A 105,545-nucleotide genomic window follows, 5' to 3' on the forward strand; every position below is an offset into this window, starting at 1 on the left:
GAGTGCGAAACCTTTATAGAGTAGTTGGCATAATATCTATTTAGTAATTTTATAGAACAATATAATTTATAGCATACTGCAAGAAATTGCAGTATGCGTTTTTATTGTACATAAGCTTTAACAACATTTTGGAAGCTTCAAGTCTGCCATCTTCTAAAGTGGCAGTTGCTCAGCCGATATAAGTTGCTTTGGTGGCAGCCTAAATCTGCTTCCAAAGTTGTTAACAAAATGAACTTGTTCATTATTTAATGAAATTCTTAAAGTCACAATGATGAGTTTATTTAGGTTAATGCTTAATGGGAAGAATCTTAATTCATGGAGTATATAAGAATATATAGTGTTTATGGAGTTTCAGCTTATTTATAAATTTTCTCCATAGGATAGTGGTTAAGTTATAGCTTATTTGGTAAAATACTAAGGTATGACAATGAAGCAATGTATTTTAAAAGGAGAAATTATGAATAAGGAAATGAATAATCTAGTTAATATAGAAAAAAATAAAGATTACATAGTAACAATAGAAAATTATGGACACGAAGGTGAAGGCGTAGCAAAGATTCAAGGCTTCACTGTATTTATTGCTGGGGTACTGAAAGGTGAAGTTGTTAAAGTAAAAATAATTAAAGTAAACAAAAACTATGGGGTTGGAAAACTTTTGGAAGTAATTGAGGCTTCAGAAAAAAGAGTTGAGCCAGTATGCGGTACCTATAAAAGATGTGGAGGATGTAATCTTCAACATTATTCCTATGAGGAGCAGTTAAACTTTAAAACAGAAAGAGTTAAGAATGTAATAAGTAGAATTGGTAAACTAGAAGATGTAATTATCCATAACACCTTAGGTATGGGGACCCCCTATAATTATAGAAATAAGGTGCAACTTCCAGTAGGAGCTACAGGAGAAGAAATTTTAGTTGGGTTCTATGCTCCAAGATCTCATGACATTATTAATATGGATAAATGCTACATTCAAGATGAAGTTGGAGATCAGGTTATTGCACTTACAAAACAATGGATGAAAAAGTTTAAAATATCCCCATATGATGAAAAATCTCATAGTGGAATAGTAAGACATATAATGGTGAGAAAAGGCTTTAAAACTGGAGAAATAATGGTGGTATTAGTAACTCGCAGTGAAGAACTTCCTCATAAGCAGGAATTTATAGATTTAATAAAAGAAAATATTACTAGAGTAGTTTCTATAATTCAAAACATAAATAAGGAAAAAACTAATGTAATTTTAGGACTTAAATCTCTAACTTTATGGGGACAGGACCACATAAGTGATTACATAGGAGAGTTTAAGTTTAATATATCACCACTTTCCTTCTTTCAAGTTAACCCAGTTCAAACAGAGGTATTGTATGGCAAAGCACTAGAATATGCAGGATTAACTGGAGAGGAAATGGTATTCGATGCTTACTGTGGAACTGGAACCATATCATTATTCTTATCTAAAAAAGCTAAGAAGGTATATGGGGTGGAAATAATTCCAGAGGCTATAGAAAATGCTAAGGAAAATGCAAGAGCTAATGGAGTTACAAATGCTGAATTCATAGTGGGAAAATCTGAAGAGGAAATTCCAAGATTAATTGCCCAAGGAATAAAAGCAGATGTGGTAGTGGTAGACCCTCCAAGAAAAGGCTGTGAAGAATCCTTATTAAAGGCTTTAGCAGAAATAAAGCCAAGAAGAATAGTTTATGTATCCTGTGATCCAGCAACTTTAGCTAGAGATTTAGGAGTGCTAGATGGTCTAGGATATAAGACACTACAGATTCAGCCTGTGGATATGTTTCCACAGACGGCACATGTGGAGTGTGTGGCATTAATAGAGAAAAAATAGACTGATATTAATGTTTCCATGGTTTTAAGTGAATATTCAAGTGTATTTCCCTCAGACTAAGCGGTTTGAGGGAATTTTGATTTTGGGCAATCTTTTATACAGACCTAAGGATATTTATGTTAAGATTTGAGTTTTGCAGGTTTGCTTAAATGAAAGTTGCTAAAGCATTAATTGTAATGGTAATTATCTAATTCATTAAAAATAATGGAGAATTTGGTGAGTTCAAGTGGGGGGGACTAATCCAAAAGAATCACATCTATATTGGCCAAGCATATAATATAATAAACAATAATAATCAAATAATAACAATCAAATAATAATTCACATTCAATAAAAGTGAGGTGACAAGGTATGTTTGCACCAGTTTTAATTTGCTTTAGGGAAGGTATAGAAATATTCTTAGTTATAATTCCCCTTGTGGTTTATTTTAATAAAAATAAACTATATAATATGACGAAAAGTGTGTTTATAGGAGGGACCTTGGGTGCATTCTTTGCAGCTGTAATTGCCAGTATAATATTCTCACAGGTTGCTTTATTAAATGGTCCTGCAGGAGAGTTATTTGACGGTTTGCTTGGAATTGTACTAGCTGCATTGGTATTGTACAGTGTGGTGCTTTTAAGAAAAAGTAAGACTTTTAACACCAATCCTGACGAAAAATTTATATCTTTAAGTCGCAAAGGAGTATCTATCATCGCAGGAATTACGCTTTTTAGAGAGATGCTTGAAGCTACGTTATTCATTTTAACAAGCTCTAGCACTTCACCTATCATAGTAGCAGGTATGTCTATATTAGGTTTGATCACTGCAGCGTTATTTGTATATTTAGTATCGAAAGGAATATCTAATTTTAATATAGGAGTTGTATTTTATATTCTCAATTTATTTCTAGTTGGACTTGGCGCATACTATTTTGGTGATGGACTAGAGGTTTTGTTTAGTAGTTATATCCCTGGAATTTTCACAATCGGTATACTTGTATATGCTATACCTAGCTATATAATTATAGTGAAAAAAGATTTAAAAAAGCTTATGAATCGTATCAAGTAGAAATGTATCAGTTGTGTAAAATGAATATAAATCTATCATATTACTGGACAAGCAGTTTTCCACACTGCTTGTCTTTTCTTATCCTAGTCCATTACTTTTTTTCAATTATATAATAACACTATTAATAAATTGATGGTGTTGACAAAAATTATAAACAAATATAATATATGTTTATATTAAACACAAACAAAAAGGAGAAATGAATATGGAGTTTGATAACCTTTCAGTAGAAGAACTCAAGAAGGGGTTTAGATTTGATATAGGTGATAATTCCTATATTTGCAATACTTGTGGAGAGGTATTTGAAGTAGGGGAAATTTTTTCTTTTAAAGGTAGATTTTTTGAAGCAACTCGCGCCGTTAAAATACATGTTGATATGGAACATGGAGATAATCTAAGGAATTTGATTTATACAGAGTCAAAATACAATACTCTTACAAGTAATCAGAAAGAATTATTAACTTTAATGTGTTCGGGAGTATCAGATAAAGAAATTGCAAAACAGATGGGAAACTCTCCTTCAACAGTAAGACATCAAAGGTTTATGTTTCGGGAAAAGGCAAAACAGGCAAAGTTATATTTAGCAATCTATGAAAAAGTAATGGAAAAAGGGTCATGGACTGATGAGGCAATCGTACCTGTTCATAGTAATGCAACTATGGTTGATCATCGTTATGTTATTACTGAAAAAGAAAAACAAGAAATATTGAAAACTTCATTTGAAAGTTTATCCCCTCTAAGGTTGAAAATATTTCCTAAAAAAGAAAAGAAAAAAGTTGTTGTTTTGACAAAAATATCTAAGCAATTGGAGACTGGAAAACGCTATACTGAAAAACAGTTAAATGAAATATTAAATGAGATTTATGATGATTATGTAGTGATTAGACGGTACTTGGTTGATTATGGATATGTAGAAAGAACTAAGGATTGTAAAGAATATTGGTTGAAATAAAAAATATATTAAATGTTGAAGGAAAAGAGGTATCATTTATGGATAGGAAAAAAGAACTTAAGGAAATGTACAAAAATATGAAGACAGATATGGGATTATTTATTATTAAATCTAACTTCAATGATATGTACTATATAGAAGGAACACAAGACTTGAAAGGTACCATAAACAGTACAAAATTTAAATTAGACTTCGGTAATCATCCTAATAAGGAACTCCAACAACAGTGGAAGGACCAGGGTGAATCAGGCTTTACAATTGAGATATTGGATAAGCTTGAATATGATAAAGATGAATCAAAAGTTGATTATACTGAGGAACTAAATATATTAACGATGATATGGGAAGAAAAGCTATCTAAAAAAGGCATGGAATTTTACGGAAAATAAGATAAACATGAGTTGTTTTCATTGAGGTTAGTTCAGTATCGTTATTTTGATTAAAGTATAATATTATTGCTGTTGAAAAAACAATTACATAATAAAGCAAATTTGAAGTGGGGTTATAATGGTGAATCATTTATTTAACTTTGAGATTAAGGATTGGGAAACCTGGGGAAAAGTGTACTGTTCGAAAAAGGAGTTTACACCTCTGATAAAAAAGATATTTTATAATGAGGGTTTGAATTTCAAGCCACTTGAGAATTGTAAGCCAGGTGCCAATGGTGTTTTTAGAGTAGGAAAATATATTGCAAAGGTATTTGTTCCATTAGAATCTGGTTATAACAGTTTAACTGACTATAAAGCTGAAGTTTTTGCCCTGGAAAGAGCAAATGAAATTGGTGTTTCTGTGCCAAATTTAGTTGCAAAAGGTCATATACAGGATAAATATCTTTTCCGATATCTTATTATGGATTTTGTAGAAGGGGATACCTTAGGTGATATCAAAAGCACCCTGAGTAGTGCAGAAAAAATTCATATTGGTAAGAATCTTCGTAGTATTGTACAGAGGTGGGCAACAAGGTGTGATAATTTCAATGGAATTAATGTTATGGAGCGAACCATGAACAGTAGGTGGTGGCAGGATGCACCTGAAGAAATAAAGGAAAAGCAGAAAAAATACCTGGAGAACTTGAAAGTTGAGCCATTGGTATATGTACATGGGGATTTGACTGAAGATAATCTGATTATTGGTAGTAATGGAAAAATTACAGTTATTGATTTTGCAGATTCCTTATGTGCTCCAGCAATCTATGAGGATATGACAGTGATTTGTGATGCTTTTAGTTTTGACAAGGATTTTTTAGAAGGATATTATGGGAATAGTAGTTCCGAAGAAATATTAGAAACTTGTATAAATTCTATACTATGTCATGAATATGGTTATCATGTTGTTAAAAATGTTTTTGGTCCAGTGAATAGCTTTAATGAACTAAAGGATAAAATAAGAGGAAAATTAGCAATTTAAAATCAATACATTTACTCTGTTACTACGCCTGTGAGGTCACCACATAATATGAAAGTTAGCAGGAATTTTATTAGAATGGAAAAATGATATGAGGTTATGTTTATTTTATTAATATAGAGAAAGTTACTTTAATGTTAAGAAAGCAGGGAATGAGATAATGACAGGAACGAAGAGGGAAAATATAAAGCCAGGTACAAGAGTGAGAGTTGTACAAAAACAAGACCAGCCCACAGGGAGATTAACGGAAGGTGTTGTTCTTAAAATTCTCACAAATTCACAGACTCACCCACATGGAATTAAGGTTATGCTTGAAGGTGGTATTGTAGGGAGAGTTAAGGATATTATAGATTAAAAAATCGCAGCCATATAAGTTATAATTTATTTAAAAGGGACACTTCTAATTTGTTGTTTTTACAATATTGAGAAGTGTCCTTTTGTGTTGTAAATATGATAATGGAATCATTTACTATGGATTCATTTTAGAGAGTGTCCAAATCTACAAATCTGTGATTTACCTATTCTCACCATGGAGCAGATGTAAAAAGGTTAAGTGCTCAAAAATTGGTAGTGAATATATTGAAACTCTCCACTATAGCACCAGAGTTTTAGTTGTATGCTATAATGAAAAATGCAATTTGGTTAACCAAAGAATAAGAAGCATATGATTTGGCTAGGGGTTATTATATTCCTTTACTCACGTGAAAGTGATACATAGAAATAATTAGTTAGGTATGAGATTTTATAAGTAAATAATAGAACATTAAAAATGGAAGGATGAATGCTATGAATAGAGAAAAACAAAACTGGAAAAAAATATTTGCGTTAATTTATACAGGACAGGCATTTTCGATTATTGGTTCAGCTGCGGTACAGTTTGCAATTATTTGGTGGCTAACTGAAAAAACTGGTTCTGCAATAGCTTTAACCAGTGCATCAATTGTCGGCTTCCTGCCACAAGCACTCATAGGTCCATTTGCCGGGGTATGGGTAGATAGATACAACAGAAAGATAGTAATGATTCTGGCAGATTTCCTGGTTGCTTTATCCAGTGTAGTACTTGGGGTAGCCTTCCTTCTAAAGGAACCGTCAGTTTCATTCATATATGGAATATTATTTATAAGAGCTCTGGGAAGTACCTTCCACGCACCCGCTTTTCAAGCTACCATTCCAATGCTTGTGCCGCCTGAAGATTTAGTAAAGGCGGGAGGTTTTGGGCAGATGATTAATTCCGTAACAGCCATGGCTGGACCAGTAATTGGAGCAGCATTAATGTCAGTAGCTAATATTCAAAGTATCATGCTGGTGGATATTCTTGGAGCAGCATTGGCAATAATAACACTTTTATTTGTTAAAATACCTGATATTAAAGAGATTAAGAGGAATTTGCATTTCATTGAAGATATGAAACAGGGGATAAAGGCAATAGGGAATAATAGACCACTAAGGGCACTTACCTTGCCGATAGTTTTAACCACAATAGCATATGTACCACTCAGTTCTCTCTTTCCACTTTTAATACGTGTTCACTTTAATGGAACGGCATGGCACAATGGAGTAACTCAGTTCTTTTTTGCAGCAGGTTTATTGGTGTCCTCACTGGTGATTGGTGTTTGGGGAGGACTTAAAAAACAATTTCTTATGATTTCACTTTCACTTATGTTCCTTGGAATTGTTGCTAGTCTTGGTGGTGGCCTACCCTCAAACTTTTTCATTGGTTTCCTAGGAGTTTCATTTCTTATAGGCTTTATAGGAACCTTCTTTTCAATTCCCTATATGGCCTATATGCAAAAATCTGTTGAGCAGGAAAAGCTTGGAAAGGTAATGTCCCTAATGATGAGCATAATGAGCTTAGCAACTCCGGTTGGACTTGCTATCTCTGGTCCAATCTCAGAACTCATTGGTGTTAATATATGGTTTGAAATATCAGGAGTTGTAATATTTTTTTCAGGGTTTATATGTTATTTTATGACTAGAAAATATGAGTAAATTCCATAGTAGAAGGAGGAAGAAATATGGAGGAACAATTTATTATACTAAAGGGATGTAGGGAGAATAACTTAAAAAGTGTCTCCTTAAGGATACCTAAGAAAAAGATAACTATTTTTACAGGGGTTTCTGGTTCAGGAAAATCATCTATTGTTTTTGAGACCATTGGCAGGGAAGCTCAGCGCCAATTAAATGAAAATTTTAGTGCCTTCGTTAGAACTTTTTTACCGAAATGTGGAGAGGTGAAGGCTGATCGCATAGAAAATCTTTCTACTCCAGTAATTATTGACCAAAAGAGAATTGGTTCCAACTCAAGGTCAACTCTGGGAACAATCACAGATATTAATTCCTTTATCAGAGTATTGTTCTCAAGAATAGGAGAGCCATATATTGGACTTGCAAACAAATTTTCCTTTAATGATATAGGTGGTATGTGTCCTGAGTGTGAAGGTCTTGGGAAGAAGTTAACTGTGGATTTGGATAGGATACTTGATAGGAGCAAATCCTTAAATGAAGGGGCTATTTTGCTATCAGGTTTTGGGGTTGGCTCCTGGCATTGGAAAATCTTCACTGATTCTGAGTTCTTTGATAATGATAAAAAGATATGTGACTATACAAAGGAAGAGTTAGATAAATTTCTATATGGTGCGCCTGAAAAGATAAAGTTGGTAGAAGGTGGAAATATGAATATAACTTATGAAGGGCTCATTGTAAAGTTTAATAGGTTGTATTTAAAGAAGGATGGAGAGATGTCTGAGGCTTCCATGAAAAAATTAAGTAGCTTGTTAGTTGAAGGAAAGTGCCCACTTTGTGGTGGTAAAAGGCTCAATCAGGAAGCGCTAAAACCTTTAATTAAAGGGTATAATATATCGGATTTTTTATCCATGCAAATCGATGAACTTATAAAAGTAATTGATGATATTGATATTAAGAAAGCTCAGCCAGTAATTGAAAGTATAAACGAAAAACTTAATAATATCATAGATATAGGCCTTGGATATTTAACTTTAGATAGGGAGACCTCCACACTTTCAGGTGGCGAGTCCCAGCGTATAAAAATGGTTAAGCATTTAAATAGCAGTCTGTCAGATTTGATGTATATCTTTGATGAACCTAGCATTGGGCTCCATCCTAGGGATGTCCACAGGTTAAATGAACTTTTACTTAAACTCAGGGATAAGGGAAACACAGTACTTGTAGTTGAGCATGACCCCGATGTTATTAAGATTGCAGATTATATTGTCGATGTTGGACCTTTAGCAGGTACAAAAGGAGGTAGCATAGTTTATGAGGGCAACTATGATAAACTATTGACCTCAGGCACACTTACAGGAAATGCTTTACGTAAGAATCTTCAAATAAAGAAAGAACCAAGAAAGCATAAAGGATATTTAGAAGTTAATAATTGTTGTTTGAATAATTTAAAAAATGTGTCAGCTAAAATTCCAAAGGGTGTTTTAACTGTTATTACTGGGGTTGCAGGTTCGGGCAAAAGTACACTAATGAAACATGAATTTTTAAGGCAAAACAGAGAAGCAGTTCTAATTGATCAGAGTGCTGTTTCAGCAAATTCTAGATCAAATATAGCTACTTTCAGTGGCATAATGGATAACATAAGAAAAGCTTTTGCCAAGGAGAATGGGGTCAGTGCATCTTTTTTTAGCTCTAACTCGGAAGGGGCTTGTGAAAACTGCAATGGCCTTGGAGTTATTGAAACAGAACTTGCCTTTATGGAAAGTTCTAAAAATACATGCGAAGTTTGTGAAGGAAATAGATTTAAAAAGGAAGTATTAGAATACACTTTTAAAGAGAAAAACGTTGTTGAGGTTCTTCAAATGTCGGTTTCAGAAGCTTCAGTATTTTTCAATGAAAAGCAAATAAAAACAAAGCTTAAATCCATAGAAGAAATGGGAATCGGATACTTAACTCTCGGACAGCCCTTGGATACCCTATCAGGTGGGGAATGTCAAAGACTAAAACTTGCTAATGAAATGCATAAAGATAGCTTAGTGTATGTTATGGATGAACCGTCTACGGGACTTCATATGTCTGATATAGAAAACTTTATTGGGATTGTTGAAAAGATTGTGGATAACGGAAACACAGTTATTATAATAGAACATAACATTGAAATTATCAGAAGTGCAGATTGGATTATTGACCTTGGACCAGAGGGTGGATCCAAGGGGGGAGAGATAATCTTTGAAGGGACTCCAAAGCAATTAGCTAACTGTAAAAAATCATTAACAGCAAAGTATATTTAATTTATAAGATTTGAATTAATGTACATGACTATTGGAATATTTATCTTCAAACTTTATAATTTAGGTAAGTAATATCTGTTAACAAAACTTTTTCTGGAGTATTTTGCATAAATTTACGATTTAATAAGCTGAACATGACAGTATGATCTTTTGTAGTTTTCATCCTTCTTATATGAGGATTAGCTTTTCTGATAGGGCTAAAATACTATACTTTTTCAATGGTAAAAGTAATTTAAAAAAATAAAGTATGCCTCATAATGGGCATACTTTATCTATATAATAACTCATAGTAAAGAAAAAGTCTATTATTTTATTTGGTTTTACCTTATAATTTCTATTGTCGCGACAATAGAAGATTTAGTGAGGAGAATAATTATGAATAAGAAGAAGATAGCAAATATTCCATTTGGTCCATACATTACGGTTTTAGCAGGATCAACTGTTAATGGAAAACCTAACTACACAACTATTGGAGCATACGGAGTTGTAAGTCAAAAACCTGTACTATATATTTCATTGAAAAACTCTCATTGTACAACTACTGGAGTATTAGAAAACGGATTTTTCACTGTAAATATTCCATCATCTGAGACTGTTGAAAAAACTGATTATTGCGGCACAGTTTCTGGTAATAAGGTAGATAAATCAGAGATTTTTGAATCCTTTTATGATGAAGTAGGAAATGCACCAATGATAAAAGAGTGTCCTGTAAATTATCTGTGTAAGGTAATACAAACAATACCAGTATTTGATTTCACAATGTTTCTAGGTGAAATTGTTGCTGCATATGGAGATGAAGAGTGTCTAGAAAATGGAAGACCTAATGCACTGAAAGTTAAACCAACAGTATTAATGGACTCAGGATATTTTGATTTGAATAATAGGGTAGGGTCCATATTCAAGGCATGTAAGGGTAGTAGATAAAAGATTATTTGATAAGAATACAGTACTTACTTATTGAAGAATTTTTATACCCGAATAAATATATTTTTTAAAGTAAGTATAATAAAGATACGTTTTTTGTTCTAAGCTTCTGTTATAGTATAAGTAATAATTAATGGAGGTAACGCAATGAATATAGTAAAAAGTAATATACCAAAATACATTGTAGAAAGTAATGGAATATTTGTTATAACTGGGATAATGGCCTCGGGAAAATCTACAATAGCTCAACTACTTGCAGAGAGCCTTGAAAAGGCAGTCCATGTACATGGAGATATATATAGAAAAATGATCATTACTGGACGGGAAGAAATGTCACCAAATCCTTCTGATGAAGCTTTAAAACAGCTTAATCTACGCTATAAGCTAGCAGCTTCTACTGCAGATGCATACTTTGAGGCAGGATTTAATGTGATTCTACAAGATAATATTATTGGGAAAATGCTTGAAGATTTTATAGAAATGGTTCGAAACAGACCATTATATGTTATAGCTCTATGCCCACGTCCTGAAGTGGTAGCTGAAAGAGAAAGTGCAAGGAATAAGAAAGGATATGGTGGATGGGGAGTTACAGAATTTGATAATCTTTTTCGCAGTGAGACACCTAAAATTGGGTTATGGTTAGATTCATCTGAATTAACACCAGAAGAAACTGTTAATGAAATTTTAAAAAGGGCTCATACAGAAGCTCGTATTGTTTAACACTGAAAGAGTTAAAGGATTTTTTATTTCATTACAATTAGACAAATTTAATAAACTAAAATGAAGTGATGAAGATGCTAACTTTCTTAACAGGTAAATAAATAGGAAAGTTAGTAATTTAGGGTCTATATAATTGAAAATATAAGCTTATAAGAAAAGCATAAAAAGCTAAAAAGAAGGGGAATTTATGATGGGACCAGATAAGAAAAAGCTATATCCAAACGAAAACATTAAAACGGTTTGCTACATAAGCAATTTACCTAAAAGAACAAATGTGGAAATAGGAGAATATACTTATTACAGTGATAATAAAAAGTCTCCAGAGAAATTTTATGATAATATAGAGCATCATTATGAATTTCTAGGAGATAAGCTAATAATAGGTAAATTCTGCGCAATAGCAGAGGGTGTTAAGTTTATTATGAACGGAGCAAATCATAGAATGGATGGTTTATCAACTTATCCATTTAATATTTTTGGTGGGGGTTGGGAAAAGGTTACTCCTACAATAGAACAGTTACCCTTTAAGGGTGATACGGTAATTGGAAATGATGTCTGGATTGGTGAAAATGTAACCATTATGCCTGGTGTTAAAATTGGTGATGGTGCCATTATTGCTACTAACTCAACAGTAGTAAAAAGTGTTGAACCATATGCAATATATGGTGGCAATCCAGCTAAACTTATTAAGAAACGTTTTAGTGAAGAAAAAATAGAATTATTGCTAAAGCTTAAATGGTGGAATTGGGACGAAGAGAAGATATTCAATAATCTTGAAAAGCTTACATCGGAAACTGGTTTAGAAGATTTAAGGGAGTAATATTTTATTATATTTATATTCATATTCTAAGGCCTCCTTGAATTCAAGGAGGTTTTTTTCATGAAATGAACTACATGCACATTTTAACATTATATATGAAAAACTACATTGAGTGTGTTGCTAAGATAAGAAAGAAATGAGCTGATGTCAAAGTTTTTGCTTTTTTAGAGAAAAATATATATTTGGAGGCTCTCACAGAAATCAAACAAACATATTAACAATTTAAAAAGTGTGCTTTTCTTTTATATGGGAATAAAGAATATTAAAACTCTCCACTATACTACCAGAGTTTTTGGAGTATGCTATAATGATAAATACAATTTGGTGATACAAGGAGGGAGGTATCAAATGAGAAACTATAGTACTTCTGAAGTTGCTAAATTAATGAGGGTACATCCTAATACTATTATGTTATATGAAAAATGGGGCTATATTATTTCTGTGGAAAGAAAGAAAAATGGATATAGGATTTATACCGAAGCACATCTGGATCAGATTAAACTTATAAGAATGGCCTTAAGAGGCGAATTAATTAAATGCTACATGAAGTTTGAAGTTCAAAATATTATAAGAAGTGCAGCTCAAGGAGAGTTATTAAAGGCATTAGAGCTAAGTCGTGAGTATTTAGCACATATAAAAAAGGAAAAGAATAGTGAACTTAAGGTTATGAAAGTAATTGGAGAAATATTAAATAGTGACTTGACGGAGGAAAGGAATGCTTCATTAAAAAGAAATGAAGTAGCAAAGCTACTTGGGGTGTCAATAAATGTAATTATAAACTGGGAGAGAAATGGATTTATTGAAGTGCCAAGAAGCAAAAATAGATATCGAACTTATGGACAGGGTGAAATAAAATTACTTAGAATTATTAAAGCTTTGAGGAAGGAAAACTACTGCACTCAGTGCATATCCACGATGGTAAAAAAGCTCAAGACTAAAAGTGCGGAAAAGGATATGTTTTTATCTGAAGAAAAAGAAGGGGAGAGTCACTGGTTGTTGTCTTCACTTCCTGAGGCTGAAAGCAATACAAAGGAATTGATTAGTTATATAGGTGAATTAATAATTAAGCGAAAAGGTTAAAGTCAAGGGATGAAAAGGAAACAAGCCTTTTCCAGCGTGTTTTGGCGGCACAGGTTTTAGTGTTGGTAGTTATGCCAATGTGAGTCTAAAAGGTGATGACGTAGGGCCTATATATAAAAATCTTCTTGTGTATAAAGCATTGTCTTATTTTATCTTTCATCAAACCTCATAAGCAACATGGTCCATAGTGGAGAGATTCTACTTATGAGGTATGGAGAGATTCTTTATAGTGGTTTCTGCATACTAGTAAAATATTTACTTATATTTTTAACTATATAAGTAATCCTATAACAATTAAAGTCTGTGCTGCAATATAAGTTTCCATTACAGCTGCGCCATTACTTTTTCTTTCCATTGAAAACATATCAAAAGCTAATATGGAATCAGAAATTAAAAAACATAATGATCCTAGGAAGGTTAAAATAAAGGAGAAGAATGAAGTAGACCAAATACGGGAAAAGCTCATAAAGCTCATGGTGCAGAGAATACACATATAAACTACTGTTGGTAATTTCATAGATTCCATTGTAGATATAAGTTTTTTAAACACTAAAAAAGATATACTAGCATAGGGAAGTAAAAATAATAGAAACCATAGGGGGATAGACTTTACCATATATGAATCTGAAATAAATACATAAATATAAAATATATGACCGATTAGAAAGGATATAATGCCAGCTAGAACATAGTGCTTCTTATGATTCTTTAATAAAAATACATCCCCAAGAAATCCAAAGCTTAAGGCTAGTACAATGTAGTAATTTATATGAGATGCATTTAATAAATATATGATAGCAAGAAGTGGCATTAGAAATGGTTTAGTAAAAGCAATTCCTTTTCTTTTATTGTTTTTTTCAAAAAAAATATTTAGAATACATAAGGTTGAAAATAGTATAAGTAAGGTTATTTTCATGATCATAATTTTATTACACTCCTATCTAAGCAGTAAAATTAATTTATAAAACCACTGTTATTAAATTTTATGATAGGATATTATGAAATATTAATTTATTGTTTCATATATATTAGCATAATGTATTATTAACTGAAATATAAAAAAGAAGATTTTAGTTTCTAAAGGTAGTGGAAGTTGTAGTAGCTAATCCATAAAGGGGTGCTTTCAAAAGGGAAAAGTGTGTAGATTTACATGAAAATTACATAAAGCTACAAGCAGTTATGTAGAAAATAGAATGAATGGGGGAAAATAAAGTTTATGAAATCTCTAATTATATATTGTTCTAGCTACAAAGGTAATACTGAAAAAATAGCAGAGGTATTTGCAGAAATAACTAAGGCTGAGTTAATAAATCTAAAAAATTATAAAGATATTAAAGTTGAAAATTATGACTTAATTGGATTCGGATCAGGGGTGTATAAAGAAAGTCTGTCACCACAGTTATTAAGTTATGTAGATAAATTAAACTTAAAAGATAAAAAGGTTTTTGTATTTTCAACAAGTGGAGTTGGATTAACCTTTTACAATAAAAAACTAATTAATCTTTTAGCCTCAAAAGGAGCAATATGTAAGGGGAGCTTTGCTTGTAAAGGAAGTTTTGTTAGCAAAGATTTTAGCAATAATAAAATCTTTGAGATTATGAGTAAGTTTGCAAATGGGCATCCAAATTATAAGGATTTTCAAAGAGCAAAAAACTTCATAAAAACTGTAATACTATAGGTAATATTGTAGTTCACTGCGAAAAGGAATAATATAAATTTTAAATCAAGTATTTTTATATGCCCTCTTTATGGTCGACAGTTAAAAGAAAACTGTTTTCATGAAGGGGGCGTGTTTTTGTTATAAGAAAAGAAAAAAATTACTTTTCATAAGAAGATAATTACAGTTACGGGGGATCCTATAGGAAAAGGAACTTTGAAAATTATCTTTAGCTAATATATGCAACATCATAGGCATTGTAATAAATAAGCTATGGAGTATTAAAATCATAAAAAAGAAGAAATGCAAAATAAACATTTTATAAAATTATATTGTATACAATTTAAATTGTGTTATAATTAATTGTAGTCAAGAAAAGAAAGAGTTATCACAGCATGTAAATTATAAAGTTATAAATAAAAGGGAGGATTTATAATGTCAATCTATGATATTCAATTAAAAACAATTGATGAAGAAATTATCAGCTTAAGAAAATATGAAGGAAAAGTATTGCTAATTGTTAATGTTGCCAGTAAGTGAGGCTTTACACCGCAATATAATGAGCTGGAAGCTCTGTACAAAAAATTTGGCAATGAAAAGTTTGAAATTTTAGGATTTCCTTGTAATCAATTTGGAAGTCAAGAACCAGGAGGAAATCAGGAAATAAAAAGTTTCTGTAAATCAAGCTTTGGGGTTGAGTTTCCAATGTTTGAAAAAGTGGATGTGAAAGGCCCTAATGCACATCCTTTATTCAAGCATCTATGTGAGGAAAAAAGAGGATTACTTGGTGAGGCAATAAAATGGAATTTCACTAAATTTCTTGTTGATGGGTCAGGTAAAGTTGTAGATAGATTTGCACCAGCTACAGCACCTTTAAAGCTTGAGAAAAAAATTGAAGAGCTTATTAAGAGTATTTAGACTTAAAAAAGAAAGTCTAGTCCAAGGATTATTATAATCATGGACTAGACTTATTTTTAATTTTTAAATTTAGTGCTTGCTAAAGTTTTGTAATAAAATAATTTGTTTTATTCATCCTCTAAATGAATAAAGAGAACCAAGGTAGTTTTATATAAGATGGATGTAAACTTTTATTCCCTCTAAATTAAATTGTAACGTTTTAGTAAATCAGGAATCACTGTTTTAGACGCTATTTGCATAACTCTGCCATCAAGTAAGCTAGGTGGAATTGGAAGGTGTAGGTCAGTAAGTTTTTTACCATCTAACATTTTTGAAGTAGAGTCTAATAGTACTCTAATATCGTAACAAGAACCAAATACTTCTGGTACTCCACGGTCTACATCAAGTAGGGTATAGACAGCTTCCATTGCTGTCCTAACAGAATACTCTGTTGTAAATACAGTATCACGAACTGTATCAGCAAATTGACCTATAAAGGCAAAGTTTACACTTCCCTCAGGAACAACCTTAGGTCTGTCACCTTTAGCTCTTGGCATGAAGAATGCAGTTATATATGGCATCATACATGGAATGCAATGAGCTGATTTTGTTGCTAGTTCATGGATTTCAGCTTCAGGTACGCCTAAATGATATAACCATTCTTCTGTAATTTCTATTCCTGTACATTCTCTCATTGGTTTCTTAATATAGTTACCAGGAATATCTACAAATAATCCATATACCCAAACTACAAGTTGATCCTTAGGTTGGCTTTTAAAGTGTGGTTGACGATTTAGAGTATAACTCATTAACCAATTTGAATCTTTAATAGTTATTATACCACCAGTAACAACTTTTCCACTGAAAGGATCTCTTTTACAGATTTTTTCTATATATGGTGGAATTTTTTCATCTAAGGTAGTAACTGTTGCTGATTCCCAAGTGGTTGCTTGTTTATTTCCACAGAATTTATCTGGATTACCAAAGGAAGGGTCTTGACTAGCAATGTTTTTCCAAAGCTCCCAGCAGCCGCCAACAGAATCATTAAATATTGGAGCATTATTGTCATCACCTAATGTTGAATTTTCTGTGCAACTACCATTTGTAATAAATACTAAATCATCTTCTAAAAGATCAATGAACTCCTCTTTGTCACCATGCTCACAGATTATTTTAGTTGCAACCTTTTTGCCGTTATTTATATCAAAAATAACATTGGTTACTTTAGTATCGTATTGGAAATGAACACCATGTTCTTCAAGGTATTTTATCATTGGAAGAATTAAGGATTCATATTGATTATATTTAGTAAATTTCAATGCTGAAAAGTCAGGAAGTCCTCCAATATGATGAATAAATCTTTGTATATAAAGCTTCATTTCTAATGCACTATGCCAATCCTCAAAGGCAAACATTGTTCTCCAGTATAACCAGAAGTTGGAAGCGAAAAACTCTTCTGTAAATACATCAGTAATCTTTTTATCATATAAGTCCTCGTCACGACTCATGAACAAGCTTATTATCTCCATAGAAGCTTTCGGAGTTAAAGTGAATTTGCCATCAGTATGAGCATCTTCACCTCTATTTACAGTAGCTCTCATAAGTGAGTAGTTTGGATCTTTCTTGTTTAACCAGTAAAACTCATCAAGAACAGAAGCGTCTTCAGTTTCAAGAGAAGGTATAGAACGGAATAAATCCCACAAGCATTCGAAATGGTTCTCCATTTCACGGCCTCCTCTAATTATAAACCCTTTTGAAGGGTCATTGATACCATCACAGGCACCCCCAGCAATATTAAGCTCTTCTAGGATGTGAATATGTTCACCTTTCATTTGACCATCACGGACTAAAAAACAAGCGGCAGCTAATGATGCAAGTCCTGAACCAACAAGATATGCTGATTTTTTATCTACATTAGCTGGTTTTTGTGGACGAGCAAATGCCTCATAATTTCCATTACTATAATACATTATAAATACCCCCTAAGTTTTATATTTACTTCATGTATATATAATAGAAATTTTTAGAGGCAGGAGCAATAGACAATACCAGGGCCTTGTTTAGAGTTTTGGCATAAAGTCGATATTGTAAAAACTTTATACACAAGGTACTGTTTGTCTAAATATTAGTATGAGCTTTGAAGTTTTCAAGAGATTTCATAATATCCCCATGAGTTACAATGCTTACTCGTTCAATGATAGTAGAAGGATCTTCCTTCATCCCCCTACCAATCCATTCAAGCATGAGCCCTACAAAAGCATACTTATAAAAATCGGCAATAAATGCTTTATCTTCCTCTCTTACATTCATCCCGACTGCTTTTTCTTCAATAACTCCAATTAAAAGATTATAAGTTTCATTATAAAGATAATTTTCAAGATGCTCCCTACTAAGGGAATGGTAAGTGTTTTTTACAAAGGATTTATTTTCAAGTACATATTTAAAAATATTCATGAACCCTTGTTGCCAGGTATCATAAGTTTTCTTATCACCAAGGGCTTTTGAAGCTTCCACGGTGTAAATCCATTCAACAAGATCATATATATCCTTAAAATGATAATAGAAGGTTTGTCTATTAACTTCACAGTCCTCAACAATATCAATGACAGTAATTTTATCCATAGATTTCTGGGATAACAATTTTTTTAGCGAGGCAGCCAGCGCCTTTTTAGTTGTTTGAGCCATAATCATTCCTCCATTCCAGGGTATATAAGTTAAAAACCATTATATTATACGTAAAAATTATTTCTATTTTTAATAGTTAGTAGAAGTTGTCTCTCATAAAGAAATGTATAAGCTTAGATATAGTACCCAATATTTATATATTTATCATAGAAATAATCCTTGAGTAATCAACAATAGATTATATAGTTTGGGCTTGTTTACCTATATTATATAGTCTTTACAAATTTCTAGCCACATAATTGAAGACTGGCCCTTTTAATATCATTTATTTTCAATAGTAATATCTATATAGAATAATAAATCACTAGACACATTTTTTACAGATAAACCTAAGGTTTTGTAAGCATAATCTCTTTATATTTGATAATATATTAAAAAAAATTACCATGATTAAGTAACAGGATATAGATTAACTTAATGGTATTTTAAGGGTGTTAAAAATGTTATATATAAGCCTTATATTCTACTATAGGTATATTTAATTGATAAAATTTATCTATCCTAAATCATTATTAGACTGCCTTGAGTTCAGGGGATACAATAGGAGTAATTATGTTTAAGTTTATATATTTAGAATAGTTATGAAATCTTTTTAAGTATATGCTAGGAAGTAAATTTAGTGGGGAGAGTTTTGATGAGTATAAATATAAATATTATTTCAGGGTTTTTAGGCTGTGGAAAGACCACATTTTTAAATAAGGTAATTCCAAATATGCAAGGGAAAAATGCTTTAATTGAAAATGAGTTTGGCAATATTGGCATTGATGGAGATTTAATAAATCACAGCCTTCCAATAAAAGAGATTTATTCTGGATGTATTTGTTGTACAGTATCAGAAAATTTTAAAAAAGCTTTTGAAGAGTTAGCTTTAGAGTATAATCCAGATAACATATTTATCGAGCCTTCTGGTGTAGGCAGTTTATCAGAAATATTAAAGGCTTGCAATAAAGTTTCTTCAAACTCAGCTTTAGATATAAAGGTTAACAATGTAATTACTATAGTAGACGTGAGTGCCTTTAAGGATTACTGCGAGATTTTTGGAAGCTTTTACTTAGACCAAATAGAAAATGCACACATAATTTTTCTTAGTCATTTTGACAATCTAGCGGATAGTGAAATTGAAGAGATAATTGGAAAAATAAGTTTAGTAAATCCTAAAGCTACTATTTTTAAAGAACCATGGATTTCTCTATCAGGAGAAGAAATTATTGAAACAATAAATAGTATAGAATCCTATGAAAATCAACTAAAGGATAAACCTGCCTTTTTGGCGGCTAATAAGAGGTTTGAAACTTTTTCTATAGATAAGCTAAGAACTTTTTCAAAAGAAGAAATAGATAAAATATTAATCTCTTTAAATCAAGAAGAATATGGTTTTATTGTTAGAGCCAAAGGAATTATTCAGCTTTATACAAAAGAACTTATTTATTTTGACTATACTCCGCACCATTATCATTGGGAGTATTTAGACATTGTGAAAACAACAAAAGTAACTGTGATTGGAACTAACCTACAGAAAAATAAAATATTGAGAAAGTTTGTTAATAAGTTGGGGGGAGTACCATGGGCAAAATAATTGACTACAAATGTACATATAGTAATGAACAGGGAATTAGTAAAGAAGTTATTGAAAAAACTGGTTTAAAATTTCCAGATGCTTATAAAGACAGGGATAGTATGGTGACACTTGCAAAGGAGTGTAAGGATTATTATAAGTCTAACCTTTGTGAATTACCCTTTTGTCATACTGTAGAAGGTGAGGCGCTTGGTGGGAAAGTTAATCTTGGAGACGAGAACATAGGACCAAGAGCAAAGGAGTATATTTGTACAACCACAGAAGAACTGTTGGCTTTGCCAAAAATTGATTTTTCAAGAGGAAGAATTTCAGAAACTTTAAAGGCCTGTATGGCATTAAGAGAACAAGGAGAAAATGTAGTCTTAAATGTTTCGGGACCTTTTACAATTATGAATGTACTAATTGAACCAACAGTTGTATTTAAAACCTTCAGAAAAAATCCGGAGCTAATTAGACAAGTCTTTGATAAGTTTCAGCATGAAATAATTGGATTTATAGAAGAAGCGCAAAAATCAGGTGTAAACATCATCAGCTATGCTGATTCCTCAGGAGGATTAAATATCCTTGGACCTAAATTTGCAGAGCAAGTAGTAGAAATGTTTACTTATCCATTATTAAAAAGAATGGATAAAATTTTAGATAAAGAAATGGTAGTAGTGCTTTGTCCTAAAACCACTTTTGCTTTGCTAGGAACTGAAAAAGCTGTGTGGAAGGATGTTTCTATAGGAGCACCTACAAATTATGAGAAAGGCTGCATAAAGGCTATCGGATTAGCAAAATTTATTGGTCAAACATGCATGAAGAATAAAGATTTTCAGTTAAAAGAGGGAATTATTAAAGCTATCCAATTGCTTTAAATAAAATAATAGACTTATAAAAGAAAAGGAGATGGTTGTATGCATAAGGATGATAAAATGACCCCAATTGAAAGGTTAACTGCTTTTATGACAGGAAAACCTATGGACAGAATAATGGCAATGCCTGTAGCTTGTTCTATGTCTGGACTAGCGTTAGGTATGACCCACAAAGAAAAAAGAAGCAGTGCTTTAAATGAGGCCAAAGCACAAATGGCTTGTTATGAAAGGTTTGGAAATGATTTATTAGTAGTTGAGTATGGATTACATGGTGTTGGTATGGCACTAGGAAGTAAGATGAATGATCCAGAGAATGATGTGCCAGCTATTATAAAATATGTTTTAGAAGACTTGAATGATATAGATAAGCTTGATATATCAAAGTTAGAACTGAAAAATGATAAAGCCTTTCAATTACATATTGAGGCTGCAGAAATATTAATTGATAAATTAGGAAAAGAAGTTCCAACAGGAGTTTTGATATCGGGACCTTTTACTGCAGCAGCAAGTATTTATAAAACTGAAAATCTTTTAAGAGCAACTAGAAAAAATCCAGAAAAGGTGCATGAGTTAGTTAAGTTCTGTACAGAAGCATTAAAGATGATATATAGAGAATTTATAAAACGTGGAGCCCTTATATTACTTTGTGATCCAATTGCATCTGGAACAATTTTAAATAGAAAACAATATTTGGAGTTTGTGCTACCTTACACTATAGATTTAATGAAGGATATTCATGAGGCAAAAGGAATGGTTTGTTACCATATTTGTGGAGATACCACATCAATTGTAGGGGACATGGTAAAATCGGGCTGCGATATGTTAAGTATAGATAATAGAGTTGATTTAGCTTATACAAAACAAGTAGTTGGTGATAAGGTTCCTATTCTTGGAAATGTAGACCCAGTGGAAGTTCTAATTTTAGGAAGCACTGAAGATGTAGATTTAGCAGTGAAAACTTGTATACAAAAGGCTTATGACAGTCCTTGTGGCTATATTTTAGCATCAGGCTGTGACCTTTCAGGAAGTGTTCCTTTAGAGAATATTGATCAATTTATGGACTCAGCTAGAAAATATGGAAAGTGGCCAGTAGATCCCAAAAATTTCATGTAAAAGTGTAAAATATGAGTTTTAAAATTATTTATTTAAATGGAGGGTAAGTAATGACAACATCAAAAGAACAGTTACTAAAAAGATTATCAGATGGTGTAGTAGAAATGGAAGAAGAGGAGGTAATAGAAGCTTGTGAGGAATACCTAGAGGCAAAATATCCAGCCTTTGATGGTATTATGGAAGGCCTTGTAGATGGAATGAACCGTGCAAGCCAATTATATGAAGATGAGGAGTATTTCGTAACGGATGTATTACTATGCTCAGATGCAATGTATGAAGGGCTATCTATATTAAGACCACATCTTCCCAAGGAAGAAGAAGGAAGTAGTAAGCCAAAGGCTGTAATTGGAGTTGTAGAAGGAGATACCCATGACATTGGGAAGAACCTAGTAAAAATCATGCTAGAGACTGCTGGTTTTGACATGATTGATTTAGGAAGGGATGTTTCACTTCAAAGTTTTGTAGATAAAGCTAAAGAAGTTAATGCTTCTCTTGTGTGTATGTCAACCTTAATGACAACAACTATGGCAGGTATGGGTAAGGTTATTGAATTATTAAAGGAAGCAGGAATTAGAGAAGAAGTTAAAGTCATTATAGGTGGGGGACCAATTTCACAAAAATTTGCAGATACTATAGGTGCAGATGGGTATTCGTCCAATGCAGTGGAGGCAGTAAAGTTAGCAAAAAAATTACTGAATATAGCTTAAAGGGGTGTAGCTTCAACCTATAATGCTAAACTATGATGAAGGAAAAGCAAAGCTTAATATAACTTAGAAAGAAGGATGTATTATGATATCGCCAAGAGAACGATTAAATAAGGTTTTCAACAGAGAACAGGTTGATAGGCTACCTTGTATTTGTCCTGGAGGCATGATGAATATGGTTACAACTGAAGTAATCGAGGAACTTGGAATAGATTTTTCAAAGGCTCACAGTAATCCGCAAATCATGGCTGATTTAGCTACTGCAGTATACGAAAAGGGTTGTTTTGAAAATTATGGAGTTCCCTTTTGCATGACCATTGAGGCAGAGGAGTTTGGAGCATCAGTGAATATGGGAACAAACATATATGAACCTCATGTAGTGGAGTATGCAATAGCTTCAGTAAAGGAATATAACAAACTTCCACAAATTAATTTTGAAGAAGGAAGAGCTAAAGTAGTTATTGATGCAATTAAATTATTAAAGTCAAAGAACAGCAATGTTCCTATTATAGGAAACTTAACGGGCCCAATAAGTACTGCTAGCTCAGTTATGGAGCCGGTAGTATTTTATAAAGAGCTTAGAAAAAGCAATGCAGAAGCTCATAAATATCTTGATTTTGTTACAGAACAATTAATTTCCTTTGCAAAAAAGCAAATAGAAGCAGGAGCGGATATAATTGCCATTTCTGATCCAAGTGGAACTGGTGAAATATTAGGGCCAAAGTTTTTTGAAGAATTTGCAGTGAAATACCTTAATAAGCTTGTTGAGAGTATACAAGAGGAAAAGGTGAAAACTATTGTGCACATATGTGGACAAATGAAGAGCGTGTATAAAGAAGTGGATAAAATTAAAAGTGATGTGTTAAGCTTCGACTCTATTGTTAGCATAAGTGAAGCAAGAAAAAATCTAGGAGATAGATTACTTATGGGTAATGTAAGTACCTATGCAATCGAATTTGGAGAGTCAAATAAGGTTTCTGAGTTAACCCAAAAATGTGTTAGAGATGGAGTAAATATAATATCACCTGCCTGTGGTCTTGGAATGAAATCTCCCTTAACAAATGTTAAAGCAATGCTTCAGAGTTTAAAAAAGGAGATGCTATAAGCAATGGCTAAGATTTTTATTAAAGAGCTAGGTAAAAGCTTTGAATACACGCCAAAGAAAAACTTGCTACAGCTTTTATTAGAAAATGAAATTTTTGTGGATAATCCTTGTAATGGAAAAGGTTCCTGTGGAAAATGTAAGGTTAGACTAGTGGAAGGAAACCTTTCAGAACTTTCATCAACAGAAAGAAAGTTATTAAAAAAAGATGAAATAGAAGCAGGTATAAGGCTGTCTTGTCTAGTAGTACCAGAAGGAGATATTACAATAGAACTTCTGCAAAAAGAAAGAAAGCATAAAATACTTACCACTGGTTACATGCCTAAATTTCAGATTAAACCAGCAATTTACAAAAAAAGTTTTCATATAGAAAATCCTACTTTGGAAAACCAAAGTCCTTTTGAAGATTGTTTATGTCAGGTTCTTGGGACTAAAAAGGTTAACTGGCAGTTACTTAGAGACTATGAAAGCAGCTATGGAACTGTAACGGGAGTATTTAATCATAGTGAGTTAATTGCGCTTGAATCAGGGAATACTACTGAACTTCTCTATGGTGTTGCCATTGACATTGGGACCACAACAGTGGTAGCAGCTTTAATAGATATGAACAATGGTGAGGAGCTAGCCACTGCTTCAACAATTAATCCTCAAAAGAAGTTTGGGTTAGATGTATTAACTAGAATAACCTATGAATTGGAACATCCAGAGGGCTCTAAAGAAGCTTTACAGAAAACTATAGTAGAGGCTATCAATGAATTGATAGAAGAAGTATGTAGTGAAGCAAAAGTAAGAAAAGAAAATATTTATGAAATTTCAGTGGCTGCAAACTGTACTATGATGCATTTTCTATTAGGTATTGATGCAACATCAATTGGAAAATCTCCCTATGCTCCAGTATTTATAAAGGCAAAGAATATACTGGCAAAGGATCTTGGTATTAAAGCTGCAAAGGGGGCATGTGTATATTGCCTTCCTTCTGTATCTTCTTATATTGGAGCAGACATAGTAGCAGGTGCCTATGTTTGTGAATTGCATAAAGCTAAGGAAAACATACTATTTATAGATATAGGAACTAATGGAGAGATAGTTTTATCTAAGGGGGGAAGTTTGCTGTCCTGTTCTTGTGCAGCTGGACCAGCCTTAGAAGGGATGAATATAAGCTCGGGAATGAGAGCAGCAGAGGGAGCCATTGAAGATGTAATAATCACAGAAAATGGCATAGAATTTAAGGTGATAGGAGAAGAAGAACCTGTAGGAATATGTGGAAGTGGTATATTGGCCGCAGTTAAGGAACTACTTAAAACAGGAATTGTAAAAAAAGATGGAGCCTTTATAAAAAAGGAAAGCCTAGAAGAAACCGATTATCGATATCCCATGATACAATTAAATGGGAAAAAAAGAGAATTTGTTTTAAGAAGTACTCCAGAACAACTGTTAATAACCCAAGGGGATATTAGGCAAGTACAATTAGCCAAGGGAGCTCTTTTATCAGGTTTTTATGCCTTACTAAAACAAGCGGATATTGAAATGAAGGAACTACATAAGGTGATGATAGCTGGACAGTTTGGAGCTCATCTGCCAGCAGATAGTCTTGTAGGTACGGGCATTTTACCAGAAGAGGTAAAGGATAAACTAGTATATGTGGGGAATTCCTCCAAGACTGGAGCATATATGGCACTTATGTCCATTGATGTTAAGAAAGAGATAGAGGACTTAGCAGGTAAAATGAATTATATGGAGCTTGGAGCCTCAGAGGGTTATGAAAAATTATTTTCACAGTGTCTTATATTTGGAGATAAATAAAAAAATCATTGCCTATCATTATAATTGAAGCTAATTAAGTTTATAAAGATAGGATGAATTAAAGTGTTTTTATCTATTAAGTACAAGAAAAGGTTTGGAGAAATCCAAACCTTTTTCGTACACATTGAAAATAACTCTCATAAAGTGGAAGTTCACACTATAATATTAATTGAATCTTTGACTATAGGGTAAGTTTTAATTCAGTATAATATATTAACATACTATAGATTTACTTACTTTATTAATTAAGTTAGAGTTCTAATTTTAGTGTGAAAAGTATTTACCTATTTTTATAATAAAATACTGCAAGTTGTGTTCTATCTCTTAAACTTAATTTCTCTAAAATTATAGAAATATTATTTCTAACAGTGCCTTCACTTAAATATAATCTAGTAGCTATTTCTTTGTTACTTAGTCCCTCAGCTACAAGAGTAATTATATCTAATTCCTTTTCAGTAATTCCAGAGGCTGATAAATCAGTTTTATTGTTACTGGCAATTAGGGATGGAATTTTTGAAACAATATCATCACCAAAGACGCTTTGTCCCATAAATACAGCTCTAAGAGAAGGTACAATGGATTCGAAGTTCTGCTTTATAATATAGCCCTTAGCACCAATCCTCAATGCCTTAACTATATACTCATCATCTGAAAAAGTGGTAAGAAATAATATCTTTCCCTGTTTATCCTTGGTTAAAATAAATTCTGCTGCCTCAAGCCCCGTCATGGTTTCCATTCTTATATCAATTAATAAAATATCAGGCTTCAAATTATTATAAAGTTCTATAGCTTCTTTCCCATTGTGACCAGTGCCTACAACGGAAATATCTTTTTCAACTTCTAATATGGTTTTAAGAGCTACACATACTAATTTATCATCGTCTACAACAACTACTCTCATATTTTTATTTAATCCTTTCTAAATAATTATTTTTTTGGTATTGAGATGAAGATTCTAAAACCTTTATCTGTACTCACATTAACGTTGCCGCCTACTGCATTAACCCTGTCTGTAATATTCTTTAGCCCTATACCATTTTCACTATTACAACTGCAGTTAGAGCCATTATCTTGTATAACTAATTGGTAAAGTGCAGGATGCTCACGAATTATTAATGATACAGTAGTAGCGTTTGAATGTTTTATAATGTTTGATAAAGCTTCTTTGGTAACAGCAATAAAGCAATACTTAATATTATTTTCAAGATTTGCATTCATATCGTATTGGAACTTAATAGGGCAAAATTTAAAATTATCAACTAGTTTTTGTATCTCAGTACCTAAGGTAATTGATTCCTCATGCAAATTATGGACACTGTTGCGTATGCTATCCATAGCTTCTGACAGTGTGTTTTTTACAAGTGTTAAGCTTTCCTTTGTTTCTTCATTTTTATTGATGGCAAGAAGTGCCCCCACTTGTAAAATAGATCTTGAAAGTAAGTGCCCCACGTTATCATGGATATCTCTTGCTATTCTATTTCGTTCTGTTACCGTGGCAAGGTTTATTTCATAATCTTGTTTTTCCATAAGTTCTTTGTTTTGTTTTTCAAGCGTTATTCTCATTTCTTTAGTATCATCTTGAAGGTTATGAAAATGTTTTTCAAATTTTTCAAGGGAAACGCTACGATGTTTTAAAGTATAGGTAGCAATAATAACTGGCGCTAGTAACCACTTTGAAGTAAATAGGATTTCAGTGGAGTTTATAAAAAGTGGAAGAAAAGAGAATACCCATATCAGTTTTAGCTTAAAAAATATTACATCATAACATATCAGAGGAATAAAGAACAAGAAAGCTGGCTTAAAAAAACAAGCAACCAAATAGGCAGTAAACACTGACAAGGTTATACTGTCATTTTCTAAATAGCTTAAGAGAGCACTTAAGGCTATAGCAATTAAAATTGGAGCTATCATATATAGGTTATTAGCATTTGGCATATATAGAGTAAAACAAATAATAAAGATAACAAGTTTATCAATTAACCTCTTCATTTTATTTACCAACCTTTTTCAGTAATAGTTATTCCATAGTCTTTAACAGTTAATTTTCAAAATACAGGAAGTTATTCATTTATATATAAATTTTAACACCACATGGCTAGGTCCTCAAGTTGATTATTACATTTGTCATGGGTAACTAGGAGTTTAATCACTAACAAATTACAAATAAATGTATTATGATTAATATATAGACAAGGAAATAATTGCTTTTAGCAAATCTTTTCAAAGAATTTTATTGTATTAATAATTGGAGGTATTTATATGGTAATAAAGGTTAAAAACCTAGTAAAAAGATATAATGAGTTAATAGCACTAGATCATTTAAATTTAGAAGTAAATGAAGGGGAGATTTTTGGACTCTTAGGACCAAATGGTTCTGGTAAAACCACTGCAATAAATTGTATTTTATCTTTGCTTAAATATGATAAAGGCACTATAGAAATTTATAATAAACCTATGTCACCTGATGCATACGATATTAAGAGTGACATCGGTATTATTATGCAAAATGTAGCAGTTTTTGAAGAGTTAACGGTTTTTGAAAACATTGATTATTTTTGTGGAATGTATGTTAAAGATAAAAAGAAGCGCCGCCAGTTGGTGGAAGAAGCTATAGATTTTGTTGGGTTAAAAGAATTTAGAAAGTTTTATCCTAAAAAGTTAAGTGGAGGGTTACTTCGTAGATTAAACATTGCTTGTGGGATTGCTCATAAGCCAAAGCTAATTATATTAGATGAACCAACAGTTGCTGTTGACCCACAAAGTAGAAATAATATATTAGAAGGAATACAACGCCTTAATAAGGAAGGGGCAACAATTGTGTATACTTCTCACTATATGGAAGAGGTTGAGGAAATCTGCACTCGTATTGCAATTATGGATAAAGGAAAGATAATTGCTACGGGAACTAATGATGAACTTAAGGGTATGATAAACTCTGGGGAAAAGTTAACTATAGAAGTATTCAAAATGGATAATACCATATTAGAGGGAGTAAAAAATCTTCCTAATATAGTTTCTGCTGAATATAATGAAAACTTACTTGTTGCTAAGTCAAGCAGGGGTAAAAATAATTTAGTTGCTTTGCTAGACTATCTAAAATCAAAAAACATTGTAGTTGGAAAGATTTATTCAGAACCACCAACCTTAAATGATGTATTCTTAGAGATAACTGGTAAAGAGCTCAGAGATTAAAGGAGTGATATAATGATTTTTCATAATTATATATATAGACTTAAATGTATTTTAAGGGACAAGCAAAACATGTTTTGGACTTTATTATTCCCAATACTTTTAGCTACATTGTTTAATATGGCTTTTTCAAATCTTTCAAGTGCTGAAAATTTTTCGGAAATTAAAATTGGCATAATTGAAAATGAGGAATATAAAAGAAATGGGGATTTTATTAAAACTATTGAGTCACTTTCAACGGCAAATACGACCACAGAGAATAGTAAGCTCTTTCATGTGAGTTACACAGCAAAGGAAGAGGCAGATAGACTTCTAGAGGACAATAAAATTGAAGGGTATATATTGTTTGATAATGGGATAAACCTTGTTGTGAAAAATTCAGGTATAAAACAAACTATAATAAAGTCCTTCATAGAAGATTTTAAACAAACTTCCTCTACAGTGGTAACAATTATCAATAAAAATCCTTCTGCTATGGAGAAAGGGCTTTTAAATAGTGTTTCAAATAGAAATGACTATCTTAAGGAAGTTGTAGCAGGCAAAGCTGAACCAAATAATGTTGTAATCTATTTTTATAGTTTAATTGCCATGACTTGCTTATATGGAAGCTTTTGTGGACTTAAAGAAGTTACTGCCCTACAGGCTAATTTATCCCCACAAGGGGCAAGGGTTAACATGGCACCAACCCATAAACTAAAGGTATTTGTAGCTTCAATGCTTGCAGCAACAACAGTGCAGTTAGGAATAATGCTTATTTTGATAGGCTATTTAAATTTAATTTTAAAAGTAAAATTTGGTAGTCAATTAGGATATATTGCGTTAACTTGTTTAATTGGAACAATTACAGGGGTTACCTTTGGTACTTGTATTGCTTCAATAATTAAAAAAGGTGAAGGGATTAAAATTGCAATTCTAATCGGTGGCACTATGACCATGTCTTTTTTATCAGGTATGATGAATGACAAAATGAAATATATAATTAGCACTAAGGCGCCAATTATATCTTATCTTAATCCAGTAAATCTAATAACAGACTCATTTTATTCCTTATATTATTATAGTACCTATAAGCAATTTTTTATAAATATAGCTTTACTTTGTGGCTTCTCCGTAATTTTCAGTACAATTACCTACCTGGTATTAAGGAGGCAGAAATATGCAAGTTTATAAGGCTTTTTTCAAAATAATTCTTAAAAATTTATCTCAAATAATGATTTATGTTGTAGTATTTATATCCTTAGCAATAGCTCTAGCTAATACAAGTAATCAAACTGTAAATACTGATTTTACTGAAACAAAAGTTAATATAGCATTTATAAATTATGATGGAGACTCAAAACTAGTAGAGGGGCTAAAAAGCTATCTTGGAAAAAATGGTAAACTCATAGATATCCCAGATGATAACCAGAAGCTTCAAGATGCATTATTTTTCAGGCAAGTAGAATATATAGTAAAAGTACCAGAAGGGTTTACTGAAGAATTGCTAAGTGGTAAAACACCACAAATTGAAAAGACATCTCTACCTGGTTCAACAAGTGGAATATACGTTGATAGTATAATCAATAAATATTTAAATACGGCAAAAATTTATAGTTCCAATATGGAAAATTTATCAGAGGAACAGTTAATAAGTTATGTTGACAATGATTTGTTACAAAGGATTGAAGTGAAGGTAAATAATTCAGAAGAAGAAATTAGTAAAAATGAAAAGCGTGCCTTTTATTTTAATTATATGGCTTATGCATTATTTGCAGTATTAATTTTAGGTGTATGTTCAGTTATGCTTGTGTTTAACAATACAGACTTAAAAAAGAGAAATAATTGCTCACCTATAAAGCTTAGAAATATGAATTATCAAATGATACTAGCAAACTTTAGTTTTGCAATCCTTGCATGGGTAGCTATGATTTCAACAAGCTTTATTATGTATGGTAGTTATATGTTTACCGCAAAAGGCGCACTGTTTTTATTGAACTCCTTTGTGTTTACCCTTGCAGCTTTGAGTGTTAGCTATTTTATCGGTAATATTGTAAAAAGCAAGGGTGCCATGTCAGCAGCGGCAAATGTTTTTTCTTTAGGATCATGTTTTATCAGCGGAGTATTTGTTCCTCAGGAATTGTTAGGTAAAACAGTATTAAAAATAGCATCTTTTACACCAAACTATTGGTATGTTAAATCCAATAATATCATAGCTAACACCGTGAATTTTAATATGGAAAACCTTACTCCAGTATTTTTAAATATGCTTATAGTAGTTGGATTTGCTGTGGCTATACTTTCAGTAACTCTCGTAATAATAAAGCAACAAAGAGTTAGTAGTTAAACTGTAGAATATTATTCATTTAAAATCAACACCTACCTAGGTAATATTTAAAGCATCTATCTGTAAGCAAAAATAGACCTCCTTTGGTTCTTATGTAGTTTGCTAAGCGCACCAGAATCAAAGGAGGTCATTAAATTTTTATAAGTCTAGGTTATAAAACAGTCTTAAAGCTATTACATGTTTGATGGTGGGTCTATAGAATCTGCTTTAGCTCCAAAGCCAAAAATTTCTTTCTTTTGATAAATAAATAAAGCCATTAATAATGGTAGTATTAAACTAATAATAAGAGAAGCTTTGAATCCCGTCATAATTATAGCATAAATAATGTTAACAACTACACATGTAAAGTAAGTGTATACCCCTAAGGATTTTCTGAGTAGTATTAAGATAATTCCTATAACTAATATCAGTGACAATATCAAGCTTATAACTAAGCTACTTGTAGAAAGTACAGGTGCAGTTTGTCCTACTGATTGTAATTGTTGTTCAATTGTATCTTTCATCAATAGTAGTGGAATAAATCCAATAATACCCAATCCAGTAAAAACTAATTGGATGATTGATATTGTTAAGATACCCCCACCGAGTTTTGGTTTTTGGTTATTTTCCATAATAAACATCTCCTTATAAGTGTTTGTTAATTTTTTCCCATAATAATATTATAAGGTTTATATTATATTGATACAACTCCAGCAAATTTGTTCAAATTTCAGTTTACTTTTTATATTTAAAGCAATTCAATATAGCTTAAAAGAAAAAGTGAAGTTTGACAGTTAAATGTTTTCAAAATGTCGAAAAAGAAAGAATACTACATAAACCCACTAAAATAGGAATTTTACGTGTTAGAATTTGCGATAAATATTTATTGGCAATTAAAAATCCACATCTGTATAATGAAAATAAGGAACAAAGCATATACAGGTAAGCTAAAGTGAAAAGTAAGTAAGAGGATTTGAAGTTACATAATTATGAAAATAAGTGTAGTAAATTTCACAAAGGTAGTCTGCAATGTTTCTAGATACCCTATAACTCATGGCAATATAATATTAGGTAGTAAATCCGTATAAATAATATTAGAAGTAACAGGGTGTCTCATTTAAGTGGGGCACCCTGTTTAAAAAGTTATTTTTTATTACCTCGAAATATTAGAACACTTATCATAGACCATGAAGGAATAAAGAGAGGAGTTAAAATAAAAAAGTTTATTTATTAATTATGTATAACACCTTTAAAAGGTGTTAACTAATTTAATTTATTGAGGAGGATACTTTATGAAAAAGAAGTATATTATAATTTCTGTTATTTCCATGATTATAATCTTATCGACCTTAGGTTTTTATTTTTTGAAGAAAAGTACAAATAATACAGCTAAGGCTAAGAAGGTAGAGCTATTGACTATTGCACCAAAAGAAAAGATATTTATAAATGGAGTAATTTCTCCAGAGAAAAGTGAAGATATCTTTTTAGACCCTACTAAAGGAACTGTAGATAAAACTTCAGTGAAAAATGGACAAGTTGTTAAAAAGGATGAGGTATTATTTACTTATAAAAGCGAGGTAGTAAGTGAACAAATTAAACAAGTGAATAGACAACTTTCTTCAAGTAATGCTCAAAAAAAGCAGCTAGTTGCAAAACAGGGAGAAGCAAAAAAGCAGCTACTTGCTCAACAAGAACAAGCAAAGAAAAATCAAAGTTTATTAGCTGGTGGTAATGATAACTTGGCTTTAAATTCAGCTTTAGCTCCAAGTATGGATAGTCAACTAAGTGCCTATAAGGATCAAATAGATTCAGTTCAACTTCAAATTGAATCTTTTGAAAGTGAACTAAAAGGGCTAAAAGAAAAAGAATTTACTACAATTAAAGCACCTATGGATGGAAGGGTAATCTTACATGATACAAAGAGTAATCCAACATCACCATATATAACAATTGAAACCGCAACTTTTTATGTGAAGGGAAGCATTAATGAAAAGCAACAACCAAAGATAAAAGAAAATCAATCTGCAGAAATACTTATACTATCTACTAGTAAAGCTGTAAGTGGAAAAATAACTTCCATAGGAAATAGACCTACAGCACCTCAGGTTACTGCACAAGCCATAACTGGTGGTGGAGGAGACTCCAATATATCTTATTACTCTGTAAATATAGCTTTTGATTCACAAGAGGGGTTAACAAATGGATTTCACGTGCAAGCTAGTATTAAATTAGATGATGAAGCAATAAAGATACCTAAAACAGCTATTTTAAAGGAAAATGATAAGAGTTATGTTTTTAAAGCTGTGGATAATAAGCTAACTAAGCAAGAAATCACATATACTGAAAGCGATTCAAAGGAAGTAGTTATAAATTCAGGCTTGCAGGAAAATGATGTAGTAGTAACTAACCCAAGGGAAGATATGAAAGAAGGTAATCCTGTTGAGTAAAGTTATAGAGCTAAAAAGTATTAATAAATATTATAAACTAAGAGAGGGTAGACTACATGCCCTTAAAAATATTGATTTAACCATAGAACAAGGAGACTTTTTAATGATTATGGGGAAGTCTGGGAGTGGAAAAACTACTCTTTTAAATCTTCTTGGCTTTCTTGATAGCTTTGAGGAGGGTAATTATATATTTAATGGAGAAGATGTTACTCACTTAAATGAAAATCAGAGGTCTGAGCTAAGAAATAACTATATGGGCTTTATTTTCCAACAGTTTCACTTAATAGAATCTCTAACTATTGGTCAAAATGTGGAGCTTCCTTTAGTTTATAAGGGAAATGTGTCTCATAAGGAAAGAACAAGACTTACTGAGAAGTATTTAGATATTGTAGGATTATTGAACAAGAAACAACAAAGGCCTACAGAACTTTCAGGGGGACAGCAGCAACGTATTGCCATTGCTAGGGCCTTAATAAATGACCCTTATGTTATTTTTGCAGATGAGCCTACAGGAGCTTTGGATAGTGAAACAGGAGAAGATATTATGAACATACTAAAAAAGCTCAATGAGGAAAAGAAAACTATTATAATGGTTACCCATGATGAGGACTTAACGAAATATGCTAATAAAGTAATTCGTATAAAGGATGGGGTAATGGCAAAGGTGGAGTTAAAATGTCAATAATAGATTTATTAAAAACTTCTGTCTATAGCATGAAATCACACAAACTAAGAGTTTTCCTAACTATGATAGGTATAATTATTGGGATAAGCTCTGTAGTAACAATACTATCCATAGGTAATGGACTAAAGGCAGAGGTTAATAAATCAGTGGAGGATACTAGTTCAAATAAAGTAAATGTACTATTTCAACCGGAAAATATGGGAGCAGATATGACCCTGATGGAACCCTTCGAGGAGTCGGACATTTATTCTCTTCAAAAGATTGATGGGGTTCAAAAGGTAGAAAAAAGCAAAAGTGCCTTTGCAGGTTTTAGCTTTTCTACAGCACAAGGTACTTATTTTGACAAAACTGTAATGCTTGTGCTAAGTGAGTATAAGGATCAAAAGCTAAATATTGAACATGGACGTACTATTAAACCAGAAGAGAAATCTAGAAAGTTAATAGTTTTAGACAAGAGAAATGCAAAAGAGGTTTTTGGGAATCCTGAAAATGCAATTGGTAGAGGAATAACTCTTAATGGTATAACCCATGAAGTGGTAGGAGTATTGGGGGAAGAGAGTGCGTTTTCACTAACGGGGGGAACTAGTTATGTATCTAAGGAATCCATGGAAGATATGAGCGCTGATACTACAATTTCAAGCATAGATGTTTATATTAAGCCTGATGCAGATAGGGAAAAAGTCCTTACAGAGGTAAAAAAGGAACTTGCTTTAAGTCATCCTACTCTAAAAGGAAAATATGAAACTCAAGATCCTCAGGCAATAACAAAGGCTTTTGAAAAGATTATTGGAGGATTAACTACCTTCGTAGCTTTAGTAACAGGTATTTCTTTATTTGTTGGGGGAATTGGGGTTATGAACATCATGTATGTATCTGTTTCTGAGAGAAAGAGGGAAATTGGTATAAGAAGAGCCATTGGAGGAAAACCAATAAGCATACTACTTCAATTCTTATTTGAAGCTATTATGGTTACAGGAACAGGGGGACTAATTGGTATCTTATGCGGGTATTTATTTGGAAAGCTAGCAGGGGTTTTTATGCCTTTCAAACCAGTACTCACTGTAGGAAGCTTTGCAGGAGCAACACTTACTTCTGTTATAGTAGGGATTGTATTCGGTATAATACCAGCCTATAATGCTTCAAAACTAGACCCAATCAAGGCGATTTATAAGTAAAACTAAAATTTTTACTAGGCCTATAATCCCTAAGAGGACTGTAGTAAAACAAATATTAATTAACTTAATACTAATCAAGCCATGCATAATAGAAGAATTTGCCTTCTATTTATGCATGGCTTTCGTACTATTTAGGGCTTTATGTGCTATGCAACACCCTTTTTTATATCAAATTTTAAAGTTATAAAAACTTAACAAAAATTATAGGTTTATTTTCTCAGTTTTATGGATTTCACAAGCCTTGTCCTTAGGAAGCTTAGTTGAAACTATAAAAGCAATAGCAATAAAAATTATAATTAATCCTACAACTCCAACCCACCCATAATTTGTCCAGAAAGTACCTGCGGAGGTTCCCCCTACACTGGAGCCTATATAATAAAAGAAAAGATAAAGAGAAGAAGCTTGTGCTTTATCATGATTTGCAAGATGACCTACCCAACTGCTAGCAATAGAGTGACCACCAAAGAAACCAAAGGTTAGTAGAGCTATACCAAAAATTTTCAGGGCTAAATTCTTGGTTAAAGTTATTCCTATTCCACCAAGCATTATTAAAAGAGCTATTCTTAATATTTTTTGTTTTCCATAATTGTCTGCAAGGTGTCCCATCCAAGTTGAACTAAAGGTTCCACATAAATAAATTACAAAAATAAAGCTTACTAAAGTAGGACTTAGGGAGTAGGGTGGAGCAATTAACTGAAAGCCTATGTAATTATATAAAGATACTAAGCTGCCTAGTAATAAGAAGCCAGTGATAAAAAGGCAGAGCAAGTTAGAATTCTTTAAATGATTCACCATGGATTTAGTCAATTTCTTCAGGTTTAAAGTTCTTGGAGTAAAGTGTTTTGAAGGTGGAAGTTGAACATAGAACAATACACTAGAAATTAGACTTAATGCACCTATACTAAAAAGGGCGATACGCCAATTGAATAAATCAGTAAAAATTCCTATGGTTATACGTCCAAACATACCTCCTAGAGAATTACCACTAATGAACATTCCCATGGCAATGCCAAGACTTTTCTCTTCAATTTCTTCTCCTAAATAAGCCATGGCAATTGCAGATAATCCAGATAAAACAAAGCCTTGGAGTATACGCAAGACAATAAGGTAGTGAAAACTTGGAACAAAAGCCGTAAGCATGGCAAGGATAGAAGCTGAAAACATGGAAAAGGTCATCACTGATTTTCTTCCCAAGGCTTCAGATAAAGAACCTACTATAAGTAGACTTATTGCCAATGAAATTGTGGTAGCAGAGAGTGACAGGCTAGCTGTTGTGGGGGAAATATTAAATTCTTTAGAAAGGTATGGAAGTAGGGGTTGGGTACTATATAAAACTGCAAAGGTACAGAAACCACCAGCAAATAATGCCGCATTTGCCTTTCTAAATTCCTTTGAGCCTTTTTTTATATAACTCATAATTTTTTCACCTCTAGTTTTAAGTATAGGGATAAAAAGTGAAAACCTACCTTGTGTAAAAAGGTTATCTTTACAGCTCTAAGGCTTTTAAGATGAATAAAACTAATTTTCACCTTTATAAACTTACAATAAATTCATTTCATAGCTTTTATAATTTATAGAGAATCAAAACCACGACTTATCTAACAAAAGGTTCTTACTGTGGTTTAACAAGTTTTTGGTAAAATCCATCTTTATACTAAACCTATATATTCTTGAAGTCAAATGGCATATAGATGTAACTATCAGTATATTTAGTGATAGTTTACCATGTAGTTTAATCTAGTGATTTTCACACAAAAAGCTAAATGATTACTATTTATTATGTCTATTAGAAGTGCGGTAAGTATTTGAATTTATTATACATGACTAATTTTATACTATGTAAAATTATAGTGCTATATAATGGACATGATGATTTCAATATGGAGGTTGCTATGAATAAGCAGAAAATATTTTTTAATATAAAAAATAGTTTAGTAGAAATGGAAGAGGAGAAGGTAGTTGAGCTTTGTGAAGAAACCTTAACGCAAGACATACCAGCCTATGAAACTATAACAAAGGCACTAATACCTGGAATGGATGAGGTAAGCAAGCTTTTTGAAGAAGAAGAATATTTTCTTCCGGAGGTTTTGATTTGTGCAGATGCTATGAATGCAGGTTTAGAGGTAGTAAAGCCTTACTTAGATAAAAATAGTATAGAAAAGCCCATTAAAGTTGTCCTTGGTGTTGTTGAAGGGGATACCCACGATATTGGAAAGACCTTAGTAAAGATAATGATGGAATCAGGTGGGATAGAGGTATACGACCTAGGAAGAGATGTACCGCTTAATCAGTTTATTGAGAAAGCTGAAGAAGTTAGTGCAGATTTTATTGGCATGTCAACTTTAATGACCACTACCATGGGAGGTATGGAAACTGTAATTAATAAGTTGAAGGAGAAAAATATTAGAGATAAATACAAAGTGTTAATTGGTGGAGGTCCCATATCTCAAAACTATGCTAATAGAATTGGTGCAGATTTATACACAAAGGATGCCAATGAAGCTGTTAGAAAAATAAAAGAAATCATGAGTAATTAAAAACATGAATAAAGAGAATCTAAATTATTAAGTTGTAAAGGAGAGAGTCCTATTGTTTAAAGAAGAAATGACTCCAAGGGAAAGAATGGATGCTTTCTCAAAAGGTGAGGAAATTGATCGTGTAATTTGTGTGCCGGATATGGGAGTAACTATGGCACCTTTTATTGGAGCAAAAACTAGTGATTACTATTATTCAGCAGAGTTAATGGCAAACTTAGAAATTGCACTTTTTAATAAATTAGGCCATGATAGTGTGGGGATTTCCACAAGTCTTAGAGGCGTTGCAGAGGCTATGGGTTCTAAAATTGCCTATCCTGATTATAATATTTCATATCTCCTAGAACCTGCTGCTAAATCAGTTAATGAAATTGAAGGCTTAAAGGTAGCTAATCCTTTAACGGATGGAAGATTACCAATTTTACTACAAGCTTTAAGATTGACAAAAGATGCTTTGATAAAGCAAGTTGATGTAGGAGCTGCAATGTCTGGTCCTTTTAGTGTGGCTGCATCTGTGGTAGGAACTGAGAATTTGTTAAAGTGGATGATAAAGTATCCTAAAAAGGTACACACCTTAATGGAAATAGTAACAGAATCAAATAATAGATATATAGAAGAAGTAGCAAAACTAGGGTTATCCATTGGCTTTGCAGATCCAGTTTCATCAACAAGCCTAATTAGCCCAAGACTTTTTAGAGAGTTTTCACTGCCTTATCTTAAGAAGAATGCAGTGAAAATCAAAGAAACCACTGGAAGTGCTCCAGGTATACATATCTGTGGGCGAAGCAAAGAAATTTGGCAGGATGTAGTTGATATAGGTATATCAAACTTTAGTATAGATAATGTAGAAGACTTAGAAGAAGCTAAGAAAATAATGGGGCATAGAGTTATCATCACAGGTAACGTACCCCCAGTAGATGTGGTGCATTTAGGAACTAAAGAGGAGATATTTAACTCAGTAAAAGATTCTATAAGAAAAGGCCACAATTCCCCAAAGGGGTTTATCTTAAGTACAGGTTGTCAAATTCCAATGAATACACCGATTGAGAAAGTTGAAATGTTTATGGAAGCTGCTAAAACCTATGGCACATATCCATTGAATTTATAATAATTTGATATAGGAATATTTAACACTGATAATGGAAGAAAGAATAAAAGACAAGGTTAAGTAAGGTTCTTACTCTTACTTAATCTTGTCTTTTTCTTTGTAATTAATTTTATTTAATATAAAATTAACTGATTTTGGATAGCCTAAGTAAGTAGATTAATTTAGTAATGATTAAGGAGAATTTGTACAATATAATGAAACAGAATAAATTTATGTGGCTAAAAAAGATTAATTCACCAATGATATTCCAAGGGCATATTAAAAGAAAAAATTACTTTGAAGGTTGGTACTATAGACAGGTTTCAAAAGATAGAAAAAATGTAGCATGTTTTATACCCGGAATTAGCCTAACAGCTGAGGATCCTCACAGTTTTGTTCAATATATTTATGTGTATGAAAGTACCACGGGCGAAAAGAAAGTAAAAACAGGCTATGTAAAATATCCAATAGAATCTTTTAGATATAGTAACAATCCTTTTAAAGTAGAAATAGAAAACAATACTTTTACAGAAGCAAAGGTGGAAATTAATTTAGTTCATAAGGATGCAATTATAAGGGGAACTATTAATTTAGGAACCTATATGACTATTAAGAAATCAATTTTAATGCCTAATATAATGGGATATTTTGCTTACATACCTAATATGGAGTGCAATCATGGAGTTATTAGCATGAACCATAGAGTAAGTGGAAAGCTTAGAATTAATAGTGAGGAAATAGATTTTAATAATGGAAGAGGTTACTTAGAAAAAGATTGGGGAACTTCTTTTCCTAAAGAGTATATATGGATCCAGTGTAACAATTTCTGCAATGAGAGCACAAGCTTATTTTGCTCCATAGCACACATTCCATTTTTAAAGAGAAGTTTTACAGGATTTATATGTAATTTAGTAGTTGAAGACTCAGAATATAGATTTGCTACTTACAATAACAGTACTGCAATAATTAAAAAGGTAAGTAGTAATAAGGTGACAATATCATTAGAAAATCATAAGGCTAAACTAGAAATTCAGGCAATGGTTAAAGACTCAGGTGAACTTATTGCTCCTAAGCTAGGAAAAATGGGAGAAAAAATCAAAGAAGAGTCAGCTGGACAGGTAAAAATGAAACTATATGATAAGATGAATAATAGCAGCTTGGAGGAACAAGGGTACATGGCAGGTATTGAAATTGTAGGTTATGATAGTTGAGGCAATAATATACAAAGATGCTAAGTGCTGACTTTTGGTTAAAACCATAAAAACTATTTGATTTCTAGTAATTTTTATGGTTTTACTTTTATTGAAGATGATGAAATGAGTCAAAATTTGCTGAAATACAGAAAATAAACAAAAAATATATTACAATACAATTTAAACATGTTAAGTTTTCTTATTTTTTTTACGAGAATTAAATTTAATTAATAATATTACAGAACAATAAAAAGCCATGGCTTTAGAAAACATGTGAGAATAAGTGAAAGAAAGTGTTGTATAGAGGGTGTTCAAATGAATGTAAGAAATAAAGTAACATTAATATTAATTACCACTACAGTTTTTATTGTTTTATTTAGTAGATTTTCACTGAAGGAATTTTTTTCAAATTATCTTGAAAAGCAAGAGGAAATTCAAGTTAACTCAATAAGATGGAATATAGAGGCTTTTCTAAAAGAAAAAATGGACAAGTATAGCGGTGTCCTAAATGATTGGGCACATTGGGATGATACTTATGAATATATGAAAAATAAATACCCCACTTTTACAGAAGAAAATTTAAATGACGATACTTTTATAAATCTTGAAGTCAACTTTGTTATTATTGCTGAAAAGGATGATTTAATAAAGACCAAGAAGTATTATAATTTTAATAAAAAAGCTTTTGAGGATTTTCCAATTAGTATTGATAAAGAAATTGACAAGATTATGATAATGTCTAAAACTAAGGAAGATACTTCAGCCATTATGAAACTTGGGGATAAATTTTATTTTATTACTAGTTCAGAAATCACTGATTCTATGAAGATTAAGGAATCGGTGGGGAGGATGATTTTTGGAAGGCTTATTGATGAGGAAATGGTGAAAACCTTAGAGAAAATAACAGATAGTAAAATTTCCTTTTCCACAATGAACATAGATGATGAGTATTTAGTAAAAGGAAAAATTAAAGAGGATGTTGATAGTCAGTCGTTAGCTTTAATTGAATCCCAAAAATATAGAGATTTCATGGACATGGAATTTATGTTACAAAGTGACTTTCATGGAAATTCTCCCATTATAATAAAATTAAATATGGACAGAACTTTATTTTCAGGTGGTATGAAACAAATACATAAATTTATATTAAGTTACATAGAAATTATGTTACTAATTTCAGGAATAGTTTTTAGTCTTCTTGGAAGATATATATCTATGCCGTTTACAAAGCTAATTGATGAGGTTAAAGTTATAGAGCTTGGTAAAGGTGAAGTTAAAAAGCTAAAAGTTTCTGGCAAGGATGAATTTGCTTTTTTGAGAAGTTCAATAAATAACATGTTAAGCAGAATAGAAGCTGAACAATATAAAGTAAGAGAAAATAGAGAGAAGCTATATGCTACCTTGACTTCTGTAGGGGATGGGGTTATAGCTGTTGATAAAGACAGGAATGTAACCTTTATAAATCCAGTAGCAGAGGAACTTACAGGATGGTGCAATGAGGATGCAATGGGACATAATCTAGAAACCATTTTTAAGGTTATTTATGGAATCACAAGAGAAAAAGTAAAAATCCCTTCACAAGAAGGTACTGAAGAAGAATGTGCTACTGACTTAGACAATAATAAAATTTTAATTTCCAAGAACGGTTATGAAAGAGTTGTTGAAAATACCTTATCACCTATTAAGGATAAGTCAGGAAGCACTATAGGAATGGTGTTAGTTTTTAGAGATTGTAGCGAAAAAAATGAAAAGAGAAAGGAAGTAGAATTTTTAAGTTACCATGATCAATTAACAGGCTTGTATAATAGAAGATATTTCGAGAAGGATTTAAAACGACTAAATACCAAGGAAACCTTGCCTTTATCTATTATTTTTGCTGATGTGAATGGGTTAAAAACCATAAATGATGCTTTTGGGCATAAATATGGTGATATGCTTCTTCAACAGGTTGCAGAAGTACTTAAAAAAGAATTTAGGCAAGGGGATACTATATGTAGAACCGGGGGAGATGAATTTATTATCTTGCTTCCCAAAGCAGAAAAAGCATTGGCACAAAAATTAATAAATCAGGCTAAAGAGAAGCTAGAGGAAAAGGCCGTAATGAACATCATTATCACAGTCTCTTTTGGTTGCGATACGAAGATGTATGAAAATGAAGATATGTGGAAAGTTGTAAAAAATGCAGAGGATTTCATGTATCAGAAAAAGATTTTCTACAGTTCCAGCAGACGTAGTGAGGTTATAAAATCCATTCTTAATACACTTCACTTAAAAACCCCAAGGGAGGACGCTCACTCTAAAAGAGTTAGTGTAATATGTGAGGCTATGGGAAAAGCTTATAATTTGACAAATGATGAAATAAAAGAACTAAGGCTGGCGGGGGAGCTTCATGATATAGGTAAAATTGCAGTGGATGAGGTTATTTTAGACAAGCCTGACAAGTTATCTCAAGAGGAATGGGAGCAAATAAGAAGACATCCTGAAACAGGGTATAGACTTCTTGCTACCTCTAGTAGGTATTATGATATTGCTGAGTATGTTCTTGCTCACCATGAAAGATGGGATGGTACAGGTTATCCAAGGGGATTAAGAGGGGAAGAAATTCCCTGGAAGGCAAGAATAATTAGTATTGCAGATTCCTTTGATGCAATGACCTGTGAAAGACCCTATAGAAAGTCTTTCACCGAAGAAGAAGCTGTTATAGAAATTAAAAACAGTGCTGGAAAGCAATTTGATCCAGAAATTGCAAGAGTCTTTGTGGAAAAAGTTTTAGGTAATACTTGGTAACTCTTTTTTATATCATATTAGCATAGGATTTAATAAATTTTTTTATAAAAGGTTCTTTTTTAGAGAGAAATTAATATAAATATACAAATAGAAAGTTTTCAAAGTTGTAACAAATTTAAAAGAAAATTCAAAATTCTATTGAAAAAGGTGAAAATACTATATATAATTAATTTAAGATGTAAATTGGCTGAGAAAAGAGAGCCGTATTAAAGCAGGAGAAGCATATCTCTGCTTTAATGCGGCTTTTTATTCTAATTTAGTATACTTTTTTTATATAAAATTATTTTAGAAAAGTATACTAAATCCAGCAGAAAACACATATTATTTTTATTATAATTTACTACAAAGCGTAGAAAGCTTTTACATGTAAAAAATAAAATCACTACATAATCACTTCTATTTATGACTATTCATAAATGGAATATATATATTATAAGGGGGACTTATTATGGCAAAGTATATTATGGCCTTGGATCAAGGTACAACTAGCTCAAGAGCAATTTTATTCAATGAAAAGGGTGACATTGTTAGTGTGGCACAAAAGGAATTTAAACAGATTTATCCTAAGGGAGGCTGGGTAGAGCATGATCCAATGGAAATATGGTCAAGCCAGTTTAGTGTTGCGGCAGAAGCTATGGCTAGAATAAATGCAGAGGGAACAGACATAGCAGCTGTGGGAATTACAAACCAAAGGGAAACTACTGTAGTTTGGGACAAGAGGACTGGAATACCAGTTTATAATGCTATAGTTTGGCAGTGCAGAAGAACTTCTGGGACTTGCGATGAATTAAAGGCAAAGGGTTTTGACACTGTTGTTAAGGATAAAACAGGTCTTGTATTAGATGCTTATTTTTCAGGAACAAAAATTAAATGGATACTTGACAATGTACCAGGAGCTAGAGAAGAAGCTGAAAAAGGTAATCTTATATTTGGAAACATAGATACTTGGCTTATTTGGCAGTTAACTAAAGGTAAGGTTCATGTAACCGATTGCACCAATGCATCAAGAACAATGCTTTATAATATATACGACTTACAATGGGATGAAGAAATTTTAAAAGAATTAAATATACCTAAGTCAATGCTTCCAGAAGTTAAACCATCAAGTTATGTATATGGACATACAGACCCAGCTTTATTTGGAACTGAAGTTCCAATAGCAGGAGCAGCAGGAGATCAGCAGGCAGCTTTATTTGGTCAAACTTGTTTCCAACCAGGAACTGCTAAGAATACTTACGGTACAGGCTGTTTTATGCTTATGAATACTGGTGAAAAAGCAGTTAAATCTAAAAATGGGTTATTAACAACTATAGCTTGGGGTGTTGATGGCAAGGTTGAATATGCTCTTGAAGGAAGTATTTTCGCGGCTGGTGCTTCAATACAGTGGTTAAGAGATGAGCTAAGGATGATAAAAGATGCTGCTGATTCAGAAGCATATGCTACAGCAGTAGAAGATACTAATGGAGTTTATATGGTTCCAGCCTTCGTAGGACTTGGGGCTCCATACTGGGATCAATATGCAAGAGGAACAATTGTAGGACTTACAAGAGGAGCTAAGAAGGAGCACTTTATAAGAGCTACTCTTGAATCTTTAGCTTATCAAACCTATGACGTATTAAAAGCTATGCAAGAGGATTCAGGAATAACTTTAAAGGCGTTAAAAGTTGATGGTGGAGCTTGTGCAAACAACTTCTTAATGCAGTTCCAATCAGATATACTTGGAGTTCAAGTTGATAGACCACAGGTAATTGAAACTACAGCTTTAGGAGCAGCTTACCTTGCAGGACTTGCAGTTGGATACTGGTCAAGTAAAGAAGAGGTTGCAGAAAACTGGGCTATATCAAGAACCTTTAAACCAGAAATGACTAATGAAAAGAGCGAAACTTTGTTAGAAGGATGGCATGAAGCTGTTGGAAGATCTTTAGGTTGGGTAAAAGAAAGATAATAATTTGAGGGGATGGGGTTTATATGTCACATTTTTTAGCTGAAATTATAGGTACAATGATACTGATTATACTTGGGGATGGAGTTGTAGCAAACGTAGTTCTTAAGAAAACTAAAGGTGAAAACTCAGGGTGGATAGTTATTACAGCAGGTTGGGCTTTTGCAGTAATGATTCCTGCATTCATATTTGGGGGGATAAGTGGTGCTCACTTTAATCCTGCATTAACACTTGGTCTTGCAGCCATTGGAAAGTTTGCTTGGGCAGAAGTTCCAATTTATATAGCTGGTCAATTTATAGGTGCATTTTTAGGAGCAGTTGTAGTATGGCTTCATTATTTACCACATTGGGCAGCTACTGAAGATAAAGGTGCAAAATTAGCAGTATTTTCAACTGGACCTGCAATAAGAAATACCTTTGCAAACTGTATGGCAGAATTCATAGGAACCTTTATTCTTGTATTTGGAATTTTAGGTTTAGGTGAAGTTAGTTTAGCACCTGGAATAGGAACTTTAGCAGTAGGTTTCTTGATTTGGGTAATTGGACTTTCTCTTGGAGGAACTACAGGTTATGCTATTAACCCTGCAAGAGATTTAGGACCACGTATTGCTCATGCTGTTTTACCAATAGCAGGTAAAGGTGACTCTGACTGGGGATATGCTTGGATTCCAGTTGTGGCTCCAATACTAGGTGCTATAGTTGCAGCCTTGACTTTTGCAGCAATATTCTAGAAAGAATATATAGGAGAAGCTATACAGGAGTTAACATTGCATCACTTAAGGCATTAGGCAAAGAATAGAACAAATTATCAACCTATAGCCTATAGGTTGATAATTTGTTTATGAGTTTATATATGAACTGAAACAATTCATATTATAGTGAGTAAGAGCTTTAATTTGTTTAAATCGTACCCTCTATTGGGTTGAATAAGAGGTTTAAAAGGAAAAAATAAAACTTTTAGAATAAATCCATTAATAAATTTAAATCTTTAAACTCATAGATTTTCCAAGGGATTTATGATATAATTAAAATATAATTTAATAAAAACATTAACAGGCAGAGATATGAGAGCCATGATGTTAAGAAAGCTTATTCAGTAAGCTTCTTTCTTCATGGCTCTTTTTTTATAAATATTTTTGCTTTAACAAAAATGAGGATGTAAGAATAAGTAAATATATAAAGAAAATTTAAAGTAATGGATGGAGGGGCAATATGTTTGATGTAACAATTATTGGTGCTGGAGTTATTGGATGTGCAATTGCTAGGGAGTTATCAAGATACAAATTAAACACATGCGTGGTAGAGAAGAGTGCTGATGTAGCATCAAGTACTTCAAAGGCTAACAGTGGTATAGTTCATGCAGGGCACGATGCAAAACCAGGAACTTTAAAGAGCAAGCTAAATATAAAAGGAAATCCTATGTTCGATGAACTATCTAAGGAATTGGATTTTCCTTTTATAAGAAATGGTTCTATGGTTTTATGCTTTGATGAAAAGGATATAAGGGAGCTTGTTGAAATAAAAGAAAGAGGACACAAGAATGGAGTAGAGGATATTAGATTATTAACGGGAGAAGAGGTAAGAAATTTGGAGCCTAATGTGTCACAAGGGGTAGAGGCAGCATTGTATATACCAAGTGGAGGAATTGTATGTCCTTATGAAATGACTGTGGCCTTAGCAGAAAATGCTTACCATAATGGAGTGGAATTTAGATTTGAAACAGAGGTTAAAAAGGTTATAAAAAATAAGGACTCCTTCCTAATTAAAACTAATTTTGAAGATATAGAAACAAAAGTGGTAATAAATGCAGCAGGTTTGTTTGCAGATGATATAAATAATATGGTTAGCTCTAGGAAGATAACTATTGTTCCTAGAAAGGGAGAATACTGCTTATTAGATAAGGCTGTAGGAGAATTAGTTAAGAGCACCTTGTTCCAGCTTCCTACTAAAATGGGGAAGGGGGTATTAGTAACCCCAACAGCAGATGGAAATCTTTTAATAGGGCCTAATGCTATTGATTTAGAGGATAAAAATGATGTAACAACAACTCAGCAAGGTATGGAGGATATTATTTTGAGGGCAGGATTAACCTTAGATAGAGTTCCTACAAATCAGATAATCACAGCTTTTGCAGGACTTAGAGCTCATAGCATTGAGGATGATTTCATAATTGGTGAAGCAAAAGATGTTAAAAACTTTATAAATGTGGCAGGAATAGAATCACCTGGCTTAACTAGTGCACCAGCAATAGGAAAAATGGTAGAGGAAATGGTGGTTAATATATTAAACCCAGAGATAAACAAAAACTTTAATCCTGTAAGAAAAGGAATTCCTAAGTTTAGGGAAATGAGCAATGAAGAAAGAAATAAACTAATAGCAGAGAATCCTTCTTATGGAAAGATCATTTGTAGATGTGAAACTGTTACAGAAGGTGAAATAATTGATGCTATAAGAAGACCTCTTGGGGCAAGAACCTTGGATGGAATAAAGAGAAGAACAAGAGCCGGTATGGGAAGATGCCAATCAGGATTTTGCAGCACAAAAATCGTAGAAATCTTAGCTAAGGAGCTAAAGGTAGATCCAACAAGTATAACTAAGTTTGGAGGAAGTTCAAGAATATTAATAGGAAAAAACAAAGAGGTTTAGTTTCTATGTTATAGAGGAGGTTTATTTTATGCAATATTATGATCTAGTAGTAATTGGAGGGGGACCTGCAGGCCTTGCAGCAGCTATAAAGGCACGGGAAGAAGGAGTTCAGAATTTAATTATATTAGAAAGAGATAGTGTACTTGGAGGTATATTAAATCAATGTATTCACAATGGTTTTGGTCTTCACACCTTTAAGGAAGAGCTTACAGGTCCAGAGTATGCAGAAAGATTTGTTGAAAGAGTAGAAGAGCTAGAAATTACTTATAAATTAAATACTATGGTATTAGACTTAACAAAGGATAAAGTCATTACCATAGTAAATGAAGAGGATGGAGTAACTGAAATTCAAGCAAAGGCTGTAATCTTAGCGATGGGGTGCAGAGAAAGACCTAGAGGGGCAATTAACATCCCTGGAAGCAGATGCTCAGGAATATACACAGCTGGAGCTGCACAAAAGTTTGTTAACATTGAAGGGTATATGCCTGGAAAAGAAGTAGTTATATTAGGTTCAGGAGATATTGGACTTATAATGGCAAGAAGAATGACTCTGGAGGGAGCTAAGGTAAAAGCTGTAATAGAACTAATGCCTTATTCAGGAGGACTTAAAAGAAATATAGTGCAATGCCTCGATGATTTTGGAATTCCACTTAAGCTAGCTCACACCATAACAGATATAAAGGGTAAGGATAGAATAGAAGGGGTTACTGTAGCTAAGGTAGATGAAAGTAGAAAGCCTATACCAGGTACAGAAGAATATATTTCCTGTGATACCCTTCTTCTTTCAGTAGGTTTGTTACCTGAAAATGAACTTTCTAGGCAATCACAGGTGACACTTTCTTCAATAACAGGAGGACCAGAAGTGAATGAAAGTCTTCAAACTAATATTGAAGGAATATTTGCTTGTGGTAATGTGCTTCATGTTCATGATTTAGTTGATTTTGTTACTTTAGAAAGTTATAGTGCTGGAAAAAATGCAGCGGAGTATATAAAGGGTAAAAGATTTAATAAAAAAGGAATAGAAGTGGTAGCCACAGAAGGGGTAAGGTATACAGTTCCTAAGTATATCAATGCTGAAAATATAGAAGAGTTAATTGAGCTTAGATTTAGAGTAGGAAATGTCTATAAGAACAGCTATGTATCTGTATATTTTGATGAAGTAAGAGAAATTCAGCTAAAGAAAAGAATACTTGCTCCTGGAGAGATGGAAACAGTTAAAATTACTAAGGATATGCTAGCTAAGTATCCGCAGTGTAATAGGATTATTGTAAAAATCGAGGAGGCATAGTATCATGAGTATTATAAGGGAATTAATATGTATAGGATGTCCAATGGGATGTGCAATGCAAATAGAGTTAGAAGATGAAAAAGTGGTAAAGGTTACAGGTAATCTTTGTAAAAGAGGGGAAACCTATGGTGAGAAGGAATGTACTAACCCTACTAGAATAATCACCTCTTCTGTAGAAGTAGAAGATGGAGAGTTTAAAACAGTGCCAGTGAAAACTGAAAGAGATATACCAAAGGAAAAGATATATCAGTGCATTCAGCTTTTAAAAGGAATAAAGGTTAAAGCCCCAGTTAATATTGGAGATATAATTATTGAAAATATAGGAGATACTGGGGTAAATATTATTGCAACGAGAAAAGTAGAGGCAGTGTAGAGTTTTTATAGAAAGGGGATTTGGGGGTTGAGTAAAATAAGTGATTTAACTGAAATGCTAGTAGAAAATCCTGTTATTGCAGCTATCAGGAATAATGAAAACTTAGAGGATGTTTTAACTAGCAAAGCTCAAATAGTTTTTGTGCTTTATGGAAATATATTAAGCATAACTGACATTTGTGCAAAGCTAAAAAAAGCAGGTAAAACCATATTTGTACACGCAGATTTGATTGATGGACTTAGAGGGGATAAGGTAGGGATTGAATTTATAAATAAGTATTTAGCTCCAGACGGAATAATTACCACCAAGGTTAACTGCATTAAATATGCAAAACACTTGGGGCTTTACACCATACTAAGAATATTTATTATAGATTCTCTTTCAATAAAAACAGGAGTGAAAAATATACAGGAAACACAACCTAGTGCTATTGAAATTATGCCAGGGATAGCTGGTAAGGCTATTAGGAATTTGAAAAATGCAACAAATGTACCGATTATTGCAGGAGGGCTCATTGATAAGAAGAAAGATGTAATAGATGCACTTTCAGCAGGTGCTGTTGCAATTTCCACAACTGCAGAAGATTTATGGAAAATGTAAAAGAGTAGGTGCTTTGGGGTTCACCTACTCTAAAGGACTAAGGAGATAGTTTTGTTAAAGTACAACTTATTATGAATGGGTTTGTAATTACTATTATACAATAATTATTATTAATTACAAGTAGCAATTAATAAAGTTGCTGAAGTTAACAGTTTATTCATATATAAAAGTGAATTTGGTTAAACAGCTAGTACATGAAAAATTATACTTTCTATAGGGGACCAAAGAATAGACTTTAATTTATTTATGAGTTTATTTTGGTTCCTTTTAATTTTTTAAGCAATAAAATAAAAAGAAGAATATATTTCAATAAAAACCCTACCATTTCTACTTAACAGTGGAGATTAAGAAATTTTAATTAATTTTATTTAAAATCCTTAGGACCTAATTTAAAAAATCCTCAGTACAACCTTTCATTGAGGCTACTTCATAATTTCTAGGAAACAAATTATAAAACATTGAATAAGTTAATGTAAGGAAACTTTGGATTTAGAGATTAGGTATATAGATGGAGAAATACCTTAATACCTAGTTTTAAAGCTGAAGAATGAACCAATGCTATTGTTTTCTATTAATAAAATGGAGGAGAAATCGTGGATGGATTAAATTGTAAGTCTTTATACCATAATGGGGATGAAAGATTTCTTTTATTTCTTTATAAGAGAGAAAAAGCGCCGATTTATGATTTGTATTTTGTGAATAAAAGTGGTGAAAATCTAACAAAAGTAGAGGTCACAAGAAAACATTCAACTTATAACAATTTCCTAGAAGCTAATTTTGTTGACACAATTGGAACTAAAGTAATCAGAAACATAGGAATAGAAGAGCAAATACAAGTAGGGGATATTAAGGAGCAGGATAATAAGGTAGATGACTTTGAATTTATATTTAACATATATTTAGAGGATGAAATAGTAAGCTTTAGCAAGATTATAAATAGAAAGAAACTTTTACTAGGATTTATTGAAGTAGGAATTGAAAGTGCGAAAAATGGGTTTAATATTATGCAGGAAACCAAAGAAGTAAAAGATAGTAGTTTTTCTATGGATGTTATTGTAGATTATTTTGAGATAATGCTAAAAAGTAAATCCTCGTCAATGGCAGAAGAGGAGTGGTTAGAGCTAATGAAAGCTTTTAATTTGCTAAAGCCCTACATCTATGAATATGAAGATACAATTGAAACAGTAATAGACACTAGCCTAATAGATTGGCAGAATTACTTTAGTGGAGAGTAGGAAGAACTATATTATAGAACAGAAAAGGGTGAAAAATAAAAAGTTAAGTGATCTTAAATATTACCTTTAAGTTTTTATAAAATCTATAACATTAGTCTTCTTATGATTTGGTAAGAAGACTTTTATTATGATATACTAAGAATTGACAAATAATTTTAAGTATTTCTACAACAGTAATTGCTAGAAATTTAGAAGTATATTAAAGGAGATGCAGATAGTATGAAACAAATTACCTTAGAACAAGTTTTTCAAGTGCTTGATGAGAAGAAAAATTCAAATTTAGTGGTGATTGTTAATGCCTATGAGCTGGATACAGTTTATTGTATTGATGAATTTAACTACGAGATTTTAGAAGAAAGACATGGAAAAACCTTAAGATTAATAAGTAAAAATGGACATAGGGACTACTATGACTTTCATGGTGTCTATGTTAGCTTGAAAGATATAGCAAAGATTTCTACCACAGAGGATACAATTTACATATATTTAATTAACCAGTTAGTAAAGCTGAAATTTAAGTAGACTTTAATAAGATTATTAAGAATTAAAAATTAGGAAGTATGAATTATGCTAGGATGTGTTTAGGTGGAGCTTTTAAAAAGAATAATAGGTGCTGCAGCTATAGTTTCTATAGCATCACAAATTAACATTGGAATAATGGACACAGACTTTAGGGTTTCTGCAGGAATAATATTTCTTGCAGTTTTCCTTTATCAGTATAAAAATTTCAAACCCGTTTCTATGGGGATTTTATCAGGAGTAACGGTTTATATTCTTAGAGGAGCAATTCACTTTATAGGAACTGGAACTCTTAAGGGAGTTATATTTTCATATCAACTTGAGATACTTTTTTATACATTTTATGGAGCAATTTACGCTTTATTAATAAGAAAAACTGGGGAAGAAAATCTAAATAAGGTATTATTAGTCCTAATTGCTAGTGACATAGGAGCAAACCTAATTGAATTAGGTGCAAGAGTAATTATGGGGACTTCAAAGTTCCATGGAAGGATTATATTAACTTTATTACTAGTGGCAGTAGTAAGGTCTTTTATTGTGTGGCTAGCCCTAACTTGGATCAAATATTATAAGGTTCTTCTTATGAAAGAGGAACATGAAAAAAGATATACAAGACTTTTATGGCTCACTGCTCAACTCAAGTCAGAAATGTATTGGATGGAAAAGAATATGGATAACATTGAAAGAGTAATGGCTAATTCTTATTCATTATTTGAGGAAATAAGTAGTGAAGGACAGAAAGGAACTTTGGAAGATAAGTCCCTAGCTATTGCCAGAGATGTTCATGAAATAAAGAAAGAATATCAATTAGCTATTCGAGGAATAAGGGAACTTACTGAAGATAAACAGGTTGAAGGCGGTATGGATTTTAAGGATATAATTACTATTCTTCATGAAACTTTAAAAAGAGAAGTGAGTCGTAGGAATATGGACGTGAAATTATCTTTTGAACTTGGGGAGTCCTTTTATACTTCAAAGCATTACTATCTTATGTCCATATTCAGAAATTTACTAATTAACAGTTTAGATGCAATAGGGGATTCAGAAAAAAGAGAAAGTCTTAGCTTTCAGCATAAAGTTAAAGAACAACACCACATTTTTACAATATCTGATACTGGCTGTGGAATAGAAGAAAAGAGTTTAAGTTTAGTTTTTTCTCCTGGATTTTCTACTAAGATAAATTATACAACAGGAGAAATAAATAGGGGACTAGGTCTAAGTGTAGTTCAGCATATTGTAGAAAAAGAATTAAAAGGAACAATAACTGTAAACTCTACAAAGGGTAGGGGAGCCAACTTTGTAATTCATATACCCAGACATTCTTTAGAGGTGATATAAATGAACATATTTATTGTAGAAGATGACATTAACATAATAAGAGTATTAGAAAGAATAATAACAGATAGAGGACTTGGTAATTTATTTGGATATTCTAATGATGGAGCTAATGGAATGAAAGAAATTCAAAGGTTAATTCCTGATATTGTCTTAGTAGACTTATTAATGCCAGGAAAAGATGGAATTAGCCTAGTTAAAGAAGTAAAGACTATGTACCCTGAAATTCAGTTTATTATGATTTCTCAAGTATCTTCTAAGGATATGATCGGAAAGGCCTATCAGAGTGGCGTAGAGTATTTCATCTCTAAACCCATTAATGCAATAGAGGTAGAAAGTGTTATAGGCAAGGTAGGAGATAAGCTTAATGTAAACAGGAAGCTAAGCCAAATCCAAAGCTTATTTACCAATGATAGTAATGAAAATAAGGAAAAAGAGAAAAACAATAATAGAAGTGAAAAAATAAAGAGGATAATGAGGATAATTGGAATTTCAGGAGAAGCAGGAAGTCAGGATATACTTAATCTTATAGAACACTTAATTCAAAGCAAAGAAAGTGTTGAGGATTTTACTATAAGAGAGCTTTGTAGTAAATTTACAGATCAAACTAAAACCATGGAACAAAGAATTAGAAGAACTGCCATGGTTGGAATGATAAACCTTGCAAATCTTGGTATAGAAGATTATATGAATGAAGTGTTTATTGAATATTCCAATGGACTATATAACTTTGAACAAGTAAAAACAGAAATGGATTATATAAGAGGAAAAAGTAAAAAAAGAGGAAAAGTAAATCTTAAAAAGTTTATTGATGGAATGGTATTTTATAGTGGCAATAATGGTTAAAAAACTCCGCTAAGAGGGCTAGGCTCTAAGCGGAGTTTTTTTATTTATATTCTATTAATGAAGGTGAAGTTTCCACCCCCCCTAGTGAGCTTCAGGTATAAGTTCAATTGGGAAAATTGCATTGAAGATATATGAGTTGCAATATTATATATACATTGCAAAATAATTTTAGGTAACTTATATAAAATAGAATGAAAAATGGAATTAAATATATTCATGGAGTATCTTTATTGAGTTCTATATATTAAAAATATTTATAGGTTTTATTAAATAATAGAATAGATAAAAATAGAGAGCTTTATGAAACCTACTGAAGTTTTTCGAAACTTACTGAATATAATAAATTTACTAAATCTTAAGAAAGAAAGGGGATAATATATGGAATTAATTAATATTATTATTGAATTTGTGAATATGATTCTATGGGATTATGTATTAATTATTGCTCTTTTGGGCATTGGAATTTTTATGACAATAAAATTAAAGTTTCCGCAATTCACCAGACTGTTTCCAGCATTAAAGAAAATGCTTTCTGGTTTAACAAATAAAGAAAAGGGTGAAGAGGGGAAAATGACACCTGTTCAAGCTTTAGCAACTGCAGTAGCTGCACAAGTTGGTACTGGTAATATAGTAGGAGTTGCTACAGCCATTGCAGCAGGAGGTCCTGGAGCAGCCTTTTGGATGCTAATATCTGCCTTCTTTGGAATGGCTACAATATTTAGTGAAGCAGTGCTTGCACAAAAATATAGGGAAACTAAAGATGGAGAGTTGGTAGGGGGACCTGCTTATTACATTAAGAATGGGTTGAAATCTAAATGGCTATCAATGGTTTTTGCTGTAGCTTGTATTATAGCATTAGGAGTTGTAGGAATAATGGTACAATCTAACTCAGTAGCAGGCTCAGTTAGTAATGCTTTTGGTATTCCATCAATTAGTGTAACAATTGGTCTTGCTATAATAGTAACTTTAATATTAATGGGTGGTATGGGAAGAATAGCATCCTTTGCAGAAACAGTAGTACCAGTTATGGCACTTGCTTATATAGTAGGAAGTATTGTCATAATACTTATGAACCTTGGTAATTTTATACCAGCAATAAAAAGTATATTTATTGGAGCTTTTTCACCAAAGGCCATTGGTGGTGGAACTCTTGGAATAGCTCTTCAGCAAACTATAAGATATGGTCTAGCAAGAGGACTATTTTCAAATGAAGCTGGTATGGGTTCAACACCACACTCACATGCGGTTGCTGATGCTAAGCATCCAGCTGAGCAAGGTTTTACTGCAATGATAGGAGTATTTATATCTACTTTTTTAATTTGTTTATCTACAGTAATGGTAAACCTTGCCTCAGGGGCATACGACCCTAACATATCAGCAGTAGAAATGACTAAAACTGCAACTATAATGACTCAGAATGGTTTTGCCTCAGGGTTTGGGACCTTTGGAGGAATGTTCCTTTCAATATGTCTTTCCTTTTTCTCTCTAACAACAATAGTTGGATGGTACTTCTTTGCAGAATCCAACGTAAAAGCTGTATTTAATTCTAAAAAGATAACCCTAACTACTTTTAAAGTTGTTGCTATAGCAGCTTTAGTGGTTGGAACTTTAATAGATGCAACTTTTGTATGGAAGCTAGCAGATATGTTCATGGGTATCATGGCAGTACCAAACATAATAGCATTATTCTTATTATCGAAAGAAGTATGCAAGATACTTGAGGATTATGATACTGTTACAAAGAGAGAAAAAATTATTAAAGCTAACAAGATAGCCTCTTAAATTATAAAGGTTAGAATTACTAGTATGAAAATATTAGTAGTTCTAACCTTTTAAAATTATGTAAGGATTTATTAGAGAACCTTAATAAATATTAAGGTGAATTTAATAGCTAAGTACGGCTACAACCCGCATAAACACTATATATTTTTATAAATATGTATTCTTATGAAGAAATATTTATAAGAATATTACTTAAAATTAAGATTTATTAATTTATAAATATTTATTAATATCAATATATATACTTATAAAGTTGCACTTTATTAAGTTTTTGGGCAATAACTATAGGTTTATAGCAAATATAGTACATAAGTTATCTAAAATAATTTTGTTAGATTCATGCTAATGGAATCATTTTCAAAATTAAGGAATGTTTACTATGATATGATTAAATGATATAATTTACATAATTTGTATCCATAGTAATATTTATGGAGCCTGCGTTTTTTTCATGTAATTCATTATGAACAGTAAACAGTGACAAGTCAAAGAAATACATTGAAGATTTGGGTAGGGATATATGCTTAAGATTAAATATTTTATAAACGGTATATGGGGGAAGAGGTAATGAATAATAAAGTTTTAGTTAGTTCAACAAATACACTAGAGGGATATGAAATTAAAACCTACTATGGACTATGCTCTGAGCGTATAGTTGTAGGAGCCGGAGTATTCTCTGAATTTTTTGCTGGATTTACAGATTTATTTGGAGGAAGATCCAGACAGTTTGAGGAAAGATTAAAGGAATTATACGATATAGCTATGGAAAAGCTAACAAAGTCAGCAGCTTCAATGGGAGCTAATGCACTTTTAGGAGTAAGACTAGACATTGATGAAATTAATGGCAAAGGCACACAGATGTTTATGATCAATGCAGCGGGTACTGCTGTGCTAGTAAATAAAACCACTGATGATATAAATAATGAAGAGGCTTTACCTGAGGAAAAGGGAAAAATCCTAGGATATGATTTAAGAAAAGAGATAATAAGAAGAAATGCAATTAAAAGGTTGGATGAAAGTGACAATAGAGATGATGTTTTTGACGGATTAAAAACATTAATAGAAGAGGATATTTTACTTCCAATAGATTATGTTTTAAATCTTACTACTAAAGAAACTTACCGCTATGCAAGGCTCAGTGATACAAATTTTGCTGAGTATCTAGAACTATACTATGGTGAGGAATTTAACAAAGGACTAAATGAGTTTTTATTAAAGTGTAATGAGCACAGTTACTTATATTTTGAAATTTATAATTTATTTGCAACTCCAGATTATGCTTCCCTATTAGAGTTATTGGACAAATTGCAAGTACAAGTGATAATAAAGGTAGTATTACCTGTACTTTTAAAATATAAGAATTCCTATAGTGTTGAAGATATTGAAAACTTAGAGAAGATTTTTGAAAAACTTAAAAAGGTAAGAAATAATGAAATAGTTGAGGTATCAAAAGCTTCCTTTGGTAAGGAAGTTTGGGTATGTAGTTGCGGTAAAAGAGTAGATATTCATAATGACTATTGTGCTTGTACAAAAGGTAAAAATGGGTTAACAGCTAAAGAAAATGAATTAATTGAAAAAACAAAAAAACATATTGGAGATATCAAGGATGCTTTAGCGGTTGAGTTGTTATAGAGTAATGTATAACAACTACCAAGGTTGATGGAAATTAATTTTCAAACAAACTGAGGTATTCAACCATACACAAACAATCTATAATTTTTCCTGAACATACCCCAGTTTTTTACTGGAAAAATAAATTTATAACGAACATGTAAATTTAGAACATCTTTTGCAATGATTATTATCATATCTATTGAAATTTAAAAGCTAGAATATATTAAAAACACCAGTACATAAGCAACTGGTGTTTTTTAGAGTAGCATATTTTTTTTATTATATGCTAAGGATGTACGTAGAATTCTTCATATAAGAAACCACTCACAATATTTTAAGAGCTATTGGGAAAGCATACAGATATGGTTAAATAAAATTACTAGGCTATACTGAGATTTTATCAGCAAATGTAATAACCTATGAGTACATCAATAGTTCTGACTTTAGAGGAAAAGTTTAAAAACGTATGATATAATAAGTTATGAGAATATTCAATTTAAAAAAGGAGGGGATAGCATGAAAATAAAAGAAACATTGTTTGGTATTATTACAGGACTTAAAAATAGTTTAAAAAGATTCCCTTTAACAATAGGAGTCTCAACCATTTGTGTTATTTTAATGATTTATTACACAGAGGTGGGTCTAAAATCAAGTGAAAACTTTAGGGAAACCCTCAGCAGAGTTATTATGATTTATACCCTTGGAATACCACTTTCTCTTTCAATAAAAGTATTCTTTGAGAGAAAAGAAACTTATAAAAACTCGTTACTTTATACAGCCTTTATAATTGGAGGAATAATACTTGCACTGTATTATTATATTTTCCTTCCAGATTTACACATGGTCTCTATTACAAGATATATTGGCATAAATCTAATATTATATTTAACTTTTATATTTATACCATATCTTTCAAACAATGATAGTTTTGAATTATATGTTATAAGAATTTTAACTAGATTCTTTACCACAGTAGTTTATTCAATGGTTTTATTTCTTGGACTGGTAGCCATCTTATTTACTATTGATGAGTTATTAGGTGTTAATATTAGAGGAGAAATTTATATATATTTTTGGTTTACTGTAGTGGGAGTTTTTGCACCTTCCTTCTTTTTAGCAGGAGTGCCGGTAAAGAATGAAAAACTAGAACTAGAGCATTATCCAAAACTTTTTAGAGTTTTAATACTATATATTGTAATGCCTCTTATTTCAGTGTACACAATAATTCTATATATATATTTTGGGAAAATAATTATTACAACTCAGTGGCCACAAGGACTAGTTTCTCACTTAGTGCTTTGGTATTCGGTTATAAGTGTTTCAGTTTTATTCCTTATTACCACCTTATTGGCTAAAAATAATTGGGCAAAGAGATTTATGCAGGTATTTCCTAAAGTAATTATCCCACTTATAGTTATGATGTTTATTTCTATGGGAATTAGGATTAATGCTTATGGAGTAACTGAAAATAGATATTACGTTGTAGTCCTTGGCATATGGGTACTTTTAGTAATGGTATATTTTTCACTTGCTAAAAAAATGAGAAATATAATTTTACCTGTATCCCTAGCTATAATAGTCTTTATTTCTATCATGGGTCCTATAAGTGGTTATTCCATTTCTAAGTATAGTCAAAATAAGCGATTTGAACAAATTCTTGCTAGAAATAATATGTTAAAGGAAAATCAATTAGTTAAAGCCTCATCTACAATTTCTGAGGAAGATAAGCGTGAGTTAAGTAGTATACTTAGGTACTTTGACTTAAACCATAAGTTGAATAATATAAAGTGCTTACCTACGGATTTTAAACTTAACAATATAGAAGATGTTTTAGGCTTTAAATTAAGTGATGAATATAATAATTATAATGAAAAATATTTCAATTTTAACAGTTGGGGCTCTGGTGACCCCTTAGATATAAAGGGTTATGACTACCTTTTTGATGTTAGAAGTGTAAAAACTAGTGATTCTGAAGAAGGGCAATTAGCTATTAAGTATGACTATGAAACAAGTATAGTTAAAATTTATATGGATTCTAAAGAAGTATATTCAAAAGATTTAACAGACTATGTTAATACTCTTTTAGAAAAGTATGGAACAAAACAGATGGAAAAAGGTTTGTCTCCAGAAGAAATGTCCTTCGTTGATGAAAACAATAAGATAAAAGTTAAAATTCAGTTTTATAATATATCTGGAAGAGTAGATAGTTTTTCAGGTAAAATAGATTCAAAGGCTTTAGAATATAATATTTTGGTAAAAATAAAATAAAAAATAATAAATAATAAATGGTGTAGCATATTACATGTTACACCATTTATTTGTATATGTAGACTTTTATATCAAACCAAAATTATCGGAATTAATATGAGGTTTAATATAAAAATAATCATAAGCTTAATATTGAAAAGGTGGCCTTAAAGGTATATGATAACTTAAAAAGCAAGTAAATCACTAAATCTTTACAACTTATTTAGCTAAAATGTGGTATAAGTATGGGAGGAAACATGAAAAGGATGATTTTATATTTATTGATTTTTTTATTTATATTAATCGTAGTTGTTGTGTTGTTCTTAAGCTTGAACCCATCCTTTGGAGGAACACCAACTAGAGAAGAGAGAGAAGCTTATAATAACTTAGGCAATTATGCTGAGGGTAAGTTTATTAATTCTCTGCCTACAAAGTTACTTACAAGTTCATCAAGTTATTCTGAAGAAGGTAAGGATTCTAAAGAAAGACCTAAGGAGAGCAGTCCTAGTGTTGAAATTCCAATTGAAGAGATTAATTGGAACAAAATTAAAAGCAAACAAGATAGTTTCACTTGGTTTGGTCACTCTACATTTTTAATTAGTATTGATAATAAAAAGATATTACTGGACCCTATGCTTGGATCTATAGCATCACCAGTTTCATTTGTGGGTGTTAAAAGATATAAATATAGTGAAGATATGATGAATATTATTGATGAGATGCCAAACATAGATGCAGTTATTATTTCACATGATCATTATGATCACTTAGATTATAAATCCATCCTTAAGCTAAAGAATAAAGTATCGCATTTCCTTGTTCCTCTTGGGGTAGGCTCTCATTTAGTTTCATGGGGTATTCCTAAGGATAAGATTACAGAATACAATTGGTGGGAGGAAAAATCCTATGAAGGGTTAACACTTGCTTTGGCACCATCTAGACATTTTTCAGGAAGAGGACTGTTTAATCGAAATAGTACTTTATGGGGTGGATGGGTGATCCTTGGGAAAAACACACGGTTATATTACAGTGGGGATGGAGGTTATGGACCTCACTTTAAAGAAATAGGAGATAAGTACGGACCTTTTGATATAACCTTGATTGAAGGTGCTCAGTATGATAAGCGTTGGGCAAATTCTCATATGATGCCAGAACAAGCTATTCAAGCAAATTTAGATGTGCAGGGCAAGAATATGATGCTTATGCATTGGGGAGCATTTACCCTTGCCAATCATGGTTGGAAGGAGCCTATAGAACGAGGACTAAAAGAGGCTAATAAATCAGGGGTTAACCTTCTAGTGCCTAAAATTGGTGAAATCGTTTCTTTAGGTTCAAATCTTAAAAGTAATGATTCTACATGGTGGGATTTTTAGCTTGTTAATATAAGGGAAACTAAAACTTAATTAATTGATTCATAAAAAATCATTATAATTATTTAAGATAAACGTGGAGGAAAAAAGTGAACAATTTATTGGAGGTCGCAATAAAAATAGCAGTGCAGGCCCATAGTGGGCAACTAGATAAAGCTGGGCAGCCTTATGTACTACATCCTTTGAGGGTAATGCTTTTACTAAGTGACGAAAAAGATAGAATCGTAGGTGTGCTTCATGATGTAATTGAAGATACAGATATTACTTACGAATACTTAAAAGCAAATGGCTTTGAAGGTGAAACGGAAATCCTTGAAGCGTTAGAAAGTGTTACAAAAAAAGGAGGAGAGACCTATGATGAATTTATAGATAGAGTGTCACTAAACTATATTGGGAAAAGAGTAAAGCTTGCAGACTTGCAGGATAATATGGATTTAAGCAGAATACCAAAGCCTACAACAAAGGACTTTAAAAGATTAAAGAAATATGAGGAAGCTAAAGCAAAATTGAGTAAGTAGTTAATAGATATGAGTTCTCACTGACGAAGCTAGTGGGTAAAAAGATGCTCTTACTGAAGAAAAAGACAGTTTTAAGTTTTAAGTTTTAAGAAGATTTTAAACTATTAGGGGGGGGAACATAATGTGTTATTCAATTGAGTTAATTAGAAAAGAGGAACAAAAAACAACAAACTGGTCAGGGGGAACCACTACAGAATTAGCTATTTATCCTAAGGATTCAAAGTATAGTGAACGTAATTTTACGTGGAGATTAAGTTCAGCAGTAGTTAAGGATGAAAAGTCTACCTTTACTTCACTTAGAGGAATTTGGAGATTTATAATGGTGTTAGAGGGAGAAATGACATTAGAACATGAGGGAAAATACACTGTCCATTTAAAACCCTTTGAACGAGATAGTTTCAGTGGTGAATGGGTAACAAAAAGCACTGGTAAGGTGAAGGATTTTAATTTAATGATGTGTAGTGGGTGTGAAGGTAACATAAGTGCCGTTGAACTTAGAAAAAACGGGGTGTTTGAAGTTAAAGAAGAGGTTTCAAGAAGCAGTAATAAAGGTAAGAGATTAACAGAGGCTTTTTACTGCGCTAATGGAAATGCCTTAGTCAATATTGATGAAAGAAAGATTAATCTTAATGAGGGGGATTTTTTTCTTATTAATGTTGAAAATAATTTAGATTTCATAGATATAAAGGTTAGTTGTTTAGAAGAACAAGGAGCTAAAATTGTAAGAGCTAGAGTATTATATTAAAGAAAATCATTAAAAAGCTTTGATATTGTTTATTATAGGTATTTGGATTTACATAAGGGGTGTTATAAATACCTACACTATTGAAAGGTGGAATTTGTTATGGCAGAGATTAAATTTGAAATTAAAGAAACTCTAGGAGTTGTTTCTGAATCCTCAAGGGGGTGGAAGAAAGAGCTGAATCTTATTTCTTGGAATGATAAGGAGCCAAAGTTTGATTTAAGAGAATGGGATCCAAGTCATGAAAAGATGGGTAAGGGAGTAACATTATCTAGAGAAGAATTACAGAAGTTAAAAGAGCTTTTAAATAGTATGAGTATATAAAATGTTAGGAGGATCTATACTATGGATTCTCTTTGTTTTTTATTGAGAAAAATAGTCACCTTCAAAAGTCAATCTTTAAGATAAATTTATTCATCATTTAATAAAAATCTAGTAATCTCCTAATTGACAGTCACATTAAATTCTTGTAAACTTTAAAAGAGAACGGAGGTTTTCTAATGCAGTATCAAAAGGATGAAGTGAGAAAAAGAATAATTGAGGAAGCTTTAAGTGAGTTTAATGAAAAAGGCTACGAAGGAACGTCCATAAGAAACATAGCTAAAAAATCTAATACGTCTGTTGGGAATTTATACAAATATTTTAAATCAAAAGAAGAGTTACATGAAAATATTGTAGGCTCAATTTACGAAAGATTTGTAGATTATATCAAGCAGTTCCATAGAGTGGAGCTTAACGAAAAAGCAGAAGTTATATTTTACAAATTAGCTGATGAGATAATGGAGATCTTTAATAAAAATAACGTTGAAATTTCTGTGCTTCTTAATGAGAGTAAAGGGACTAAATATGAAAATTGTAAAAATATTTTTGTAGACTTTATAACAAGAATTGTCACAGAAAAAATGCAATATGAATTATCTTTACAAGGTAAAAAGCTAGAGGATAATTTTATTATATATCTTATTTCTCAGAGTCTTGTTGAGAGCATTGCAATTATTGTTAAGAAATGTAGTGATGGTGCAGAGGTTAGGAAACTCACAATAAATTTAATCCATATCTTTTATACTGATCTTATAAATAAATTACAAACTGAAGATATAAAATAACAATAAGCTTCTCTATATAAACTGAGTAGTTAAAAACAGCAATTTAAAATAGAGAAGAATTTTTTTAGGGTAAAAGAGAACCAAGGTTCATGATACTGATGAAAGAGGGAGCATAAGATGAACAGTTATGTTGAATTTAAAAATGTGAAAAAGAGCTATGACATGGGTGAAGTAGTTATCAAGGCCGTTGATGATGTTTCATTTTCTATAGACAAAGGAGAATTTGTTGTGATTCTTGGTGCCAGTGGTGCAGGAAAGTCAACAATACTAAATCTTTTAGGTGGTATGGATTATGTATCTGAAGGAAGTATCCATGTGGATGGTAATGAGGTAAGCAAGTATGATAAAAAGCAACTTACAAGATATAGACGTGATGATATAGGCTTTGTCTTTCAATTTTATAATTTAGTTCAAAATCTTAATGCAGTAGAGAATGTGGAGCTAGCAGTTGAAATATGCAAAGATTCTATGGAGCCAGTGGAGGTTCTAAAAAGCGTGGGACTTGAACACAGACTTTACAACTTTCCTTCACAGCTTTCAGGTGGGGAACAGCAAAGGGTATCTATAGCAAGGGCAATTGCGAAAAATCCAAAATTATTGCTTTGTGATGAGCCTACAGGAGCACTAGATTATAGTACTGGAAAGGCAATATTAAAATTACTTGCAAGTACTGCAAAAGAATATAACATGACAGTTATTGTTATCACTCATAACTCTGCCATAGCTCCAATAGCTGATAGAGTTATCACTGTAAAAAGTGGAAAGATTGCTAGTGTTAAAAAGAATGAAAATCCAGTGTCCATAGAAAGTATAGAGTGGTAATTATGAAAAAATCTTTTTTTAGAAATTTAATTAGAGATATAAAAAAGACCCTTTCCAGATTCTTATCAATTGTTGTAATCATTGCAGTAGGGGTAGCTTTTTATGCAGGAGTTAGAGCTACAAGTCCATCTATGAAAATATCAGCGGATACTTACTTTAATAAGAATAACTTTATGGACTATAAGCTTATATCTACCCTAGGACTTACTGAGGACGATGTTGATGAAATCAAGAAAATAAGAGAGGTAACAGGGGTAGAAGGAGCCTACTCTGTGGATGCAGTAGTAGAAAAGGACCAACGACAATTAGTGCTGAATATTAATTCACTGCCTGAAGAGAATGCCATTAATCAAATTAGATTGTTAAAAGGTAGAAGAGCTGAAACAGATAATGAAGCTGTGGTAGAGCACAGGTTTTTAGAGAATTATAAACTTAATTTAGGGGATACAATAGTGCTTAAATCAGGAGATGATAGCAGTTTAGAAGATAGTTTGAAAAATACTGAATTTAAGATTGTTGGAACTGCACAATCTCCCCTATATGTTTCAGAGCAAAGACAGGCAAGTTCTGTGGGAAATGGTTCAGTAAAAGGATTTGTATATATTCTTCCGCAGGTTTTCAAAAGTGAAGTTTATACTGAAGTTTATGTTAGGGCTGACAAACCTCAATCCCAAACTAGTCTGTTACAAAATGAGAGTTATAATAGGTATAATGAAACTTTAGAAAAAGCCCTTGAGGATATTGGAGTATTAAGAAATGAAGTAAGGTATGCTCAGGTTATAAAAGAAGGAAATCAGAAGCTAAATGAAGCAGAAACAGAACTGAATGCTTCTAAAAAGGAAGCCGAAGAGAAGTTTGCAGAGGCTTATAGAAAATTAGATGATGCAAAGAGCAAAGTCTCAAAAGGAAAAGAAGAACTATTGAAGAATGAGGCCCTTTTTAATAAAAAGATGGCAGAGGGGAGAAAGCAAATTCAAGATGGAAAGAGCCAAATTAAAGCTGGTGAAAATGAGATAAACTCAAAGCGTAAGGAAATAGAAGCAGGAAAGCTTCAAATTGCTGTTGGTAAAAAGCAACTACAGGATAGTGAAACTAGCTTAATAGTAGGGAAACAACAGGCAGCTACTGAAATTTCTTCAGCAATGAAACAGGAGGTGGAAAAAGCAGAAGAACTAGCGGAAGCTAATCCAGGTAATCCTGTATATTCTTATAAGTTTAAGGCTATAAAGGAGCTTTATGATAAGAATATTAAGGGAAAAGATTTTGATAGCATGTACACCTCTTTAAAAAATGATAATCAATTAGGAAATTTAAAAACTTACTTTGATATGGAGGCTTTAAAAAACAACTTTGATAAAGGTGCTGCTGAAATAAGCTATGGAAGACAACAGTTAGTTATTAATGAGAATAATCTTCTACAGGGGGAAATGGAACTTAATCAAGGTGCTGCAGAGCTAGAGAAGAATAAAGAGAAAATTACAGCAGCAGAAGTAGAGCTTAACAAAGGGAAACAGGAAGGATTAGCAAAGCTTAACAGTGGACGAAAAGAACTTAAAGATGGGGAGAAGGAAATTGCTACAAATTTAGAAAAGTTAAAAGCTGAAGAAGAAAAGGCAAATGTGAAAATAAAGGACGGGGAGTCTGAAATCCAAAAAAACAGGGAAAAACTCAGTGATATCAAAAAACCTGACTGGTATGTGCTAGGAAGATCTAAAAATGCCGGATATGAAACCTACAGGCAGGATAGTGACAGAATTGACAGTATCGGGAAGGTGTTTCCTTTAATATTTTTCCTAGTTGCATCCCTGGTAAGCCTTACTACTATGACTAGAATGGTTCAGGAAAAGAGAACAGAGATAGGTACCTTTAAAGCTTTAGGATATTCCAGTACTGCTATAGTATCTCATTATCTTATTTACGCACTTTCAGCTAGTATCCTTGGAAGTATTCTCGGTGTTTTTGTTGGATTTAAATTATTCCCTTCACTAATAATGAATGCCTATGCTACTCGTTATGATATAGGTGAAATGGTAGTACCTTTTAACATAAATCTTGCTCTTCAGGCAGCGTTAATTGCAATATTATTTACAGCTGTGGCGGCAGTAGCCTCTGCTCTAGATGAGTTAAGAGAAGTGCCAGCCTCTTTAATGAGACCCAAACCACCTAAATCAGGTAAAACTATATTTCTTGAGAGAGTTAATTTTATATGGAAAAGAATGAACTTTACAAAGAAGGTTACTGCAAGAAATATTTTCAGATATAAACAAAGGCTGTTTATGACAGTAATAGGTATTGCTGCATGTGCTGGATTAATGATTACAGGCTTTGGTTTAAAAGAAGGAATAATTGGAGCTACAGAAGCTCAATTTAGCAGTATTTATAAATTTGATATGCAAGGAACTTTAAGTAAAAATGTAAATGAAGATGAAAAGGATAGTCTAAAAGAAAAAACTTTAAACATCTCCAATGTTACAGATGTTATGTTCAGTTATTCAAAAAATGCTTCAGTAGCTATGGAAGATAATAAAAGTCAGGATGCCTATGTGGTTGTGCCTGAAAGTAAAGAAGAACTTAATAGTTACATCAATTTAAATAAAAAGGATGAAGAATTAAAACTTCAGGATGAGGGTGTTGTTATAACTAAGAAGTTAGCTAAGCTTTTAAATAAAAAAGCTGGAGAAACCATTGAAATAACCCTGGAGGATAAAGTTTTCCAAGTTAAAATCTCTGCTGTAACAGAACATTATCTTCAACATTATATTTATTTCAGTCCTGGATATTATGAAAAACTAACAGAAGATAAAATAATGTATAACAGTTTTTATGGACTTCTTAAGGAAATATCTGAGGAAGCTGAGGATAATACTTTAAATGCTTTAAAGGACTTAGAGGACATTAATTCTGTGGAATTCAAAAGCAACGTTCATATTAACTTTACTAAAATGTCTTCTGCTATTAATTCTGTAATTCCAGTGTTAATAATATCTGCTGGTGTATTGGCTTTTGTTGTAATATACAACCTGACCAACATAAATATATCAGAGAGAAAAAGAGAGCTTGCAACGATAAAGCTTTTAGGTTTCTTTAATCATGAACTAGCAGCTTATATATATAGGGAAAACATGATACTAACGGTGCTAGGAAGCCTAGCAGGAATACCTATGGGAATGTTTTTTAATAAGTTTATAATAGGTACTGCTGAAACTAATGATATATTATTCTTGCAAAAGATTCATCCAATTTACTACCTAATTTCAATTATACTTACACTTTTGTTTTCGGTAATTGTAAACTTAGCTATGTATAATAGGTTTGATAAAATAGACATGATAGAATCACTTAAGAGTGCCGAGTAAGCCGACACTACAAAAATGGTATGAACTTCAATTTGAAGTACATACCATTTTTATTTAAAGTAAGCTTTTTAAAAGAGTATAGTGAGAAATCTCTTAAGCTTCAAGAAAAGTACAATTAAGAGGAACTGCTCAAAGCGAATTTTAAGCATTGTGACGCAGTTCCTTTATTCTTACATTGAATTCTACTAATTAGCACAAAACAACAATTTCATAAGGGGTAGTTTGAGCAGGTATGCTTTTGGTTGATGGACCATAAATAACAATTAGGTTTCTTGCAGCAGGATTTCTATTAAAGGGCTGGCCATTTGGAAGTAACATCTCAGTATCTCTACTGATTCTTAATTTCAAGCTTCCATCACTGCTGACTAAATCCTCATCAAAATAGTCCACTTTCACATTCGCCTCATCTGTGTTCTTAACCATAATGAGGGCCCTATATTGGGGAGGATATATAAGAGGTACAGGTGCATTCACATCATAGTAGCCTGTTACTTCATCTCCAATAGCTACAACTTCATTATTTACAAAGTAAGTAGTAGGAGCAACTATAAAGTTTACTATGGATCCATCTTCATCTTCAATTTCCATCAACTTATAGCAACCTGAGGTTTCTTCATCTTGCCCTTGTCTAAGATCACTAATCCTTTTTATAATTCCAGAAAAGCCTTTAAAACTTACCATTTTTAATACCTCCTAATCTCTCCAAATATGCCACATAGCATTATTTGTACCTTTTACAAATACATCCGTTCTATTAGGGCCCCAAGATACTGCGCCAGGTTCGGAGGTTAGGGTTCCACCAATAGTTTGCCAGTCACTCCATCTAGAGCCGTTCCAAGTTTTAGTTATAAGTTCATTATTTCTTCCTTTGGCAAAAACTTCAAGTCTATTGTTGCCCCTAGAAGAAACAGCAGGAGCTGAGGTTATATTTCCACCAAGGTCTTCCCAATCACTCCAACGAGTACCATCCCACCATTTATGGTATAGACGGTTTCCTTGTCCCTGAACAAATACATCAATTCTATTATTGCCCCAGGAAACAGCCGCAGGAGCTGAGGTTAGGTTTCCACCAAGGTTTTCCCAGTTGCTCCAGCGAGTACCATCCCACCACTTATGGTAGAGGGCATTATCAGTACCGCGAACAAAGGTATCAATTCTGTTTGTACCCCAAGAAGCAGCAGCAGGGCTTGAGGCTAAAACTCCACCAAGGTTTTCCCATTCACTCCAACGAGAGCCGTCCCACCACTTATGGTACATAGCATTATCAGTACCACGAACAAAGGTATCAATTCTATTATTACCCCAAGAAACAGCACCAGGGCTTGAAGTTAAAACTCCACCAAGATTTTCCCAATTACTCCAACGAGAGCCATCCCACCACTTATGATACATAGCATTATCAGTACCACGAACAAAGGTGTCAATTCTATTAGGTCCCCAAGAAGCTGCGGCAGGACCGGAAGCTAAAACTCCACCAAGATCCTCCCATTGACTCCAACCACCCCCAGGAATTGGAGGTGGAGTTGGCGGTGGAACAGGAACTGTGGCACTGTTTCTAAGGGTAAATTCAATTACATCTCTAAAGGTGCTGTTAACTACATTGTTAGGCACGCCTCTTCGTCTAAGAGCGGCAAAAATATTGCCATATTGCCTTCTGAAATTATTAAAAATCACATTTGTTTTTCGATTTATATTACCTGAAACTTTTGAGGCGTTGTCTAAAGTGTAATTAATACAAGTTCTAAAGTATTCATCTACCTCACGTCTTGGTACTCCATATCTGGTAAAATTTCTAAATAATTCAGGTTGCTGCTGATTAAGTAAGTCTAAGATTCTATTTACTTCTCTTTGAGGAGCTCTATAGTTCCAGTTGAAATCTTCAAGCTCAAAGTATTCTCCATAGTTATCGACGTAGTCATAATCGTCATAGCCATCTATGAAGTCATTATGGTAGCCATACTTTCTCATTTGTGAATTGAAAAAGGGGCAGGTAGTTTGCTTAGTGCAATAAGGACAGTGGCAAAACTCATTATTATACATCTAAGTTCTCCTTATATTCTTGCTTTGGTTATAAACCTTACCACTATAGTATATGATTGAAATTCAACACTGACACAAATTTAGTAAGTAAGATGAAGGAGCTTATTAATAAGTAGCAGGATTTTTACTTTCATCATAATATATGATGAAAGCCTTTAATAACAAGGAGAGTATATGTATAACAGCTATAATAGAAATAAAATAATAAAGCCAAGGGTTGTTTTTCGTGCAGTAGGAGATGTAAATGGGGATAAAATTCCAGATAGGGTATTTTTAACTGGAGTGTATACTGCTGAAAGCCCCTTTGTGGATCAAATTACACTTGCAGTAAAGGATGGGAAAACAGGAAAAGTTTATAGGGTGCCTCTAAGTGAAAATTCAGGTTATAATCCTCGGATATTTATAGGGGATTTTAATGGAGATAATGTAGAGGATATTTTAATTAGCATAGATTCTGGGGGTAGTGGTGGAATAATGTATCATTATATTTATTCCTTTGTTGATGATATTCCTGAATTAATCTTTGATTTCAATCAATATAATGAAGAGTACCAATACCAAATTAACTATGAGAATAACTTTAAAGTTGAAGCTTTAAGTGAGATAAACAACGAGAAATATATTTTAGACATATCTCTTAGGGAGGAAGATTATTTAAGTGAAATATATGATAGTAACGGAAGATTAAAGGAGCCTATAGAGGGGTTTGTAAACCCATTAAGTGGGTTATATCCTGTGGATTTTGACTCCGATGGAGTATATGAACTATTAGCTTATCAAAAGATAGCTGGAAGGTATAATGCAGATTCCTTAGGATATTTTTTAAACACCTTAAAATGGGAAGAGGAAGGTTTTGTTTTAGACAATCAAAATATAGCTATATGGGGAACTGAAGTGGAAAATAATACAAGGTGGTAGTTTTTGTAAAACTCATGGATTAATATGACACCATTAACTATATTAGAGAATATTATGGTAATTGAAAGGAGTTGATTAATTATGAGTTCAGTAAAAAATCATTATAGCAGGGATCTACAGGCTTTACATGATAAGTGCCAAAGGAATATGTTCTTTCATATTGTTTTGAAATTAAAGGATGGAAGTGTCATTGATGGAATAATAGAAAAGGTAGAACCAGAGCGAATTATCATACTGGTTGGAGAAGATGTAATGGAGGAAGATGAAAACAGAGAAGACAGGCAAATTTTTGGAGGGGGAAGACCTAGAAGGAGATTTAGACGTTTTAGACGCAGAGGAATCCCTATTGGCGCTTTAGCAGCCTTATCTTTATTGCAGTACCCATACCCACCATATCATAATTATTACTACCCTCAGTATGGGAATTATGATTACGACTATGATGATGATCATGACCATGAACATGATGATTACGACGATAATGATAAACACCATCACTATTATGGACCATATGACTCTTATTATTAAAAGTACTTAATAGCATGTGAAGAAGGAGGAAAGTGCTGATTTATAAAATTTATTAGTTTATACAATTATATGTCAACAAAAATACAGTTAATCAATCTTTAAAAAATCATAATCCCTTCTAAGTATTCACAGAAATATTTTCAGTAAGTATTAGATTAAATCATGCATTATATATAAGTACATCCTTGTGACTAAAGCCCACAATGATGTACTTTTTTATTGGTTTTCTTCAAAGAGGTCTTCTACTCAACTTATAAAAGCTTTATCTAGATCCTTTGAATATTTTTCAAAGCTTTATTAAGGAAAAGGATATGAGTAATTGTAAGGCTATAAGAGTAAATTTGCACTAAAACAAATCATTAATAATATAATGGAGTAGGTATTAAGAATTTTACGTTTAGAGGAGGTTAATGTGAATAAATTAATTTATAAGGTTTTAAGAAAAATGAAAAGAGGGTTTCGTGGTACAGTAAGAACCTTAGGGAAAGCATTATTACCAAGGCAGATGCCTTATGAAATCAATGTTATTGCTGAAAACTTATTTGTACCTTGGGCTATAGACATAAGTAGTGAGGGGAAAATATATTTTACTGAGAGGTCTGGAACTATTAGGGTTATTGAAAATGGTAAGGTTAATTCTGAACCTATTATTACCTTTGAACCACCCTTTGTTAGCCGTGGTGAAGGTGGACTTCTAGGAATTGCTTTAGATCCAAATTTTATACAAAACCATTATATATATGCAATGCATACCTACTCTGAGGATAATAGGCTCTTTAATAGAGTAGTAAGATTAATAGAAAAAAACAACAAAGCCTCTGTGGATAAAGTTATTATAGATAAAATCCCAGGAGGGCAAGTGCATAATGGAGGAAGAATAAAGATAGGGCCAGATAAAAAACTTTATATAGCAACTGGAGATGGAGGAACCCCATCTTTAGCACAAAATCCAACAAGTACTGCAGGAAAAATACTAAGAATAGAATTAGATGGTAGTATTCCTAAGGATAACCCAATACCCAACTCACCAGTTTATAGTCTGGGATTTAGAAATCCTCAGGGACTAACATGGAATTCAACAAATATTTTATATGGAACAGATCATGGAGAAGTAGCTCAGGATGAAGTGAATATTATTGAGTCAGGGGCAAATTACGGGTGGCCCATTGTTCAAGGAAATCAGGCTTCTAGTGAAGTTGCATCTAAAAAACCTTTAGTACAAAGTGGAGGAGAAACTTGGGCACCTGCTGGAATTTCCTTTATAAATATAGGACCGTGGCAAGGAAAATTAGTAGTGGGCAATTTAAGAGGTAGTCAACTACTTGTAATTTCTTTAGGAGAAGATGGAAGGACTGTTGCAAATCAAGAATTTTTTTTAAAAAATGAGTTTGGTCGTATCCGTGATGTTATTCAAGGAAGTGATGGGTCAATTTATTTTACCACTAGCAATAGAGATGGCAGAGGAAATCCTACTTCAAAGGATGATAGAATTATTCAACTTACCCCTAAAGGGTAGGAACTAAAATATTAATTTGAAAGCTAAAACTAGAGGAGTGTTTATGCATAGAAATTAATATTTATACATGATATACAATTTGCAAAATAACTATCAAAGAAGAAAAGATTAAGTTATTCAATGTTTTACAAGGTTTAAAGAAAAGATTTTCAAAAATAACAGATAAGATAAATGAATATAATTTATAAAAAGTGCATAATAATTGTTGACACATTCACTTTAGTGTAGTAAACTGTGAATATAATTTAATAAGATCTCACTTTCATAAGTGAGGTAGAGGCGTGATATTTAACAGTCCCTATAGGAGCTTGAGGAAGCAAAGATTCTAGGGAGAAGGAAATGTTGCCGAAGCTTGTAATATCCTCAGTATTACTTGCTGGGTCTGCAGTTAAGAACTGCAGGACTGTCTCAATAGACGTCCCGGTTTATTGAGTTGTGCTATCTCATTTGGGAAGAGAGTGGGAATTAGGGTCAACTTAAGCATGTGACGACCTAAGTTTACCTTAGGTCTTTTTGTGTTTTTAATACCAAAAGATGAGATAGTGCCATCCTGAATGAAGGGGTGGCATTTTTGTTTTTATAATTTTAGTAGAATTTCTATCATGGGTATATAAGTTGAAAGTTTATACTCTTCAACTTTAGAAGCTTCAAGGAAGCCAAGGTAGTTAAAAAACAAGTAAAACTTTAAAACTAGCTTCCACATGAAGAGTTCCAAGGAAACATAAGACTATAGTAAAAAATAATCACAAAAATATTGAGAAACTTGCACTCAAACTGAAAGGTCTGAGTGTTTTTGGGTTAAACAGTAAAATTCTATGAAAAAGTGAATTTAAAGGTTATATTTTACAAATCTTAAGAAGTTCTTAAGATTTATATAAACAATATTTTAAGATTTCCTTGCTATTATTATGTTATAGAGAGTGCAGTAAGTTGCTAATCTGGAGGTAATAGTAAATGGAAAAACATTATTTATATATAGTTCTTACGAGAACTAATACAACAGTTTCAAGGCTTATTGGGTTATTCACCAATGATGAATATACTCATGCAGCAATTTCTTTAGATAAAGAATTAAGTAGAATGTATAGTTTTGCAAGAAAATATACATTTAATCCTTTTATCGGAAGGTTTAAACAGGAAGATTTAAATCAAGGGTTATACAAATTTAGCAATACTTTACCAGGTACCATAATAGAGGTTGAAGTTTCAAAAGAACAATATGAGAAAGCTGAGGAATTGATAAATAATTTTATAGATAATAGCAATAGCTATAAATATAACTATAAAGGACTTATACATAACCTACTAAATAAAGAAGTATGCTACCAAGATAGGTTTTTATGTTCAGAGTTTGTATATTATATTTTAAACAACAGTGGGGTTTTGGATTTTAATATGTCAAGAAACCTTGTTAGGCCTGAAACCTTGCTTCAAGCAAAGGGTGAGATAACTTATAAGGGAAATCTTAAAGAGATAAAATCAATTAGTAATAACTATGAGATGGAAGAAATAAAGTTTATGGAGTTGAAGGCGATTTATGAATAAGCATAGAGAAAAAATCAAATTATGTTTATGCTTATTTCTGACTATAGGGTTATTATTAGGCATATTCTTTTACATGAAGTCAAAAGGGATTTTTAGCACAATTAATTCAGTAGAAACCTTTAAAGCCTATATTCAGAGTTATGGTGATAAGGCTTATGGAATGTTTTTCTTCATTCAATTTATGTCTGTTATAATTGCACCAATACCTAGCAATATTAGTGCTGTGGTGGGGGGGAATGTATTTGGGTTGTGGCAATCCTTTTTCATTAGTTTGTTAGCTATTATAAGTGGTTCAGTAGTAGTATTTATTCTTGCAAGAAAACTTGGAAGACCTTTTACTGAGAAATTTGTTAGTCCTAAAATTTCAGAAAAATATGAGAAGCTTATTTCTTCAAAAAAGGGGGAGCTGTTAGTTGGAATATTGTTCTTACTACCCTTTTTACCAGATGATGCTATAGGCTTCTTGGTGGGGCTTAGTACAATGAGATTAGGTAGATACTTTATGATAATGATATTAACTAGGCCTTGGGAAATACTAGCTGCATCTGCATTGGGATCTTCAAATATTATAATGCCCTGGTGGGGCTGGGGTATTATTGCTATATTAGTTCTTTATGTAGTAAAGAATGGTAGTAAACTAGAAAACAAATTTGTTAGTGCATTTAAGGAAGGTTAATTATCAGCTTAAGACCATTATTCTTTATTTTAACTAAGAGTAGATATTATTGGGAACCTATATTTATTCATGAGGAACATAAATATAGGTTTCATATGGAAGTAGGTCCCCCACTCACTATAAACTGTAGACATAAGATAAAAAATCTATTTCAAGTAATAGAGAATTATGGTAAAATGGACAAAATAACAGGGGTTAATTAAAATGATATTGGGGGTTAGGAATGTGGAAAATATAAATAATTTTAATATAAAGATTAAAGGAAAATTAAACTTAGAGGACTATAAGGAGATAAATAAGCTTCAAAGTCTTTGTCATGAAGTAGATAAAGTTTCTTTAAAATTAGAACTTGATTATAAATTAAGTAGAAGTGAGGTTGAAGGGAAAAATATAGGTGACCTCAATGAATTCTTATACTATTATGAAAACATGTTAGTAGGTTATATTGGCATCTGTGAGTTTGGTGGGGCTGCTATGGAAATCAATGGAATGGTGCACCCAGACTTTAGGAGAAGAGGGATATTCAAGAAGTTATTTTCACTGGTTAAAGATGAAGGTGGTAAGAGAAACCCCAAAAAAATACTTTTACTTAGTGATAATAATTCTATTTCAGGGCTTGAATTTATTAAGAGTACAGGTGCAGAGCACCATCACTCAGAGTATGAGATGTTTTTAAGACGCAATAGTGAAACAAATTCTTCAGATAATAATGTAGTTTTAAGAAGCGCTACTAACGAAGATGGAAGAGAAATTGCATGGCAAAACTCTATATATTTCAATGAAGAATTTAAGGAAGAAAACATTCCAATGCCTGAAGAAGAAGAAAAGTGTGGAATACTCATGTTCATAGCTGAAGTTGATAATAAGGTAATAGGGAAAGTTAACATAGAAATAAGAGAAGGTGTAGGCGGAATTTATGGATTAGGAGTAATTCCAGAGTATCGAGGAAGAGGCTATGGAAGAGAAATATTAACTAAAGCTGTGAAAATAATGCAAGAAAAGGGTGCAAAAGATATAATGCTTCAAGTGGAAGCAAAAAATAAGAATGCACTAAATCTTTATAAGTCTTGTGGATTTGAGGAAACTTATACTATGGATTATTATAAACTATAGAACTCAAAGATAAAAACTCCTAGAAGATTAGGGTTATACAAGAATATAAAAATTTCAAAAACCAAGGCCAGGAGTTATTTAGTTACAACTTAAATTCATTCATAGATAGTGATAAATATAAAAGAGTAAATAAAGAGCTTCTAAGTAAATGTATTACATTTGTCTTAGAAGCTCTTTATTTGAGTTACAATTTTATATTAAGTTAAACTATTATGCTTCAAGCTTTTCATTTACTTGAGAGCTTTGCACTTTCTTTTTTGCAGCCATTAGGAACAGCACAAGGGCACCAATTGCAGCTAGTATTCCAACAGGATAAGCTATTGAAGAAGAAAGCTTAAACCCTTCAGGAGCCACAAGGATATAGGTTATAGAAACACCAGTCATGAATACTGCTGGCAATGTAGCTATCCAATGGATTTGCTTTCTTAAAGCTAAGTACATAGCTGAAGCCCAAAGTACAATCATTGCTAAGGTTTGATTAGACCATGCAAAGTATCTCCAAAGAATATTAAAGTCAATTCTTGTTAAAATGAAACCAATGATAAATAATGGAATAGTTATTATAAGTCTGTTTTTCATTGGTCCTTGTTTGAAGTTTAAAAAGTCTGCAATAGTAAGTCTTGCACTTCTAAAAGCTGTGTCTCCAGAAGTTACAGGGCAAGCTATTACACCAAGTATTGCAAGAGCTCCTCCAAATTTACCAAGTAGAGTTGTAGAAATTGTACTTACAACCCAACCTTGTCCACCGTTAGCAGTCATTTGTGCATTTAATTCTCCAGTGCTACCAAAGAAGGCTATTGCAGCAGCTGCCCAGATAAGAGCAACTATACCTTCAGCAATCATAGAACCATAGAATATTGCTCTACCTTGTTTTTCAGAAGTTATACATCTTGCCATCATAGGAGATTGTGTTGAGTGGAAGCCAGAGATAGCTCCACAAGCTATAGATATAAACATTAATGGCCAAATAGGTAGTTGTTTTGGGTGAAGGTTTGCTAATGTAATCTCAGGAATTTTATAGCCACCAAAGATTATGCCTCCTGATACCCCTAACGCCATAACTAAAAGGCAAATACCGAAGATTGGATAAATTTTTCCAATAAGCTTATCTATTGGAAGTAAAGTAGCTAAAATATAATAAGCGAAGATTACATAAACCCAAAACTTAGCATCAAGCTTTTCAGGTGTAAGTATAGCTAGAAGATTAGCTGGAGTTGTTATGAAAACTACACCTACAAGTATAAGAACTATAACTGAAAAACCTCTCATGAAGTTTTTAAAACCAGGTCCTAAATATTTTCCTACAACCTCAGGTATACTAGCACCATCATGTCTTACTGATAACATTCCAGATAAGTAGTCGTGCACTCCCCCTGCAAATATAGAACCAAGGACTATCCATAGAAAGGCAACAGGTCCCCATAACGCACCGGCAATAGCACCAAAGATTGGACCTGTCCCAGCAATGTTTAGGAATTGAATTAAGAAAATCTTCCAACCAGGCATTTTAACAAAATCTACACCATCTTCAAGTCTTACAGCTGGTGTTTGAATTTTTTCATCTGCGCCAAAAGCTTTTTCAACGATTTTACTGTATACAAAATAACCTACAATTAAGGCAACAATAGAAAGAAGAAAAGATATCATTGATAAATCCCCCCTGTATAATAGTATTTTATACATATATTATAAAATACATGTATATGTTTACATGGGAAAAATCTTTAAATAACAAAAAGAGCACATAAAATACATTTATATGCCCATGATTTGCTTAAACTTTGAAAGGTTATGCCTGCTAACAGGAATTTCTTCTTCCACGTCTTGGAGCTTTAATAAATATGTGTTATTAAACCAGGGAATTATTTCTTTTATCTTATCTAAATTTACAATGTAAGAACGATGGCATTTGAAAAAATTGTTTTGAGGAAGTTTTTTGTGAAAATCACTAATACTAGAATTAGTTTTAAATTCCTCTTCCTTGGTATAAATCAAAACCTCATGCTCATTGGCTCTACAATAGCATATTTCACTCATATTTAAAACAACTAATTTTTCATTTTTCCATAGAGTAATTCTATCATTATTACATTTGGTGATAGTATTATAGTTTTCCAGCTTTTTTAAAGTATCAACTATCCTATCCTCAGAATAAGGCTTTAATATGTAATCAAAGGCTGAAACTTCAAAAGCTTCAAGAGCATGCTCCCTATAAGCACTTATAAATACAATAATAGGATTATCTTTTAACGTGTTTATCACCCTGCTAAAGGTCATACCATCCAATTTAGGCATACTTATATCCAAGAAAATTACATCTACAGCATTATTTTGAACATATTCAAGAGCTTTTATGCTATCATCAAATTTATCAAGTATTTTAATTGAGCTAAAATTAGTAACAAAGTAACTTAACTCCTCTATGGCAGGAATTTCATCATCTATGATAATACAGTTCATAAATTTAGCCACCTTTCTCCTTTTCATTAAGTATAAAGCTTATTTTTGTACCCACACTAAGTCTTTCAATATTAAGTCCATTACCATATATATATTTAAGTCTATTGTTAACATTAGACATACCAATTTTGTTTTCCTTAGAAGTACCATTATATATGTTGTCAATTATATGTTGGGAAATTCCAACACCATCATCTTCTATTATAACGAGAACTTCATTTGAATTATAATTTTTCACAATGATTTTTACATTACCTGATCCAGAACCCTCTAAAATCCCATGCTTAATAGAGTTTTCTACCAAGGGTTGAATAACAAGTGATGGAATTTTAATATTTATATTTTCATCAACATCATAAGATACCTTTAATTTATCTCCAAAACGAGCTTTTTCTATTTCAACATAAGCTTTAACTTGTTCAAGTTCTTTGCTTATATCCACAAAGGTACTAGTGTTTTCAATGTTATATCTTAAATAGTTAGAAAGGTTTACTATAAGCTCTCTTGCTTTATTTGGATTAAATCTTAAAAAAGATACAATAGTATTTAAGGCATTAAAGAGAAAATGTGGATTGATTTGAGCTTGAAGAGCCTTTATTTCTGCCTTTGTAGCCATATCTTCAAGTCTCCCCAACTTACTAATTTCAAGTTGGGTGGAAATTAATTGAGATAACCCAACTGCCAGTTTTTCTGTGGTATAAGAAACACCATTTTCTATTGGGTAGTACAATTTTAAGGTTCCAATGACCTCTTGGTTTTCTTTAAGAGGGACAAGTATTGCAGATTTTAAAGGGCAGCTTCCGCAAAAGCATTGTATTTCTTCTGCAGAGTTTAAAATACTCATAGAACCATTATCAATTACCTGTTTTGTAGCTGTGGTTTGTATAGGGCTTCCTACAACATGATGATCTGATCCTAGGCCAGTATGAGCAAGAACTGTATTCCTATCAGTAATTGAAACTGCGGCAGCCCCAGTAGACTCTTTTATTATAGAGCAAATCTTAACTAAAGAATCATTGGTTACATCCCTAAAGTAGGGGAGCGTTTTATTAGCTATTTCTAGGGCTAGTTGAGCCTGAGATGCAGCTATTTGATCTTTTTCATTAAAGATTCTTTCTATAAGTAGTATAAGAATACTTATACCTAAAGCATTGGTAAAGGTCATAGGAAAGTAGATACTTTTTACTATAGAAACTGCACTGGTATAGGGCTTAGAGATAAGTAAAATAAGAAGCATTTCAATGCTTTCCATTACTAATCCACCAATGAATCCATAGAACCATTTGTTGTGCCCTGTACCTTTTTTGTACAGAATAGCAGAAATAAATCCAGCAATAATTGTGGCTATAGCGCAAGGAATAGAAGTTATTCCACCAATATCATAGGTAAATCTATGAATTCCAGCAAGAGTGCCAGCTACAATTCCAACAAAGGGACCGCAAAGAATTCCACCAGCCATTACTCCAATTATTCTGGTATTAGCTATGGCGCCGTTTACATCTGTACCAGAATAGGTTCCAATTATGCCAAAAATAGCAAAGGCTAAAGCAAGTATGGTAAGTTCTCTCTTTCTAAATTTGTCTCTTTGTATTATTTTTTTTACTATAGATATATTTGAAATAGTGAAAGCTAGTATTACAACATAACCTAAATTGTTTATAAGATTTCTAAATAAATTCATATAAATTACCTCTAGTTTTCAATTTAATATTTGTCCTTTAAAGTTTAACTATAACTTTAAAATAATACTGGTATTATAGATAGTTTATCACAAATTGCATATAATTTATAAATTTATAGCAAAGCAATCAAGTTAATTAATTATAACAAAAGTCAGGATTTAGAACTTTTTTGGCATGGATTAAATTTGCAAGAAAAATCTCTCAATTTTTACTAATGATACTAAGAAAAAAAATTTGATAAAGTTATTTTTTTATTTATATTATATGATATAATACTTCCATGAAAAAAATGTATAATTTGGTCGAAACATGTTTATAAATTACATTTATTTACTTTGAATTTTAACATATACGAAAGATATGAGGGGATGTAAAATGGATATTTTTTTGATTATTGGTGTTATTACAGGTCTTTTTGCAATAATAGTAGGTATGATTGTAAAGGGAGCAGATGTTACTGTACTTCTAAATCCAGCTGCGGCTATAATAATTCTAATTGGTACCATTGCAGCAGTAATGAACTCTTTTCCTAAGGAGGAATTTCTTAAAATTCCTAAAATACTAGGAGTTCTTTTTGGAAATAAGCAAAAAGAAAGGCCGGTAGCCATTGTAGAACAAATTATAGAAATGGCGCAAAGCACAAGAAAGAATGGGTTATTAAGTCTTGAAAATACTATTCAAGGACTAGAGAATAAATTTATGAAAAAAGGACTTGAGATGGTAGTTGACGGTGCAGACCCTGAATTTATCAACGAAGTTTTAACTATTGATATTGATGAGACTGAAGAAAGACACCGTGCTGGAGCTTCAATTTTTACAACTGCAGGAGGATCAGCTCCGACCCTGGGAGTTTTAGGAGCTGTTATTGGATTAATTGGAGCTCTTGGAAACCTAAATGATACAGAAAAACTTGGTCATATGATAGCTGCTGCCTTTGTGGCAACTCTATATGGAATTTTCTTTGGATACGTAATTTTCCATCCTTTTGCAACTAGATTAAAACGAAAATCCCATGAGGAAATAACTAATATGCGTATCATGTTAGAAGGTATTCTATCAATTCAGGAAGGGAAAAATCCAAAAAGCATAGAAAAAAAACTATTAGGTATGTTAGCGCCAAAGGATAGAGTAAGTTTTGAAAAAAACAATAAGGATATTTAAAGGAGATTTATCATGAGAAAGAAAAAAGTGCATCATGAAGAACACGTTGATGAAACATGGCTAATTCCTTATGCAGATATGCTTACTCTTTTGTTAGCCCTTTTTATTGTTATGTTTGCTATGAGTAAAGTTGATAACGAAAAATTTAAGAGTGTTCAGCAGAACTTTAATGCTATATTCTCAGGTGGAAGTGGTTTAATGGAAGAAGGAGGGCCAAGCCTTCCGGTACCACAACCAGGAAGTTCTGGAGTTGAAAATTCACCTATTTCAAATAATGTATTAGAAGATAATAAAATGAAAGAAGTTAAAGATAATTTGCAGGGTCAAATTGATAGTGGAGGATATGGAGATAAGGTTAAGGTAGATCTCAATGAGGGAGGCTTAGAAATATCTATTCAGGATGTTGTACTTTTTAATTCAGGCGATGCACAAGTATTACAAGGAGTGGAACCTTTGCTAAAGGAAATTTCTCGTATGCTCAAGGGATTAGATAATGAAGTTAAAATTGTAGGACATACAGATAATGTACCCATTAGTAATTCTAAGTTTCGCTCAAATTGGGACTTAAGTGCTATGAGAGCCATCAATGTAATGAATTTTATAGGTAGCACAGGTGAAGTGCAAATGGGAAGAATGTCAATTCAAGCTTATGCAGATCAAAAGCCTAAGTATGATAATTCAACAAGTGACGGTAGAGCTAAAAATAGAAGGGTAGAAATTTTTATTGTGCGTAAGTATTCAGCACCTACTAAGGTTAATGGAAATTAAAGTACTTATAAACTTAATACACATTAAAGAAGAGCAAATGAACCTTTGATTCAATTGCTCTTTTTTGTTTGAAGTAAAAGTATTTAGCTCATCATATTATTCTCTTTGCCTTTATTTATTGTAATTGTTTGGCGTTGTCGTAGCATCATATATACATAGAAAGGTATACCAACAAGCATTAAGATAAATCCATACATAACAACCTCTGCACCTGTTCCATATATTGCATATATAGAGTAAGCAAAGGCTAGCAAAGAAATAAAGGAGTTTTTAAGGAAATTCCAGAAGTTGAATTTCCCTGGGAATTTTTTAAGAAGCACTATTTCTGCAGCTGCAGCAAAGCTATAAGCAGGCAAAAATGCTAAGGTTCCAAGTAAAATCATAAAGTCAAAGGCTGATCTTAAACTTCCTACATAATTTAGAATCAGAAGAATATTAGCACATATTCCACTTATTATAAGAGAAGCTGTAGGCGTAGCAAATTTTTTGCTTACATGTGCAAAAATTGGTGGGAAAAGTTTTTCTTCTGCTGCTGCATAAGCACTTCTTCCAGTAGTTAAAATCCATCCAGAAGTTGCTCCAAGAGTAGAAATAATTGCACCTATAGCAATGAAGGTTCCACCCCAAGTTCCATTAGTTGAAGCATTTATTATATCTGCTAGTGGGGCATCAGACTTAGCTAATACGTCCTGACCCATTGCACCCATAGCAACTACTGATATTAAAATATAGATACATGCAGCAATTAGGGTACCCCAAATGGTGCTTTTTTTGATGTTTTTTTCTGGATTTTTAATTTCTCCAGCAGGTACAGTGGCACTTTCTAAGCCAACAAAAGCCCATAAAGCTACTGCTATAGCTGCAGGTAAGGTACTCATGCTGCTTACTTCACTGCTAGATACCGTAGATAAGTATTGAGGATCAAAATTTATTATAGCTATAACTAGGAAAACTAATAAAGCTGCTACTTTTAATATTGTAGTAATAATACCGATAATACCTGCATTCTTCACTCCTAAGATATTGATAATAGTAAAGAACCATAATACAAAGGATGTGATTAAAAATGCTGCCAGTGGAGTATTTGCTGAGGGAACAAAGTAAGTAAAATAACTCATGAAGGCAGTTATGATTGCTGCATTACCAACCCAAGCACCAATCCAATAAGTCCACCCAATTAGAAAGGCTGGAAACTCTCCAAAGGCTTTTCTTGTGTAGGCAATGGGACCACCAGTTACTGGAATTCTTGAAGATAAGTTTGCAAAACTAAGGGCTATGAGTAGAGAACCAACTGAAGTGATAAGCCAAGCTATAATCGCAGTGGTAGGATTAGAAATTCTTGCTAGTGAAGCTGGAGCCATGAAAACACCAGAACCGATGCAGTTACCTACAACAATTGCAATTGCAGCACCTAAGCCAAGCTCACGTCTTAGCTTTGATTCTGCAGGGTCCTTTAATAAATTTTGACTATCCATAAAAACACTTCCCTCTTAATTCAAATTAAGAGTATAAATTTAGATAATTTATACTATCTTATATTTAATTATATATCCATAAAATAGAAATTTGAATAAATAATGAATAAAATGTAAATATAAATTTGTTTAAATTTGCGATAAAATTCTTGGTTTAATGCCATAATACATCAAATGTCCTAGTTTTTATGGAGTCATAAAGTTATAATAATTATGCTGAAGTTTCCTAATCCTGTGAATGAATTATTAAAGTTCAAAGTAAAACAAATCAGTGTGGATTTATGTGTTAGTAAATGTTTAATTTTGCTACAAATATAATTTTATATAAGCTTATAAATGAAAACTAGGAGATGGTTACATGGAAATAATAAAAGTAAAAGGAAATACCTTTTGTATTGATACTGGAATGACTTATATTCCTTTTTATAAAATTAATGATGAAGAGATAATTATGTTGGATACGGGATGGAAGCAAGGAGAACGAGAAGGTATAGATAAACTTTTAGAAGAGAATAGTTTCAAGATATCGGGAATACTTTGCACTCATTCCCACATAGACCATATAGGAAACAATACACATTTTAAAGAAAAATATAATTCAATAATTGCTATGCCTGCTTATGAGGCTCATATTTGCAGCTCTACTATAAATCTAAAGGTATTTTATAGTAATCAAAACTTATCAGAGATAACTGAGCATTATGGACATATGGTTTGTGAAACGGATATTATGATTTCTGATGAGCAAGACAAAATATATTTGTGCGGGGTAAAGTTTAAAATAATTCATACACCAGGCCATAGTCCAGCTCACATATGTGTTACAACTCCTGATAATGTGGCTTATGTGGGGGATGCTTTAATAAGTTATGAGGTGATGAGGGGGTCAAAATTACCTTATTGCTTTATACTTAGGGAAGCTTTAGAAAGTAAAGAAAAACTTCGTAATTTGAATTGCAATAAATACATAGTAGCGCACAAGGGGATTTATGAGAATATTTCTAAGCTCATAGATGATAATAATGACTTTTTTAAGGAAATATCAGTTAGAGTATATAATGTGATAAATGGAACAATGACAATGGAGGAAATTATGAGGGCGGTTATTAAGGAATTCAAGATAGGTGTGAAAACTATCTATAAATATAATGTATTGGAGAGAATGCTAAGATCCTATGTTGAGTATTTGGATGAAACAGGGTCAATAAAGTTAATAATGGAAGATGGATTTCTTAAGTATATAAGAAATGAAGAAATCAGATAAAATTACTTTTACATTTTACAAAAAAATATGAAAAAACCTCTTGACCCTCACGTTGCGTAAAGGTGTAAATTAATATTAAGGCACCTCAGTAAATTAATTTTGGAGCCTGAGAGGAGATATGGATATGGAGTATACAGTGCAAAAGCTTAGTAACTTAGCAGGTGTTAGCACTAGAACACTTAGATATTATGATGAAATAGGAATTCTTAAGCCGGCAAGAATTAATTCCTCAGGATATCGAATTTATGGTGAAGCTGAAGTTGATATGTTACAACAAATATTGTTTTACAAGGAATTAGGTGTGGATTTAGATACAATAAAAACTATGGTTACTTCACCTTCCTTCGATGGAGCTACTGCACTTAAAAACCATCGACAAAAACTCCTTGAAAAAAGAGAGCAATTAGATAAATTAATTGCAAATGTAGATAAAACCATAGCATTAAGAGAGGGGAAATTTAAAATGACAAATAAAGAAAAATTTGAAGGTTTTAAACAAAAGCTTATAGATGACAATGAAAAGAAATACGGTAAGGAAATTAGAAAAAAATATGGTGAGGACACTGTTAATAAGTCTAATGCCAAAATGATGAATTTGACTGAAGAACAATACGAGAAAATGATAGAAATAGGAAGAGAATTAGAAGAAACCTTAGCAGAGGCTTTCAAAACAGGAGACCCAGCAGGTGAACTTGCACAAAAAGCTGCTGATCTTCATAAACAGTGGCTAGGCTTTTCATGGCCACAATATAATAAAGAAGCTCATGCGGGACTTGCTCAAATGTATGTGGATGATGAAAGATTTACAGCTTATTACGATAAAGAGCAGCCTGGTACTGCAGAGTTTCTAAGGGATGCAATTTTTATTTATGCTGGTATGGAAAGATAAATAGTTGTAACCTCTTACTGCAATTTTAGTAGGAAGTTAAAAACAAGTTCTTTATAGAGTGTAACAACTTAGTAAGTATCTTAGTCTATTAAAGTAACAACAGCTTAGATAAATATTTTAATAATAAACTTACTATGAAAAACAAAGCCAGAGAAAACTCTGGCTTTGTTACATTTCATTAAGATAGTTCTGAAATCCATTAAAGAAAGCAAGCTCTATTATAAGTTAATATATATATAGATATTATTTATAAGCTATTGTGGATAAACATCAAAAAGAGGTGTTTTCAGCAATTTTTCTTTGAATATCTTCAACCTTATTTCTGTTAAGATTATAGCCTAATACGCTTAAAAGAGCTGCAATAAAACTTATAGCCGAGCCAATACTAAGTAATAAACCAAGAATGATTACTGTGCTTTCGGCTTGTATAGTTAAATTTGCATCAAATTTCACCCAGTCTAATATAAAGCCTATAAGTAGAAGGGTGATAGATTGAGACATCTTATAAAATAAAGTTAAACAACCATAATAGCTTCCTTCTGCTCTCTTTCCAGTATTAAGCTCATCTAAATCAATTACATCTGCAATCATTGATAGTGGTAGTGTGAAAAGTCCACCAGTACCAAAACCAGCTAAGATTCCAAAGGGGAAAAAGTAAAGCACATTACCGGTAACATGATCCTTCATGAATATTAAAAGAAGGAAAATAAAACTGCTTATGATGCAAAGTATAATTCCCAAAACCATAGAAGGCTTTTTGTCTAATCTTTTAGAGATTAGTGACCAGATAGGTTGAGATATAATTGAAATTAAAAATTGTACTCCAACTATAAGGGCAATTTGTTGACTATTCAATGAAAAAGTGTAAGTAAAAACATGTAGTCCCATATTTGTAACTAAGGCTGAAGCTATGTTGGTAAACATATAGGCAAAAGCTACATGCCTAAAGGTTTTATTAAGAAATATATTTTTAAAGGCTAAAAGTAAAGTAGACAACTTTGAATCACTTGTGCCAGTTTGAATATGTTCATTAAGAATAGGAATATATTTTTTAGTAGAGTAAAAACACCAAACTGCAAAAGCAATTATAAGTATTGAAGTAAATAGCCCCATGTTATTATAAGAGGCAGGGTTTAGCTGTCCAGAAGGAAATTCTGGCGTTGGCCTAAAGAATACAAACATACCAAATACGGATACAAAGGCTAGTCCAAGAAGGAAGAATATTGTTTTAATTCCTTGTATTGTTGTTCTTTCATTATAATCATTAGAAAGTTCTGCACCAAGGGCAGTGTAGGGAGTTACGTAAATTGTACTAAAGGTCTTAATTACAATTATTAAAATGAAAATAAAAGCAAATTTCAAATATTGAGAAATTCCAGAATTTATATTCCAAAGTATGAAGTTACATATTCCAAGACCTATGCCTCCAATTAAGAGGTACTGGTGACGTCTTCCAAAGGTTTGTGATTTAGTCATATCAGAAATATAACCCATTAGAGGATCGGTGATGGCATCCCAAATTATACTTAAGCTAACAGCAAGTCCAACTAAACTCCCTGGGATATTAAGAATGGCTGTGCAATAAAAAACTAAATAGGTTCCTATAACTTGATTTGAAACTCCAGTGGTGAAATTTCCAAGGCCATAACCCATTTTATCAAGAAAAGGAATTTTTCTGTGGCTACTATTTTTAAGTTTACTCAAAATAACACTACTCCTTATTTATCAACTTTGTTTTGTATATTTATAATATTATCATAGGGAAATATGACAGTATAGACTAGAGAAATAAAAAATAAATTTTACCTTTGATTTTATTCATCTTAAATTTGGTTTTAGTTCTGTAAAATAAACTATAAATCCTATATAATATACCTATTAACAACCCTTGAAGGAAGAAGGTGTATGTATTGGAGTTTATTCCTGCAAAACAAATCTTATCTCAAAGAACCTATAATGAGAATTGGTTTGGAACAAATTATAATATGAATATCTATAAAGGTTGCTCTCATGGGTGTATTTACTGTGACTCAAGGAGTGAGTGTTATGGTATAAAGGATTTTAGTTTGGTTAGAGGTAAGGAAAATGCTATTGAAATATTAACTAATGAGCTAAAATCAAAGAGAAAAAAAGGGGTTATAGCTACGGGTTCAATGTCTGATCCATACAATCCCTTAGAAAGGGAGGGTAAGCTAACTAGAAAAGCACTAGAAATTATAAATCTTTATGGGTTTGGTGTTGCAATAGCAACGAAAAGTGACTTAATTGTTAGGGATATAGATATACTAAAGAATATAAAAAAACACTCTCCAGTAATTGCTAAAGTAACAATTACTGCTGCTGAGGACGAGTTAAGTAAGAAAGTTGAACCCAATGTAGCTTCTTCTTCAAAGCGGTTTCGAGCAATAAGTGAGCTTTCAAAAAATGGAATTTTTTCTGGTATATTATTAATGCCTGTATTGCCTTTTATTCAGGACAATGATGAGAATATACTAAATATAATAGAAAAAGCAGCTGAAAGTGGGGCAAAGTTTATTTATCCTTATTTTGGAGTGACTCTTAGACCGGGTCAAAGAGAATTCTTTTATGAAAGGCTCAATGAGAAATTTTCAGGAATAAAGGACAAATATGTGAAGAAATATGGATTTTCCTATCAGTGTAATTCTATAAGGAATAAAGAATTGTGGAAGTTATTTAAAGAAGGATGCAATAGGAAAGGTATACTATACAAAATGCCAGATATAATAAAAGCTTATAGAACAGAGTATGAGGAGGAACAATTAAGTTTCTTCTAATTTACTTTGAAAGGTTGATGAAACTTAATTGTCAAGAAGTTCAATGAAAAGTTCTATGGTAAAATAGTAGTATTTTATAAGGAGGAAGACAAATGAGTAAGATATATGAATTTAATGCGGAAATTAAAAAAGTACCTGATATTGATGGAGCTTACATTGAAATTCCCTTTGATGTAAAGGCTGAATTTGGAAAGGGAAGAGTACCTGTTACTGCAACTTTTGATGGGGAAGTTTATGAAGGGAGCCTTGTTAAAATGAAAACTCCTTGCCATATTATTGGAATCAAGAAGGATATCAGAGCTAAGATTGGAAAGCAACCTGGGGACATAATAAAAGTTACTCTTGTGGAGAGAGTTGTAGAGAAAAAATCATCTAATAAAGGTTAACTCAAGGTTGTTAATTATGAAAAAGTTAGTCATTATTGCATAGAAGATCCATGAAGGTATGAAAAAATCATATCCGCAACTTTATTTTAAAAGTACGAAATATATTATTGTAGTGTATAGAATTGTATTTGAATATTTATATCTAATCTAAATTATCTTTAAAAATTTGATAATTTAGATTAGATATTACCTTTATAAAGAGGGTAATTCTACAATGAAAGTTGTACTTTGATTTACTACGCTTCTAGCGTAAATTTTTCCTCCATGATGCTCCACAATTGCTTTTGCAATTGAAAGTCCAAGTCCATAGCCACCGCTTTTTCTTTCACGAGATTTATCAATCCTATAAAACCTATCAAAAATTCTGCTTAAATGATCTTCACTTATTCCTTTTCCTGTATTGGTTATGGAAAGAGTTGCATTACTACTAATTTTTTTAAAACAAAGATTAATAGTACCCTTTGGTTCTGTGTATTTTAATGAGTTATCTAAAAGTATCATAACAACTTGTTTTATTTGCTCATTGTTTCCATGGATTGTTAGGCCTTCCTCAATATCATAATCAAATAAAATATTATTTTCAAAAATTACAGCCTCCATAGTTAAAATTACATTTTCAATAGTTTCACTAAGGTTAATGTTTGAAAATATCATTTTCACGTCAGAATAATCCATTTGAGTTAAGTAAAGTAAATCATTTGTTAGCTTCGACATTCTTTCAACTTCAGTCTTAATATAATTCAGCCACTTCTTTTGACTATTTATTGTGTCTTCACCATTAGATAAAAGCACATCTACATTAGTATTAATAACTGCTAGAGGTGTTTTTAACTCGTGAGAAGCATCTCCAATAAATTGCTTTTGCTTATCAAAAGCCTCTTTAATTGGTGCAATAGACTTATTAGCAAAAAATCTACTAATAAAGAAAATAACAACTAACATTAATGAGGCAACGGCTAGAAAGGTTAAGATGAGGTTTGTGAGAATTGACTGCTGCCTTGTTATATCTAAAAATACAAGTTTATACCCATTCATATAAGAAATTTTTACAAAAGCCCAATGGTTATCCTCTAATTTAAATCTTCCACTATCACTATTAAAGGATAATGCTTTTTCCTTAGCTTTCTCATAAAAATCTTCTTCCATATTAAAAATAGACAAAAGCGATACTGTTTTACCATCATTGTCTGTGATTAGTGTAAAGGAAAGTGAGCGATCCTGAGGAGGAGTCATGGTGTTAAAGTTTGGTATAGGTTCTTTCATATTATCCTTTTGCTTTTTATTAATATCAGATATTTTATGAAGCTCTAAATTTATATCTCTCTTAACATTATTATAAGTAATTAGATAAATAGTAGAAAAAGCAATTACCATCATTACTGAAATTATTACAAGGTTTAGCATTAAAAATTTGTTTCTAAGCTCCTTAAACATTTAACTTTCCTCCAGTATGTAGCCAACGCCACGAACCGTTGTTATTTTTACACTTGAGCATAAGTGGTTTAGCTTTTTTCTTAAAAAGGAAATATAAACCTCCACATGATTATGTTCTACCTCAGAATCAAAGCCCCAAAGCTTTTCAATGATGAGCTCTTTTGAACTAGTTGACTTTTTTCTGTTTATTAAAAGCTCTAAAAGTTCACTTTCTTTTAAAATAAGCTTAACTTCTTTGTCTTTACAACTTAATCTTAAAGTATCTGTGGTAAGCTGAATATCTCCAAATCTTAAAGTATTGTCCAGAGCTACTTCCCCTCTACGTCTAGCTATAGCTCTTGTTCTAGCTAGTAGCTCTTCTGTTGCAAAGGGCTTAGGCAAGTAATCATCAGCACCACTGTCAAGGCCTAAAACTTTATCTGAGATTTCTCCCTTAGCGGTAAGAAGTATTACTGGAGTAGAAAGTCCTTCTTTTCGAATTTCTTTTAAAGCACTTATACCATCCATCTTTGGCAGCATTATGTCTAGTATTATTAAATCATAAATATTGCTTAGGGCATTATCAACACCAGCTTCACCATCATTTACCGCATCTACAGTATAATTGTTTTTTCTTAGTATTTGAGTTAAAGCTTCTGCTAAATGAACTTCATCTTCTACGATTAATATTCTCATCTATTTCCTCCAAGTTTATAGTTATTTAAATTCACACCACTTTTAATATAATTAGTTTAACATTTTAAAATTTTATTAGGTGTTAATGCAATGTATTTTCACTTAATTTATTATAGCATGATAAACCTTAAATTAACCTTAACTCATAAGTAGTTAGAGCCACTAAGATACTTTTCTGATTTTATAGGTATTAATTATTTTACTCTTATTTTCCTTAAAGCATTTAAGGTTTCTTTAAGGTTGTCACTATAAAATAATATACATAAGAATAAGACAACCAGGTAAAGGAAGGGAGTAAGAGCATGGCCATTGAGGTTTTTAACAGGCATGAATGTAAGTATTTAATAGAAGAAGCTGTATTTGGAGAAATTCAAGAGAAGCTTATAAAGCATATGGAACTAGATGAATACAATAAGAGCAATGATTTATATACTATAAGCAATATTTATTATGATACAAAGGACAATCATTTAATAAGAACATCTTTATCTAAACCAAGGTACAAGGAAAAGCTTCGACTAAGGTCCTATGGAATTCCAGGAGATGATGAAAAAGTCTATTTAGAAATTAAAAAAAAGGTTTGTGATGTAGTAAATAAAAGAAGAACAAAATTAACATTAAAAGAAGCCTATAATTTTGTTGCTACAGGTGAAAAACCAGAAATCAAAGCTTATATGAATAAACAGGTTATAAATGAAATTCAGTATATTTTAAGTATTTATGATTTAGAACCAAAGCTTTATTTGGCTTACGATAGAAAAGCTCTTTTTAGCAAGGTAAATAGGGATTTAAGGATAACCTTCGATACTAATATAAGAACAAGAAGATATGATTTAGCTCTTGAAAAGGGAGATTATGGAGAAAGTTTATTAGATAAAGGTAAATGGCTTATGGAAATAAAGGCAGAAAAAAATATCCCTCTTTGGTTATCTAGTATGCTTTCAGAATATAAAGTATTTAAAACGAGTTTTTCAAAGTATGGAAAGGAATATGAGAAATTATTATTAAGAGAAAGAAGTTTGAAAGGAGAATTTGAACCATGTTTGAAGCAATGTCCAGCAGTTTATTCGGTGCAACCACAGTTAGTACATCAATATCTTTAATAAGTTCAATATTAACTATAGTAGTATCTTTTATCTTAGGAGGAATCATAAGCTTAACTTATATGAAAACCACTAATAAAAGTAAGGGATATTCTCAAAATTTCTCCCTTACCTTAGTTATTGTACCAACAGTTATCGCAATAATTGTACTTTTAATTGGTAGCAATGTAGCTAGAGCTTTTAGCTTAGCAGGTGCATTTTCAATGATTAAATTTAGAAGTGCTCCAGGGGAGCCAAAGGATATAGCTTATGTGCTATTTACTATGGCAGCAGGTCTAGCTTGTGGAGTTGGAGCTTTTGGGTATGCAGCATTGTTTACAACATTTCTTTGTATTCTTATGTTTCTTCTTAATTTAGTTAATTTTGGAGGACAAAAGCTAGAACAGAAGGTACTTAAAATTACTATTCCAGAGGACTTAGACTATGAGGGAGTTTTTGATAGTATTTTTATGGAGCATGTTGCAAACTATGAGCTTATAAAGGTAAAGACTACAGATTTAGGAAGTCTATTTCAACTCTCTTATATGATAACCATGAAAAAAGGCGTCAGTGAAAAAGAATTTTTAGATGAACTTAGATGCAGAAATGGTAATTTAAATATTGTTTTATCCAGGTATGTGGATAGACCTGAGTACTAAGAGGTATTTAGGAAGGTAGTTAATTTATTTAAATGTATAAATACATTTGCATTGCAAAAAATAGTGGGGATAAATACATAATAAGAGGTGGAATAAAATGAAAAAAGTATTATACATTAAAGCTAACCCAAAACCAGATTCCGAGTCAAACACTTTCAAGCTTGCTAATGAATTCATAGAAGAGTATAGAAAGAAAAACCCAGGTGATGAAATAATTGTTTTAGATTTATATAAGGAAAATATACGACCTTTGGATAATGAAATGATTACTAATATGTTTTCTGGAGTAAAGGATGAAGTTTATGAATATGCTGAGTTATTTGCATCAGCTGATAAATATATAATTGCTGCACCTATGTGGAATTTAAGCATTCCAGCAATTTTAAAAGTGTATTTTGATTATGTAAGCTATGTAGGAATAGCTTTTAAATATACAGAACAAGGTGCTGTTGGACTACTTGCTGAGAAAGGGAAAAAAGCAATTCATATTGTTTCAAGAGGTGGAGCATATAGTGAGGGTCCTGCTGCAGATTATGAAATGGGAGACAAATACATAAGAACTATACTAGGGTTCTTCGGCATCTGTGATGTAAAGACTTTAGCTCTTGAGCTTACAAATGTACTTCAAGGAGAAGACTTAGAAAAAGTTACAAATAAAAGTTATGAAGAAGGTAGAAGAATGGCGAGGGAGTTTTAACCTAATTTAAACTAATAACTTTGGAAAAGAATAAACTACTAATTAATATTCAAACTCATAAGTTCTCTAAGTTTCAACGTAATTTAAATAACACTTACTTTTAAGAGTTATTTAAATTAGCTTGTAAAATCCTCTTGTAAACTTAATTTTTGCAGGAGGTTTTTTAATTTGTTTTTCTCTAAAATTACTTGAGTATTTAGTAGATTTTACAAAAACAAAGTTTTCTGATATAATTATACAAGCATATTGTTACATATAAATTATCAGTTTTAATTACTATAGGCTTCCATGGGTAAAGAATATCTTATGTGCCACGAAAGGTCTTAAGGTAGCCAAGGTAGGGTCATATATAAATTAAGTATTGACTTTAGTTCACTATAGTAGCATTTCTTAAATTAAATTTCTAAAGGCTTCTAAAGAAAAACTATTAATTATATTAAGCCTTAAAAGAACCCAATTAGGATTCATATATAATTTTAGTTTTTAATTTATTTTGCATAAAATAATCAAGTCTTTATAACCAAAGAAAAAAAGATTTGAAATCACATATAAAGGGGAGGGCATATTTGTCTTTAAACAAAGTTTTAAAGATGAAGTAATATGATGAAAACCTATAAATTTACTGCATATGATGTTTGTGATGAAATTGCACTAAATATTATTGCACAGCATTTTAATCTTAACAAGAAATTAAAGTGGGAAGATACTATACTTTTAAAAGAGAATAACTTAAATGGAATAGTGTCAGATACTGAAAATAAGTATATATTTTTATATCACTTTGGAAGTATAGTATTTGTTAACTTCGAATACCATGAAGTTATGGATGCTATCAAGTATTTTAAAAACATTAGTAGTAAGTGTTTTAAAGATATGAACAAAAACTATTACACCGAAGAATTTACTCTTTTTGTAGATGAAAATAAGGAGTTAGAAATAAGCTTTGATTCTATGACTATTGGAACACTGAATGAAACCTATATGGCTACCTTATCCTTAGTTTTATCTAAATCTGTTTCTTTGGATAAAATTGAGCAGGATATAGAAATTCTTACTGATGAAGTGGAAAGTGTGATGGATTACTTAGATAGAGGTGCTTTTACTCTAAAAGATAAGGATCTTGCAAAGTTATCTTCAAAGATACTTCGTGGCAAATTTGATATAGTATCTTACTTAAGGCTTTTAGATAAACCAGATATTGCATGGAGAAATGAATTTGCTGAAGAGCTGTACCTAGAGCTAATTGATTTATTTGACATTGCAGAAAGATTCGAAAAAATTAAAAACAAAACTGAAGTTTTATTAAATGTTATAGAAGTATTTTCTACCATTATGCATTCAAAAAAAGGTAATACTTTAGAATGGATAGTTATAATCCTAATTGCTTTTGAACTTATACTTCCTATATTTGAAATGTTTTTTTAGTAAGTAAGTATAAAGCATAGACATAAGAGATATATAATTATTTTCAAAAAGTTTATAAAGTAACTTTACTTATTATTATTAATATAAAATCCTGTGATATTTGAAATATTGCAGGATTTTTTCATTTTACAAAATTATTTAAGAAAAAATTATATATACATGCATGGAAATAAGGTGGTAAACAAGTTGACTAAAGAAAATCACAGGAGTATGCTTTTATAGGGAATAAAACTAAACTTAGGAGTGATGGTTACATGAAACCAAAATTATTAAGGATGATAGAAAGAAAGGAGATTACTAAGGAAAGAGTTTTAAAAGATATAATTGCAGGAATTATAGTTGCTATTATAGCATTGCCACTGTCTGTAGCACTAGGAATTTCCTCAGGAGTATCTCCAGAAAAAGGACTTATAACGGCAATTATAGCAGGATTTTTAATTTCTTTTTTAGGGGGAAGCAGAGTTCAAATTGGTGGACCTACAGGAGCCTTCGTTGTAATTGTTTATGGTATTATTCAAAGTTATGGCATAGAGGGCCTTATTATCTCTACAATTATGGCAGGAATTATTTTAATAGTTTTAGGATTACTTAGATTTGGAAGTGTGATTAAGTTTGTACCTCACCCAATAACTGTTGGGTTTACTTCAGGAATAGCTATAACCTTACTTTCAACACAAGTAAAGGATTTTCTGGGACTAAGTATAGATAAAGTACCAGCAGAATTTATTGGGAAGTGGGAAGCATATTTTGCGCACCTTAATACCTTTAATTTAATAGCATTTTTAGTAGGATTTGGGTCATTACTTATTATGATTTTGTGGCCTAAAATTAACAAAACCATACCTGGTTCATTAGTTGCATTAATAGTAGCTACCTTGGTGGTTAATATATTTAACCTTCCAGTAGAGACTATAGGTAGTAGATTTAATAATATTTCATCTACAATTCCTGTTCCAATGTTACCAAAGGTAAGTTTTGACACTATAAAAAACTTGTTAAGTCCAGCCTTAACTATTGCAATACTTGCTGCCATAGAATCCCTACTTTCCGCAGTAGTAGCTGACGGAATGATAGGAGGAAAGCATGATTCAAACATGGAATTAATAGCTCAAGGTGTAGCCAATGTGGCTTCAGGTTTGTTTGGAGGAATCCCAGCTACAGGAGCTATTGCAAGAACTGCTGCCAATGTGAAAAATGGAGGAAGAAGTCCTATTTCAGGAATTGTCCATGCAGTAACTTTACTTTTAATAATGTTAGTGTTCATGCCTTTGGCAAAGTTAATACCAATGACTACCTTAGGAGCTATACTAATATTGGTATCTTATAATATGGGGGAATGGAAAACCTTCTATTCTCTTTTAAAGGCACCAAAAAGCGATGTAGCTATACTTTTAATAACATTCTTTTTAACAGTAGTATTTGACCTAGTGGTTGCTATTGAAATAGGAATGGTACTTGCTATGTTCCTTTTCATGAAACGAATTGCAGATACTACGAAGATAGAAACTATGGTATTATGCAGTGAAGGAGAAGATGAACAGGTAAGAGATGATAACTCTAAAGATAATATATTGGTGTATGAAATAAATGGACCTTTATTTTTTGGGATAGTTCATAATTTTATGGATGTAATGAAAGAGATTAATTCTTCCTATGAAGTGTTAATACTTGATATGAAAAATGCAAATGCTATAGACTCTACGGCCATGGAAGCTCTGGAGAATCTTTATAAAAGATGTGAAAAACATAATATCAAACTTTTACTAGCAAATATACAAGAACAGCCTCATAAGGTTTTAAAAGGTATGGGATTCTTGAAACTAGTGGGGGAAGAAGCTATATTCGATGATAGAGAAGAAGCTTTAAAATCAGTGGCTTAAAAATAGAGGACAAAAATGTGTTATTTAATGATGCATTTTTGTCCTTTTTTATAGAAATCTGTGTATTCTCATAGGATGTAGATTTCCTATTATTATAGGTTTATGAAGTAAAATAGCACAAGAATCTTGTTAAAGATTTTTAGCTCTACTTAAAAAACTTTAGAGAAAACTTCTATTTAAGAATAGTAGGAGAATTACCCTGTTAGAATTAGCTTAAAAGTTTATCTGATAAAAACTATAGTATTTCCGTTAGACATATCCTCAGAAAATTTATAACCCTCCAAATTGAAATCTTTAATTTTCGCTACTTCGCAAATTCCATTTTTCATAATATAGCTTGTCATAAGCCCTCTAGCTCTTTTAGCGTGAACTCCTATAATTTTATATTGATTATTTTTACTTTCCTTGAAAGAGATATTCATTATCTTAATTTTTTCAGAAAGTTGTTTTAAGTTAAGAGATTTAGAGTATTCTTCTGAGGCAAGGTTAATTAAAATCTTATCACCGCTGCTATTTAAAACCTCTTGCTCTATGTGGAAACTTAGCTTTTCTCCCCAGTATTCATATAGATTTTTTGAGCAATTAACCTGTAGTTTTGTGCCCATTTCAAGTCTATGTTCCTTTATTAAGTCTAAAGGTCTCAACACTCCATAAAGTCCAGATAATATTCTAAGGTTTTCTTGTGCAAAATGGATGTGCTCTTGAGAAAATTCTTCAATGTTTAAGCCTTTATATACATCACCTTTAAAGACGAATATTGCTTCCTTGGTCTTTTGGGATTTAACATCATTTAAAGTCTGAAACCTTTCATAATTTAATTTGGCTAAGTTCTCACTTATACTCATTAATTTACCAACTTCTTCTGCAGTTAACTTTCTTAATACTTCTCCTAATTCAAAGGCTTCCTTTAGAAAGATAGGTGACGTAAACTCTAAGTTTGATCTCGGACTTTCAAAGTCTAAGGTTTTTGCTGGTGAAATAATTGTAATCATTAAAAGCTCCTTTTATTTATAAAATTTAATCTGCATTATGGAAGCAAATTAGATTTAGTTTTTAAATATATTATATAAAAGTTGCCAAAAGTTTTCTATATTAAATAATAATTTTCAGTTGGGTCAATTTGTATCTCTAATGGACAAATTTCCATTTATAAAGAAGCTTAAGGGAAGTTAGTTACTTATTGACTAATATAGTAGTTTTATTAGGACTGATAGCAAGAAATTATATAGGTCTTAGTATAAACCCATTATCTTACAAAAAACAATAACCTTTTTTCTATAATTAAATATAATGAATATATATGGCGTTTTGACTCTGATTAATAATGCCAAACAATTTGAATAAGGAGAATATATGTTAGTTAGAGAACAACAACAATTAACAAGAAGAAGATTTGTAAACCAGTCTATTCAGTTGAATTTGTTTTTCTTAAGAATTGTAAAAGAACACTTAATCTTTGTAAAAGCTTCACTGACTCTGAAGGATGTAAATTATGGCAGACAAGCGGATATGCTAAGAAGCGAAGTTGAAAGATTACTTATGGAAACAGTAAGATTATCTCAAGGAGTTATTAGACCTAATCAGTTTAACTCTGGAGAGTTTGTGACTAAGTACACTTTAGATGCAGAAAAAGCAACTCAATTTTACACTGGAATTGAAATAGATACAAACATAACGCAAATGGAGATAAGTCTAGGTGGAAGCAACTTGCCTATAACTGAGGATATAGAGCCTGAAAATATACCTGAGGATGCACCTTTTGGACCGAATTTCGATGAACAGGCCAGTGCACAAAATATATTTGCATTAAATAGAAGAATTATACCAGTTATAAGAGAAGTAATAGGATTTAAAGAAACTTTGATAAAAAGGGTTGCTTCTTGCCAAATGTTCACCCTAGCTTATCCTCATTTAGTTGAACATATTTTAGATGAAACTAGATTCTATCTAACTATGTTAAGAAGACTTCAAAGAATGACCAATGTTGATATTGACATGGAAGCTGTTGAACAAGAGTCCTTCTGGAACGAAATCATGGGAGATCATGCAGAATTCATAAGAGGGATGTTAGACCCTACAGAGACAGAATTAATTAATGTTGCAAATGAATTTGCTGAGAGATATGATCAGCTTATTGAAGAAGCTGAAAATTTAAAAAGCAACATGAGTAATTTAGGTACTGTAACTCAACAAAGTTTAAGAACCACTAGGGAGTTTAGAAACTTCAAGACTCAAGGCGTACAGGGAATTTTGGGATGCAAGGTTAAATCTATTATTTTGCCACTACTTGCAGACCATGTATTAAGAGAAGCCAATCATTATCTAAGAATCTTAAGAAGGCTGAACAGACCAAATAGATATTAATTATAAGTAGGCGTACTCTAATTAGGGTACGCTTTATATACTTTGTGCCTCTAAGAAGTTAGATTATGATGCTAAAAAGCCCCTATAGAAAATGAATCTCCTCATTAGTTAAATTAATTTCAAGCTTAGAACCTCATAATTGTGGTATAATTAAGCTTATGCTTTAAGTACATATGGCAAGATTATTTGAAGTTTGAATAATTTCATATAACTGAGTTAGAAGTGTATTTGACAACACTTGGTGGATATAATTAAAAAGATAGTAGTTTCAAATTGAGGTGTAGTTTATGAATTTTAATATAAGCGAAGAGGGGATTAAAATCTCTTTTGGAGATATTATATATCTTCGTGGGCTTGATATGTATCTTAGAAATAAAATAAGAAAATTAGATGTGATAGAAAATAGTGCAAATATTTTATCTATAGCTTCCATAGTGGAATCAGCCGATAATTTGCAAGATTATAGAGTTAGAATAATTATGAATAGATTAAATGAACAGTTTTTTAGCTCCTGCACTTGCAAAGCCTTCTCAGATTTTAAAAAGTGCAAACATATTTCATCAGTTTTAATTAAACTAAGTAGAGAAGGAAACAATGGTTTTGGTGGTAAAAAAGCTGTTGTAAATTATGGAGATCAACTGCTAAATTATTATAAAAAAGTAACAAATGAAAATTACAAACCAAGCCAAGCTGTAAATATGAATGTGACTCTAGAATTTGCATCCTCTAATTATCAAAACCACCATTTGGAGTTGAAGGTTGGAATAGATAGGTTATATGTAGTGAAAAATGTGAAGGAATTTATCCAAGGCGGACTTATTCGAAGAGAATATATTGAATTTGGGAAAGGTTTTACCTTTCAACCAGAAAATCATTATTTTTTGAGGGAAGATCAAGAGGTAATTGATTTAATTAAGGAAATATATGATTTGAATGAAGCTATAAGTAGAAATATATACATTGATAGATCCTCAATACTTTTAAGCGGCAAAAAAGTACATTTCACTGATTCTCAATTAATTAAGTTTTTAAAGCTTAAAAATAAGAAATACATAAATGCAAGAATTCATGGTATGGAGCACAAGGATATAGAAGTGATTATTGAAGATATGCCTTTGGATTTTAATATTGCTTTAAACAAGGATAAGGTTAGACTTACTCTTGAACATGAATTACCAGAAACCATAGATAAAACCAATAGAGTTTATCTATATAATAATAAAATTTATGTGCCTTCTCAAAATCAAATAAGTGGATTTTTGCCCATATTAGATGTTTTAAGCAAAAGAAAAAATAATTCTATAGATTTTTCTAAAGAACACATTCAAGAGGTGGCTACATATGTGATTCCTAGTCTTAAGGCTATAAGTAAGAATATTAATCAAGATAAAAGTATCAGTAGTCTTGTAAAGGAAGAACCCTTAAGAATTAGATATTATCTAGACAAGGAAACTGAAGGGGTTAGTTGTGAGGTAGTGTTTAATTATGGAGAGGTAGATTTTCACTTAGAGGAAAGCAAAGGAAGTAAAGAAGGCATAGTTATAATAAGAAACCTAGAGGAAGAGAAGCAAGGTCTTAGAGCATTAGAGGATTTTGGATTTTCTAAGGAAAAGGGAAAGTTTTATTTAAAAGATGAAGAAGCTGTGATGGATTTTATCACTGCAGGCTTGGAGGAAATTAATGTACTTGGAGAAGTTTATTACTCTGATAGTTTTAAGGGAATAAGAGTGATTTCTTCAAAGAGTTTTAAATCTTCAATATCCTTAAATGAATCAAATTTGTTAGAGTTTGAATTCAGTATTGAAGGTGTAGATAAGGAAGAGTTAAAGGGGTTATTCAGCTCCTTAAAGCAGAAGAAAAAATATCATAAGCTTAAGAATGGTTTTATTGTGCCACTTCAAAATAATGAAGTAGAAGGTTTTCAATCTCTTGTGGAGAGTTTAGATATAGATGCAACTAAATTTGCAAAGGGAAATATTACTCTTCCTAAATATGCTTCTTTATATATAGATGATAAGATAAAGAATAATAATTTAGGGTTCATTGGACGGAACAGAGCCTTTAGAGAATTAGTTAATACTATTAAGGATATAAAGGATGCAGAATATGAACTGCCAAAGGGAATTACAGGAACCCTAAGGGATTACCAAAAAATTGGTTTCAAGTGGTTTAAAACCTTAGCTTATTGTGATTTTGGTGGAATATTAGGAGATGAAATGGGCCTTGGAAAGACCTTTCAAGGAATTACTTATATTCAATCAGAAAAGGAAGAGAAAAAACTTAAAAATCCTGCATTAATAGTTTGTCCAACATCCCTAGTTTATAATTGGCTTAGTGAATTTGAAAAGTTTGCACCTAATTTAAAGGTGCTAGTGGTATCAGGTAGTAAGAGTGAAAGAGAAGCTCAAAGAGATGAATTGTTGAGCCATGATGTAGTAATTACTTCTTATCCTCTTATAAGAAGAGATATTGAAGATTATAAGAAAATCAGGTTTTCCATTTGCATTTTAGATGAAGCCCAACACATTAAAAATCCAACATCCTTAAATGCTCAATCAGTTAAGGAAATAAATGCAGGAAAGAGATTTGCATTAACAGGAACTCCAATGGAGAACTCATTAACGGAGCTTTGGTCTATCTTTGATTTTATTATGCCGGGTTACCTAAAGACCCATGGTAGATTTACAAAAAACTTTGAAACTCCTATTGTTAAGGACAAGAATGAAAATGTATTAAATGAGCTGCTAAAGTTAATAAGACCTTTTATTTTAAGAAGATTTAAAAGGGATGTGGCTTTAGAACTTCCACCTAAAATTGAACATAAAGTGGTGGTAGAAATGACTGAGGAACAGAAAAAGCTTTATGCATCTTACGTGGAGTCCTTCAAAGAAGAAATCAAAGAAGAAATTAGAGAAAAGGGTTTTAATAGGAGTAAGCTTAAAATCCTATCACTATTAACTAGATTAAGACAAATATGCTGTGACCCTGGGAGCTTTTTAGAGAACTACAAAGGAGATAGCGGTAAATATATAGCTTTGGATGATATTTTAGAAGAAAGCATCGCCAATGGGCATAGAATACTTTTATTTTCTCAGTTCACTACTATTTTACATAATATTAAGGAAAGGCTTAATAAGGTTGGAATTAACTCTATGTATTTAGATGGGTCAACGCCTTCTTTAGAAAGAATGGCTATGGTAAAGGAATTCAATGAAGGCAGTGCAGAGGTGTTTTTAATTTCCCTAAAGGCAGGAGGAACTGGCCTTAATTTAACAGGAGCAGACCTGGTAATTCACTTTGACCCTTGGTGGAATCCAGCAGTAGAGGATCAAGCTGTAGATAGAGCACACAGAATAGGTCAAACAAAAACTGTAGAAGTAATTAAGCTTATAACTAAGGGAACCATTGAAGAGAAGATATATGCACTCCAAGAAAAGAAAAAGGAAATTATCCAGAGTGTGTTGGATGGTGAAAATCATAGTGATGTAGTTATAAGTAATATGACGGAAGAAGAAGTTGAAGATTTATTCAAGATCTAAGTCTAATTCCAGAAGGGAATTATTCCTTATTCAGAAATAGAGTAGATTATTATCCTTTGATAAGTCTAATGTAGAATTGTATTGATAGGTTATAACTATGGAATTCATAGCTAATCTTAAAGCACTATAAATCCTGAGATGTCTACTCTATTGGAAGACTTTCAAGGTTATAGTGCTTTCTAGATATTATTTGTATTTTTCTATACAAGCCTTACATATACAAGCTTTACCTTTTTTCTCCTCAGGAACCATGTCAATAACATGCTTTGGTACTATTACAGTATCGCACCAACAGCCACCTTGACCATGTTGGCACCCATTATCTTTTCCACAAAGAGGGCAAAGTCTTTCTTCTCCTGTTACGCTCATTATTATCACTCCTTCAATTTTAGTTTTGTAATTATTACTTTAATAGTTTTCTAACAAGATTAACTCTATCTCCATAAGGTGGAAATACTAATTTAATATTAAGTTTCGTACTTTTCTTAAGGATGCTCTTTCTATGGGAGAAGGTTTTAAAGCTTTCTTCCCCATGATAACCACCAATTCCAGAGTTACCTACACCACCGAAGGGCATAAACGGAGTAGCCACATGGGAAATAGTATCATTGACACAACCACCGCCAAAGGATATGGAATTTAAAACTTTATGCTCCACAGAAGAGTTTTCTGTAAATAGATATAGTGCTAAGGGTTTTGGTCTACTATTTACAGTGGTTATAGCTTCCTCAATAGTTGTAAATTCCAGGATTGGCAATATAGGGCCAAAAATTTCATCTTCCATAGAATTATCCTCAAAGGTTACATTGCTGATTAAGGTTGGTTCAATGTATAAGTCCTCTTCATTAACTTTTCCACCATATACTATTTTATCCCTATCTTTGTTTATTATATTAGCAAGTCTCTTAACTTGTCTACTGTTAACTATTCGACCATAGTCAGAACTTTGTGAGGCATCTTTCCCATAAAAATCAACAATTGCTTCTTTAAGCTTACAAATTAATTTGTCCATTATATTTTTATGAACTAATAAATAATCAGGAGCAATACAGGTTTGACCTACATTAATCAGCTTACCCCAAATAATTCTTTTTGCAGCTACATCTAAGTTTGCACTCTCCTCAACAATTACAGGGCTTTTTCCTCCAAGCTCAAGGGTTACAGGCACCAAGTTTTTCGCAGCTGCTTCCATAACAATTCTACCTACAGGCACACTACCAGTAAAGAAAATATAGTCAAAGGGAGCATTGATTAGTGCCGAAGTGGTTTCTTTTTCTCCTTCTATAACCCTTACATAGTTCTTATCAAAGGTTTCTTCAATAAGCTTTTTTATTAATGCTGAAATGTTAGGTGTACTTTCTGAGGGTTTTAATACTGCGCAATTTCCAGCAGCTAAAGCACCTACTAAGGGTTCAATAAGAAGCTGGAAAGGATAATTAAAAGGCCCCACAATAAGCACTGTACCATAGGGTTCGTACATCATATAGCTTTTTGAAGGTATTTGATGTATTGGAGTCTTAACCTTCTTAGGCTTTGACCATTTTTTAAGGTTTTTACTAATATAACCAATACTATCAAGAACAAACCCAATTTCTGTGCTATAGGCTTCAAATTCACTTTTCCTTAAATCTTTGTATAGGGCTTCTAATATTTCTTTTTCATATTTTTTTATTGAAGCTTTTAGTTTGTTAAGACTATCTATTCTAAAGGAGATATCCTTAGTTTTTCCACTGTGAAAAAATTCTTCATGTTCTTTAAGAAAGTTTATAACCTCTTCTTTGTCTAACACATTCATTTTTAGACCCCTTTCAAAATTCAATTTTAATACAAATTTTATAATTAAATCATAGCATATAGACTTTTAAGGTGAAACTTTATCTTATTAATGTCTATGTAACAACAAGCTAGTGATATATGATGGAGGTATCTGAGCCTTTATAGACTTTAACATTATTTTACTATATAATTAATGTGATTATAATAAAGAATTATTACTATAGTTACTTTTAATAATATTGTTTCATTAAAAACATTCATAGTCGAAGAATAATAATTTATAGATGTAAAATTTTACTTATATAACATATATTATATAATAGTATTAACGAAATGAAATTTATATAGGAATAAAAGCTTATATTTTTATTTAAATTCATATTAAATTATTTGCTTATAAGGTTAGTATGAATTTAAAAAGGGGGAGAATGTTTATGCATATGGCAGATGCACTAATTTCACCTATAGTTGGTGGAACTATGTGGGTAGCTACAGCGGGAGTAGCAACTTACTCTATAAAAAAACTAAAAGTAGATTTAGAAGAGGAGAAAATTCCTTTAATGGGGGTCATGGGAGCCTTTATTTTTGCAGCACAAATGATAAATTTCACCATACCAGGTACAGGCTCTAGTGGACATTTAGGTGGAGGCATGCTTTTAGCAGCAATTCTTGGACCTTATGCAGGTTTTATAGCTATGGCTTGTATTCTCACAATTCAAGCCTTGTTTTTCGCAGATGGAGGACTTATAGCGTTGGGTTGCAACATATTTAATTTAGGGTTCTATACTTGCTTTATAGCATATCCTTTAATTTATAAAAAAGTTTTAAGCAAAGGATATTCTAAAAAGAAAATTATTTATGCTGCTATATTATCATCTATTATTGGACTTCAGCTGGGAGCTTTAAGTGTAGTATTACAAACTTTCTTCTCAGGGAAAACAGAGTTACCTTTTGTAACCTTTGTAGCCTTAATGCAACCAATACACCTTGCTATTGGAGTAGTTGAGGGTATAATTTCTGCAACAGTAATATCCTTTGTTTGGACTGCAAGACCTAATACTATAGAGAAAGTCTCTAATGAGACTAGTACTATAATATCATTGAAAAAAGTTGTTATACCACTTTTGGTAGCTTCAGTATTTATAGGAGGAGTTTTATCCTTGGTTGCATCCTCTAACCCTGATGGATTAGAATGGGCCATGTTTAAAACCTCAGGAAAAGAAGAAATGGAAGCTAAGTATAGTACTCATGAAAAAGCGAAAGAGCTACAAGAGAACACAGGTATACTACCAGACTATGGTTTTAAAAAAGAATCAGAAGACTCAAAAAGTGAAGATAAAGGGACTGTACTTGGAGACAATATAGGTACAAGTATCTCTGGGGTCATTGGAGGAATGATTACTTTAGTACTGGCAGGAGCCATAGGAATAGGAATTAATATAGTTAAAAAGAAAAACAACAGGGAACAACAGGTTTAGTTTAGATACTAATGTTTTAAGGAATACTATAAGCTTTTGAAATGGAAGGTTATTTTATCATTCTCAAAAGCTTTAAAGAAACTAAGGTAGTCTCATATTTAAATCAAGTGTTAACTTTGGTTTCTTATATAGGGTTCCTTGGCGAA

General features: G+C 32.0%; 90 protein-coding genes, 1 pseudogene and 1 riboswitch (1 of these 92 running past the window's edge). Of the genes and pseudogenes, 71 read left to right on the top strand and 20 right to left on the bottom strand.

Annotated features, from left to right (window positions below):
- From B3040_RS18345 to B3040_RS18385, 9 genes are all read left to right on the top strand, one after another.
- Nucleotides 1–24, top strand: partial view of a DUF1540 domain-containing protein gene (locus B3040_RS18345; RefSeq protein ID WP_017414112.1) — the end only. It extends 339 nt beyond the left edge of the window; 24 of the gene's 363 nt are visible here — the last part of the coding sequence; the start codon falls outside the window, past its left edge; the stop codon is at nt 22–24.
- A gap of 433 nt (nt 25–457) precedes the next feature.
- Nucleotides 458–1,840, top strand: coding sequence for a 23S rRNA (uracil(1939)-C(5))-methyltransferase RlmD (gene rlmD, locus B3040_RS18350; RefSeq protein ID WP_291576497.1), 1,383 nt, complete (start codon nt 458–460; stop codon nt 1,838–1,840).
- Between the two features lie 351 nt (nt 1,841–2,191).
- Nucleotides 2,192–2,890, top strand: a complete 699-nt coding sequence (locus B3040_RS18355) for an FTR1 family protein (protein WP_291576500.1) — start codon at nt 2,192–2,194, stop codon at nt 2,888–2,890.
- Nucleotides 2,891–3,095: 205 nt separating this feature from the next.
- Nucleotides 3,096–3,842, top strand: a complete 747-nt coding sequence (locus tag B3040_RS18360; RefSeq protein WP_291576502.1) for a DUF2087 domain-containing protein — start codon at nt 3,096–3,098, stop codon at nt 3,840–3,842.
- Nucleotides 3,843–3,880: 38 nt separating this feature from the next.
- Nucleotides 3,881–4,231, top strand: a complete 351-nt coding sequence (locus B3040_RS18365) for a GIY-YIG nuclease family protein (protein WP_291576504.1) — start codon at nt 3,881–3,883, stop codon at nt 4,229–4,231.
- Between the two features lie 118 nt (nt 4,232–4,349).
- Nucleotides 4,350–5,249 (top strand): aminoglycoside phosphotransferase family protein, encoded by a 900-nt coding sequence (locus B3040_RS18370; protein ID WP_291576507.1) that lies wholly within the window; start codon nt 4,350–4,352, stop codon nt 5,247–5,249.
- Nucleotides 5,250–5,406: 157 nt separating this feature from the next.
- Complete coding sequence (locus B3040_RS18375; RefSeq protein WP_291576509.1) at nt 5,407–5,601, top strand: YwbE family protein; 195 nt, start codon at nt 5,407–5,409, stop codon at nt 5,599–5,601.
- Nucleotides 5,602–6,032: 431 nt separating this feature from the next.
- Nucleotides 6,033–7,235, top strand: coding sequence for an MFS transporter (locus B3040_RS18380; protein ID WP_291576511.1), 1,203 nt, complete (start codon nt 6,033–6,035; stop codon nt 7,233–7,235).
- 26 nt (nt 7,236–7,261) lie between these two features.
- Complete coding sequence (locus B3040_RS18385; RefSeq protein WP_291576513.1) at nt 7,262–9,499, top strand: excinuclease ABC subunit UvrA; 2,238 nt, start codon at nt 7,262–7,264, stop codon at nt 9,497–9,499.
- 52 nt (nt 9,500–9,551) lie between these two features.
- Here B3040_RS18385 and B3040_RS18390 read toward each other — a convergent pair.
- Nucleotides 9,552–9,695: pseudogene (locus B3040_RS18390) on the bottom strand (IS3 family transposase); the annotation flags it as partial.
- Between the two features lie 179 nt (nt 9,696–9,874).
- Between B3040_RS18390 and B3040_RS18395 the strand changes: the two are divergent.
- From B3040_RS18395 to B3040_RS18410, 4 genes are all read left to right on the top strand, one after another.
- Nucleotides 9,875–10,423, top strand: a complete 549-nt coding sequence (locus B3040_RS18395; RefSeq protein ID WP_291576515.1) for a flavin reductase family protein — start codon at nt 9,875–9,877, stop codon at nt 10,421–10,423.
- Between the two features lie 147 nt (nt 10,424–10,570).
- Nucleotides 10,571–11,143: an AAA family ATPase gene (locus tag B3040_RS18400; RefSeq protein ID WP_291576517.1), complete on the top strand. Its 573-nt coding sequence runs from the start codon at nt 10,571–10,573 to the stop codon at nt 11,141–11,143.
- Nucleotides 11,144–11,333: 190 nt separating this feature from the next.
- Nucleotides 11,334–11,963 (top strand): Vat family streptogramin A O-acetyltransferase, encoded by a 630-nt coding sequence (locus tag B3040_RS18405; protein ID WP_414632551.1) that lies wholly within the window; start codon nt 11,334–11,336, stop codon nt 11,961–11,963.
- Nucleotides 11,964–12,311: 348 nt separating this feature from the next.
- Nucleotides 12,312–13,043, top strand: a complete 732-nt coding sequence (locus B3040_RS18410) for a MerR family transcriptional regulator (RefSeq protein ID WP_291576521.1) — start codon at nt 12,312–12,314, stop codon at nt 13,041–13,043.
- A gap of 271 nt (nt 13,044–13,314) precedes the next feature.
- On the opposite strand, the gene B3040_RS18415 is transcribed toward B3040_RS18410, so the two are convergent.
- A complete protein-coding gene (locus B3040_RS18415) occupies nt 13,315–13,965 on the bottom strand; it encodes a lysoplasmalogenase (protein WP_291576522.1) in 651 nt (216 codons plus the stop codon).
- Between the two features lie 294 nt (nt 13,966–14,259).
- Between B3040_RS18415 and B3040_RS18420 the strand changes: the two genes are divergently transcribed.
- A complete protein-coding gene (locus B3040_RS18420) occupies nt 14,260–14,721 on the top strand; it encodes a flavodoxin domain-containing protein (RefSeq protein WP_291576524.1) in 462 nt (153 codons plus the stop codon).
- Nucleotides 14,722–15,135: 414 nt separating this feature from the next.
- A complete protein-coding gene (locus tag B3040_RS18425) occupies nt 15,136–15,618 on the top strand; it encodes a glutathione peroxidase (RefSeq protein WP_291576526.1) in 483 nt (160 codons plus the stop codon).
- A 179-nt stretch (nt 15,619–15,797) separates the two neighbouring features.
- On the opposite strand, the gene B3040_RS18430 is transcribed toward B3040_RS18425, so the two are convergent.
- A complete protein-coding gene (locus tag B3040_RS18430) occupies nt 15,798–17,567 on the bottom strand; it encodes an oleate hydratase (protein ID WP_291576528.1) in 1,770 nt (589 codons plus the stop codon).
- 148 nt (nt 17,568–17,715) lie between these two features.
- A complete protein-coding gene (locus B3040_RS18435) occupies nt 17,716–18,282 on the bottom strand; it encodes a TetR/AcrR family transcriptional regulator (RefSeq protein WP_291576531.1) in 567 nt (188 codons plus the stop codon).
- 634 nt (nt 18,283–18,916) lie between these two features.
- Between B3040_RS18435 and B3040_RS18440 the strand changes: the two genes are divergently transcribed.
- From B3040_RS18440 to B3040_RS18465, 6 genes are all read left to right on the top strand, one after another.
- Nucleotides 18,917–19,858 (top strand): GTP-binding protein, encoded by a 942-nt coding sequence (locus tag B3040_RS18440; RefSeq protein ID WP_291576533.1) that lies wholly within the window; start codon nt 18,917–18,919, stop codon nt 19,856–19,858.
- Nucleotides 19,846–20,715 (top strand): uroporphyrinogen decarboxylase family protein, encoded by an 870-nt coding sequence (locus tag B3040_RS18445; protein WP_291576535.1) that lies wholly within the window; start codon nt 19,846–19,848, stop codon nt 20,713–20,715. Before B3040_RS18440 ends, B3040_RS18445 begins: the two co-directional genes overlap by 13 nt.
- A gap of 39 nt (nt 20,716–20,754) precedes the next feature.
- On the top strand, nt 20,755–21,825 hold the full coding sequence (locus B3040_RS18450; RefSeq protein ID WP_291576537.1) for a uroporphyrinogen decarboxylase family protein: 1,071 nt from the start codon (nt 20,755–20,757) through the stop codon (nt 21,823–21,825).
- A 50-nt stretch (nt 21,826–21,875) separates the two neighbouring features.
- On the top strand, nt 21,876–22,532 hold the full coding sequence (locus tag B3040_RS18455) for a corrinoid protein (RefSeq protein WP_291576539.1): 657 nt from the start codon (nt 21,876–21,878) through the stop codon (nt 22,530–22,532).
- An 82-nt stretch (nt 22,533–22,614) separates the two neighbouring features.
- Nucleotides 22,615–23,634, top strand: a complete 1,020-nt coding sequence (locus tag B3040_RS18460; RefSeq protein ID WP_291576541.1) for a methylcobamide:CoM methyltransferase MtbA — start codon at nt 22,615–22,617, stop codon at nt 23,632–23,634.
- A 3-nt stretch (nt 23,635–23,637) separates the two neighbouring features.
- Nucleotides 23,638–25,434, top strand: coding sequence for an ASKHA domain-containing protein (locus B3040_RS18465; protein WP_291576543.1), 1,797 nt, complete (start codon nt 23,638–23,640; stop codon nt 25,432–25,434).
- A gap of 280 nt (nt 25,435–25,714) precedes the next feature.
- Here the strand turns inward: B3040_RS18465 and B3040_RS18470 are convergent, their stop codons facing one another.
- Together B3040_RS18470 and B3040_RS18475 are read right to left on the bottom strand one after the other, a co-directional pair.
- Complete coding sequence (locus tag B3040_RS18470; protein WP_291576545.1) at nt 25,715–26,335, bottom strand: response regulator; 621 nt, start codon at nt 26,333–26,335, stop codon at nt 25,715–25,717.
- A 26-nt stretch (nt 26,336–26,361) separates the two neighbouring features.
- Nucleotides 26,362–27,423 carry a sensor histidine kinase gene (locus B3040_RS18475; RefSeq protein WP_291576548.1) on the bottom strand — a complete coding sequence of 354 codons (1,062 nt, stop codon included), beginning with the start codon at nt 27,421–27,423 and terminating at the stop codon, nt 26,362–26,364.
- 270 nt (nt 27,424–27,693) lie between these two features.
- On the opposite strand from B3040_RS18475, the gene B3040_RS18480 reads away from it, so the two are divergent.
- Genes B3040_RS18480 through B3040_RS18490 form a run of 3 tightly spaced genes read left to right on the top strand, consistent with a single transcriptional unit; the run spans nt 27,694 to nt 30,946 of the window.
- Nucleotides 27,694–28,626 (top strand): ABC transporter ATP-binding protein, encoded by a 933-nt coding sequence (locus B3040_RS18480; protein WP_291576550.1) that lies wholly within the window; start codon nt 27,694–27,696, stop codon nt 28,624–28,626.
- A gap of 12 nt (nt 28,627–28,638) precedes the next feature.
- Nucleotides 28,639–29,793 (top strand): ABC transporter permease, encoded by a 1,155-nt coding sequence (locus B3040_RS18485; RefSeq protein WP_291576552.1) that lies wholly within the window; start codon nt 28,639–28,641, stop codon nt 29,791–29,793.
- Nucleotides 29,780–30,946: an ABC transporter permease gene (locus tag B3040_RS18490; RefSeq protein ID WP_291576554.1), complete on the top strand. Its 1,167-nt coding sequence runs from the start codon at nt 29,780–29,782 to the stop codon at nt 30,944–30,946. Before B3040_RS18485 ends, B3040_RS18490 begins: the two co-directional genes overlap by 14 nt.
- 173 nt (nt 30,947–31,119) lie before the next feature.
- On the opposite strand, the gene B3040_RS18495 is transcribed toward B3040_RS18490, so the two are convergent.
- Nucleotides 31,120–31,557: a hypothetical protein gene (locus B3040_RS18495; protein ID WP_291576557.1), complete on the bottom strand. Its 438-nt coding sequence runs from the start codon at nt 31,555–31,557 to the stop codon at nt 31,120–31,122.
- A 660-nt stretch (nt 31,558–32,217) separates the two neighbouring features.
- Between B3040_RS18495 and B3040_RS18500 the strand changes: the two genes are divergently transcribed.
- Genes B3040_RS18500 through B3040_RS18510 form a run of 3 tightly spaced genes read left to right on the top strand, consistent with a single transcriptional unit; the run spans nt 32,218 to nt 35,232 of the window.
- Nucleotides 32,218–33,372 (top strand): efflux RND transporter periplasmic adaptor subunit, encoded by a 1,155-nt coding sequence (locus tag B3040_RS18500; RefSeq protein ID WP_291576560.1) that lies wholly within the window; start codon nt 32,218–32,220, stop codon nt 33,370–33,372.
- On the top strand, nt 33,365–34,057 hold the full coding sequence (locus tag B3040_RS18505; protein WP_017414188.1) for an ABC transporter ATP-binding protein: 693 nt from the start codon (nt 33,365–33,367) through the stop codon (nt 34,055–34,057). Before B3040_RS18500 ends, B3040_RS18505 begins: the two co-directional genes overlap by 8 nt.
- Nucleotides 34,048–35,232, top strand: a complete 1,185-nt coding sequence (locus B3040_RS18510) for an ABC transporter permease (RefSeq protein WP_291576562.1) — start codon at nt 34,048–34,050, stop codon at nt 35,230–35,232. The genes B3040_RS18505 and B3040_RS18510 overlap by 10 nt, the downstream gene beginning before the upstream one ends.
- Nucleotides 35,233–35,433: 201 nt before the next feature.
- Here the strand turns inward: B3040_RS18510 and B3040_RS18515 are convergent, their stop codons facing one another.
- Nucleotides 35,434–36,648, bottom strand: coding sequence for an MFS transporter (locus B3040_RS18515; RefSeq protein ID WP_291576564.1), 1,215 nt, complete (start codon nt 36,646–36,648; stop codon nt 35,434–35,436).
- Nucleotides 36,649–37,124: 476 nt separating this feature from the next.
- Between B3040_RS18515 and B3040_RS18520 the strand changes: the two genes are divergently transcribed.
- The 24 genes from B3040_RS18520 (at nt 37,125) to B3040_RS18635 (ending at nt 67,174) form a co-directional block, all read left to right on the top strand.
- Nucleotides 37,125–37,769 carry a corrinoid protein gene (locus B3040_RS18520; protein WP_291576566.1) on the top strand — a complete coding sequence of 215 codons (645 nt, stop codon included), beginning with the start codon at nt 37,125–37,127 and terminating at the stop codon, nt 37,767–37,769.
- A 52-nt stretch (nt 37,770–37,821) separates the two neighbouring features.
- Nucleotides 37,822–38,874: a uroporphyrinogen decarboxylase family protein gene (locus B3040_RS18525; RefSeq protein WP_291576568.1), complete on the top strand. Its 1,053-nt coding sequence runs from the start codon at nt 37,822–37,824 to the stop codon at nt 38,872–38,874.
- Between the two features lie 194 nt (nt 38,875–39,068).
- The gene (locus B3040_RS18530; protein ID WP_291576570.1) at nt 39,069–40,064 is read left to right on the top strand and encodes a tocopherol cyclase family protein; all 996 of its coding nucleotides are present in this window, start codon (nt 39,069–39,071) and stop codon (nt 40,062–40,064) included.
- Nucleotides 40,065–40,361: 297 nt separating this feature from the next.
- The gene (locus tag B3040_RS18535; RefSeq protein ID WP_291576572.1) at nt 40,362–42,833 is read left to right on the top strand and encodes an HD domain-containing phosphohydrolase; all 2,472 of its coding nucleotides are present in this window, start codon (nt 40,362–40,364) and stop codon (nt 42,831–42,833) included.
- 448 nt (nt 42,834–43,281) lie between these two features.
- Complete coding sequence (gene glpK / locus B3040_RS18540; RefSeq protein WP_291576574.1) at nt 43,282–44,778, top strand: glycerol kinase GlpK; 1,497 nt, start codon at nt 43,282–43,284, stop codon at nt 44,776–44,778.
- Nucleotides 44,779–44,801: 23 nt separating this feature from the next.
- Nucleotides 44,802–45,506 (top strand): MIP/aquaporin family protein, encoded by a 705-nt coding sequence (locus B3040_RS18545; protein ID WP_017414197.1) that lies wholly within the window; start codon nt 44,802–44,804, stop codon nt 45,504–45,506.
- 481 nt (nt 45,507–45,987) lie between these two features.
- Nucleotides 45,988–47,421 (top strand): NAD(P)/FAD-dependent oxidoreductase, encoded by a 1,434-nt coding sequence (locus B3040_RS18550; protein WP_291576576.1) that lies wholly within the window; start codon nt 45,988–45,990, stop codon nt 47,419–47,421.
- Between the two features lie 28 nt (nt 47,422–47,449).
- Nucleotides 47,450–48,709 (top strand): NAD(P)/FAD-dependent oxidoreductase, encoded by a 1,260-nt coding sequence (locus tag B3040_RS18555; protein WP_291576578.1) that lies wholly within the window; start codon nt 47,450–47,452, stop codon nt 48,707–48,709.
- Between the two features lie 4 nt (nt 48,710–48,713).
- Nucleotides 48,714–49,082, top strand: a complete 369-nt coding sequence (locus tag B3040_RS18560) for a DUF1667 domain-containing protein (RefSeq protein ID WP_291576580.1) — start codon at nt 48,714–48,716, stop codon at nt 49,080–49,082.
- 54 nt (nt 49,083–49,136) lie between these two features.
- A complete protein-coding gene (locus B3040_RS18565; RefSeq protein WP_349679189.1) occupies nt 49,137–49,682 on the top strand; it encodes a glycerol-3-phosphate responsive antiterminator in 546 nt (181 codons plus the stop codon).
- A 593-nt stretch (nt 49,683–50,275) separates the two neighbouring features.
- The gene (locus tag B3040_RS18570; protein WP_291576584.1) at nt 50,276–50,917 is read left to right on the top strand and encodes a hypothetical protein; all 642 of its coding nucleotides are present in this window, start codon (nt 50,276–50,278) and stop codon (nt 50,915–50,917) included.
- Between the two features lie 219 nt (nt 50,918–51,136).
- Nucleotides 51,137–51,439: a hypothetical protein gene (locus B3040_RS18575; protein ID WP_291576587.1), complete on the top strand. Its 303-nt coding sequence runs from the start codon at nt 51,137–51,139 to the stop codon at nt 51,437–51,439.
- A 63-nt stretch (nt 51,440–51,502) separates the two neighbouring features.
- Nucleotides 51,503–52,774 carry an ATP-binding protein gene (locus B3040_RS18580; protein ID WP_291576589.1) on the top strand — a complete coding sequence of 424 codons (1,272 nt, stop codon included), beginning with the start codon at nt 51,503–51,505 and terminating at the stop codon, nt 52,772–52,774.
- On the top strand, nt 52,775–53,617 hold the full coding sequence (locus tag B3040_RS18585; RefSeq protein WP_291576590.1) for a response regulator: 843 nt from the start codon (nt 52,775–52,777) through the stop codon (nt 53,615–53,617). It begins immediately after the preceding gene.
- A 378-nt stretch (nt 53,618–53,995) separates the two neighbouring features.
- On the top strand, nt 53,996–55,399 hold the full coding sequence (locus B3040_RS18590) for an alanine/glycine:cation symporter family protein (RefSeq protein ID WP_291576592.1): 1,404 nt from the start codon (nt 53,996–53,998) through the stop codon (nt 55,397–55,399).
- Nucleotides 55,400–55,966: 567 nt separating this feature from the next.
- Complete coding sequence (locus B3040_RS18595; RefSeq protein WP_291576594.1) at nt 55,967–57,031, top strand: YbjQ family protein; 1,065 nt, start codon at nt 55,967–55,969, stop codon at nt 57,029–57,031.
- Between the two features lie 498 nt (nt 57,032–57,529).
- Complete coding sequence (locus B3040_RS18600; protein ID WP_291576596.1) at nt 57,530–59,281, top strand: DUF4153 domain-containing protein; 1,752 nt, start codon at nt 57,530–57,532, stop codon at nt 59,279–59,281.
- Between the two features lie 245 nt (nt 59,282–59,526).
- A complete protein-coding gene (locus B3040_RS18605; protein ID WP_291576686.1) occupies nt 59,527–60,633 on the top strand; it encodes an MBL fold metallo-hydrolase in 1,107 nt (368 codons plus the stop codon).
- An 86-nt stretch (nt 60,634–60,719) separates the two neighbouring features.
- A complete protein-coding gene (locus tag B3040_RS18610; protein WP_291576598.1) occupies nt 60,720–61,148 on the top strand; it encodes a GTP pyrophosphokinase in 429 nt (142 codons plus the stop codon).
- Nucleotides 61,149–61,269: 121 nt separating this feature from the next.
- Complete coding sequence (locus tag B3040_RS18615) at nt 61,270–61,893, top strand: HutD family protein (RefSeq protein ID WP_291576600.1); 624 nt, start codon at nt 61,270–61,272, stop codon at nt 61,891–61,893.
- 99 nt (nt 61,894–61,992) lie between these two features.
- Entirely contained in the window at nt 61,993–62,214 is a 222-nt protein-coding gene (locus B3040_RS18620) for a YdbC family protein (protein ID WP_291576603.1), read from the top strand.
- A gap of 176 nt (nt 62,215–62,390) precedes the next feature.
- Nucleotides 62,391–62,996, top strand: a complete 606-nt coding sequence (locus B3040_RS18625) for a TetR/AcrR family transcriptional regulator (protein WP_291576605.1) — start codon at nt 62,391–62,393, stop codon at nt 62,994–62,996.
- Between the two features lie 117 nt (nt 62,997–63,113).
- Nucleotides 63,114–63,818, top strand: coding sequence for an ABC transporter ATP-binding protein (locus B3040_RS18630; RefSeq protein WP_291576607.1), 705 nt, complete (start codon nt 63,114–63,116; stop codon nt 63,816–63,818).
- Between the two features lie 2 nt (nt 63,819–63,820).
- Nucleotides 63,821–67,174, top strand: coding sequence for an FtsX-like permease family protein (locus B3040_RS18635; protein WP_291576609.1), 3,354 nt, complete (start codon nt 63,821–63,823; stop codon nt 67,172–67,174).
- Between the two features lie 189 nt (nt 67,175–67,363).
- Here B3040_RS18635 and B3040_RS18640 read toward each other — a convergent pair whose 3' ends face one another.
- Entirely contained in the window at nt 67,364–67,855 is a 492-nt protein-coding gene (locus B3040_RS18640) for a hypothetical protein (protein ID WP_291576612.1), read from the bottom strand.
- A gap of 12 nt (nt 67,856–67,867) precedes the next feature.
- Nucleotides 67,868–69,214 carry a sialidase gene (locus B3040_RS18645; protein WP_291576614.1) on the bottom strand — a complete coding sequence of 449 codons (1,347 nt, stop codon included), beginning with the start codon at nt 69,212–69,214 and terminating at the stop codon, nt 67,868–67,870.
- 174 nt (nt 69,215–69,388) lie between these two features.
- Between B3040_RS18645 and B3040_RS18650 the strand changes: the two genes are divergently transcribed.
- From B3040_RS18650 to B3040_RS18675, 6 genes are all read left to right on the top strand, one after another.
- Nucleotides 69,389–70,132: a VCBS repeat-containing protein gene (locus B3040_RS18650; protein WP_291576617.1), complete on the top strand. Its 744-nt coding sequence runs from the start codon at nt 69,389–69,391 to the stop codon at nt 70,130–70,132.
- Between the two features lie 81 nt (nt 70,133–70,213).
- Nucleotides 70,214–70,660: a hypothetical protein gene (locus B3040_RS18655; protein WP_291576619.1), complete on the top strand. Its 447-nt coding sequence runs from the start codon at nt 70,214–70,216 to the stop codon at nt 70,658–70,660.
- Between the two features lie 412 nt (nt 70,661–71,072).
- Nucleotides 71,073–72,176: a PQQ-dependent sugar dehydrogenase gene (locus B3040_RS18660; RefSeq protein WP_349679186.1), complete on the top strand. Its 1,104-nt coding sequence runs from the start codon at nt 71,073–71,075 to the stop codon at nt 72,174–72,176.
- A 266-nt stretch (nt 72,177–72,442) separates the two neighbouring features.
- Nucleotides 72,443–72,625: riboswitch (Lysine riboswitch) on the top strand.
- 505 nt (nt 72,626–73,130) lie between these two features.
- On the top strand, nt 73,131–73,721 hold the full coding sequence (locus B3040_RS18665) for a hypothetical protein (RefSeq protein WP_291576621.1): 591 nt from the start codon (nt 73,131–73,133) through the stop codon (nt 73,719–73,721).
- Nucleotides 73,722–73,794: 73 nt separating this feature from the next.
- Nucleotides 73,795–74,397 carry a TVP38/TMEM64 family protein gene (locus tag B3040_RS18670; protein ID WP_291576622.1) on the top strand — a complete coding sequence of 201 codons (603 nt, stop codon included), beginning with the start codon at nt 73,795–73,797 and terminating at the stop codon, nt 74,395–74,397.
- Nucleotides 74,398–74,622: 225 nt separating this feature from the next.
- On the top strand, nt 74,623–75,510 hold the full coding sequence (locus tag B3040_RS18675) for a GNAT family N-acetyltransferase (protein ID WP_291576624.1): 888 nt from the start codon (nt 74,623–74,625) through the stop codon (nt 75,508–75,510).
- A 210-nt stretch (nt 75,511–75,720) separates the two neighbouring features.
- Here the strand turns inward: B3040_RS18675 and B3040_RS18680 are convergent, their stop codons facing one another.
- The 3 genes from B3040_RS18680 to B3040_RS18690 form a co-directional block, all read right to left on the bottom strand.
- Nucleotides 75,721–77,157 (bottom strand): carbon starvation CstA family protein, encoded by a 1,437-nt coding sequence (locus B3040_RS18680; protein WP_291576627.1) that lies wholly within the window; start codon nt 77,155–77,157, stop codon nt 75,721–75,723.
- A 108-nt stretch (nt 77,158–77,265) separates the two neighbouring features.
- Nucleotides 77,266–77,970: a LytR/AlgR family response regulator transcription factor gene (locus tag B3040_RS18685; protein WP_291576629.1), complete on the bottom strand. Its 705-nt coding sequence runs from the start codon at nt 77,968–77,970 to the stop codon at nt 77,266–77,268.
- Nucleotides 77,971–77,974: 4 nt separating this feature from the next.
- Nucleotides 77,975–79,651: a sensor histidine kinase gene (locus tag B3040_RS18690; RefSeq protein ID WP_291576631.1), complete on the bottom strand. Its 1,677-nt coding sequence runs from the start codon at nt 79,649–79,651 to the stop codon at nt 77,975–77,977.
- A 376-nt stretch (nt 79,652–80,027) separates the two neighbouring features.
- On the opposite strand from B3040_RS18690, the gene motA reads away from it, so the two are divergent.
- Together motA and B3040_RS18700 are read left to right on the top strand one after the other, a co-directional pair.
- Nucleotides 80,028–80,813 carry a flagellar motor stator protein MotA gene (motA, locus tag B3040_RS18695; RefSeq protein WP_291576633.1) on the top strand — a complete coding sequence of 262 codons (786 nt, stop codon included), beginning with the start codon at nt 80,028–80,030 and terminating at the stop codon, nt 80,811–80,813.
- Nucleotides 80,814–80,825: 12 nt separating this feature from the next.
- Complete coding sequence (locus B3040_RS18700) at nt 80,826–81,581, top strand: flagellar motor protein MotB (protein WP_291576636.1); 756 nt, start codon at nt 80,826–80,828, stop codon at nt 81,579–81,581.
- Nucleotides 81,582–81,664: 83 nt separating this feature from the next.
- Here B3040_RS18700 and B3040_RS18705 read toward each other — a convergent pair whose 3' ends face one another.
- A complete protein-coding gene (locus tag B3040_RS18705) occupies nt 81,665–83,056 on the bottom strand; it encodes an amino acid permease (RefSeq protein WP_291576638.1) in 1,392 nt (463 codons plus the stop codon).
- 358 nt (nt 83,057–83,414) lie between these two features.
- Between B3040_RS18705 and B3040_RS18710 the strand changes: the two genes are divergently transcribed.
- Both B3040_RS18710 and B3040_RS18715 read left to right on the top strand, forming a co-directional pair.
- Nucleotides 83,415–84,320 carry an MBL fold metallo-hydrolase gene (locus tag B3040_RS18710; protein ID WP_291576640.1) on the top strand — a complete coding sequence of 302 codons (906 nt, stop codon included), beginning with the start codon at nt 83,415–83,417 and terminating at the stop codon, nt 84,318–84,320.
- Between the two features lie 124 nt (nt 84,321–84,444).
- Entirely contained in the window at nt 84,445–85,209 is a 765-nt protein-coding gene (locus tag B3040_RS18715) for a MerR family transcriptional regulator (RefSeq protein ID WP_017414232.1), read from the top strand.
- Between the two features lie 270 nt (nt 85,210–85,479).
- Here the strand turns inward: B3040_RS18715 and B3040_RS18720 are convergent, their stop codons facing one another.
- Nucleotides 85,480–86,913, bottom strand: a complete 1,434-nt coding sequence (locus B3040_RS18720) for an MFS transporter (protein WP_291576644.1) — start codon at nt 86,911–86,913, stop codon at nt 85,480–85,482.
- 206 nt (nt 86,914–87,119) lie between these two features.
- On the opposite strand from B3040_RS18720, the gene B3040_RS18725 reads away from it, so the two are divergent.
- A complete protein-coding gene (locus tag B3040_RS18725) occupies nt 87,120–88,004 on the top strand; it encodes an SPL family radical SAM protein (RefSeq protein WP_291576646.1) in 885 nt (294 codons plus the stop codon).
- Between the two features lie 92 nt (nt 88,005–88,096).
- Nucleotides 88,097–88,390, top strand: coding sequence for a DUF1905 domain-containing protein (locus tag B3040_RS18730; protein ID WP_291576647.1), 294 nt, complete (start codon nt 88,097–88,099; stop codon nt 88,388–88,390).
- 192 nt (nt 88,391–88,582) lie between these two features.
- On the opposite strand, the gene B3040_RS18735 is transcribed toward B3040_RS18730, so the two are convergent.
- Nucleotides 88,583–89,824 carry a sensor histidine kinase gene (locus tag B3040_RS18735; protein ID WP_291576650.1) on the bottom strand — a complete coding sequence of 414 codons (1,242 nt, stop codon included), beginning with the start codon at nt 89,822–89,824 and terminating at the stop codon, nt 88,583–88,585.
- A complete protein-coding gene (locus tag B3040_RS18740) occupies nt 89,825–90,499 on the bottom strand; it encodes a response regulator transcription factor (protein WP_291576652.1) in 675 nt (224 codons plus the stop codon).
- Between the two features lie 302 nt (nt 90,500–90,801).
- Between B3040_RS18740 and B3040_RS18745 the strand changes: the two genes are divergently transcribed.
- The 5 genes from B3040_RS18745 (at nt 90,802) to B3040_RS18765 (ending at nt 96,242) form a co-directional block, all read left to right on the top strand.
- On the top strand, nt 90,802–91,602 hold the full coding sequence (locus B3040_RS18745; protein WP_291576654.1) for a polyphosphate polymerase domain-containing protein: 801 nt from the start codon (nt 90,802–90,804) through the stop codon (nt 91,600–91,602).
- Nucleotides 91,539–92,240, top strand: coding sequence for a DUF4956 domain-containing protein (locus B3040_RS18750; protein ID WP_291576656.1), 702 nt, complete (start codon nt 91,539–91,541; stop codon nt 92,238–92,240). The genes B3040_RS18745 and B3040_RS18750 overlap by 64 nt, the downstream gene beginning before the upstream one ends.
- A 97-nt stretch (nt 92,241–92,337) precedes the next feature.
- The gene (locus tag B3040_RS18755; protein WP_291576658.1) at nt 92,338–92,937 is read left to right on the top strand and encodes an FMN-dependent NADH-azoreductase; all 600 of its coding nucleotides are present in this window, start codon (nt 92,338–92,340) and stop codon (nt 92,935–92,937) included.
- A 600-nt stretch (nt 92,938–93,537) separates the two neighbouring features.
- A complete protein-coding gene (locus tag B3040_RS18760) occupies nt 93,538–94,362 on the top strand; it encodes an RMD1 family protein (RefSeq protein WP_291576660.1) in 825 nt (274 codons plus the stop codon).
- A gap of 254 nt (nt 94,363–94,616) precedes the next feature.
- Entirely contained in the window at nt 94,617–96,242 is a 1,626-nt protein-coding gene (locus tag B3040_RS18765) for a SulP family inorganic anion transporter (protein ID WP_291576662.1), read from the top strand.
- A gap of 221 nt (nt 96,243–96,463) precedes the next feature.
- Here the strand turns inward: B3040_RS18765 and yaaA are convergent, their stop codons facing one another.
- A complete protein-coding gene (yaaA, locus tag B3040_RS18770) occupies nt 96,464–97,234 on the bottom strand; it encodes a peroxide stress protein YaaA (protein ID WP_291576664.1) in 771 nt (256 codons plus the stop codon).
- A gap of 361 nt (nt 97,235–97,595) precedes the next feature.
- Between yaaA and B3040_RS18775 the strand changes: the two genes are divergently transcribed.
- A complete protein-coding gene (locus B3040_RS18775; protein ID WP_291576667.1) occupies nt 97,596–98,606 on the top strand; it encodes a DUF2935 domain-containing protein in 1,011 nt (336 codons plus the stop codon).
- A 287-nt stretch (nt 98,607–98,893) separates the two neighbouring features.
- Nucleotides 98,894–102,145 carry a DEAD/DEAH box helicase gene (locus tag B3040_RS18780; protein WP_291576669.1) on the top strand — a complete coding sequence of 1,084 codons (3,252 nt, stop codon included), beginning with the start codon at nt 98,894–98,896 and terminating at the stop codon, nt 102,143–102,145.
- A 186-nt stretch (nt 102,146–102,331) separates the two neighbouring features.
- Here B3040_RS18780 and B3040_RS18785 read toward each other — a convergent pair whose 3' ends face one another.
- Together B3040_RS18785 and B3040_RS18790 are read right to left on the bottom strand one after the other, a co-directional pair.
- The gene (locus B3040_RS18785; protein ID WP_291576671.1) at nt 102,332–102,514 is read right to left on the bottom strand and encodes a cysteine-rich CWC family protein; all 183 of its coding nucleotides are present in this window, start codon (nt 102,512–102,514) and stop codon (nt 102,332–102,334) included.
- A gap of 34 nt (nt 102,515–102,548) precedes the next feature.
- Complete coding sequence (locus B3040_RS18790) at nt 102,549–103,940, bottom strand: aldehyde dehydrogenase (RefSeq protein WP_291576673.1); 1,392 nt, start codon at nt 103,938–103,940, stop codon at nt 102,549–102,551.
- 415 nt (nt 103,941–104,355) lie between these two features.
- On the opposite strand from B3040_RS18790, the gene B3040_RS18795 reads away from it, so the two are divergent.
- Complete coding sequence (locus B3040_RS18795) at nt 104,356–105,399, top strand: energy-coupling factor ABC transporter permease (protein WP_291576675.1); 1,044 nt, start codon at nt 104,356–104,358, stop codon at nt 105,397–105,399.
- The last annotated feature ends 146 nt before the right edge of the window (nt 105,400–105,545 follow it).

It is taken from the genome of Clostridium sp. UBA4548 (assembly GCF_002387895.1).
Lineage (GTDB): Bacteria > Bacillota > Clostridia > Clostridiales > Clostridiaceae > Clostridium_J.

Excerpts from the sequence above, each read along its gene's own strand:
- B3040_RS18455 (WP_291576539.1), top strand. The coding sequence starts at position 21,876 with ATGACAACATCAAAAGAACAGTTACTAAAAAGATTATCAGATGGTGTA.
- B3040_RS18415 (WP_291576522.1), bottom strand. The coding sequence starts at position 13,965 with ATGATCATGAAAATAACCTTACTTATACTATTTTCAACCTTATGTATT.
- B3040_RS18780 (WP_291576669.1), top strand. The coding sequence starts at position 98,894 with ATGAATTTTAATATAAGCGAAGAGGGGATTAAAATCTCTTTTGGAGAT.
- B3040_RS18550 (WP_291576576.1), top strand. The coding sequence starts at position 45,988 with ATGTTTGATGTAACAATTATTGGTGCTGGAGTTATTGGATGTGCAATT.
- B3040_RS18590 (WP_291576592.1), top strand. The coding sequence starts at position 53,996 with ATGGAATTAATTAATATTATTATTGAATTTGTGAATATGATTCTATGG.
- B3040_RS18440 (WP_291576533.1), top strand. The coding sequence starts at position 18,917 with ATGAGTATAAATATAAATATTATTTCAGGGTTTTTAGGCTGTGGAAAG.
- B3040_RS18620 (WP_291576603.1), top strand. The coding sequence starts at position 61,993 with ATGGCAGAGATTAAATTTGAAATTAAAGAAACTCTAGGAGTTGTTTCT.
- B3040_RS18355 (WP_291576500.1), top strand. The coding sequence starts at position 2,192 with ATGTTTGCACCAGTTTTAATTTGCTTTAGGGAAGGTATAGAAATATTC.
- B3040_RS18530 (WP_291576570.1), top strand. The coding sequence starts at position 39,069 with ATGAAACAGAATAAATTTATGTGGCTAAAAAAGATTAATTCACCAATG.
- B3040_RS18465 (WP_291576543.1), top strand. The coding sequence starts at position 23,638 with ATGGCTAAGATTTTTATTAAAGAGCTAGGTAAAAGCTTTGAATACACG.
- B3040_RS18680 (WP_291576627.1), bottom strand. The coding sequence starts at position 77,157 with ATGATATCTTTTCTTCTTTCTATTGTTGCCTTAATTGTAGGTTATTTT.
- B3040_RS18650 (WP_291576617.1), top strand. The coding sequence starts at position 69,389 with ATGTATAACAGCTATAATAGAAATAAAATAATAAAGCCAAGGGTTGTT.
- B3040_RS18490 (WP_291576554.1), top strand. The coding sequence starts at position 29,780 with ATGCAAGTTTATAAGGCTTTTTTCAAAATAATTCTTAAAAATTTATCT.
- glpK (WP_291576574.1), top strand. The coding sequence starts at position 43,282 with ATGGCAAAGTATATTATGGCCTTGGATCAAGGTACAACTAGCTCAAGA.
- B3040_RS18625 (WP_291576605.1), top strand. The coding sequence starts at position 62,391 with ATGCAGTATCAAAAGGATGAAGTGAGAAAAAGAATAATTGAGGAAGCT.
- B3040_RS18595 (WP_291576594.1), top strand. The coding sequence starts at position 55,967 with ATGAATAATAAAGTTTTAGTTAGTTCAACAAATACACTAGAGGGATAT.
- B3040_RS18630 (WP_291576607.1), top strand. The coding sequence starts at position 63,114 with ATGAACAGTTATGTTGAATTTAAAAATGTGAAAAAGAGCTATGACATG.
- B3040_RS18430 (WP_291576528.1), bottom strand. The coding sequence starts at position 17,567 with ATGTATTATAGTAATGGAAATTATGAGGCATTTGCTCGTCCACAAAAA.
- B3040_RS18500 (WP_291576560.1), top strand. The coding sequence starts at position 32,218 with ATGAAAAAGAAGTATATTATAATTTCTGTTATTTCCATGATTATAATC.
- B3040_RS18360 (WP_291576502.1), top strand. The coding sequence starts at position 3,096 with ATGGAGTTTGATAACCTTTCAGTAGAAGAACTCAAGAAGGGGTTTAGA.
- B3040_RS18560 (WP_291576580.1), top strand. The coding sequence starts at position 48,714 with ATGAGTATTATAAGGGAATTAATATGTATAGGATGTCCAATGGGATGT.
- motA (WP_291576633.1), top strand. The coding sequence starts at position 80,028 with ATGGATATTTTTTTGATTATTGGTGTTATTACAGGTCTTTTTGCAATA.
- B3040_RS18785 (WP_291576671.1), bottom strand. The coding sequence starts at position 102,514 with ATGAGCGTAACAGGAGAAGAAAGACTTTGCCCTCTTTGTGGAAAAGAT.
- B3040_RS18380 (WP_291576511.1), top strand. The coding sequence starts at position 6,033 with ATGAATAGAGAAAAACAAAACTGGAAAAAAATATTTGCGTTAATTTAT.
- B3040_RS18435 (WP_291576531.1), bottom strand. The coding sequence starts at position 18,282 with ATGGCTCAAACAACTAAAAAGGCGCTGGCTGCCTCGCTAAAAAAATTG.
- yaaA (WP_291576664.1), bottom strand. The coding sequence starts at position 97,234 with ATGATTACAATTATTTCACCAGCAAAAACCTTAGACTTTGAAAGTCCG.
- B3040_RS18450 (WP_291576537.1), top strand. The coding sequence starts at position 20,755 with ATGCATAAGGATGATAAAATGACCCCAATTGAAAGGTTAACTGCTTTT.
- B3040_RS18655 (WP_291576619.1), top strand. The coding sequence starts at position 70,214 with ATGAGTTCAGTAAAAAATCATTATAGCAGGGATCTACAGGCTTTACAT.
- B3040_RS18740 (WP_291576652.1), bottom strand. The coding sequence starts at position 90,499 with ATGAGAATATTAATCGTAGAAGATGAAGTTCATTTAGCAGAAGCTTTA.
- B3040_RS18375 (WP_291576509.1), top strand. The coding sequence starts at position 5,407 with ATGACAGGAACGAAGAGGGAAAATATAAAGCCAGGTACAAGAGTGAGA.
- B3040_RS18410 (WP_291576521.1), top strand. The coding sequence starts at position 12,312 with ATGAGAAACTATAGTACTTCTGAAGTTGCTAAATTAATGAGGGTACAT.
- B3040_RS18760 (WP_291576660.1), top strand. The coding sequence starts at position 93,538 with ATGATGAAAACCTATAAATTTACTGCATATGATGTTTGTGATGAAATT.
- B3040_RS18700 (WP_291576636.1), top strand. The coding sequence starts at position 80,826 with ATGAGAAAGAAAAAAGTGCATCATGAAGAACACGTTGATGAAACATGG.
- B3040_RS18790 (WP_291576673.1), bottom strand. The coding sequence starts at position 103,940 with ATGAATGTGTTAGACAAAGAAGAGGTTATAAACTTTCTTAAAGAACAT.
- B3040_RS18645 (WP_291576614.1), bottom strand. The coding sequence starts at position 69,214 with ATGTATAATAATGAGTTTTGCCACTGTCCTTATTGCACTAAGCAAACT.
- B3040_RS18795 (WP_291576675.1), top strand. The coding sequence starts at position 104,356 with ATGCATATGGCAGATGCACTAATTTCACCTATAGTTGGTGGAACTATG.
- B3040_RS18685 (WP_291576629.1), bottom strand. The coding sequence starts at position 77,970 with ATGAACTGTATTATCATAGATGATGAAATTCCTGCCATAGAGGAGTTA.
- B3040_RS18745 (WP_291576654.1), top strand. The coding sequence starts at position 90,802 with ATGGCCATTGAGGTTTTTAACAGGCATGAATGTAAGTATTTAATAGAA.
- B3040_RS18635 (WP_291576609.1), top strand. The coding sequence starts at position 63,821 with ATGAAAAAATCTTTTTTTAGAAATTTAATTAGAGATATAAAAAAGACC.
- B3040_RS18765 (WP_291576662.1), top strand. The coding sequence starts at position 94,617 with ATGAAACCAAAATTATTAAGGATGATAGAAAGAAAGGAGATTACTAAG.
- B3040_RS18750 (WP_291576656.1), top strand. The coding sequence starts at position 91,539 with ATGTTTGAAGCAATGTCCAGCAGTTTATTCGGTGCAACCACAGTTAGT.
- B3040_RS18615 (WP_291576600.1), top strand. The coding sequence starts at position 61,270 with ATGTGTTATTCAATTGAGTTAATTAGAAAAGAGGAACAAAAAACAACA.
- B3040_RS18775 (WP_291576667.1), top strand. The coding sequence starts at position 97,596 with ATGTTAGTTAGAGAACAACAACAATTAACAAGAAGAAGATTTGTAAAC.
- B3040_RS18545 (WP_017414197.1), top strand. The coding sequence starts at position 44,802 with ATGTCACATTTTTTAGCTGAAATTATAGGTACAATGATACTGATTATA.
- B3040_RS18640 (WP_291576612.1), bottom strand. The coding sequence starts at position 67,855 with ATGGTAAGTTTTAAAGGCTTTTCTGGAATTATAAAAAGGATTAGTGAT.
- B3040_RS18665 (WP_291576621.1), top strand. The coding sequence starts at position 73,131 with ATGGAAAAACATTATTTATATATAGTTCTTACGAGAACTAATACAACA.
- B3040_RS18515 (WP_291576564.1), bottom strand. The coding sequence starts at position 36,648 with ATGAGTTATATAAAAAAAGGCTCAAAGGAATTTAGAAAGGCAAATGCG.
- B3040_RS18705 (WP_291576638.1), bottom strand. The coding sequence starts at position 83,056 with ATGGATAGTCAAAATTTATTAAAGGACCCTGCAGAATCAAAGCTAAGA.
- B3040_RS18555 (WP_291576578.1), top strand. The coding sequence starts at position 47,450 with ATGCAATATTATGATCTAGTAGTAATTGGAGGGGGACCTGCAGGCCTT.
- B3040_RS18510 (WP_291576562.1), top strand. The coding sequence starts at position 34,048 with ATGTCAATAATAGATTTATTAAAAACTTCTGTCTATAGCATGAAATCA.
- B3040_RS18420 (WP_291576524.1), top strand. The coding sequence starts at position 14,260 with ATGAAATCTCTAATTATATATTGTTCTAGCTACAAAGGTAATACTGAA.
- B3040_RS18485 (WP_291576552.1), top strand. The coding sequence starts at position 28,639 with ATGATTTTTCATAATTATATATATAGACTTAAATGTATTTTAAGGGAC.
- B3040_RS18565 (WP_349679189.1), top strand. The coding sequence starts at position 49,137 with ATGCTAGTAGAAAATCCTGTTATTGCAGCTATCAGGAATAATGAAAAC.
- B3040_RS18470 (WP_291576545.1), bottom strand. The coding sequence starts at position 26,335 with ATGAGAGTAGTTGTTGTAGACGATGATAAATTAGTATGTGTAGCTCTT.
- B3040_RS18460 (WP_291576541.1), top strand. The coding sequence starts at position 22,615 with ATGATATCGCCAAGAGAACGATTAAATAAGGTTTTCAACAGAGAACAG.
- B3040_RS18385 (WP_291576513.1), top strand. The coding sequence starts at position 7,262 with ATGGAGGAACAATTTATTATACTAAAGGGATGTAGGGAGAATAACTTA.
- B3040_RS18365 (WP_291576504.1), top strand. The coding sequence starts at position 3,881 with ATGGATAGGAAAAAAGAACTTAAGGAAATGTACAAAAATATGAAGACA.
- B3040_RS18445 (WP_291576535.1), top strand. The coding sequence starts at position 19,846 with ATGGGCAAAATAATTGACTACAAATGTACATATAGTAATGAACAGGGA.
- B3040_RS18535 (WP_291576572.1), top strand. The coding sequence starts at position 40,362 with ATGAATGTAAGAAATAAAGTAACATTAATATTAATTACCACTACAGTT.
- B3040_RS18735 (WP_291576650.1), bottom strand. The coding sequence starts at position 89,824 with ATGTTTAAGGAGCTTAGAAACAAATTTTTAATGCTAAACCTTGTAATA.
- B3040_RS18475 (WP_291576548.1), bottom strand. The coding sequence starts at position 27,423 with ATGAAGAGGTTAATTGATAAACTTGTTATCTTTATTATTTGTTTTACT.
- B3040_RS18395 (WP_291576515.1), top strand. The coding sequence starts at position 9,875 with ATGAATAAGAAGAAGATAGCAAATATTCCATTTGGTCCATACATTACG.
- B3040_RS18670 (WP_291576622.1), top strand. The coding sequence starts at position 73,795 with ATGAAGTCAAAAGGGATTTTTAGCACAATTAATTCAGTAGAAACCTTT.
- B3040_RS18495 (WP_291576557.1), bottom strand. The coding sequence starts at position 31,557 with ATGGAAAATAACCAAAAACCAAAACTCGGTGGGGGTATCTTAACAATA.
- B3040_RS18585 (WP_291576590.1), top strand. The coding sequence starts at position 52,775 with ATGAACATATTTATTGTAGAAGATGACATTAACATAATAAGAGTATTA.
- B3040_RS18600 (WP_291576596.1), top strand. The coding sequence starts at position 57,530 with ATGAAAATAAAAGAAACATTGTTTGGTATTATTACAGGACTTAAAAAT.
- B3040_RS18520 (WP_291576566.1), top strand. The coding sequence starts at position 37,125 with ATGAATAAGCAGAAAATATTTTTTAATATAAAAAATAGTTTAGTAGAA.
- B3040_RS18480 (WP_291576550.1), top strand. The coding sequence starts at position 27,694 with ATGGTAATAAAGGTTAAAAACCTAGTAAAAAGATATAATGAGTTAATA.
- B3040_RS18405 (WP_414632551.1), top strand. The coding sequence starts at position 11,334 with ATGGGACCAGATAAGAAAAAGCTATATCCAAACGAAAACATTAAAACG.
- B3040_RS18690 (WP_291576631.1), bottom strand. The coding sequence starts at position 79,651 with ATGAATTTATTTAGAAATCTTATAAACAATTTAGGTTATGTTGTAATA.
- B3040_RS18400 (WP_291576517.1), top strand. The coding sequence starts at position 10,571 with ATGAATATAGTAAAAAGTAATATACCAAAATACATTGTAGAAAGTAAT.
- B3040_RS18715 (WP_017414232.1), top strand. The coding sequence starts at position 84,445 with ATGGAGTATACAGTGCAAAAGCTTAGTAACTTAGCAGGTGTTAGCACT.
- B3040_RS18575 (WP_291576587.1), top strand. The coding sequence starts at position 51,137 with ATGAAACAAATTACCTTAGAACAAGTTTTTCAAGTGCTTGATGAGAAG.
- B3040_RS18605 (WP_291576686.1), top strand. The coding sequence starts at position 59,527 with ATGATTTTATATTTATTGATTTTTTTATTTATATTAATCGTAGTTGTT.
- B3040_RS18730 (WP_291576647.1), top strand. The coding sequence starts at position 88,097 with ATGAGTAAGATATATGAATTTAATGCGGAAATTAAAAAAGTACCTGAT.
- rlmD (WP_291576497.1), top strand. The coding sequence starts at position 458 with ATGAATAAGGAAATGAATAATCTAGTTAATATAGAAAAAAATAAAGAT.
- B3040_RS18755 (WP_291576658.1), top strand. The coding sequence starts at position 92,338 with ATGAAAAAAGTATTATACATTAAAGCTAACCCAAAACCAGATTCCGAG.
- B3040_RS18370 (WP_291576507.1), top strand. The coding sequence starts at position 4,350 with ATGGTGAATCATTTATTTAACTTTGAGATTAAGGATTGGGAAACCTGG.
- B3040_RS18710 (WP_291576640.1), top strand. The coding sequence starts at position 83,415 with ATGGAAATAATAAAAGTAAAAGGAAATACCTTTTGTATTGATACTGGA.